This is a genomic window from Bradyrhizobium sp. USDA 4504 (assembly GCF_054063995.1).
This window is the reverse complement of record NZ_JBSSGV010000001.1, coordinates 2,284,575-2,393,805: the sequence shown is the minus strand read 5'-3', so window position 1 is coordinate 2,393,805 and position 109,231 is coordinate 2,284,575. Positions and strand designations below refer to the sequence as shown.

116 protein-coding genes and 3 pseudogenes (2 of these 119 only partly in view) are annotated in these 109,231 nt (G+C 65.3%); 51 read left to right on the top strand and 68 right to left on the bottom strand.

Annotated elements, in window-relative coordinates; all coding sequences use genetic code 11:
* From ACVMB1_RS10705 to ACVMB1_RS10670, 8 genes are all read right to left on the bottom strand, one after another.
* Positions 1-650: the 5' portion of a YicC/YloC family endoribonuclease gene (locus ACVMB1_RS10705; RefSeq protein ID WP_141343071.1), read on the bottom strand. 238 nt of this gene lie to the left of the window's left edge; the window shows 650 of its 888 coding nt (coding positions 1-650); it begins with the start codon at positions 648-650; its stop codon lies beyond the left edge, outside the window.
* Positions 651-862: 212 nt separating this feature from the next.
* Entirely contained in the window at positions 863-2,113 is a 1,251-nt protein-coding gene (gene mltG / locus ACVMB1_RS10700; protein ID WP_076831963.1) for an endolytic transglycosylase MltG, read from the bottom strand.
* A 127-nt stretch (positions 2,114-2,240) separates the two neighbouring features.
* On the bottom strand, positions 2,241-3,506 hold the full coding sequence (gene fabF, locus ACVMB1_RS10695) for a beta-ketoacyl-ACP synthase II (protein ID WP_057019881.1): 1,266 nt from the start codon (positions 3,504-3,506) through the stop codon (positions 2,241-2,243).
* A 96-nt stretch (positions 3,507-3,602) separates the two neighbouring features.
* Entirely contained in the window at positions 3,603-3,842 is a 240-nt protein-coding gene (locus ACVMB1_RS10690; RefSeq protein ID WP_002716125.1) for an acyl carrier protein, read from the bottom strand.
* Between the two features lie 289 nt (positions 3,843-4,131).
* The gene (gene fabG / locus ACVMB1_RS10685; protein ID WP_141343070.1) at positions 4,132-4,869 is read right to left on the bottom strand and encodes a 3-oxoacyl-[acyl-carrier-protein] reductase; all 738 of its coding nucleotides are present in this window, start codon (positions 4,867-4,869) and stop codon (positions 4,132-4,134) included.
* A gap of 21 nt (positions 4,870-4,890) precedes the next feature.
* Positions 4,891-5,844 (bottom strand): ACP S-malonyltransferase, encoded by a 954-nt coding sequence (fabD, locus tag ACVMB1_RS10680; protein ID WP_141343069.1) that lies wholly within the window; start codon positions 5,842-5,844, stop codon positions 4,891-4,893.
* 455 nt (positions 5,845-6,299) lie between these two features.
* Positions 6,300-7,325, bottom strand: coding sequence for a fatty acid desaturase family protein (locus ACVMB1_RS10675; RefSeq protein ID WP_076831952.1), 1,026 nt, complete (start codon positions 7,323-7,325; stop codon positions 6,300-6,302).
* Positions 7,322-8,038: a TetR/AcrR family transcriptional regulator C-terminal domain-containing protein gene (locus ACVMB1_RS10670; RefSeq protein WP_141343068.1), complete on the bottom strand. Its 717-nt coding sequence runs from the start codon at positions 8,036-8,038 to the stop codon at positions 7,322-7,324. Before ACVMB1_RS10670 ends, ACVMB1_RS10675 begins: the two co-directional genes overlap by 4 nt.
* Positions 8,039-8,376: 338 nt before the next feature.
* On the opposite strand from ACVMB1_RS10670, the gene rpsF reads away from it, so the two are divergent.
* The 4 genes from rpsF to rplI all read left to right on the top strand — a co-directional run bounded on the left by rpsF (position 8,377) and on the right by rplI (position 10,836).
* Positions 8,377-8,841: a 30S ribosomal protein S6 gene (gene rpsF / locus ACVMB1_RS10665; RefSeq protein ID WP_029083529.1), complete on the top strand. Its 465-nt coding sequence runs from the start codon at positions 8,377-8,379 to the stop codon at positions 8,839-8,841.
* A 6-nt stretch (positions 8,842-8,847) separates the two neighbouring features.
* Complete coding sequence (gene rpsR / locus ACVMB1_RS10660; RefSeq protein WP_016844287.1) at positions 8,848-9,087, top strand: 30S ribosomal protein S18; 240 nt, start codon at positions 8,848-8,850, stop codon at positions 9,085-9,087.
* A gap of 126 nt (positions 9,088-9,213) precedes the next feature.
* Positions 9,214-10,182, top strand: coding sequence for a hypothetical protein (locus ACVMB1_RS10655; RefSeq protein ID WP_141343067.1), 969 nt, complete (start codon positions 9,214-9,216; stop codon positions 10,180-10,182).
* 51 nt (positions 10,183-10,233) lie between these two features.
* Positions 10,234-10,836: a 50S ribosomal protein L9 gene (rplI, locus tag ACVMB1_RS10650; RefSeq protein WP_141343066.1), complete on the top strand. Its 603-nt coding sequence runs from the start codon at positions 10,234-10,236 to the stop codon at positions 10,834-10,836.
* Positions 10,837-10,885: 49 nt separating this feature from the next.
* Here rplI and ACVMB1_RS10645 read toward each other — a convergent pair whose 3' ends face one another.
* The 3 genes from ACVMB1_RS10645 to ACVMB1_RS10635 form a co-directional block, all read right to left on the bottom strand.
* Positions 10,886-11,347 (bottom strand): PaaI family thioesterase, encoded by a 462-nt coding sequence (locus ACVMB1_RS10645; protein WP_141343065.1) that lies wholly within the window; start codon positions 11,345-11,347, stop codon positions 10,886-10,888.
* Positions 11,344-11,949 (bottom strand): TetR/AcrR family transcriptional regulator, encoded by a 606-nt coding sequence (locus tag ACVMB1_RS10640; RefSeq protein WP_141343064.1) that lies wholly within the window; start codon positions 11,947-11,949, stop codon positions 11,344-11,346. Before ACVMB1_RS10640 ends, ACVMB1_RS10645 begins: the two co-directional genes overlap by 4 nt.
* A gap of 89 nt (positions 11,950-12,038) precedes the next feature.
* The gene (locus ACVMB1_RS10635; RefSeq protein ID WP_456848540.1) at positions 12,039-12,998 is read right to left on the bottom strand and encodes a hypothetical protein; all 960 of its coding nucleotides are present in this window, start codon (positions 12,996-12,998) and stop codon (positions 12,039-12,041) included.
* A gap of 258 nt (positions 12,999-13,256) precedes the next feature.
* Here ACVMB1_RS10635 and ACVMB1_RS10630 point away from each other — a divergent pair, with 258 nt between their 5' ends.
* On the top strand, positions 13,257-14,510 hold the full coding sequence (locus ACVMB1_RS10630; protein WP_141343105.1) for an SAM-dependent methyltransferase: 1,254 nt from the start codon (positions 13,257-13,259) through the stop codon (positions 14,508-14,510).
* A 20-nt stretch (positions 14,511-14,530) separates the two neighbouring features.
* Here ACVMB1_RS10630 and ACVMB1_RS10625 read toward each other — a convergent pair whose 3' ends face one another.
* On the bottom strand, positions 14,531-14,701 hold the full coding sequence (locus ACVMB1_RS10625; protein ID WP_194295401.1) for a hypothetical protein: 171 nt from the start codon (positions 14,699-14,701) through the stop codon (positions 14,531-14,533).
* Between the two features lie 184 nt (positions 14,702-14,885).
* Here ACVMB1_RS10625 and ACVMB1_RS10620 point away from each other — a divergent pair, with 184 nt between their 5' ends.
* The 13 genes from ACVMB1_RS10620 to ACVMB1_RS10560 all read left to right on the top strand — a co-directional run bounded on the left by ACVMB1_RS10620 (position 14,886) and on the right by ACVMB1_RS10560 (position 29,197).
* A complete protein-coding gene (locus ACVMB1_RS10620; protein ID WP_256520498.1) occupies positions 14,886-15,008 on the top strand; it encodes a hypothetical protein in 123 nt (40 codons plus the stop codon).
* Between the two features lie 292 nt (positions 15,009-15,300).
* Positions 15,301-16,803, top strand: coding sequence for a replicative DNA helicase (locus ACVMB1_RS10615; RefSeq protein WP_057019871.1), 1,503 nt, complete (start codon positions 15,301-15,303; stop codon positions 16,801-16,803).
* 48 nt (positions 16,804-16,851) lie between these two features.
* Entirely contained in the window at positions 16,852-18,156 is a 1,305-nt protein-coding gene (gene alr / locus ACVMB1_RS10610) for an alanine racemase (RefSeq protein ID WP_057019870.1), read from the top strand.
* Between the two features lie 30 nt (positions 18,157-18,186).
* The gene (locus ACVMB1_RS10605) at positions 18,187-18,957 is read left to right on the top strand and encodes an exodeoxyribonuclease III (protein ID WP_057020052.1); all 771 of its coding nucleotides are present in this window, start codon (positions 18,187-18,189) and stop codon (positions 18,955-18,957) included.
* A 359-nt stretch (positions 18,958-19,316) separates the two neighbouring features.
* Positions 19,317-20,042, top strand: coding sequence for a sulfite exporter TauE/SafE family protein (locus ACVMB1_RS10600; RefSeq protein WP_028335150.1), 726 nt, complete (start codon positions 19,317-19,319; stop codon positions 20,040-20,042).
* 441 nt (positions 20,043-20,483) lie between these two features.
* Positions 20,484-20,771, top strand: a complete 288-nt coding sequence (locus ACVMB1_RS10595; RefSeq protein WP_057019868.1) for a hypothetical protein — start codon at positions 20,484-20,486, stop codon at positions 20,769-20,771.
* A 172-nt stretch (positions 20,772-20,943) separates the two neighbouring features.
* Positions 20,944-21,558, top strand: a complete 615-nt coding sequence (locus ACVMB1_RS10590; protein ID WP_141343103.1) for a hypothetical protein — start codon at positions 20,944-20,946, stop codon at positions 21,556-21,558.
* Positions 21,559-21,657: 99 nt separating this feature from the next.
* Positions 21,658-23,127, top strand: a complete 1,470-nt coding sequence (gene radA, locus ACVMB1_RS10585; RefSeq protein ID WP_141343102.1) for a DNA repair protein RadA — start codon at positions 21,658-21,660, stop codon at positions 23,125-23,127.
* Positions 23,128-23,331: 204 nt separating this feature from the next.
* The gene (locus ACVMB1_RS10580; RefSeq protein ID WP_026192677.1) at positions 23,332-23,967 is read left to right on the top strand and encodes a CvpA family protein; all 636 of its coding nucleotides are present in this window, start codon (positions 23,332-23,334) and stop codon (positions 23,965-23,967) included.
* 34 nt (positions 23,968-24,001) lie between these two features.
* Positions 24,002-25,528: an amidophosphoribosyltransferase gene (gene purF / locus ACVMB1_RS10575; RefSeq protein WP_141343107.1), complete on the top strand. Its 1,527-nt coding sequence runs from the start codon at positions 24,002-24,004 to the stop codon at positions 25,526-25,528.
* A 220-nt stretch (positions 25,529-25,748) separates the two neighbouring features.
* Positions 25,749-26,489, top strand: coding sequence for an SDR family NAD(P)-dependent oxidoreductase (locus ACVMB1_RS10570; RefSeq protein ID WP_456848538.1), 741 nt, complete (start codon positions 25,749-25,751; stop codon positions 26,487-26,489).
* Between the two features lie 192 nt (positions 26,490-26,681).
* The gene (locus tag ACVMB1_RS10565) at positions 26,682-27,821 is read left to right on the top strand and encodes an NHL repeat-containing protein (RefSeq protein WP_141343237.1); all 1,140 of its coding nucleotides are present in this window, start codon (positions 26,682-26,684) and stop codon (positions 27,819-27,821) included.
* A 149-nt stretch (positions 27,822-27,970) separates the two neighbouring features.
* The gene (locus ACVMB1_RS10560) at positions 27,971-29,197 is read left to right on the top strand and encodes an ABC transporter substrate-binding protein (RefSeq protein WP_028335143.1); all 1,227 of its coding nucleotides are present in this window, start codon (positions 27,971-27,973) and stop codon (positions 29,195-29,197) included.
* 124 nt (positions 29,198-29,321) lie between these two features.
* On the opposite strand, the gene ACVMB1_RS10555 is transcribed toward ACVMB1_RS10560, so the two are convergent.
* From ACVMB1_RS10555 to ACVMB1_RS10540, 4 genes are all read right to left on the bottom strand, one after another.
* Positions 29,322-29,891 (bottom strand): DUF2147 domain-containing protein, encoded by a 570-nt coding sequence (locus ACVMB1_RS10555; RefSeq protein WP_057019861.1) that lies wholly within the window; start codon positions 29,889-29,891, stop codon positions 29,322-29,324.
* A 51-nt stretch (positions 29,892-29,942) separates the two neighbouring features.
* A complete protein-coding gene (locus tag ACVMB1_RS10550) occupies positions 29,943-30,605 on the bottom strand; it encodes a DUF3313 domain-containing protein (protein ID WP_141343238.1) in 663 nt (220 codons plus the stop codon).
* Between the two features lie 392 nt (positions 30,606-30,997).
* Positions 30,998-31,672: a TetR/AcrR family transcriptional regulator gene (locus ACVMB1_RS10545; RefSeq protein WP_141343239.1), complete on the bottom strand. Its 675-nt coding sequence runs from the start codon at positions 31,670-31,672 to the stop codon at positions 30,998-31,000.
* 158 nt (positions 31,673-31,830) lie between these two features.
* On the bottom strand, positions 31,831-32,088 hold the full coding sequence (locus ACVMB1_RS10540) for a hypothetical protein (RefSeq protein ID WP_141343240.1): 258 nt from the start codon (positions 32,086-32,088) through the stop codon (positions 31,831-31,833).
* A 203-nt stretch (positions 32,089-32,291) separates the two neighbouring features.
* Between ACVMB1_RS10540 and ACVMB1_RS10535 the strand changes: the two genes are divergently transcribed.
* Positions 32,292-32,684: a nuclear transport factor 2 family protein gene (locus ACVMB1_RS10535; RefSeq protein ID WP_141343241.1), complete on the top strand. Its 393-nt coding sequence runs from the start codon at positions 32,292-32,294 to the stop codon at positions 32,682-32,684.
* 33 nt (positions 32,685-32,717) lie between these two features.
* Here ACVMB1_RS10535 and ACVMB1_RS10530 read toward each other — a convergent pair whose 3' ends face one another.
* The 9 genes from ACVMB1_RS10530 to ACVMB1_RS10490 all read right to left on the bottom strand — a co-directional run bounded on the left by ACVMB1_RS10530 (position 32,718) and on the right by ACVMB1_RS10490 (position 41,680).
* Positions 32,718-33,965 (bottom strand): MFS transporter, encoded by a 1,248-nt coding sequence (locus ACVMB1_RS10530; RefSeq protein WP_057019856.1) that lies wholly within the window; start codon positions 33,963-33,965, stop codon positions 32,718-32,720.
* Positions 33,962-35,344, bottom strand: coding sequence for a ribosome biogenesis GTPase Der (gene der / locus ACVMB1_RS10525; protein WP_141343243.1), 1,383 nt, complete (start codon positions 35,342-35,344; stop codon positions 33,962-33,964). Before der ends, ACVMB1_RS10530 begins: the two co-directional genes overlap by 4 nt.
* A gap of 213 nt (positions 35,345-35,557) precedes the next feature.
* The gene (locus tag ACVMB1_RS10520) at positions 35,558-36,109 is read right to left on the bottom strand and encodes a hypothetical protein (RefSeq protein ID WP_253639922.1); all 552 of its coding nucleotides are present in this window, start codon (positions 36,107-36,109) and stop codon (positions 35,558-35,560) included.
* A 37-nt stretch (positions 36,110-36,146) separates the two neighbouring features.
* Entirely contained in the window at positions 36,147-36,803 is a 657-nt protein-coding gene (locus tag ACVMB1_RS10515) for a tetratricopeptide repeat protein (RefSeq protein ID WP_028335134.1), read from the bottom strand.
* Positions 36,804-37,071: 268 nt separating this feature from the next.
* Positions 37,072-38,670, bottom strand: a complete 1,599-nt coding sequence (locus ACVMB1_RS10510; protein ID WP_141342309.1) for a class I adenylate-forming enzyme family protein — start codon at positions 38,668-38,670, stop codon at positions 37,072-37,074.
* Positions 38,671-38,680: 10 nt separating this feature from the next.
* A complete protein-coding gene (gene panB / locus ACVMB1_RS10505; protein ID WP_018271260.1) occupies positions 38,681-39,502 on the bottom strand; it encodes a 3-methyl-2-oxobutanoate hydroxymethyltransferase in 822 nt (273 codons plus the stop codon).
* A gap of 2 nt (positions 39,503-39,504) precedes the next feature.
* Positions 39,505-40,089 carry an NnrU family protein gene (locus ACVMB1_RS10500; RefSeq protein WP_057019851.1) on the bottom strand — a complete coding sequence of 195 codons (585 nt, stop codon included), beginning with the start codon at positions 40,087-40,089 and terminating at the stop codon, positions 39,505-39,507.
* A 193-nt stretch (positions 40,090-40,282) separates the two neighbouring features.
* Positions 40,283-40,894, bottom strand: coding sequence for a hypothetical protein (locus tag ACVMB1_RS10495; RefSeq protein WP_141342308.1), 612 nt, complete (start codon positions 40,892-40,894; stop codon positions 40,283-40,285).
* A 99-nt stretch (positions 40,895-40,993) separates the two neighbouring features.
* The gene (locus ACVMB1_RS10490) at positions 40,994-41,680 is read right to left on the bottom strand and encodes a TetR/AcrR family transcriptional regulator (protein ID WP_456848536.1); all 687 of its coding nucleotides are present in this window, start codon (positions 41,678-41,680) and stop codon (positions 40,994-40,996) included.
* A gap of 79 nt (positions 41,681-41,759) precedes the next feature.
* Here ACVMB1_RS10490 and ACVMB1_RS10485 point away from each other — a divergent pair, with 79 nt between their 5' ends.
* Positions 41,760-42,905 (top strand): FAD-dependent oxidoreductase, encoded by a 1,146-nt coding sequence (locus tag ACVMB1_RS10485; protein WP_310884766.1) that lies wholly within the window; start codon positions 41,760-41,762, stop codon positions 42,903-42,905.
* Positions 42,906-42,968: 63 nt separating this feature from the next.
* On the opposite strand, the gene ACVMB1_RS10480 is transcribed toward ACVMB1_RS10485, so the two are convergent.
* Positions 42,969-44,588, bottom strand: a complete 1,620-nt coding sequence (locus ACVMB1_RS10480; RefSeq protein ID WP_141342305.1) for a peptide chain release factor 3 — start codon at positions 44,586-44,588, stop codon at positions 42,969-42,971.
* A gap of 153 nt (positions 44,589-44,741) precedes the next feature.
* Here ACVMB1_RS10480 and sugE point away from each other — a divergent pair, with 153 nt between their 5' ends.
* A complete protein-coding gene (gene sugE / locus ACVMB1_RS10475; RefSeq protein WP_141342304.1) occupies positions 44,742-45,056 on the top strand; it encodes a quaternary ammonium compound efflux SMR transporter SugE in 315 nt (104 codons plus the stop codon).
* A 60-nt stretch (positions 45,057-45,116) separates the two neighbouring features.
* Here the strand turns inward: sugE and ACVMB1_RS10470 are convergent, their stop codons facing one another.
* The 7 genes from ACVMB1_RS10470 to ACVMB1_RS10440 form a co-directional block, all read right to left on the bottom strand.
* Positions 45,117-46,121 (bottom strand): inorganic phosphate transporter, encoded by a 1,005-nt coding sequence (locus ACVMB1_RS10470; RefSeq protein WP_141342303.1) that lies wholly within the window; start codon positions 46,119-46,121, stop codon positions 45,117-45,119.
* Positions 46,122-46,221: 100 nt separating this feature from the next.
* The gene (locus ACVMB1_RS10465; protein WP_057019846.1) at positions 46,222-46,866 is read right to left on the bottom strand and encodes a DUF47 domain-containing protein; all 645 of its coding nucleotides are present in this window, start codon (positions 46,864-46,866) and stop codon (positions 46,222-46,224) included.
* Positions 46,867-47,011: 145 nt separating this feature from the next.
* Entirely contained in the window at positions 47,012-47,980 is a 969-nt protein-coding gene (locus tag ACVMB1_RS10460) for a branched-chain amino acid ABC transporter permease (RefSeq protein ID WP_057019845.1), read from the bottom strand.
* A 1-nt stretch (position 47,981) separates the two neighbouring features.
* Entirely contained in the window at positions 47,982-48,845 is an 864-nt protein-coding gene (locus ACVMB1_RS10455) for a branched-chain amino acid ABC transporter permease (protein WP_016839880.1), read from the bottom strand.
* A gap of 64 nt (positions 48,846-48,909) precedes the next feature.
* On the bottom strand, positions 48,910-50,139 hold the full coding sequence (locus ACVMB1_RS10450) for an ABC transporter substrate-binding protein (RefSeq protein WP_141342302.1): 1,230 nt from the start codon (positions 50,137-50,139) through the stop codon (positions 48,910-48,912).
* Between the two features lie 40 nt (positions 50,140-50,179).
* Positions 50,180-50,923: an ABC transporter ATP-binding protein gene (locus ACVMB1_RS10445; protein ID WP_038383662.1), complete on the bottom strand. Its 744-nt coding sequence runs from the start codon at positions 50,921-50,923 to the stop codon at positions 50,180-50,182.
* The gene (locus ACVMB1_RS10440) at positions 50,916-51,671 is read right to left on the bottom strand and encodes an ABC transporter ATP-binding protein (RefSeq protein ID WP_016839877.1); all 756 of its coding nucleotides are present in this window, start codon (positions 51,669-51,671) and stop codon (positions 50,916-50,918) included. The genes ACVMB1_RS10445 and ACVMB1_RS10440 overlap by 8 nt, the downstream gene beginning before the upstream one ends.
* Before the next feature lie 339 nt (positions 51,672-52,010).
* Between ACVMB1_RS10440 and ACVMB1_RS10435 the strand changes: the two genes are divergently transcribed.
* Both ACVMB1_RS10435 and ACVMB1_RS10430 read left to right on the top strand, forming a co-directional pair.
* On the top strand, positions 52,011-52,172 hold the full coding sequence (locus tag ACVMB1_RS10435; RefSeq protein ID WP_159109470.1) for a hypothetical protein: 162 nt from the start codon (positions 52,011-52,013) through the stop codon (positions 52,170-52,172).
* A 30-nt stretch (positions 52,173-52,202) separates the two neighbouring features.
* Positions 52,203-52,793: a hypothetical protein gene (locus ACVMB1_RS10430; RefSeq protein WP_246786709.1), complete on the top strand. Its 591-nt coding sequence runs from the start codon at positions 52,203-52,205 to the stop codon at positions 52,791-52,793.
* A gap of 45 nt (positions 52,794-52,838) precedes the next feature.
* Here the strand turns inward: ACVMB1_RS10430 and ACVMB1_RS10425 are convergent, their stop codons facing one another.
* From ACVMB1_RS10425 to ACVMB1_RS10415, 3 genes are all read right to left on the bottom strand, one after another.
* Positions 52,839-53,207 carry an ArsC family reductase gene (locus ACVMB1_RS10425; RefSeq protein WP_456848534.1) on the bottom strand — a complete coding sequence of 123 codons (369 nt, stop codon included), beginning with the start codon at positions 53,205-53,207 and terminating at the stop codon, positions 52,839-52,841.
* 98 nt (positions 53,208-53,305) lie between these two features.
* On the bottom strand, positions 53,306-53,815 hold the full coding sequence (locus ACVMB1_RS10420) for a cytochrome P460 family protein (RefSeq protein WP_141342298.1): 510 nt from the start codon (positions 53,813-53,815) through the stop codon (positions 53,306-53,308).
* Between the two features lie 20 nt (positions 53,816-53,835).
* Positions 53,836-54,876: an alpha/beta fold hydrolase gene (locus tag ACVMB1_RS10415; RefSeq protein WP_141342297.1), complete on the bottom strand. Its 1,041-nt coding sequence runs from the start codon at positions 54,874-54,876 to the stop codon at positions 53,836-53,838.
* Positions 54,877-55,040: 164 nt separating this feature from the next.
* Here ACVMB1_RS10415 and ACVMB1_RS10410 point away from each other — a divergent pair, with 164 nt between their 5' ends.
* Positions 55,041-56,594, top strand: a complete 1,554-nt coding sequence (locus ACVMB1_RS10410) for a winged helix-turn-helix domain-containing protein (protein ID WP_141342296.1) — start codon at positions 55,041-55,043, stop codon at positions 56,592-56,594.
* Between the two features lie 36 nt (positions 56,595-56,630).
* Here the strand turns inward: ACVMB1_RS10410 and ACVMB1_RS10405 are convergent.
* Positions 56,631-57,395, bottom strand: a pseudogene (locus tag ACVMB1_RS10405) (SDR family NAD(P)-dependent oxidoreductase).
* A gap of 156 nt (positions 57,396-57,551) precedes the next feature.
* Between ACVMB1_RS10405 and ACVMB1_RS10400 the strand changes: the two are divergent.
* A pseudogene (locus ACVMB1_RS10400) lies at positions 57,552-58,296 on the top strand (LysR substrate-binding domain-containing protein); the annotation flags it as partial.
* Between the two features lie 156 nt (positions 58,297-58,452).
* Here ACVMB1_RS10400 and ACVMB1_RS10395 read toward each other — a convergent pair.
* Positions 58,453-59,094: a glutathione S-transferase family protein gene (locus ACVMB1_RS10395; protein WP_141342294.1), complete on the bottom strand. Its 642-nt coding sequence runs from the start codon at positions 59,092-59,094 to the stop codon at positions 58,453-58,455.
* Between the two features lie 426 nt (positions 59,095-59,520).
* Positions 59,521-60,849 (bottom strand): dicarboxylate/amino acid:cation symporter, encoded by a 1,329-nt coding sequence (locus tag ACVMB1_RS10390; RefSeq protein WP_076831866.1) that lies wholly within the window; start codon positions 60,847-60,849, stop codon positions 59,521-59,523.
* Positions 60,850-60,989: 140 nt separating this feature from the next.
* On the opposite strand from ACVMB1_RS10390, the gene ACVMB1_RS10385 reads away from it, so the two are divergent.
* The gene (locus ACVMB1_RS10385; RefSeq protein ID WP_168855627.1) at positions 60,990-61,148 is read left to right on the top strand and encodes a DUF5993 family protein; all 159 of its coding nucleotides are present in this window, start codon (positions 60,990-60,992) and stop codon (positions 61,146-61,148) included.
* An 8-nt stretch (positions 61,149-61,156) separates the two neighbouring features.
* Positions 61,157-61,702, top strand: coding sequence for a disulfide bond formation protein B (locus ACVMB1_RS10380; protein WP_141342293.1), 546 nt, complete (start codon positions 61,157-61,159; stop codon positions 61,700-61,702).
* A 5-nt stretch (positions 61,703-61,707) separates the two neighbouring features.
* Here ACVMB1_RS10380 and ACVMB1_RS10375 read toward each other — a convergent pair whose 3' ends face one another.
* Positions 61,708-62,412, bottom strand: a complete 705-nt coding sequence (locus ACVMB1_RS10375; protein ID WP_141342292.1) for a glutathione S-transferase family protein — start codon at positions 62,410-62,412, stop codon at positions 61,708-61,710.
* Between the two features lie 79 nt (positions 62,413-62,491).
* Here ACVMB1_RS10375 and ACVMB1_RS10370 point away from each other — a divergent pair, with 79 nt between their 5' ends.
* The gene (locus ACVMB1_RS10370; RefSeq protein ID WP_141342291.1) at positions 62,492-63,373 is read left to right on the top strand and encodes an SDR family oxidoreductase; all 882 of its coding nucleotides are present in this window, start codon (positions 62,492-62,494) and stop codon (positions 63,371-63,373) included.
* A 32-nt stretch (positions 63,374-63,405) separates the two neighbouring features.
* Here the strand turns inward: ACVMB1_RS10370 and ACVMB1_RS10365 are convergent, their stop codons facing one another.
* Complete coding sequence (locus ACVMB1_RS10365) at positions 63,406-63,750, bottom strand: Lin0512 family protein (protein ID WP_076831854.1); 345 nt, start codon at positions 63,748-63,750, stop codon at positions 63,406-63,408.
* 62 nt (positions 63,751-63,812) lie between these two features.
* On the bottom strand, positions 63,813-65,036 hold the full coding sequence (locus ACVMB1_RS10360; RefSeq protein ID WP_141342290.1) for an MFS transporter: 1,224 nt from the start codon (positions 65,034-65,036) through the stop codon (positions 63,813-63,815).
* A gap of 97 nt (positions 65,037-65,133) precedes the next feature.
* Here ACVMB1_RS10360 and ACVMB1_RS10355 point away from each other — a divergent pair, with 97 nt between their 5' ends.
* Complete coding sequence (locus ACVMB1_RS10355) at positions 65,134-66,075, top strand: LysR family transcriptional regulator (RefSeq protein WP_141342289.1); 942 nt, start codon at positions 65,134-65,136, stop codon at positions 66,073-66,075.
* Positions 66,076-66,123: 48 nt separating this feature from the next.
* On the opposite strand, the gene ACVMB1_RS10350 is transcribed toward ACVMB1_RS10355, so the two are convergent.
* The 5 genes from ACVMB1_RS10350 to ACVMB1_RS10330 all read right to left on the bottom strand — a co-directional run bounded on the left by ACVMB1_RS10350 (position 66,124) and on the right by ACVMB1_RS10330 (position 70,053).
* Complete coding sequence (locus ACVMB1_RS10350; protein ID WP_141342288.1) at positions 66,124-66,828, bottom strand: PA1136 family autoinducer-binding transcriptional regulator; 705 nt, start codon at positions 66,826-66,828, stop codon at positions 66,124-66,126.
* Between the two features lie 156 nt (positions 66,829-66,984).
* Positions 66,985-67,860 carry a glyoxalase III HchA gene (hchA, locus tag ACVMB1_RS10345; RefSeq protein WP_456848532.1) on the bottom strand — a complete coding sequence of 292 codons (876 nt, stop codon included), beginning with the start codon at positions 67,858-67,860 and terminating at the stop codon, positions 66,985-66,987.
* A gap of 100 nt (positions 67,861-67,960) precedes the next feature.
* A complete protein-coding gene (locus ACVMB1_RS10340; protein ID WP_141342286.1) occupies positions 67,961-68,656 on the bottom strand; it encodes a GNAT family N-acetyltransferase in 696 nt (231 codons plus the stop codon).
* A gap of 108 nt (positions 68,657-68,764) precedes the next feature.
* Positions 68,765-69,409 (bottom strand): O-methyltransferase, encoded by a 645-nt coding sequence (locus ACVMB1_RS10335; protein WP_141342285.1) that lies wholly within the window; start codon positions 69,407-69,409, stop codon positions 68,765-68,767.
* Positions 69,410-69,432: 23 nt separating this feature from the next.
* Entirely contained in the window at positions 69,433-70,053 is a 621-nt protein-coding gene (locus ACVMB1_RS10330; RefSeq protein ID WP_141342311.1) for a PadR family transcriptional regulator, read from the bottom strand.
* Positions 70,054-70,258: 205 nt separating this feature from the next.
* Here ACVMB1_RS10330 and ACVMB1_RS10325 point away from each other — a divergent pair, with 205 nt between their 5' ends.
* On the top strand, positions 70,259-70,612 hold the full coding sequence (locus ACVMB1_RS10325; protein WP_057019824.1) for an MmcQ/YjbR family DNA-binding protein: 354 nt from the start codon (positions 70,259-70,261) through the stop codon (positions 70,610-70,612).
* A 21-nt stretch (positions 70,613-70,633) separates the two neighbouring features.
* On the opposite strand, the gene ACVMB1_RS10320 is transcribed toward ACVMB1_RS10325, so the two are convergent.
* Together ACVMB1_RS10320 and ACVMB1_RS10315 are read right to left on the bottom strand one after the other, a co-directional pair.
* Positions 70,634-71,200, bottom strand: a complete 567-nt coding sequence (locus ACVMB1_RS10320; protein ID WP_018271230.1) for a hypothetical protein — start codon at positions 71,198-71,200, stop codon at positions 70,634-70,636.
* Positions 71,201-71,290: 90 nt separating this feature from the next.
* Positions 71,291-72,256 carry a GlxA family transcriptional regulator gene (locus tag ACVMB1_RS10315; RefSeq protein ID WP_141342284.1) on the bottom strand — a complete coding sequence of 322 codons (966 nt, stop codon included), beginning with the start codon at positions 72,254-72,256 and terminating at the stop codon, positions 71,291-71,293.
* A gap of 205 nt (positions 72,257-72,461) precedes the next feature.
* Here ACVMB1_RS10315 and ACVMB1_RS10310 point away from each other — a divergent pair, with 205 nt between their 5' ends.
* Positions 72,462-73,103, top strand: a complete 642-nt coding sequence (locus ACVMB1_RS10310; RefSeq protein WP_057019820.1) for an HD domain-containing protein — start codon at positions 72,462-72,464, stop codon at positions 73,101-73,103.
* 7 nt (positions 73,104-73,110) lie between these two features.
* On the opposite strand, the gene ACVMB1_RS10305 is transcribed toward ACVMB1_RS10310, so the two are convergent.
* The gene (locus ACVMB1_RS10305) at positions 73,111-73,569 is read right to left on the bottom strand and encodes an SRPBCC family protein (protein ID WP_057019819.1); all 459 of its coding nucleotides are present in this window, start codon (positions 73,567-73,569) and stop codon (positions 73,111-73,113) included.
* A 77-nt stretch (positions 73,570-73,646) separates the two neighbouring features.
* Between ACVMB1_RS10305 and ACVMB1_RS10300 the strand changes: the two genes are divergently transcribed.
* On the top strand, positions 73,647-74,738 hold the full coding sequence (locus ACVMB1_RS10300) for an adenylate/guanylate cyclase domain-containing protein (RefSeq protein WP_141342283.1): 1,092 nt from the start codon (positions 73,647-73,649) through the stop codon (positions 74,736-74,738).
* Between the two features lie 5 nt (positions 74,739-74,743).
* Here the strand turns inward: ACVMB1_RS10300 and ACVMB1_RS10295 are convergent, their stop codons facing one another.
* Positions 74,744-74,992, bottom strand: coding sequence for a hypothetical protein (locus ACVMB1_RS10295; RefSeq protein ID WP_246786707.1), 249 nt, complete (start codon positions 74,990-74,992; stop codon positions 74,744-74,746).
* Between the two features lie 92 nt (positions 74,993-75,084).
* Between ACVMB1_RS10295 and ACVMB1_RS10290 the strand changes: the two genes are divergently transcribed.
* Both ACVMB1_RS10290 and ACVMB1_RS10285 read left to right on the top strand, forming a co-directional pair.
* Positions 75,085-76,305: a helix-turn-helix domain-containing protein gene (locus tag ACVMB1_RS10290; RefSeq protein WP_076831834.1), complete on the top strand. Its 1,221-nt coding sequence runs from the start codon at positions 75,085-75,087 to the stop codon at positions 76,303-76,305.
* Positions 76,306-76,438: 133 nt separating this feature from the next.
* Entirely contained in the window at positions 76,439-77,086 is a 648-nt protein-coding gene (locus ACVMB1_RS10285; RefSeq protein WP_057019817.1) for a Vgb family protein, read from the top strand.
* A gap of 12 nt (positions 77,087-77,098) precedes the next feature.
* Here the strand turns inward: ACVMB1_RS10285 and ACVMB1_RS10280 are convergent, their stop codons facing one another.
* From ACVMB1_RS10280 to ACVMB1_RS10265, 4 genes and pseudogenes are all read right to left on the bottom strand, one after another.
* The gene (locus ACVMB1_RS10280; RefSeq protein WP_253639926.1) at positions 77,099-77,575 is read right to left on the bottom strand and encodes a hypothetical protein; all 477 of its coding nucleotides are present in this window, start codon (positions 77,573-77,575) and stop codon (positions 77,099-77,101) included.
* Between the two features lie 15 nt (positions 77,576-77,590).
* Positions 77,591-78,808, bottom strand: coding sequence for an MFS transporter (locus ACVMB1_RS10275; protein WP_141342056.1), 1,218 nt, complete (start codon positions 78,806-78,808; stop codon positions 77,591-77,593).
* 132 nt (positions 78,809-78,940) lie between these two features.
* Positions 78,941-79,801, bottom strand: coding sequence for an ABC transporter substrate-binding protein (locus ACVMB1_RS10270; protein WP_456848530.1), 861 nt, complete (start codon positions 79,799-79,801; stop codon positions 78,941-78,943).
* Between the two features lie 61 nt (positions 79,802-79,862).
* A pseudogene (locus ACVMB1_RS10265) lies at positions 79,863-80,108 on the bottom strand (ABC transporter substrate-binding protein); the annotation flags it as partial.
* A 213-nt stretch (positions 80,109-80,321) separates the two neighbouring features.
* On the opposite strand from ACVMB1_RS10265, the gene ACVMB1_RS10260 reads away from it, so the two are divergent.
* Positions 80,322-80,888: an AAA family ATPase gene (locus tag ACVMB1_RS10260; protein WP_141342062.1), complete on the top strand. Its 567-nt coding sequence runs from the start codon at positions 80,322-80,324 to the stop codon at positions 80,886-80,888.
* Between the two features lie 8 nt (positions 80,889-80,896).
* Here ACVMB1_RS10260 and ACVMB1_RS10255 read toward each other — a convergent pair whose 3' ends face one another.
* On the bottom strand, positions 80,897-81,448 hold the full coding sequence (locus ACVMB1_RS10255; RefSeq protein ID WP_057019813.1) for a carboxymuconolactone decarboxylase family protein: 552 nt from the start codon (positions 81,446-81,448) through the stop codon (positions 80,897-80,899).
* Positions 81,449-81,584: 136 nt separating this feature from the next.
* Positions 81,585-84,095 (bottom strand): outer membrane protein assembly factor BamA, encoded by a 2,511-nt coding sequence (gene bamA, locus ACVMB1_RS10250; protein WP_456848528.1) that lies wholly within the window; start codon positions 84,093-84,095, stop codon positions 81,585-81,587.
* A 284-nt stretch (positions 84,096-84,379) separates the two neighbouring features.
* On the opposite strand from bamA, the gene ACVMB1_RS10245 reads away from it, so the two are divergent.
* A complete protein-coding gene (locus tag ACVMB1_RS10245) occupies positions 84,380-85,102 on the top strand; it encodes a response regulator (RefSeq protein ID WP_141342068.1) in 723 nt (240 codons plus the stop codon).
* Positions 85,099-86,439: an ATP-binding protein gene (locus ACVMB1_RS10240; RefSeq protein WP_076831815.1), complete on the top strand. Its 1,341-nt coding sequence runs from the start codon at positions 85,099-85,101 to the stop codon at positions 86,437-86,439. The genes ACVMB1_RS10245 and ACVMB1_RS10240 overlap by 4 nt, the downstream gene beginning before the upstream one ends.
* Positions 86,440-86,471: 32 nt before the next feature.
* Here ACVMB1_RS10240 and ACVMB1_RS10235 read toward each other — a convergent pair whose 3' ends face one another.
* Complete coding sequence (locus ACVMB1_RS10235; RefSeq protein WP_057019810.1) at positions 86,472-86,939, bottom strand: MarR family winged helix-turn-helix transcriptional regulator; 468 nt, start codon at positions 86,937-86,939, stop codon at positions 86,472-86,474.
* A gap of 148 nt (positions 86,940-87,087) precedes the next feature.
* Between ACVMB1_RS10235 and ACVMB1_RS10230 the strand changes: the two genes are divergently transcribed.
* Both ACVMB1_RS10230 and ACVMB1_RS10225 read left to right on the top strand, forming a co-directional pair.
* Complete coding sequence (locus tag ACVMB1_RS10230) at positions 87,088-87,489, top strand: Ohr family peroxiredoxin (protein WP_200844651.1); 402 nt, start codon at positions 87,088-87,090, stop codon at positions 87,487-87,489.
* Positions 87,490-87,585: 96 nt separating this feature from the next.
* Positions 87,586-87,990 (top strand): cupin domain-containing protein, encoded by a 405-nt coding sequence (locus ACVMB1_RS10225; RefSeq protein ID WP_200844654.1) that lies wholly within the window; start codon positions 87,586-87,588, stop codon positions 87,988-87,990.
* Between the two features lie 51 nt (positions 87,991-88,041).
* On the opposite strand, the gene ACVMB1_RS10220 is transcribed toward ACVMB1_RS10225, so the two are convergent.
* A complete protein-coding gene (locus tag ACVMB1_RS10220) occupies positions 88,042-89,559 on the bottom strand; it encodes an MFS transporter (protein WP_456848526.1) in 1,518 nt (505 codons plus the stop codon).
* Positions 89,560-89,773: 214 nt separating this feature from the next.
* Here ACVMB1_RS10220 and ACVMB1_RS10215 point away from each other — a divergent pair, with 214 nt between their 5' ends.
* Complete coding sequence (locus ACVMB1_RS10215; RefSeq protein ID WP_200844652.1) at positions 89,774-90,682, top strand: LysR family transcriptional regulator; 909 nt, start codon at positions 89,774-89,776, stop codon at positions 90,680-90,682.
* 181 nt (positions 90,683-90,863) lie between these two features.
* Here the strand turns inward: ACVMB1_RS10215 and ACVMB1_RS10210 are convergent, their stop codons facing one another.
* Positions 90,864-91,775 (bottom strand): LysR family transcriptional regulator, encoded by a 912-nt coding sequence (locus ACVMB1_RS10210; protein ID WP_141342077.1) that lies wholly within the window; start codon positions 91,773-91,775, stop codon positions 90,864-90,866.
* Positions 91,776-91,900: 125 nt separating this feature from the next.
* On the opposite strand from ACVMB1_RS10210, the gene ACVMB1_RS10205 reads away from it, so the two are divergent.
* Positions 91,901-93,340: an MFS transporter gene (locus ACVMB1_RS10205; RefSeq protein WP_141342080.1), complete on the top strand. Its 1,440-nt coding sequence runs from the start codon at positions 91,901-91,903 to the stop codon at positions 93,338-93,340.
* 20 nt (positions 93,341-93,360) lie between these two features.
* On the opposite strand, the gene ACVMB1_RS10200 is transcribed toward ACVMB1_RS10205, so the two are convergent.
* Together ACVMB1_RS10200 and ACVMB1_RS10195 are read right to left on the bottom strand one after the other, a co-directional pair.
* Positions 93,361-94,554 carry an MFS transporter gene (locus tag ACVMB1_RS10200; RefSeq protein ID WP_141342083.1) on the bottom strand — a complete coding sequence of 398 codons (1,194 nt, stop codon included), beginning with the start codon at positions 94,552-94,554 and terminating at the stop codon, positions 93,361-93,363.
* Positions 94,551-95,333 carry a GNAT family N-acetyltransferase gene (locus ACVMB1_RS10195; protein ID WP_141342085.1) on the bottom strand — a complete coding sequence of 261 codons (783 nt, stop codon included), beginning with the start codon at positions 95,331-95,333 and terminating at the stop codon, positions 94,551-94,553. Before ACVMB1_RS10195 ends, ACVMB1_RS10200 begins: the two co-directional genes overlap by 4 nt.
* Positions 95,334-95,436: 103 nt before the next feature.
* Between ACVMB1_RS10195 and ACVMB1_RS10190 the strand changes: the two genes are divergently transcribed.
* Positions 95,437-96,336 carry a LysR family transcriptional regulator gene (locus ACVMB1_RS10190; RefSeq protein ID WP_141342088.1) on the top strand — a complete coding sequence of 300 codons (900 nt, stop codon included), beginning with the start codon at positions 95,437-95,439 and terminating at the stop codon, positions 96,334-96,336.
* A 129-nt stretch (positions 96,337-96,465) separates the two neighbouring features.
* On the opposite strand, the gene ACVMB1_RS10185 is transcribed toward ACVMB1_RS10190, so the two are convergent.
* The gene (locus ACVMB1_RS10185; protein WP_076831799.1) at positions 96,466-97,263 is read right to left on the bottom strand and encodes a DUF899 domain-containing protein; all 798 of its coding nucleotides are present in this window, start codon (positions 97,261-97,263) and stop codon (positions 96,466-96,468) included.
* A 181-nt stretch (positions 97,264-97,444) separates the two neighbouring features.
* Here ACVMB1_RS10185 and ACVMB1_RS10180 point away from each other — a divergent pair, with 181 nt between their 5' ends.
* The 8 genes from ACVMB1_RS10180 (at position 97,445) to ACVMB1_RS10145 (ending at position 103,265) form a co-directional block, all read left to right on the top strand.
* The gene (locus ACVMB1_RS10180) at positions 97,445-97,990 is read left to right on the top strand and encodes a MarR family winged helix-turn-helix transcriptional regulator (RefSeq protein WP_246786913.1); all 546 of its coding nucleotides are present in this window, start codon (positions 97,445-97,447) and stop codon (positions 97,988-97,990) included.
* Complete coding sequence (locus ACVMB1_RS10175) at positions 97,987-98,847, top strand: DMT family transporter (RefSeq protein WP_141342091.1); 861 nt, start codon at positions 97,987-97,989, stop codon at positions 98,845-98,847. Before ACVMB1_RS10180 ends, ACVMB1_RS10175 begins: the two co-directional genes overlap by 4 nt.
* A 162-nt stretch (positions 98,848-99,009) precedes the next feature.
* The gene (locus tag ACVMB1_RS10170) at positions 99,010-99,267 is read left to right on the top strand and encodes a hypothetical protein (protein ID WP_141342094.1); all 258 of its coding nucleotides are present in this window, start codon (positions 99,010-99,012) and stop codon (positions 99,265-99,267) included.
* Positions 99,268-99,615: 348 nt separating this feature from the next.
* Entirely contained in the window at positions 99,616-100,692 is a 1,077-nt protein-coding gene (locus ACVMB1_RS10165; RefSeq protein WP_253639929.1) for a hypothetical protein, read from the top strand.
* Positions 100,655-101,101, top strand: coding sequence for a hypothetical protein (locus tag ACVMB1_RS10160; protein ID WP_141342101.1), 447 nt, complete (start codon positions 100,655-100,657; stop codon positions 101,099-101,101). Before ACVMB1_RS10165 ends, ACVMB1_RS10160 begins: the two co-directional genes overlap by 38 nt.
* Positions 101,102-101,192: 91 nt before the next feature.
* On the top strand, positions 101,193-101,660 hold the full coding sequence (locus tag ACVMB1_RS10155) for a carboxymuconolactone decarboxylase family protein (protein ID WP_141342109.1): 468 nt from the start codon (positions 101,193-101,195) through the stop codon (positions 101,658-101,660).
* A 165-nt stretch (positions 101,661-101,825) separates the two neighbouring features.
* On the top strand, positions 101,826-102,698 hold the full coding sequence (locus tag ACVMB1_RS10150) for a bifunctional helix-turn-helix transcriptional regulator/GNAT family N-acetyltransferase (RefSeq protein WP_141342111.1): 873 nt from the start codon (positions 101,826-101,828) through the stop codon (positions 102,696-102,698).
* Between the two features lie 69 nt (positions 102,699-102,767).
* Positions 102,768-103,265, top strand: coding sequence for a peptide deformylase (locus tag ACVMB1_RS10145; RefSeq protein ID WP_057020041.1), 498 nt, complete (start codon positions 102,768-102,770; stop codon positions 103,263-103,265).
* Positions 103,266-103,390: 125 nt separating this feature from the next.
* On the opposite strand, the gene ACVMB1_RS10140 is transcribed toward ACVMB1_RS10145, so the two are convergent.
* The 5 genes from ACVMB1_RS10140 to ACVMB1_RS10120 form a co-directional block, all read right to left on the bottom strand.
* The gene (locus ACVMB1_RS10140) at positions 103,391-104,653 is read right to left on the bottom strand and encodes a serine hydrolase domain-containing protein (protein WP_141342113.1); all 1,263 of its coding nucleotides are present in this window, start codon (positions 104,651-104,653) and stop codon (positions 103,391-103,393) included.
* A 188-nt stretch (positions 104,654-104,841) separates the two neighbouring features.
* Positions 104,842-105,315: a VOC family protein gene (locus ACVMB1_RS10135; protein WP_057019799.1), complete on the bottom strand. Its 474-nt coding sequence runs from the start codon at positions 105,313-105,315 to the stop codon at positions 104,842-104,844.
* Positions 105,316-105,429: 114 nt separating this feature from the next.
* On the bottom strand, positions 105,430-106,554 hold the full coding sequence (locus ACVMB1_RS10130) for an MFS transporter (protein ID WP_244558933.1): 1,125 nt from the start codon (positions 106,552-106,554) through the stop codon (positions 105,430-105,432).
* Between the two features lie 47 nt (positions 106,555-106,601).
* Positions 106,602-107,630 carry an adenosine deaminase gene (locus tag ACVMB1_RS10125; protein ID WP_141342115.1) on the bottom strand — a complete coding sequence of 343 codons (1,029 nt, stop codon included), beginning with the start codon at positions 107,628-107,630 and terminating at the stop codon, positions 106,602-106,604.
* 175 nt (positions 107,631-107,805) lie between these two features.
* Entirely contained in the window at positions 107,806-108,342 is a 537-nt protein-coding gene (locus ACVMB1_RS10120) for a helix-turn-helix domain-containing protein (protein ID WP_076831778.1), read from the bottom strand.
* 424 nt (positions 108,343-108,766) lie between these two features.
* Between ACVMB1_RS10120 and ACVMB1_RS10115 the strand changes: the two genes are divergently transcribed.
* Positions 108,767-109,231, top strand: partial view of a glutathione S-transferase family protein gene (locus ACVMB1_RS10115; protein ID WP_076831775.1) — the 5' portion only. 189 nt of this gene lie beyond the right edge of the window; 465 of the gene's 654 nt are visible here — the first part of the coding sequence; the start codon lies at positions 108,767-108,769; the stop codon falls past the right edge of the window.

Genomic DNA, 109,231 nt, shown 5'->3' with positions numbered 1-109,231 from the left:
GCGATCAGGATCGCCTCCTGGTTCAGGCGGTCGGCATCGAAGCGGTCGGACGTCTCGAGCAGGGCCGCGATCTGCTCGGCCAGCCGCGCCTTGATCGCCTCGGGCTTGCGGCCGGGAGCGGTCTCGGCGCGCCTGGCGAGCCGCTCGACCTCGTCCATCCGCTGCATCAGGATCTGCCCCAGCGCATCGCCCTCGCGGCGGCGCATCTCGACAAGGCTGCCGAGCGCCTGCTCGAAGGCCATCGCCGCCGCCTCGCGCGCCGCCTTGTCCTCGTCCTCGTTGCTCTCGGGCTCGACCACCTCGATGACGCCCTTGATGCCGAGCAGTCCGTCGATGCTCGGCGCCACCGCGTCGATCCGCTGCGCGAGCGTGCCGGCGACCTTCACCACGGCGGCGAGCACGTCCTCATTGATCCGGATCGTCTGCGCCGCGTCGGTGCGCTTGACGCTGAGATTGGCGTAGACCGTGCCGCGCGACAGCAGCTCGCCGGCCCGCTTCTTGGCAAGCGCTTCCAGTTCGTCCCAGCCCGGCGGAAGCCGCAACCGCAGGTCAAAGCCCTTGGCATTGACCGATTTCAGCTCCCACTCGAACGTATAGGGACCGCTTGCGCCATGGCTTCGGGCAAAGCCAGTCATGCTCGACAGCGCCATCGCGTGAACTCTCCAACAGAAGGATATGGGACTCACCCGGAGCCTGCGAGACTCGTGGGGAGCCGGTGCGACCTTAAAACGGATTCCGTGAAAGTGGAATTACGTTCCACCACCGGAAAATGCAGAGCTACAGCATGATCCGGAAAAGTGTATGGCGGTTTTCCGAAAGATCATGCTCAAACAAGAAGCTAAAGCGCGATGACGCTCGCGCTTTAGCGCTGCACCACCGGCGGCGAATTGGTCTGTTGGGCTGCGCCCTGCCGACCGCGCGGCGGCTTCTTTTGATTGGTGGGCTTCGGCGTCGTCGCCGTGGGATTGGTGTCGGCGCCGGGCGTCGCGGCGGCGGGCGCCGGATCATCCGCGGGCTCGACGGTGTCGTTCTGGATCTGCTTTTCCGACGCGCGCAGCTTGGCGACGTTCTTCGCGTGCTGGTCGTAGGTTTCGGTGAAGGCGTGGCCGCCGGTTCCGTCAGCGACGAAGAACAGGTCGCGGGTGCGCGCCGGATTGGCGGTCGCCTCCAGCGAGGCGCGGCCGGGATTGGCGATCGGTCCGGGTGGCAGGCCGTCGATCACATAGGTGTTGTAGGGCGACGGCTGCGTGATTTCGCTGCGCTTGATCGGACGGCCCAGCGTTCCCTTGCCGCCCACCAGTCCGTAGATGATGGTCGGATCGGACTGCAGCTTCATCCGCTGGCGCAGGCGGTTCACGAACACGGCGGCGACGCGGCTGCGCTCGTCGGCGCGGCCGGTTTCCTTCTCGACGATCGAGGCCAGCGTCACCAGTTGGTCCGGCGATTTCAGCGGCGTGTCGGTGTTGCGGCGTTCCCAGATTTCGGCGAGCACGCGCTTCTGCGCCTGCTGCAGGCGCTGGATCACCTGGTCGCGCGTGGTGCCGCGCGGGAATTTGTAAGTCTCCGGCAGCAGCGTGCCCTCGCGCGGGATCTCGCGCACCGAGCCGGTGAAGATGTCGTTGTCGGAGAGCCGCGTCACGATCTGCTCGGAAGTCAGGCCTTCCGGTATCGTGATGGCGTGCTGCACCACCTTGCCGTCGACGATGGTGGCGATGACGTCGCGCAGGCTGGCGTTCTTCTGGAACGAATATTCGCCTGGCTTGAGATCGGAGCTTGCCTTCAGCGCGAACACGCCACCGATGAAGACCCACGGATTGACGTTGATCACGCCCTCACGCGAGAGCACGTCGGCAATGTCACGCTTGCCGGCGCGCGCCGGGATGTTGACGATCTTGTCTTCCTGCAGCGGTCCCGGCGATTCCAGCGCCTGCTTGCCGTAGTAATACGTCGCGCCGGCGCCGATCATCAGGATGATCAGGATGGTGAAGATGGCATTGCCGACGATCACGAAGGGATTGCGGGCGCGATCCGAGCGCTTGGGCGGCGGCGGAAGCTGTTCGGGCTCCAGCGCGGCGCGTGGACTCCTCGGTGAAATGGGCGGCCTCTCACTCATCGATGCAAACCAATATCCTGCCGGTTGAATCGTGGCCGGGCAAACCCCTGCCCTGCCAATAGCATACGCCCGCTATTAGGAGTCACCGCGGAATACGGCAAAACGGTGGACTAGTTCTAACGACCTACTAATTGGTCACGCGCTGCACGATCACGGAAGCGTTGGTGCCACCGAAACCGAAGGAATTGGACAGCGCCACATTGACGTCACGCTTGCGCGACGTATGCGGCACAAGATCGATCGCCGTTTGCACCGACGGATTGTCGAGATTGATGGTCGGCGGCACCACGTTATCGCGAATCGCCAGGATCGCGAAGATCGCCTCGATCGCACCGGCCGCACCGAGCAGATGTCCGGTCGCGGACTTGGTCGACGACATCGAAACCTTCGAGGCCGCATTGCCGAGCAGACGCTCGACCGCGCCGAGCTCGATCTCGTCGCCGACCTGGGTCGAGGTGCCGTGCGCATTGATGTAGTCGAGGTCGGATGCCGCGAGGCCGGCGCGCTTCAGCGCCATGGTCATGCTGCGGAAGCCGCCATTGCCGTCCGGCGGCGGCGAGGTGATGTGGAAGGCATCGCCCGACAGGCCATAGCCGGTGACCTCGGCATAGATCTTCGCGCCGCGGCGCTTCGCGTGCTCGTATTCCTCCAGCACGAGGACGCCGGCGCCCTCGCCCATCACGAAGCCGTCGCGATCCTTGTCGTACGGCCGCGATGCCTTTTGCGGGGTCTCGTTGAAGCCGGTGGACAGCGCACGCGCCGCGCAGAAGCCGGCGATGCCGATGCGCGAGATCGGCGATTCGGCGCCGCCGGCGACCATCACCTCGGCGTCGCCGAGCGCGATCAGCCGCGCCGCGTCGCCGACCGCATGCGCGCCGGTCGAGCACGCCGTGACCACTGCATGATTGGGCCCCTTCAGGCCGTGCTCGATCGAGACGTAGCCGGAGGCCAGATTGATCAGGCGGCCCGGAATGAAGAACGGAGAGACCCTGCGCGGTCCGCGCTCCTTCAGCAGCACCGCAGTCTCGGCAATGCCGGTGAGGCCGCCGATGCCGGAGCCGATCATCGTGCCGGTGGCGAACTGGTCCTCGTCCGACTTCGGATGCCAGTCGGCATCGTCCAGCGCCTGCTTGGCCGCGCACATCGCATAGACGATGAAGTCGTCGACCTTGCGCTGGTCTTTCGGCTCCATCCACTGATCGGGATTGAAGGTGCCGCCAGTGCCGTCGCCACGCGGAATGTAGCAGGCGACCTGGCTCGGCAGGTCGGACACGTCGAACGTGTCGATCTTCTTGCCGCCGCTGTCTCCGGCGAGGATGCGCGCCCAAGTTGCGTCAACGCCGCAGCCGAGCGGTGTAAGCATGCCCAGCCCCGTGACGACAACTCGTCTCATTTCCACCTCTCCGGCCAGCAATGCGCGGCTGATAATAAGAAGCCGGGGGACCGCTCGATCACGGTCCGTCCGGCCCCGTCAACTTCGCGATCGGCGTCAGCTCTTCGCGTTCTTCTCGAGAAACTTGGTCGCGTCGCCAACGGTCAGAATCGTCTCCGCCGCGTCGTCGGGAATCTCGCAACCGAATTCTTCTTCGAATGCCATCACGAGCTCGACGGTGTCGAGGCTGTCGGCGCCGAGGTCATCGATGAAGCTCGCGCTATCGACCACCTTCTCGGGTTCGACACCAAGGTGCTCGACCACAATCTTCTTAACCCGCTCGCCAATCTCACTCATCGTTCAACCTCGTTGTTCCATTGGACCCGACCCCAAGACGATACGAGCCATCGTGGTCGTCTCGATTACTCAGTCGCGCATAGTCTTGATTCGGCCCGGTCGTAGCCGATTAAAGCCCCGGCGAACGGCAGGCGTCGCCACGCCAATATACAGGGTTTCAAAATCCTGCAATGGCGTTCTTCGCCCATCCACGGGGGCTTCAGCTACCATACTTCCAAAGCCTTGACTACACGCCTGAACCGGCTCCCGAAAACGGCTTTTCGCCGCATTGCGAGAGGCGGCCAGTAGCTCAAATCATAGCCATCCCGCCGTTGACGTGGATCGTCTGTCCGGTGACGTAGGCGGCCTCGTTCGAGGCCAGATAGACCGCCGCGGCCGCGATGTCCTCGGGCGTTCCGAGCCGCGCCGCAGGAACCTTCGCCAGGATGGATTCGCGCTGCTTGTCGTTGAGCGCATCGGTCATCGGCGTCTTGATGAAACCCGGCGCGATGCAATTGGCGGTCACGCCGCGCTTGGCGTATTCGGCGCCCAGCGTCTTGATCAGGCCGATGATGCCGGCCTTCGACGCGGTGTAGTTGCCCTGCCCCGGATTGCCGGTGACGCCGACGATCGAGGTGATCGCGATGATGCGGCCGAAGCGCTTGCGCATCATCAGTTTGGTCGCCGCGCGCGCCAGGCGGAACGTCGCGGTCAGGTTGACCGCGATCACGTCGTCCCAATCCTCGTCGCGCAGCTGCACGAACAGGTTGTCGCGGGTGATGCCGGCGTTGGCGATCAGGATGTCGACCTGTCCCATCGCAGCTTCCGCTGCCGGCACCAGCGCCTCGACATCATCCTTGCTGGAGAGATTGCACGGCAGGACATGCACGCGCGCGCCGAGCTTGGCCGCAAAGCCGTCCAGCACCTCGCGCCGCGTCCCCGAGATCGCTACCGTTGCGCCCTGCGCATGCAGCGCCTGCGCAATCGCGCCGCCGATGCCGCCGGTTGCGCCCGTGACGAGCGCCGTCTTGCCAGTCAGATCAAACATCGAATTCTCCTTCCGGCTGCTTCAAGCCGAAGCCGCGAGCGCGTCCTTGGCCGCAGCGATATCGTTCGGACCGCCGACGGACACGCCGACCGCGCCGTCGGCAATGCGCTTGACGAGGCCGCTCAGCACCTTGCCGGCGCCGATCTCGAAGAACCGCGTCACGCCCTGCCCTGCCATATAGGCAACCGACTCGCGCCAGCGCACGGTGCCCGTGACCTGCTCGATCAGGCGGCGGCGGATCTCGTCGGGATCGGTGATGGCGGAGGCCAGCACGTTGGAGACCAGCGGCGCCGCGGGCGCCTTGATGGTCACCCCCGACAGCGCCTCTGCCATCGCATCGGCCGCCGGCTGCATCAGCTTGCAATGGAACGGCGCCGACACCGGCAGCAGCATGGCGCGCTTGGCGCCCTTGGTCTTGGCGATTTCGACCGCGCGATCGACGGCGGCCTTGTCACCGGAGACCACCACCTGGCCGCCGCCATTGTCGTTGGCGGCCTGGCAGACTTGTCCCTGCGCCGCCTCGTTGGCGACCGCCACGGCGGTTTCGTAATCGAGACCGAGCAGTGCGGCCATCGCACCGACGCCGACCGGCACCGCCTTCTGCATCGCGAGCCCGCGGGTGCGGAGCAGCCGCGCGGTGTCGCTGACGGAGAGGCTCCCGGCGGCGGCCAGCGCCGAATACTCGCCGAGCGAGTGTCCGGCAACAAAGGCCGCATTGCGGCCGACCGAAAAGCCGGCCTCGCTCTCGAGCACGCGCAATGTGGCGATCGACACCGCCATCAGGGCGGGCTGGGCATTTTCGGTGAGCTGCAATGTCTCGCCGGGACCATCCCAGATGATCGCGGTCAGCTTCTCGCCCAGCGCGGAATCGACCTCGTCGAACACCGCCCTGGCCGCCGGAAAGGCGTCGGCCAGGGCCTTGCCCATGCCAACCGCCTGCGAGCCCTGCCCGGGAAACGTAAATGCTGCCGTCATCGGCGATCCCTACCTTGTTGAGCGTGATCTCCGCGCAGGCGCTTTACGCCTGCCGCAGGGGAAAACGGTATCCGCGTCGCGCAAAACGCGCCACAGCGGGTCCGGGCCAATCCCTTGCAACCAAGCCTTGGCAATCAGGCCTTGGCAACCAAGCCTTGGCAACCAAGCCTTGGCAGCCCAGGCTTGGCAGCCCAGCCTTGCAACCGGCCCCGGACCGGGCCGTAAGACACTGACGGAGGCGGTGCTGTCAAGCCGCGCCAGAGGAACCCTGGGGATGCCGGTCCCGGCTCCGGGCTAGTGTCCCGAATCCGAAGTTCGCATCATTTGCCGCACCTTCGGAGCGAACTTCGGATTCGATAAGGACACTAGCAAACTTATGATTCTAGTGTGCTTTATGAATGCGAAGTTCGTGAAAGTGGCTGCCGCGAAATCGCACGAACTTCGCATTCAGCACACTAGAACCCGCCGGCATTCTGGTCGGCGTTAACCTCGGCGCCGGCCCTCGCCCGGCGTGCGCTGTTGACCAGCTGGCCCGGACGATCCTCGTTGGCGGGCCTGGCGGTCGCCAGCCGCAGCACGGCGGCGTAGCCCGGCTGCACTTCCATCCGGCCGGCATAGCGGCTTTCGCTGAGGATGCGGTGGACGCGCGGCAGGTTGTAGCAGGGCACGTAGAACAGCAAATGATGCTCGAGGTGATAGTTCACGTAGTACGGCGCGATGAAGAGACGCTCGAGGACATTGGCCCGCGTGGTGCGGGTGTTGCGCAGGGGATCGGAGCTGTCGGGCACGACGGCGTGTTCGGCAATGTTGCGGATGCGCGTGATCACCATCATCCAGGTCAGCAGCGGCACCAGCCACAACAGCGGATAGGCCCACCACACACCGGCGGCGGCGAGGCCCGCGAACAGCAAGGCGTTGGTGACGCATTGCGGCCCGAGCTTCTGCCAGAAGTTGGCGGCGCGCCGCGACAACGGCCACTCCTTCGGCCCGATCGCATTGAGCAATTGCGCCTTGCGCTGCTGGTAGCCGGTCTGCCCGGTGATATCGCGGAAGAACTTCCGGCGGTAGCTCAGCTTCGTGATCGGAAACGGCGCCGACAGCACGAGATCGGGATCATCCTCCTGCTGCGTCCGCGCATGATGCTGCAGATGATAGCGGCGATAGCCGCGGGTCTCCGCGAAGATCGGATAGGCGCAGAACCACTGGCTCAGCGTCAGGTTGGTCCTCTCGTCCGCCGACAGACAGCCGTGCGCCCCGTCATGCATCAGGATCGCAAGCCCGAGCTGGCGCGAGCCGATGATCGCAACGGCGAGCAGATAGGTCAGCGGATTGGGCCACCACGCGACCAGCGCGATCGCGCCCAGGATCAGCGCCCAGGCATGCACGATCAGGGCTGCGCCCTTCCACGTCGTGCGCTCGCGCACCGCAACCAATTCGTCCTCGGTGAGGAAATCGCGGGCTCGCATGCGAAGCGCGGTCATGTGCCTGTCTCGCCGTCCGTTGAGGATGAAGTGTCGTGATCGCCGACCAGGCGCAGCCGCGTCCCGTCATTGGCCGACGTCGAAGTTGATGTCGCCTGCTCGCCGAGCGCGCGCAGCAATTCGCGGCACATCTCGTCGGCAGCGCGGCCCATCGCAAAACCTTCGACGATCACGCCGATCGCGATCGCCCAGAACCGCCGCGAGCTCTCCTCGGGCGCGCGCAGCGAGCGCCAGCCGTGCCGCTCGACCTGGCCCGCATAGGCGCGCGCGCCCTCGCTGTGCAGACGTTCGATGGTGCGCTCGACAAGGGGCGCGAGGTCCTGCCGGCGCCGCGTGAGGGTCAAGGCCTCCGCGAAGAAAGCGACCGTGTCGGTCGCGGTCACGGTCTCGGCCAAAGCGTGGGTGTAGTCGCGCGGGGTGTGGGCATTCAGGGCGGCCTGCTCGGTCGCGCGCGCGAGATAGAGCATGTCGCGGCTGGCGGCTTCGACGAACAGCGCTTCCTTGGTGCGGAAGTAATAGGTGATCTGGCTCGGAAAGGCGTCCGCGGCCGCGGCGATATCGGAGATCGATGTGCCCGAGAGCCCGCGTTCCTTGAACAGGCGGCTGGCGGCATCGAGCAGCAGCGAGCGCATCTTGCGCCCCGCCGACCGCGTCGCGCGGACCGCGTGCTTCGGATCGGGCGCAGACATGCCGCTGGCGGTCTCCGAACCCATATCTCGTCCTCCCAAAGATGTTTGTATGATATACAAACAAAGAAATCAACGGGAAATCACCCGAGGTTGCGTCAAACGGCCTGGAGGGCCACGACACCTCGCACATCCGGGGACCGAGAACCCTTGCTTTCGCGGCCAAAATCCATATAAGCGCGCCATTCGTGGGCTCCGGCCGGGAGCTGAACGGACGGTCTCAGCAAATTCACCCGTTGATTTTGATGTGGCAGGGCCAGTCGGCCCGTCGTCCCGTGCTCCCGCCTTCTGAGCAGCTCGAGTCCTTTCCGAAGGTCTCGAAGGGCTTGTCGCCGGAAACCGCGCCAACACAGGAAAGGACAACCATGCCTCTTTATGAGCATGTTTTTCTCGCGCGTCAGGATGCGAGCACCCAGCAGGTGGATGAACTGACGGCCCAGATGACGGGGATCGTCGAACAGGGCGGCGGCAAGGTCACCAAGACCGAGAGCTGGGGCGTGCGATCCCTCACCTACCGCATGAACAAGAACCGCAAGGCGCATTTCGTGCTGATGAACATCGACGCACCGTCGGCTGTCGTCACCGAGATCGAACGTCAGGAGCGGATCAACGAAGACGTCATCCGCTATCTCACCGTGCGCGTCGAAGAGCACGAGGAAGGCCCGTCCGCGATGATGCGCAAGGCCGACCGCGATCGCGAGCGCGATGACCGTGGTGGTGGCTTCCGTGGCGACCGCGAAGGCGGCTTCCGTGGTGACCGCGAGGGTGGTTTCCGTGGCGACCGTGGCCCGCGCCGTCCGCGTGAAGAAGAAGCTGCGACCGAGGAGTAATGAATCATGGCTGATGCTGGTGCCCGCCGTCCGTTTTTCCGTCGTCGCAAGTCCTGCCCGTTCACGGGCGCGAATGCGCCGAAGATCGACTACAAGGATTCCAAGCTGCTGATGCGTTACGTCTCCGAGCGCGGCAAGATCGTGCCGAGCCGCATCACGGCCGTGTCCGCCAAGAAGCAGCGTGAGCTCGCCCGCGCCATCAAGCGCGCGCGCTTCCTCGGCTTGCTGCCTTACGTGATCAGGTAATCGTTTCCGGCCGGCGGCATACGTCGCCGGCCGCTCATTCTCATAAGGCTTCCGGGTCGTCCGGTCGCCGATGGTTGGGGTTCTCGAAGCAGGACCCCTAACCGCTCGAAGGGGGCGGGACAGCTGATGATCGGAATATTCACCGTTGCACTCGCAGCCGGCGCCGCGTCGGCGCTGATGTTCGCCTCGATCAGTTCGGGCGCGGCGATCTCGATATTGCTGTTCTATCTCGCACCGCTGCCGATCATGGTGGCGGCGCTCGGCTGGGGCCCCCTCGCCGCCGCTATCGGTGGAGTGGGTGCGGCATCCGTGCTCGGCACGCTCTTCGGCCTTCCCTACAGCATCGCGTTTGCCATGATGGTCGCCGTGCCCGGCTGGTGGCTCGGCCACCTGGCCCTGCTCGGACGGCCGGTCGCGGGCGAAGCCGGCGACAGCACCAAGCAGCAGCAGCCAGCGATTGAATGGTACCCCGTCGGCCGCATCCTGCTCTGGATTGCAGCCTTCGCCATCGTTACCACGACCGCCGCGCTGCTCACGCTCGGCACCGATACCGACACGATCACCGGCACGTTGCGGCGCGGCCTGCTCAAGATGCTCAGCACCGGCGAAGCGCAGCCCAGCGGTGACATCGAACGGCTGGTCGACGCGTTGGTGATCTTCGCGCCGCTCGCGGCGACCATCATCGCCATGGTGACGCTGACGCTGAACCTTTGGCTCGCCGGCAAGATCACGCAAACCTCCGGGCGGTTGAACCGGCCATGGCCGGATTTCCGCACCACGGCGCTTCCCGCCGTGACGTTGGTCGCGCTGCTGGCGGCTGTCGCCGTCAGCTTCATCGGCGGCATGCTTGCGCTGCTGGCGCAGATCGTCACCGCGGCACTCGTAATCGCCTATGCGCTGGTCGGCTTCGCCGTTCTGCACACCTTGACGCTGTCGCTCACCAATCGCGGCTTCTGGCTCGGTGGCATCTATGCGGTCGTCGTCATGTTCGGCTGGCCGATCGTGGCGATGTTCGCGCTCGGCATCGCCGACGCCGTGTTCGGGCTGCGCCAGCGCTATCTGCAGACAAGACCGCCGCCTTTGCCCGCGGCTTGAGATTCGATCCAACCACTTAAACCCGTACTTTGCATCTAAAGGAGAACGAAAATGGAAGTCATTCTGCTCGAACGCGTTGCCAAGCTTGGCCAAATGGGCGAAGTCGTGCGCGTCAAGGACGGGTTCGCCCGCAACTTCTTGCTGAAGCGCGGCAAGGCGCTGCGCGCCACCGAGGCGAACCGCGCCAAGTATGATGGCATGAAGGCCGAGCTCGAGGCCAACAACATCCAGGCCAAGGGCGAAGCCGCCAAGGTCGCCGAGAAGATCGACGGCCGCGACATCGTCATCATCCGCCAGGCCTCCGAATCCGGCCAGCTGTTCGGCTCGGTGACGGTGCGCGACATCGTCGCCGCGCTGGCTGCCGACGGCGTGACGGTGTCGCGCCCGCAGGTCTGGCTCGACTCGCCGATCAAGGTGATCGGCGCGCAGAAGGTGACGATCGCCGTCCACCCCGAGGTCGAGACCAGCGTCACCGTGACGGTCGCCCGCTCCGCCGAAGAGGCCGAGCGGATCAAGCGCGGCGAGGACATCTCGACCCGCCAGGAAGACCAGGACGCTGCCGCCGAGGCGCTCGCCGCCGCCGGCGAATTCTTCGATCCGGAAGTCCAGCACGACGAGGAAGCCGCGCCGGCTCCGGCCGCCGAAGAGAAGTAAGCTTCTCTCCATCGTCCAACCGACTAAACGCTACGAAGCCCGGCCTCGATCAGTCCGGGCTTTGGATTCGTGCCGCCGCCTTGTCGTCGAGCATGGCGATCGACGCCAATGCGGTCGCGGTGTGCTTCTCCTTGCCGTCGATGACGCAGAACACGTCGGCTGCAACGACGGCGACCTGACGTCCCGGCTTGATCACGCGCGCCCGGCAGATCAGACGATCGCCCGAGGCCGGCGACAGCAGGTTCAGCTTGTATTCCGCCGTCAGCGCCGGCTGGCCGCGCGACGTCGCCGCTGCGATCGTGGTGGCGTTGTCGACCAGAAACGCCGTCACTCCGCCGTGAAACAGGCCATGCTGCTGCAACAGCTCCGGCCGGCGGTCGACCGCGAGCGTGCAGGTGCCGCGCGACAGCTCGGCTACCTCGGCACCGACAAGACCCATGAAGCCCTGCCGGCCGACATTGTCGCGAATTCGCGTCGCGATCGGTGCAAAGTCCGGATCGGTCTCGCTCATGAAGTCTCTCCTGTTCGTTCTGGCGCACCCGGCGCCACCACCGCGCGGACCGCGCAGGCGATCAGCGTCTCGACCTGTTCGCGCGGATCGCCGGTATGGCGGCCCGATAGCCAGGCGCGGCAGAAGATCTGCGCCGGCCCGACGATCTGGCTGAAGAACAGCACGGCGCTCATCGGCAGCAATTCGCCGCGCGCGAGCAGCGGCGCACGCCAGCGCTCGATGCCGTCGGTGAGCCGCGAATTCTCGCTGCGCTGCGCGCCGCGCACCTCCTCGCCCCACTCGCTGCGCGAAATCTCGAACAGGAAGCGCGCCTCGCGCCGGTTGCTCACGACCCAATCGAGATGGGCGTGGATCAGCCGCTCAACGCCCTCGCCCGCCCCGCAGCTGGCGTCGACCGAGCTGATGATGGTGGCGTGATAGGCCTGCAGGATTTCCAGGAACAGGGTGCCGGCGAGCGCCTTCTTCGAGGTGAAGAAGTGGAAGAAGCTGCCGTTGGACGCGCGGGCGCGGGAGCGAATCTCGGCCACCGTCGCGCCCTCAAATCCGTCGCGGTCGAACACCGCCAGTCCCGCTGCGAGCAGATCTTCGCGCGCCGTGCTCAAGTCGTCCTCCTGACTAGATTAACACTCTAGAGCACTGCTCTAATGATGATCAAACAAATACGCCGGACCTTGCGGCCCGGCGTTGGCGATTACTTCGAGGTCGGAGCTTCCGGCGGGCCGGAGCCTGGCGTCGTGGGCGGTGGCGGCGGCGGCGCCGTCGCAGTCACCGGCGGCGCGGCTGGCTCCGGAGCGGGAGATGCGGCGGCTGCCGGCTCGGACGCCGCAGGCGCAGCCGCGGCAGGCGCCGGTGTGACCTGCGGAACCGGATCGGATCGCACGGCAGCCGGCTCGCCGCCGCCATTGCTCTTGGGCGCGTCGACCTTTGCCGTGTCGGGCTCGGCGGCAGGCTTCGCCGGCTTCTCGGCTTCACCCTTGTCATCATGCCGGGTGGATGTCTTGGGGTCTGTCTTGGGCTCGTCGCTGGTCGCCGCGCCCTTGGGCGTCTCCTCGGACTTCGGCTCCTCGACGGGCTTGCCGCGACGGCCGTGCTTCTGACGCGACGGCTTGCCCTCGCCCAAGGCCTGCGGCGTCTGGCCGTCATCCGGCTTCGCGCCTTCCGGCGTCTCGCTCGGGCGGGCCATCCGCTTGCCGCGGTGAGCTGGACGTCCTTCGGGATTCAAGCCATCGCCATCGGGTTTGGCCCCTTCCTGCGGCGCGGCATCCTGGTGCCGTCGGCGGGCCGGACGCTCGGACGGCTGCTCCGGGGACTGGTTCGCCTCCTGCCTGCCTTCCCTACCGCCCTTAGTCCCCTTGGGCTGATCCTTGGCCTGGTAGCGCGGGTCGTTGGCACCATTCGAAATCAGATAGGAGGCAAGCACGCCGGCCATGTCGCTGGACGTCGTGTAGTGCTGGCGCAGGAAGCCCGGCAGCGAACCGGCCGGGACCGATTTCAGCAGGCCGCGCGGGCTCTTGTGGCAAGCTGTGCAGGTGCTTGCGAAGATCTGGGAGGGGCTCTTGCCGGCCTCGAGGTTTTGCGCCTGCGCCGATACGGCTGACAGGCAGCCAATCAGAAGCGCCACCGTCGCCAGACTGAGGGCTCGGCTCAACATTCCTTAAGTCTCCAGATTCCGGAAAAATCGCCGCCAGCGCCTGATGGATCGGCCGCGGCGGTCACCTTTTAGCCGATTATCGCGCGAATGGAAGCGCGCCCATGACGCATCCACGCAATTGTCACATTTTGGAATATCGGCTTTGACCACAACGCTATAGCGCGATCTAATTCCCTGCCTATCTTGAGGTTGGGGACACATTGGAGTGATCAACTCCGGTGGTGTCGGTGTGCAGCTTGCCGTTCCGTTGGTGTTTCGATGGACCGATTGTTGCGATACTTCTTGGGGCGCTTCATCCGCCGCGGTTCGATCACGTTCACGACCGCGAGCGGCGCTCAGTTCATCTGCGGTGATGGCACGGGTGTACCGGTCGCCGTGCGCTTCATGACGCGAGGGGCGGAACTCCGCATCCTGGTCGATCCCGAACTTTATCTCGGCGAAGCCTTCATGGACGGCACGTTCGTGGTGGAGCAAGGCACCGTCGCCGACGTGCTGGCGGTCCTGATGGGTCAGGCAGCCATGCTGCCGAACTTTGCCAGGCTGCAGGCCTGGGTACGCTTCCTCGGACGCCGCGCCCAGCAGATCAATGTGCGCGGCCGATCCAGAAGCAATGTCGCCCGTCATTACGATCTCGACGGCCGCCTCTATTCGCTCTTCCTCGACGCGGACAAGCAATACAGCTGCGCCTATTTCGAGACGCCGGACGCGACGCTGGACGATGCCCAGCTCGCCAAGAAGCGTCACCTCGCCGCAAAACTCCTGATCAAGCCCGGGCACCGCATCCTCGATATCGGTTCCGGCTGGGGCGGCCTTGGGCTCTATCTCGCCGAGATGAGCGGCGCCGACGTCACCGGCGTCACGCTGTCGACCGAGCAGCTGCAAATTTCCAACGCCCGGGCGGCGGAGCGGAACCTGGCGCAATCGGCGCGCTTCCTGCTGCAGGACTATCGCGACATCCCCGGGCCGTTCGACCGCATCGTCTCGGTCGGCATGTTCGAGCATGTCGGGGTCGCCTACTATGAAACCTTCTTCGCGCGCTGCGCCGAACTGCTGAGCGACGACGGTGTCATGGTGCTGCACTCGATCGGCCGCTCGACCGGCCCCGACGTCACCAGCCCCTGGATCCGGAAATACATCTTCCCCGGCGGCTACATTCCGGCGCTGTCCGAGGTCATGCCGGCGATCGAGAAGGCCGGATTGCTGATCTGCGACATGGAGATCCTCCGCCTGCACTATGCCGAGACGCTGAAGGCATGGCGCGAGCGCTTCATGGCGCGGCGCGAGGAGGCCGTGCGGCTCTACGACGAGACCTTTGCCCGGATGTGGGAATTCTACCTGGCTGCGTCGGAGATGTCGTTCCGCGTGCAGAACATGATGAACTTCCAGCTCCAGCTCACCAAGCGCCAGGGCATCGTCCCGATAACCCGCGACTATATCGGCGGCGAAGAAGCCCGCCTGCGGCTGAAGGAGGCCGGCGCGGCCAAGCCCCGGCTGCAACTCGCCGGCGAATAGGTCTGAAGGAACGGGTACTGCTAGTTGCGCAGGCTGTAGGCCGACCCGCAATGGCCAAAGGTCGGCGCCGGACGCGCCAGATGGGCCGCGGCGGCCGAAATCAAGCTGGCATCGCAGGGAACATTGCGAACCTCGGGACGCGCCGCCTGCTCCATGGCATCGACAAGCGCCGCCAGCCAGCGGCGATCCATGCCATCTGCCCGGCCAAGCCTTGATCGCGCTGTCTGAAACTCTCGAGCCATCGCCGCCGTATCTTGCCTGAGCGTAGACAACCTGGAATCCGCCGGGTCGTTCCCGCGAACCTGCCGCAAAAAAAGTGCGGCGCATGTGATCTGCTTCACAGAGGTCTGTCCCGGACTGTCGTAGTGGTCCGGAATGACCCGAGAAACACACCAGACGATGTTGGACCCGCAGCGCGATATCGCGACTGACTACGCCCTGATCGCCACTGGCGTGGTGGCCGCCTTGATCGCGCTGGCCTTCCTCATCCTGGTCTGAGAAATCGACGCCAACAGCCGCCTCGCCTCTCCATGGGTCCGCTCGCCTGGCAAAAGGTTCAGGCGGCGTCCAATTTTTGCCAACGACCGTGCTGATCGGCCGGCTCCCGACCGGTTTCGGACAAAACCCCAGTCAAGCGGAATGCATCCGGCTGTTTCGGATTCACACCTCGCGTTGTGTGAATCGTGCATAAGAAACATCCGTCCTTTCGCTTCGTGCCGGGCTGGCGCTTCATCGCCGCCCCACAGCCGAAAATCTCAGTAACGACGAAATCAGAAGAATAAGCTCGTCCATGGCCTTGATTGATTCGAACGTCCACAAGCTCGCGCCCGACGCCGCATCCCCGGCCTACCGAAGTGCGCCGCACAACATCGAAGCGGAACAGGGCCTGCTGGGCGCGATCCTGGTCAATAACGACGCCTTCTACCGGGTCTCCGATTTCCTGGAGCCGAAGCACTTCTTCGAAACCATCCATCAGCAAATCTATGAGACCGCCGGAAGCCTGATCCGGATGGGCAAGGTCGCGAACCCCGTGACCCTGAAGACGTTCCTGCCGGCCGAGCTCGACATCGGCGGCATGACGGTCGGCCAATACCTCGCCCGGCTTGCCGCCGAAGCGACCACCATCATCAACGCGCAGGACTACGGACGCACCGTTTACGATCTCAGCCTGCGCCGCAACCTGATCCAGATCGGCGAGGACATCGTCAACGTCGCCTATGACGCGCCGGTCGACTTCGCGCCGCGCGCCCAGATCGAGGATGCCGAGCGGCAGCTCTACGGCCTTGCTGAAACCGGCCGCTATGACGGCGGCTTCCAGCGCTTCGCGCAGGCACTGACGATCGCCGTCGACATGGCGGCGAAGGCGTTCCAGCGCGACGGCAAGCTGTCGGGCATTTCGACCGGTCTGCGCGACCTCGACGCCAAGATGGGCGGCCTGCAGCCGTCCGACCTCATCATCCTCGCCGGCCGTCCCGGCATGGGCAAGACATCGCTCGCCACCAATATCGCCTACAACATCGCCAAAGCCTATGTGCCGGAAGTCCAGGCGGACGGCACCACCAAAGCAGTCAATGGCGGCTGTGTCGGCTTCTTCTCCTGCGAAATGAGCGGCGAACAGCTCGCCACCCGTATTCTCGCCGAGCGCACCGGCATCCCCTCGAGCTCGATCCGTCGCGGCGGCATCTCCGAGCTCGATTTCGAGAAGATCCGCGACTGTTCGATCGAGCTGCAATCGCTACCGTTCTACGTCGACGAAACCGGCGGTCTCTCGATCTCGCAGCTCACCGCGCGGGCGCGACGGCTCAAGCGCCAGAAGGGCCTCGACCTGATCGTGATCGACTATATCCAGCTGCTGCAGGGCTCGGGCAAACGCGGCAACGACAACCGCGTGCAGGAAATCACCGAGATCACCACCAACCTGAAGGCACTTGCCAAGGAACTGAACGTTCCGATCATCGCGCTGTCGCAGCTGTCGCGTCAGGTCGAAAACCGCGACGACAAGCGGCCGCAGCTGTCCGACCTGCGTGAATCCGGCTCGATCGAGCAGGACGCCGACGTCGTGATCTTCGTCTATCGCGAGGAATACTACCTCGCCAACAAGGAGCCGCGCGCGGGCACGCCGGAATATGAGAAGTGGCAGATGGACATGGACCTTGCCCACGGCAAGGCCGAAGTCATCATCGGCAAGCAGCGACACGGCCCGACCGGCACGGTCGATCTGCACTTCGAGGCCAGCGTCACGCGCTTCGGCGACCTCGCACCCGACGGTCAGGTTCCGGATCACGGCCACTGAGATCCGGACTCGGTTGAACGACGCAGGGCACCCGCGTACAACTGAGCCATGAACATCGTGACTGACGCGAAATCGCAGCTGACATCCGAGGCCAGTTTGCTGGCGGCCCACCCGACCGCCAGCGGTATCCTCACCATCGACCTCGACGCCATCATCGCCAACTGGCGCAAGCTCGAGAAGACCGCGGTGCCGGCCGAATGCGCCGCCGTGGTCAAGGCCAACGCCTATGGCTGCGGCGCCGAGCAGGTTGCGCGGGCGCTGGCCAAGGCCGGCTGCAAGACCTTCTTCGTCGCCAGCGTCGAGGAGGCCGCCGCGGTGCGCGCGGCCGCTCCCGAGGCGACCGTGTATTCGCTCGGCGGTTTTTTCCAGAACACCGGCGACGCCTACGCCAGGATCGACTGCAAGCCGGTGATCGGCGATCTCAACGAGCTCGCCGAATGGGACGTGTTCTGCCGCCGCTCCGGCTGGTCCGGCGGCGCCGGCATCCATATCGACACCGGCATGAACCGGCTGGGGCTCACGGTCAGCGAGGCACAGGGCATCATCCCGCGGATCAATGCCGGCGATCACGGCATCACGCTGGTCATGAGCCACCTCGCCTCCGCCGAATTGCTCAACAATCCCGCCAACGCCAAGCAGCTTGCGAGCTTCCGCGAGATCGCGAGCCTGTTCACTGGCGTGCCGGCCTCGCTGGCGAATTCTTCCGGCGTGTTTCTCGGCGCGCAATTCCAGTTCGAGATGGTGCGACCGGGCTGCGCGCTCTATGGCGTCAATCCGACGCCGGAGGCCGACAACCCGATGCAGCAGGTGGTCGATCTCAAGGCGCGCATCGTGCAGATCCGCAACATCGATCGCGGCGAGACCGTCGGCTATGGCGGCACCTGGACCGCGCGCCGGCCGACCCGGCTTGCGATCGTCGCCGCCGGCTATGCCGACGGCTATTTCCGCGCCGCCAGCGCCAATGACGGCACCCGCGGCGCCGAGGTCGTGGTCGCCGGCAAGCGCTGCCCGATCGCCGGCCGCGTCTCGATGGACCTGATCGCGGTCGATGTCACCGACCTCGACAAGAATGCCGTGCGGCGCGGCCACATGGTGACGCTGATCGGCGAAGGCATCACGGTCGACGAGGTCGCGCATCATTTCGGCACCATCGGCTATGAGGTGTTGACCAGTCTCGGCCGCCGCTTCGTGCGCATCTACAAGGGCGGCGATGCCGTCGCCGCGAGAAGCGACGCGGTCGCCGAGACGAGCGAGCCGGCTGCCACGCCCGCAGCACCGCCAGCCTTGCCAACAGCAGCGCCCGCTGCGCCGCCGCCACTGCCGGCCGCCGAGCCAACAGCGACGTCCACCTGACATGATCAAGGTTCGCGATTGCCGATGCGCATGAAGATCGCGACCTTCAACATCAACAACGTCAACCGCCGCCTGCCCAACCTGTTGCGCTGGCTGAAATCGGCCAGGCCCGACATCGTCAGTCTGCAGGAGCTGAAGGCCAGCGACGCCGAGTTTCCCGCGGCCGCGATCGAGCAGGCCGGCTACGGCGCGGTGTGGCAGGGACAGAAGACCTGGAACGGCGTCGCCATCCTCGCGCGCAAGGCCGAGCCGGTGCTGATCCGCACCGCCCTGCCCGGCGATGCCGGCGATCACGAAGCGCGCTACATCGAGGCCGCGGTGCGCGGCATCGTCGTCACCAGCCTCTATCTGCCGAACGGCAATCCGCAGCCCGGGCCGAAATTCGATTACAAGCTCGCCTGGTTCAAGCGGCTGCGCGCCCATGCCGCCAAGCTGCTCAAGCAGGACGTCCCGGTGGTGCTCGCCGGCGACTACAATGTCGCGCCGACGCCGTTCGACATCTACCCGACGCGGTCCTGGGACAAGGATGCGCTGATCCAGCCGAAGAGCCGCGCCGCCTTCAAGGCGCTGGTCGATCAGGGCTGGTGCGATGCGATCCGCGCCCTGCATCCGGACGCGCCGATGTTCACCTTCTGGGACTACAAGCGCCAGCGCTGGCCACGCGATGCAGGCCTGCGGCTCGATCATCTCCTGCTCAGCCCCGCAGTGGCGCCGCGCCTCGTGAAAGCCGGCGTCGACCGCGCCATCCGCGGCGAGGACGGCGCCAGCGATCACGCGCCGGCGTGGGTGGTGTTGAGGTGACGGGTTTGCGTGTCGCGCTCGCGCCACAATCACTCTGTCGTCCCTGCGAAAGCAGGGACCCATACTCCGCGGCCGATGTTGTGAACGGGACTTGTCGTTCCGGCGGCGCGCAATAATCCGCATTCGTGGTTATGGGTCCCTGCTTTCGCAGGGTCGACAACAAATGTGTTGCGCGGTCTGTGAGTCATACCTCCGCATTCTCGCGACATGATTTGTCCAAGTCTTGCTGCGCTGCGCACGATGGCGTGTCGATGGTTCGGCGGCGCCCTTGCGCCGTCTCGAACCATGAGGTCACACTGAGCCCCTCTCCCGGGACACGCATTCAGCATGGCTCGGGATCACCTCACCGGAGCGCGCAGGTGGGCTTTCTCTTCGTCCTCATCGTCGGCCTGGTCGCCGGCACCATTTCCGGCATCGTCGGCACCGGCTCGTCGATCATGCTGATGCCGGTGTTGGTCTATCAGTACGGGCCGAAGCAGGCGGTGCCGATCATGGCCGTCGCCGCCGTGATGGCCAATCTGTCGCGAATCCTCGCCTGGTGGCGCGAGGTCGACTGGCGTGCCTGCATCGCCTACTCGATCACCGGCATCCCGGCCGCCGCGCTCGGCGCGCGCACCCTGCTCGCGCTGCCCTCGCATGCGGTCGATATAGCGATCGGCGTATTCCTGATCGCGATGGTGCCGGTGCGGCACTGGCTGGCGCGGCACAGGCTGAAGGCCAATCTCTGGCATCTCGCAATCGGCGGTGCGCTCATCGGCTACCTCACCGGCATCGTGGCCTCGACCGGCCCGCTCAGCGTGCCGCTGTTCCTGTTCTACGGTCTCAGCAAGGGCGCGTTCCTCGCCACCGAGGCGGCGAGCTCGCTCGGGCTCTATGTCAGCAAGTCGGTGACGTTCGAGCGTTTCGGCGCGCTGACGCCGGACATTGCGCTGAAGGGCCTGATCGCCGGCGCCTCGCTGATGGCCGGCGCTTTCATCGCAAAGCGCTTCGTGCTGCAGCTGAAGCCGGAGTCGTTCCGCCTGATCATGGACGGCATCATGCTGGCGGCGGGCACGGCGCTGTTGTGGTCTGCAATGACGCAGTAAAATTCCGACATCGACCGGGCCCTGGGCAAACGGATTTCACCGTGACGAACACCAACATTCTCCCGATGGTGTCGTAATTCTACGGGGCTTTGCGCATCGGGTGGCGTGTACCCCGAAAGAGTTTTGTTGAGCGCTCACCTTCCGTTGTTATCCGGATTGCCATCGTCCGGCCGCTGCGTTTATGACAATCTCATTACTTGCACTTGATCGTTTGCGGAAAAGAACTTTGCTCCAGCAGGCATCACAGGGTTGATCGACGACCCGGATGCGAGTCCCGAGAGTTCAGACGACGAGGTTCAGCGACACCTGGCGTGCAGATCGGGCGCAGAGCCCGGCGCCTGATGTCGCCGATGTCGGCCTGACGAATGCGGGATCGCAAGTCGAAGCATTGGGAGTCGCGGGTCGTCAAAGCCCACGACAGGCGGGAAAGGCAGGCGCGCGATGCGCAAGATGATGATCACGACTGCGGCGATTGTGACGTTCGCCGTTGCCGGCTCGGCGTTCTGGCCGACGGCAAGGCCCGATGTCGCGCAGTTCGGAGACAGCGTCTACGAGACGATCTGGGTCTGGCGCATTCCGGCCTACGCCAACAATCCGTCGTGGCGGGTTCGCTGGAGCTGGAGCGATCCGTTGCGCGCGCAGGCGAGATGCTGCCGCGCTCTGCCGACGAGTCTGACGCCGCGCGAGAATCCGCCGCTGCTGCTGTCGAGGCGGGACATCCACGTTTGACCGCGCGTACAAACGAGAGCAGTTCCCTTGCGCGAAGCGCATTTGATTCAAATTCGCGCTGTAGTTGAACTTACTTTTTATCCTTAACCAGAAACCTGATCTTTGATTTACATCTGCAAGATGCGGTTTACCTTGTCTCCGCGAGCACAGCGGATTCAGGGACAACAACAACATGCGCCAACCAAGCCTCACCCTGTGGTTGACCGTTGTTCTGGCGACGCAGGGATTGAGCGTCGCGGCAGACGATACAAGACCGGGGCAACCGGGTGCCGTTGCCGCTGCTGACCGCGTTGCATGTTCCCTGCAGCCAAAAAGTGAGGAACCGTCCGATCCGTCGTCGACCTCGGCAATTCCTCACGCCGAAAAATTCGTCGCGCGGGAACATTTCAAGGAGGACATCGCCTCGAGCGCGCCGGTCAGGATTTCCTGGTTAGGCGCGACCTTCGCGCAGCGCTTCACGAACAAGATCGAGGACGATAGCGGCGGCGCATCGTTGCAGACCTTCATCCTGAGCGCAGCCTCGAGCGACAAGGAGATCCTCGCCAAACTGGGTCAGAGCCACGAGAGCAGGCTGGCCGACGTCTGGTGCGCGTTGAGGCGACAGCCCAGCGGCAGCAATGGCCCGCTGGAGGTCAACGCCAAGCCGAACGTGTTTTACGTACGCGACAGCGCCGGAGAGCTTGGTGCCGTCGACGTGCTGTGGGGCGGCGTCGGCTGGGAAATCGGCGCCAGCCCGGTCGGCGACAAGCCGCGCTGGCCGGGCGGAACGCGGGTGTTCTCGCGCTGAGCCGGCCCCGCCATCTCGCGCTTCGTCTTCTTCGATGGATCGTGCGCGGCGGCCGAACCGTGTTATGCATCGTGCTCGACAGCGCGACTCACCTGCTCCATGGCCAAATCCACCCTCTCCTTCGTCTGCCAGAACTGCGGCGCGGCGTATAATCGCTGGCAGGGCAAGTGCGATTCCTGCGGCGAGTGGAACACGCTGGCCGAGGAGGACACCACAGGCTCGGTGCCGGTCTCGATCCGCAGCAAGCGCAAGGGGCGGACGTTTGCGCTGGAATCGCTGTCCGGCAAGACCCAGGACGCGCCGCGGCTGTCGTCCGGGATGGCCGAGCTCGACCGCGTCACTGGCGGCGGCTTCGTCCGCGGCTCGGTGCTTTTGGTCGGCGGCGATCCCGGCATCGGAAAATCGACGCTGCTGACCCAGGCGACCAGCATGATGGCGCGCGCCGGCCACCGCGCGGTCTATATCTCCGGCGAAGAGGCGGTCGCCCAGGTGCGGCTGCGCGCCGAACGGCTCGGGCTCGCGGACGCGCCGGTGCAGCTGGCTTCGGAAACGTCGGTCGAGGACATCGTCGCGACGCTATCGGAAGGCGCGGTGCCGCGCCTGATCGTGATCGACTCGATCCAGACCATGTGGACCGACACGGTGGAATCCGCGCCCGGCACGGTGACCCAGGTCCGCGCCTCGGCGCAGGCCCTCATTCGCTTTGCCAAGAAGACGGGTGCCGCGATCATCCTGGTCGGCCATGTGACAAAGGACGGCCAGATCGCCGGTCCCCGCGTGGTCGAGCACATGGTCGATGCGGTTCTGTCGTTCGAGGGCGAAGGCTCGCAGCAGTTCCGCATCCTGCGCTCGGTGAAGAACCGTTTTGGCGCGACCGACGAGATCGGCGTATTCGAGATGACCGGCCTCGGCCTGCGCGAGGTCACCAACCCCTCGGAATTGTTCCTCTCCGAGCGCGAGCTCGGCAGCCCCGGCACGGCGGTGTTCGCCGGCATCGAGGGCACCCGTCCGGTGCTGGTCGAGTTGCAGGCGCTGGTGGCACCGACCTCGCTCGGCACGCCACGCCGCGCCGTGGTCGGCTGGGACCCGAGCCGGCTGTCGATGGTGCTCGCGGTGCTCGAAGCGCATTGCGGCGTCAAATTGTCCGGACATGACGTCTATCTCAACGTCGCCGGCGGCCTGCGCATCCAGGAACCGGCCGCGGACCTTGCCGCGGCGGCCGCGCTGGTCTCATCGCTGGTGAACGCGCCGCTGCCGACGGATGCGGTCTATTTCGGCGAGATTTCGCTATCGGGCGCGATCCGCCCGGTGGCGCAGACCCCGGCCCGGCTCAAGGAGGCCCTCAAGCTCGGCTTCGCCCGGGCCATCCTGCCCGAATCGGCCCGCGGCGAGAGCGGCGGCGATTCAGGGCTCACCCTCAACAGCGTCGGCAATCTCACCACGCTGGTCGCCGAAATTGCGGCACGCGGGACGCCCCGGGGCGGCCGGCGCGACCAGGGCAGCTCCGGAGGCCCTGATGCGGCTGAGAAAAATGCCACACCGGCCCGATTCCGTCGCGAGACCAGCTAAAGCGGGCGTGACGTATCAGCCCCCCGCCGCTATACATCCGCCGCGCGGGACAGGTGGCGCTCTGGCCTTGCCGGATGCCCCCAATGCGCCTCAGTTAGGACGGCACCGACTTCGCCGATTCGCGAGAGCCCTTAGCAGCGTAAGCCCTTAACAACGTAAGCCCTTAACAGCGTACCGAAACGTACCAGCGGACCTGACCAGCCGATGCCCATAACGATACTTGATCTCGTCCTGCTCGGCGTGATGCTGATTTCGGGCCTGCTCGCGATGGTGCGCGGCTTCATGCGCGAGATCCTGTCGATCGCGGCCTGGGGCGCCGCCGCTTTGGTCACGCTATATGCGTTCTCGAAGCTTCTGCCGACCGCCAAGACCTATTTCAACAACGACACGGTCGCCGCCGTGGTCGTGGTGGCCGGCGTCTTCATCGGCACGCTGATCGTGGTCTCGATCGTCACGGTGCGGATTTCGGACATGATCCTGGATTCCCGGATCGGCGCGCTCGACCGCACCCTTGGCTTCCTGTTCGGGCTCGCTCGCGGCCTCCTGATCGTGGTCGTGGCGTTCATGTTCTTCACCTGGCTGGTTCCGGACAAGCAGCGGCCCGATTGGGTGACCGGGGCGAAGTCCCGCGTAGTGCTGCAGGGAACCGGGGATTGGCTGATGTCGCTCTTGCCTGACGACCCCGAGAACACCATCTTAAAGAAGTTCAAGAAGAATAAGCCAGACGACGATTCTGCGGCCGATACCAATGATCAGGCGACGCCGGCGTCGGGTGATGGCTATAGCAAACCTGCGCGTGACAGCTTGAAGAAGCTGATCGAGAAACCCGCGGGCCGATAAACTATTTGGGCCCTTACGAGAGGCGATGAACGAGATGCAGACCCCTTCGGATCATACCGACCAAATGGATCTCGACCTCGGCCCGATCGAACTGCAAGACCCTCTCAGATACCACCCCGACCTCGATGGCGACTCGCTCCGCGAGGAATGCGGCGTGTTCGGCATCTTCGACCATCCCGAGGCCGCCGCGATCACCGCACTCGGCCTGCACGCCCTGCAACACCGCGGCCAGGAAGCTGCCGGCATCGTCTCCTTCGACGGCAGCCGCTTCCACAGTGAACGCCGCCTCGGCCTGGTGGGCGACGCCTTCTCCCGCCGCGAGGTGATCGAGCGCCTGCCGGGCAACGCCGCGGTCGGCCATGTCCGCTACTCCACCACCGGCGGCACCATCCTGCGCAACGTGCAGCCGCTGTTCGCCGAGCTCAGCGCCGGCGGATTTGCGGTCGGCCACAACGGCAACCTCACCAACGGCCTGACCCTGCGCCGCGAGCTGGTCAAGGGCGGCGCCATGATGCAATCGACCACCGACACCGAGGTGATCCTGCATCTCGTGGCGCAGTCCAAGCGCACCCGCTTCATCGACCGCTTCATCGAGGCGCTGCGCACCATCGAGGGCGCCTATGCGCTGGTCGCGCTGACCAACAAGAAGCTGGTCGGCGCGCGCGACCCGCTCGGCATCCGCCCGCTGGTGCTCGGCGATCTCGACGGCCGTCCGATCCTGACCTCGGAGACCTGCGCGCTCGACATGATCGGCGCCAAATACGTCCGCGACATCGAGCCTGGCGAGATCATCGTGTTCGACGAGCGAGGGGCTCACAGCCACAAGCCGTTCCCGCCGAAGCCGGCCCGGCCCTGCATCTTCGAATACATCTATTTCGCGCGCCCGGATTCGATCGTCGGCGGCCGCTCGGTCTACGACGTGCGCAAGGCGTTCGGCGCCCAGCTGGCGCGCGAGAGCCATCCCGAGGTCGACGTCGTGGTGCCGGTGCCGGATTCCGGCGTGCCCGCCGCGGTCGGCTACAGCCAGTATTCCGGCGTGCCGTTCGAGCTCGGCATCATCCGCAACCACTATGTCGGCCGCACCTTCATCCAGCCGACCCAGAGCGTGCGCGAGCTCGGCGTGCGCATGAAGCATTCGGCCAACCGCGCCGCGATCGAGGGCAAGCGCATCATCCTGATCGACGACAGTCTGGTCCGCGGCACCACCTCGAAGAAGATCGTGCGCATGATGCGCGACGCCGGCGCCCGTGAGGTGCATTTCCGCCTCGCCTCGCCGCCGATCCTCTACCCCGACTATTACGGCATCGACCTGCCGGACCGCGGCGGCCTGCTCGCCGCGACCCATTCGCTCGAGGAGATGCGCGACATCATCGGCGCCGACTCGCTCGCCTTCCTGTCGATCGACGGCATGTACCGCGCGATGGGCTATGAGGGGCGCGACCCGGCAAATCCGAGATTCGCCGACCATTGCTTCACCGGCGCCTACCCGACCCACCTCACCGACCAGAGCGAAACCGAGGCCCCGCCGCGCCAGCTCTCGCTGCTGGCGGAGGCGAGCTGAGGCGAAGCGTCATCCCGGGGCGATGCGCAGCATCGAACCCGGGATCTCGAAGTTGTCTTGCGTTCTTGCCTCAAATTTCGAGATTCCCCGATGCGCGATTGCGCATCTGAGGTCTGGTCCTTCGGACCATCCCGGAATGACCATGTCTTTTAGCCATGGCCGGGCTTGTCCCGGGCATTTCCGTCTGTAATACCCCGGGCAAACACGCGGACAGACAGACATGACAAAACCCCTCGCCTCCCGTATCGCCCTCGTGACCGGCGCCTCGCGCGGCATCGGCTATGCGACCGCGGTCGCACTGGCCAAGGCCGGCGCGCATGTCGTCGCGGTGGCGCGCACGCAAGGCGGGCTGGAAGAGCTCGACGACGAGATCCGCAAGGCCGGCGGCAGCACCACCCTGGTGCCGCTCTCGCTCACCGATTACGACGGCATCGCGCGGCTCGGCCTTGCGCTGCATGAGCGCCACGGCAAGCTCGATATCCTGGTCGGCAATGCCGGCACCGCAGGGCCGTCGTCGCCGCTCGGCCATATCGAGCTGAAACCATGGAACGACGTGTTCGCGATCAACGTCACCGCCAACTTCCAGCTGATCCGCTGCATGGACCCGCTGCTGCGCCAATCCGACGCCGGCCGCGCGGTGTTCGTGACGTCGGGCGTGGCCCACAAGGCCAACGCCTATCTCGGCCCCTATGCGGCCTCGAAGGCCGCGCTGGAGGCACTGGTGCGCTCCTGGGCCAACGAGACCGCCAACACAAAGCTCCGCGTCAACCTGTTCAGCCCCGGCCCGATTCGCACCCGGATGCGCGCGCAGGTATTTCCCGGCGAAGACCCGATGACGCTGGATACGCCCGACATGGCCGCCGAATTCATCGTGCCGATGTGTTCGCCCGCGTGGACCGAGACCGGCAAGCTCTACGACTACAAGGCGCGCACGCTACGCAGCTTCCAGCCGCCGGCGTGAGCCCGGCTCTCTCTCTCGTAGCCCGGATGGAGCGAAGCGCAATCCGGGATAATCTACGCCGAGAAACCGGCCCCGGATTTCGCTTCGCTCCATCCGGGCTACGCACCTCCTTGCGATTGACTCGCTCGCGTCCCCACGATTGACTGCCCTTCCCAGCGGGACGCCCGCCAAGAAAAAATTTCGGGAGGCAACATGACGCCGACGTTCAATCGCGCGCGCTTCATTCTGTCCGGATTGTTTCTCTCCGCCTGCATCGCATCATCAGCCCTTTTTGCTCAGCCAGCGCCCGCCAGGGCCAGTGACGTCCCGACGTTTGCGGTCGATGCGTCCTGGCCGAAGCAACTTCCCAACAACTGGATCCTCGGCCAGGTCGGCGGCATCACGGTGGATTGGCAGGGCCACATCTGGGTGATCCACCGGCCGCGCTCGCTGACCGACGACGAGAAGGGCGCGAGCCTCAATCCGCCGCGCTCGAAATGCTGCGTCTCGGCGCCGCCGGTGCTCGAATTCGACGCTGACGGCAATCTACTGCGGTCCTGGGGCGGGCCGGGTGACGGCTATGAGTGGGTTGGCCGCGAGCACGGCATCGAGGTCGACGAGCGCGGCTTCGTCTGGATCGGCGGCAACGCCGACAATGACAATGCGATCCTCAAGTTCACCCTCGACGGCAAGTTCGTCTCGCAGATCGGCTCGATCGCACCGAGCAAGGGCAGCAACGACACCACCCAGCTCGGCAAGCCCGCCGAGACCGCGATCGACAAGGAGGCCAACGAGATCTACGTCGCCGACGGTTACGGCAACCGGCGCGTCATCGTGTTCGATGCCACCACCGGCGCCTACAAGCGGCACTGGGGCGCCTATGGCAACAAGCCCGACGACGCCAAGCAGCCACCCTACGATCCGAAGGCGCAGGTCGCGCAGCAGTTCGGCAATCCCGTGCACTGCGTGAAGATCGCCGATGACGGACTGGTCTATGTCTGCGACCGCATCAACAACCGCATCCAGGTGTTCAGGAAGGACGGCAGCTTCGTGAAGGAGTTCTTCTTCGAGAAGAGCACGCTCGGCAACGGCGCGGTGTGGGACATCGCGCTGTGGCCCGATCCCAAGCAGACCTACCTGCTCTCCGCCGACGGCGAGAACAACGAGATCCGCATCATCAGGCGTGACGACGGCGCGGTGGTCGGCAGCTTCGGCCGCAACGGCCGCAACGCCGGGCAGTTCCACTGGGTGCACGCGCTCGCGGTCGACGCCAGGGGCAACGTCTATACCGCCGAGGTCGACACCGGAAAGCGAATCCAGAAATTCAAGCTGACCTCCGACGCGCTCAAGTAAGGGTTTCACCGGATGACGCTTCGACGCAGGCCCACCCGGCTTTAGGCGGATTGCCGCGCCCCCCGGGAAAGGGTAAGCGGGAACTTGAGCGACCGGCAAAAAGGCTCCGCAAGAGGGCTGCCCGGGCTTTAGACAGTGGAGGGAATTTCATGACAACGACGTTTGCGCGGCGCTGCGCCGCGCTTCTTGCTTGCGCCGCACTCGGCCTTTCAACTTCTGCGTTCGCGCAGGACAAGACCGTCAAGATCGGCGTGCTGAACGATATGTCGAGCCTCTATGCCGACATCGGCGGCCCGAACTCGGTGGTCGCGATCAAGATGGCTGTGGAGGATTCCGGCCTGCTCAAGAAGGGCTGGAAGATCGACGTCCTGAGTGGCGACCACCAGAACAAGCCCGACGTCGGCGTCAACATCGCTCGGCAATGGGTCGACAACGAGAAGGTCGATGCGATCGCCGACACGCCGAACTCCGGCGTGGCGCTTGCGGTCAACAATCTCGTCAAGGAAAAGAACATCGTCCTGCTGAATTCGGGCGCGGCGACTGCCGACCTCACCGGCAAGGCCTGCACGCCGAATACGATTTCATATACCTACGACACCTACATGCTGGCCAACGGCACCGGCAAGGCCCTGACGAAGGCCGGCGGCGACACCTGGTTCTTCCTGACGGCCGATTATGCATTCGGCCACGCGCTCGAGCGCGACACCACCGCGGTCGTCAACGCCAATGGCGGCAAGGTGCTCGGAAGCGTCAAGCATCCGATCAACACCGCCGATTTCTCCTCGTTCCTGCTGCAGGCACAATCGTCCAAGGCCAAGGTGGTCGGCCTCGCCAATGCCGGCGGCGACACCACCAACGCGATCAAGCAGGCGGCCGAATTCGGCATCGTTTCCGGCGGCCAAAAGCTCGCGGCGCTGCTGCTGTTCATCAACGACGTGCATTCGCTCGGGTTGAAGACCGCGCAAGGCCTGACGTTCACGGAATCCTTCTACTGGGACATGAACGACCAGACCCGCGCCTGGTCGAAGCGGTTCTCCGCCCTCGCCAGCAAGAACGCGATGCCGTCGATGACCCAGGCCGGCAACTACGCGATGGTGCTGCACTATCTCAAGGCGATGGAAGCGCTTGGCGGCAATCCGCATGACGGCGCCAAGGTCGTCGCCAAGATGAAGGAATTGCCGACCGACGATCCGCTGTTCGGCAAGGGCCCGCTCCGCGCCGACGGCCGGCGCCTGATTCCGGCCTATCTGTTCGAGGTGAAGAAGCCCGAAGAGTCCAAATATCCCTGGGACTATTACAAGCTGATCGCCACGATCGCGCCGGAAGACGCCGCAAAGCCGCTTGAGGCCAGCGACTGTCCGCTGCTGAAGAAGTGACCGCGTAGCGGTCATTCCGGGGCGCGCAACGCGCGAACCTCAGATGCGCAATTGCGCATCGGGGAATCTCGAGATTCCGGGGTTCGATGCTGCGCATCGCCCCGGAATGACTTTTTGCACCTTCTTACTTCGCCGCCGACTTCGCCTTGACGGGCGGCGGCAGCGATGCCCATTCCCTGTCGGCGCGCGGGCCGCCGACGTCGCCGGTCAGGCCGACGAGCTGGCCCGGCTGCACGTCCAGCGTCTGCGTCCAGGTCTGGGTCTGGCACAGCAGCTTGAGCAGGCATCCCTTGAGCTTCAGCCGGTCGGACTTGTCGCGCCACAGCGAGACCGCATAGGACTTGCCGTCCTCGGCGTTGTAGATGTCGCCGTCGAACCTGCCCTCCGGCGTCAGCTTCAATCCGAGGATCAGCTGATGGCCGAGCAGCGCACGCGTCCGCTTGTCGGGTTCGGGATTGAAGCTGTCGCGGAGCGGCTGGCCGTGTGAATCGAGCGGATCCTTCATCCACACGATGAAGCCGCAGATGCGGTCATGCGCAGGGCCGCAGCGCTCGAGGCGGATGCGTGCGCGGCCGTCTTCGGTCAGCCAGGTGCCGCTGGGATCGGCTGGGGCAATCGTCTCGGCGCGGCCGGTCGAGCTCATCAGCAAGGCAGCGACGAGGCTGCGCAGAAACATGCGAACCAGAAAGTTCATGGTAAAGGACCTTTCAGCGTCGGGATGGTTTGCGGACGCGCGCGGCGCGCGTCACTTCAATTGCGCCATGAAGGCATCGGCACCCTTGTCGATGCCGGCGGTGGCCGCGGCGAGATCGCCGACGCTGGCCTTGATGTCGTAGGCATTGGGATATTGCTTGCTGACATAGGCGCCGAGCAGCCGCGAGGTCGAGCTGTCGAACATCTCGACGGCATGGATGACGGAGCCGGTCATCGTGCCCTCGCCGTCGCGCGCGGCCTGCACGCCGTTGTAGACCGCGCCCGCCAGATCGAAACGCGACAGCGTGCCGAGCACCGGCGTGTTGGCGACCGCGCCGGTCAGCGTCAGCCGCAGGCGGAACGTGTTCGGCCCGCGCGTGTTCACCAGCGTGAAGCGGCCGCGCAGTTTGTCGGCGAAGCGGGTCTGCATGTAGGCGGCGAGCGTCTGCTTGTCCTTCTCGGACATGTCGCCGAACTGATGATCCGCGCCGCGATAGATCACGACCGGATCGATCATCACCTTGTTGTAGCTGCGCCAGTCGACCGGCGGCGCATAGCGATACGGCACACGCCCCGAAGAATCGGACGTGTCCGGCGTCATGTAGGCCGACGATGCCACATCCGAATAGGCCACCGGCGTGACGGCGGCACATCCTCCCGCGAGGACGCAAAGCGCCATCGCTCCCAGACCGCGCGCGGCGATCGAGCTCTCCATTCCAATCTCCTCATCCGACCCTAAAGCGGAAGAGCAGCTCGGCCGCAGCCGCGTCCGGGGCTGAAAGTACGGCTGCGGCCGTCACTGCCGGTCTGACTCGCCGTCGCGGCGCCGCCAGACCTTGCCTCAGTGCGATCAATTATGAAACCGACCAGTTGGTTTGTGAAATTGCAATCGCAGGAAACGCGTCGGAAAAATGCGGCGGTCGAAATGTCGTGTTGGCTGGCGAGGCGGCTTCGCGAATGGCGGCCGCGCGTTGTCACAAACCCGCGACATCTCGTGTGGTACGGCAGAAATCGCCGGGGGATTTCAGGGGCCCGGTGCCGATCCAACGCCGCCAAGCGATCCATATTCCGCTTGGGCGGCGTTGCGCTTTCGGCAGCGCCGGAAATTCAGCCGCGCTTGCGCGCCGATGCGGGCTTTGCCGCGCGCGCGCCGGCCGGAGGCGAAGATTCCGTGCGCGCCGCCGTCGTCTTGGCTGGCTTTGCTGCCTCCGTCGCGCCCTGCTCCATCGCGGTCCACTTGCTGTCGTCGAGCAAGCGCTCGAACAGACGATCGCGCTCGGCCTCGGTCAGCGACAACATGCCGAACAACGAACTCAGCAGCAGCCCCCGCGCCGCCGCCCAGCGCAGCAGCGCGAGATCGGGATCGCTCGCCTCGGCCTTCATCAGCGCGACCTTCTTGATGTCGACATCGCGCGGCATCGCCATCAATTCGGGGTTCTCGTTCATCGCCGCCAGCAGTGCGAACGCCCCTGCCCGCGGCGTTGAGATCGCCTCCCGCAGCGTCGCGATCTGCGCCGACAGTTCGGGCTGGTCCGTGGTCCCGCGTACCTTTTCGATGTAGCGGTTCGAGAATTCCTCGAAATGCGCCATCTGCTGCTCGAGCAAGGCGCGCAGCACCGCTTCCTTGGTGCGGAACTGGTGCATCACGCCGCCCTTGCTGAGACCGCTCTCGCGCGCAATCGCGTCCAGCGTCAGGCGCCCCGGACCGTCGCGCGTCACGATGGTGATCGCGGCGTCGAGTGCGGCGTTGCGGGAGCGTTCCGAGCGGGAAGGATTATCCATGGTGTACTCAGGAAGGAGTCGCTTGAGATCACAGTATCTCAGTGGCTTCGGTCAATCTCAAGCGCTGCGAGGCAGCGCGAACGGCGTCCCCGAAATGGCGATGTCGCCCTCGGAAGGCGCATCAATTTCAGGAATCGGTCATCAACCTATCCGATCGCTCACGCGCACAAGCGAACCTTCTGCAGCAGGCCATGAAGGAAGCCGTAGGCCATTCGGCCGACGACCCGTTCCCCTCGACCGCGTGCGCGGGCGATGGCCTGCGCCTCAGCATGACTGGCGGCGACAATCGTCCCGTGCCTGCCGCCATCGAGTTTCAGGTCGGTCAGGTAGACAAGGCCGCGCGACGTCAGCAGCGCCGCCTGCGCGGCGCTGAAGCGGGTCAATTCATCGCAGATATCAACGGCCTCGTCGGTCACCATGCTGCTCCTGGCAGCGCGCCCCGGAGCGAGGCGCGTCTTCATCCGGTATCAGCTCTTATACAAACCAACCGGATGGTTTGTAAATGGACAATGGACAATATGACGCAATCCGCCCGGTGCGGCCGGACACATCATCGTGTCGGATCGGCGCGCTCGCATTCGTCCTCGAAGCATCAGCCAGCATTCGGAGCACGCGAGCGATGACACAGCAGAAACAGAAAGCGGAAACCGAAATCAGGGCGCTCATCGACGCCTGGACGGACGCCGTCCGCCGACGCGACTATCCCGGCATCTTCGCCCATCACGATCAGGACATCGTGATGTTCGACGTTCCGCCGCCATTGCAGTCACGCGGATTGGATGAATACCGGAAGACGTGGGACTTGTTCTTCAGGTATCATCGCCCATCCTACGCCTTCGATGTCGAGGAGATCGCGATCACGGCTGGCGATGATGTGGCCTTCGCGGTCGCGGTGATGCGGTGCGGGCCACCTGATGCCACGTTCCAGTTCAGGCTGACGATCGGATTGCGCAAGGTCGACGGCGAGTGGCGCGTCACGCACGAGCACCATTCGGTGCCGGCGACGGAATAGAGCGTCTCGTGGTGGATCCGTCGGCGGCCCGCCCTACGCTCTCTTTGCCGCCGTCGTGCGCCAGGCGATGGCGAGCGCGAGCAGCAGCAGCGCGCCGGCCAGATAGAACGGCGCGCCGGGCATCTTCACCGGCACGGTATCGCCGATGAAATACGCAAACGTCAGCGTGAACAGGAACGGGCCGATCAATTCCGACATGCTCTGCACGCTTGAAGTCGCGCCCTGCAACTGGCCCTGTTGATCGGCGGCGACGAGCTGCGTCGTCAGCGCCTGCGTCGCAGCGCCCGAGAGGCCCCACAGCGCCATCACGGGAATGCCGATCCAGAACAGCTGGCCGGTCGGCGCGGCGCCGAAGATCACGAAGCCCAAGGCGCCGCAGACGAGGCCGAGGAACAGCGCGTTGCGCTCGCCGAGGCGCTGCACGATCGGGCCGATCGCCGCGCCCTGCACGATCATGCCGCAGAGCCCGACCAGCGCCAGCGTCGCGCCGACGGTGCCGGTGTCCCAGCCATAGCGATAGGTGGCGTAGAGCACGAACACCGAGGGCAGCACGACATGCGCGAGCTGGCCGAAGAACGTCGCCAGCGACAGGCCGGCGAGCGTCCGGTTCGAGCGCAGGAAATGCAGCGCGCCGATCGGATTGGCGCTCTTCCATTTGAACGGCGCGCGCCGCTCCACGGGCAGCGATTCCGGCAGGATGAACAGGCCATACAGCCCGTTGACGAAGCTCAAACCCGCCGCCGCCCAGAACGGCAGCCGCGGATCGATCTCGCCGAGCAGGCCGCCGAGCGCCGGTCCGAGGATGAAGCCGGCGCCGAAGGCGACGCCAATCTTGCCGAACATCGCGGCGCGCTGCTCCGGCGCGGTGACGTCGGCGATATAGGCGAACACGGTCGAGATGCTCGACGAGGTGATGCCCGAGATCGCCCGCCCGATGAACAGCCAGATCAGGTTCGGCGCCAGCGCCATCAGCACATAGTCGGCGGCGAGGCCGAAATTCGACAGCAGCACCACCGGCCGGCGGCCGAAGCGATCGGACAGCGCGCCGAGGATCGGCGAGCAGACGAACTGCATCAAGGCCCAGATCGAGCCGAACACGCCGAAGATGCGCGCCGCATTAGCGGTGTCGTTGTTGACGAAGCCCTCGATCAGCTTGGGCAGGATCGGGATGATGATCCCGAGCGCGAGCATGTCGAGCAGCAACGTGATGAAGATGAAGATCACCGCGCCGCTGCGCGGTTGCGCTACAGCAACCGTGTCGCCCTCCGACCTTTCGCTCACGACGGGCGTTTGCGCTTGTGGGCGAACGGATTGGCCTTCTCGCGCAGCGTGATCCGGATCGGCGTGCCCGGCAGATCGAACGTCTCGCGCAGCGAGTTGATGAGGTAGCGCAGATAGGATCGCGGGATCGCGTCGGCGCGCGAGCAGAACAGCACGAAGCTCGGCGGGCGCGCCTTCACTTGCGTGATGTAGTTCAGCTTCAGCCTGCGGCCCGAGACCGCCGGCGGCGGGTTGGTCTGGATCGCCTGCTCGAACCAGCGATTGAGCGCCGAGGTCGGCAAGCGCCGGTTCCAGACCGCATAAGCCTCCTGGATCGCCGTCATCAGGCGGTCGATGCCTTCGCCCATCAGGCCGGAGACGGCGACGATCGGGGCGCCCTTGACCTGCGGCAGCCAGTGGTCGGCATCGGTGCGCAGTTGCGAGATCTGGTTCGGCTTGCGCTCGACGAGGTCCCATTTGTTGACCGCGAGCACGATGGCGCGGCCCTCGCGCTCGATCAGGTCGGCGATGCGCAGATCCTGCTCCTCGAACTTGTTCTGCGCGTCCATCATCATCACGACGACTTCGGCAAAGCGCACCGCGCGCAACGCGTCGGCGACCGAGAGCTTTTCCAGCTTCTCCTCGATCCGCGAGCGACGGCGCAGGCCAGCGGTGTCGAACACCCGGAACTGGCGGCCCTGCCAGGTGATCTCGACCGCAATGGAATCGCGCGTGGTGCCGGCCTCGGGGCTGGTCAGCAGCCGCTCCTCGCCGAGCAGATGGTTGATCAGCGTCGACTTGCCGGCATTGGGCCGGCCGACGATGGCAACGCGGATCGGGCGCTGCGCGGCCTCCTCCTCCGAGATGTCCTCGTCATCCTCAAGCTCGTCGTCTTCCTCCGGTGTCTCCGGCACCAGCGCGCTCAGCGCCTCGTGGAGGTCGCCCATGCCCTCGCCATGCTCGGCGGAGATCTGGACGGGATCGCCGAGCCCGAGCGCGTAGGATTCCATCGCGCCGATCTCGCCATGCTTGCCCTCGGCCTTGTTGGCGACCAGCACCACCGGCTTGTTGGCTTTTCGCGCGAAGTCGGCGAAGGCACGGTCGGTCGGCGTCAGGCCGACGCGGGCGTCGATCACGAACATCAGGGCGTCGGCGAGCTCGATCGCGGTTTCGGTCTGCTCCTGCATCCGCGCCGTCAGGGAGCCCTTGGCGCCTTCGTCCAGACCTGCGGTGTCGATGATGGTGAAGTCGAGGTCGTAGAGCCTGGCCTGGCCCTCGCGACGGTCACGCGTCACGCCGGGCTCGTCGTCGACCAGCGCGAGCTTCTGGCCGACCAGCCGGTTGAACAGCGTCGACTTTCCGACATTGGGCCGGCCGATAATGGCGATGGTAAAAGACATGGATCATCCAGGCGCGGTCTGTTGTCCGCGGGTCAAGGTGCTGGAAAGAACTACAGCAGGAATGGGGAGCGGTCGAAGCAAATGATGGAGCATCTTCTCCCTCTCCCCGCTCTTACGGGGAGAGGGTTGAAACTCCCCCTCACCCGGAATTCAAGCTGTGCTTGAATTCCGACCTCTCCCCGCAGGCGGGGCGAGGTGGAATCCCGCTCGCAATTAGCGTGAAAATCCGCCGCTCGGTAGCGGTGCGGGGAAGGCGCCGCCGGATTGTTGCGTGGTCTGCTGGGCCGGCGCCGCGGGCTGTGGCTGCTGGTCGTCGGCGGGCGGCGCGGTGGTGCGGCGGCGGACGATCTTCTTCGGCTTCGGCTCCGGCGGCAGCGCGGCGGGCGCGCCCTCCTCGGCTGCGGCATCGGGAGCAGCCGCCTGATCCGCGGCCGGCGCCGCCCTGCCCTTGGCGTGCTTCTTGGCGCCCTTCGGCGGCTCGGGCGGCGGGGCCGGCTGGGCGGCAGCGGCTGCCGCGGCGTTCTGCTGATCGAGCTGTTCCTGCTGCGAGCCCTTGTACAATTCCTTCGGCACACCCTGCTCGAGGCCGGGCACGCCTTCGGGGAAGACCGGCTTGCGGTCGCCGGCCAGCTTCTTCTTGGTGTCAAGGAAGTCGAGCAGGTCGCTCGGATCGAAATTGGACATGCCGCCACCGCCGCACCCCGCCAGCACGCTGCAAAGCGCTGTCAGAACTGCGGCTGCGATCAGGCGTTGCGAGCGGCGCATGGTCGATCTCTCACTCAAACTCGGGTTTCGCGCCAAGTCAGCTCTTCGCGACCGGCGGCAACAAGGCCTGCAGCGCTTCGGCACGCGAGCGCAGGCTCGGCGGCGTCTCACCGTCATTGGCAATCTGGTCGAGCCACTGCCGCGCGGCGGTGGCATCGTTGGCGCGCCAGGCCGACAGCGCCAGCAGCTCGCGGGCGGAGTGACGGAACGTCGAGTCCTTCGCCGTTGCCGTGGCCTCGAGCCGTTGCAGCATGTTCGGATAGGTGGTGGTTTCCATCGCGAGCTGCGCGGCGCGGATCCGCGCCAGGTCCTGCTCGGGACCGCCGACGCTGCGGTCGGCTGCGATCTCGTCATAGAGCTTCGCGGCAGCCGGCTGATCGCGGGTCGCGACCTCGGCGGCCATGCGCAGCCGCGCCAGATTGCGGTAGCCGGACGGTGCCTTGGTGATGAGAGCGGCGAACGCAGCCTCGGCCTCGGCGTGCTTGTTCTGATCGGACAATTCGACGGCACGGTCGAACGCCGCACCGGCCTCGGCGGCCTTCTTGGCCTCAAGATACTGGTAGCCGCGCCAGCCACCGACGCCCGCAACGATCAGGATCGCCAGGGCGATGATAAAGAGCGAGTACTTGTCCCACAGCTTCTTGAGCTGATCGCGACGGACTTCCTCGTCGACTTCGTCAAATAATTCAGACACTTAAGGCTATCCCATCCCCTCGGGACCGCTGCTATCGGTGGGGCCCAGCCCTACCCGATCCCCACATCGCGGCGGCGTTACCCTAATGGTGTGGCGGAGGCAAGGCAAAGCGAGGCGGATCAAAGCGTTAACGGGGGACGTTTGCGACTTGCCGCAACAGGCCCCCAGCCCGCGCTGCACGTGCCGACCTAAGAGCGAGCTTCGCTCGTCTCGACCCCCGCAAGCGGGAGAGGTCGACCGAATTCGCGGATGGTACGTCCACGCCTCGCTAGGTGCCTATCGCGGACAGGCTCTCCCTGATCTGGCGCTTGATCACCTTGCCGTTGGCGTTGCGCGGCAGCGGCTCTGATGTCAGCGCCATGGTCTCCGGCACCTTGTAGTCGGAGAGCCGCTCGGCGCACCAGGCGCGCAGGCTCTCCGCATTCACGTCCGTGCGGGTCACGATCACGGCGTGCACGCGCTCGCCGAGCACCGGGCACGGCTTGGCGATGATCGCGCTCTCGACCACGGCGGGATGGCCGGCCAGGACAGACTCGACCTCGGCGGAATAGATCTTCAGGCCGCCGCGATTGATCATGTCCTTCTGGCGATCGAACACGTGGACGAAGTTTGCCGCGTCGATCGAACCGAGATCGCCGGAATGCCAGAAGCCGGCGGTGAAACTCTCCACGGTCGCCTTCGGATTGTTCCAGTAGCCCTTGATGACCGAGGCGCTGCGGATCCAGAGCTCGCCGATCTCGCCGCGCGGCAGTTCGCGGCCGTCAGCGCCCATCACGATGATCTCGGCGCCGGGGCACGGCAGGCCGACGCTGTCGATATGGGCGGCGGTCAGTTCGCCCGGCATCAGCGTCGAGGGCGACGTGGTCTCGGTCGCGCCGTAGCAATTCGCAAGCTTCAGCCCGGGAATCTTGGCGTCGAGTTTTTCGATGGTCGCGACCGGCATCGGCGCGCCGCCGAAGCCGCCGATCCGCCAGCTCGACAGATCGTAGCTGTCGAAGTCCGGCTGCATCAGGCAGAGATTGTACATCGCCGGCACCATCACCGTGTAGCTGACGCGCTCGCGCGCCGCGACCTTCAGATATTCCGAGGCCTTGAACTCCGGCATGATGATCAGCGCGCCGGCGCAGCGTGCCATGGTGGTGATGTTGGCGACCGCGCCGGTAACATGCGCGAGCGGCACCGCGGCGATCGAGCGATCCGACTTGGTCAGCTTCAGGCACGACACGAACACCATCGAGGAGTGGATGATGTTGCAATGGGCGAGCATGGCGCCCTTCGGCCGGCCCGTGGTGCCCGAGGTGTAGAGGATCATCGCGGTGTCCTCTTCCCTCACCTGTGCCGGCGCCTGGGCCGCAGCGTTGTCGGCGAGACCAGCGAATTGCGATGCGCCGTCATCGCTGACCGAGATGCGATGCTTGAGGCCGGGAACGTCGGCCGCATCAGGGATGCGGTCGGCAAGCGTGGCCTCATGGACCAGCAGCGTCGCGCCGCAATCGTTCAGCACATAGGCGATCTCGGGCTTCTGCTGGCGCGTCGAGAGCAGCACCGTGACCAACCCGGCATGCGCGGCGGCGAACATCGTCAGCACGAACTCGATGCGGTTGCCGAGCAGGATCGCGACGCGGTCGCCGGGCGCAAGGCCGAGTCTTGCAAAGCCCGCCGCGACCTTGGCCGATTTCTCCGCGACCTCGCGCCAGCTCAGGCGCGTCGCGCCGCAGACCAGCGCCTCGCCGTCGCCGTTCTGCGCAACGGCGTCCGCGATCATCGCCCAAAGGCTGCCGGGCCGCTCCGGGAAAGCCGGCACGACGCGGTCGCCGAACCGCGGCTCGAGCCGCATCGGCGGAATTGCGTGCTGCGACCAGTCCATGCGCGCCCGGTCAGCTCTTCTTCATGCCGTAGACGTGCTCCGGCCCCGGGAAGGCGCGGCTCTTCACGTCGCGCGCATAGCCGGCGATCGCCTCCTCGATCATCGGCCCGAGATTGCCGTAGCGGCGCACGAATTTCGGCGCCCGCGGCGACAGGCCGAGCATGTCCTCCAGCACCAGCACCTGGCCGTCGCAGGCAGCGCTGGCGCCGATGCCGATGGTCGGCACGGCGATCGACTGCGTGATCTTGCGCGCCAGCGGCTCGGCGACCGCCTCGACCACGATCGAGAACGCGCCCGCCTCCGCGATCGCCCTGGCGTCGTTCTCGATCGGCGCCCAGTTCTCTTCCTCGCGGCCCTGCGCGCGGAACGAGCCAAGCGTGTTGATCGACTGCGGCGTCAGACCGATATGGCCCATCACCGGAATGCCGCGCTCGGACAGGAACGCCACCGTCTCCGCCATCCGCGCGCCGCCCTCGAGCTTGACCGCGCCGCACAGCGTCTCCTTCATGATCCGCACCGCGGATTGAAACGCCTGCTCCTTCGAACCCTCATAGGAGCCGAACGGCATGTCCACCACGACGAGCGCAGCTTGCGAGCCGCGCATCACCGCGCGGCCTTGCAGGATCATCATGTCGAGCGTGACCGGCACGGTGGTCTCGAAGCCATGCATGACGTTGCCGAGGGAATCGCCGACCAGGATGGCGTCGCAATGACGGTCGACCAGCGCCGCGGTGTGCGCATGATAGGACGTCAGCATCACGATCGGCTCGCCGTTCTTGCGGGCGCGCAGATCGGGCGCGGTCTTGCGCTTGATGGCGGATTGAACAGACATAGTCAGGCTCCCATGACAGGCACGCCGATCACGACCGGGTGGAACGCAAACGCCAGCGCCAGATAGACGATGACACCGACCGCGATCGCGATCAGGTCGTTGGTTGGGCCGCCCACCGGAATCGGCGGCGCGCCAGCATCCGTGCGGCGCTTCAGCGAGATGCGGTCATAGACCGCCCAGCCGAGAAACGAGCCGAACAGGATGATCGAGCCGAGGTCGCCGTTGGCGAGCAGATGCGCGAACGCCCACAGCTTCACGCCGGCGAGCATCGGATGCTTCAGCGTGGTGTAGATGCGGCCGCGGATATAGGAGGCGACGACGAGGATGACGGCGGGCAGCATCAGCGCGACCGTGATGTGCTTGAGCGCCGTCGGCGGGGTCCAGACGTCGATCCATCCGCTCGCGCGATAATGCGCAAAGCCCCAGATGATCAGCACGAGCCCGGCCGCGGAGGCGAGCGAATAGGCGATCTTGTAGCCGCCCTCGCCCATCGCCTTGATCAGGCCGGCGCGCATCTCGCGCAGGCTTGACAGCACATGGACGCCGAGGAACAGCACGAGACCCAGGATCATGACGAGCAGTCCCACGATGTTCCTCCCCTGATCGAACTAATGCCTTCGCGTATCACCTTCGCCGGGCGGGTGGCAATGCGTCACGCCACGACTCCGTCATTCCGGGATGGCCCGCAGGGCCGGACCCGGAATCTCGAGGTTGCCGGGCGCGCAAGCCAATCCCGGGATTCCGGGTTCGCGCTTGCAGCGCGCCCCGGAATGATGTGTCTCACGGCTTGCCGGCCGATTTGGCCAGCTCCCGGTTGTCGACATAGCGGATCATGATCGGCCGGCCGGCCAGCGCGCCGCCCAATCCGCCGGTGAATTTCAGCGGCAGGCAGGCATCCAGCGAGGCGTTGATCGCATTGAGGTAGGTGGTGCGGGTGTCGGCCGGGATGCCCCGCGTCGAAAACGTCAGGCGCGGCGCGCCGATCATCTCGCCCGATCGTTTGAAGCTGAATCGCACCGACATCTGCATGCCCGCGCGCGCGTCGTCCGGCGGTGGCGGCGCCCAGCAGGCGCGCAGCGCGGCGAACAGATCGCCGATGGTATTGAGATCATGATCCGGCTTGCGGTACTTCTCGGCCTGATCCTGCGGTGGCACGGTCAGGATCGTGAGCTGGAGATTTTCGCCGTACGGATAATCCATCTCGGGCAGGCATGGCCCGTGGTTGAACACGCTGCAATAGGACGGGATGCAAGGCCCTTCGTCGAGCACGCTGCAAGGCGTGTGTGCGAAGGGCGCCGGGTTGATTTGTTGCCGCTGCTGCGCAGAGGCCGCGCTCGCGAGCGCAAAGGCCGGCACGGCAAAAGCGAGGCAGATGGCGACGCGTCGGAGCATGCAGGCGGACCCGGATTGCACTCCGGAGAAAATGGGTCCGCGGCCGGACCGCATCAAGCGGGGCGGCGTTCAATTCCTTGCGCTTGTCAATACTAAAACCTAGGTTCGGCCGGTTCGTGTCCCCTTGATACCGGCGAGGATGAGATCGATGCCGGCGAGATAGTCGACACGGTCGTCGTGGTCCCGCATCGCGCCGGCCACGCTGCGTGCAAACGGGTAGTCGCTTGCGTCGAGCGCGGACCAGTCGGTCGCCACCGCATCCAGGAAGCTCGATCGGTCCAGGCCATGCGTCCGCGCGAACTGCGCGTTGGCTGCGTTCTGGCCACCGACGCCAAGGATGTAGTTCAGCAGGACCGAGACGATCGTCCACTGCGTGTCGGCAGCCACGCCAAGCGCGCGAACCTGCTGGCCGATGCATTCCAGAACGCGCAGGGTCGGCAACTGCCCGGCAGCACGGATCAGCGCTGTCCCGACCCACGCATGCGCCTCCATTGCGTCGAACATGCCGAGCGCAAGGGCGCGAATGGTGGCCTTCGGCGATCCGCCGACCACGTGCTCATCGACCATGCGCGCGACAATGGCATCGCAGGCGGCGACCAGCAGATCACTCTTGTTGGCGATATGCCAGTAGATCGCGCCGGGACCGGTCGCGAGCCGTTCGGACAGGGCACGGAACGTCAGACCGTCCTCGCCGCTTTCGTCCAGGAGTTCGATCGAAGCCTCGATGATGCGATCCCGCGAGAGCGAGTCCTCGCGTCGCTGGCTGCTGCGCGCCTTCTTGACCATGCCGAACCTTGACACGTCTGGAACGGCATTCCAAGTATTGGAACGACGTTCCATAACTCTCAGCCCGGAAGGACTCCGCATGAAATCTCCCGTCACGATCGTCGGTGCCGGCCTCGGCGGCCTGACGCTTGCCCGCGTCCTCCATGTCCACGGGATCGCAGCGATCGTCTACGAAGCGGAAGCCTCCGCAGAGGCACGAACGCAGGGCGGCATGCTCGATATCCATGAGCACAACGGCCAACGCGCGCTGAAGGCCGCAGGCCTCTTTGAGGAGTTCCGCGAGCTGATCCACCCCGGCGGCCAGGAAACCCGCGCGCTCGATACCCAAGGCAATGTCCTGCTGCATCATCCGGATGACGGCACGGGCGGGCGCCCCGAGGTACCCCGAGGCGAGCTACGTCGGATCCTGCTCAACTCGCTGCCCGAGGGCACGGTGCATTGGGGATCTAAGGTCACCGCGGCCACTCCGCTCGGCGGTCGAAGGCACCTATTGAGCTTTGCCGACGGCATGACGGTGACGACTGAGCTTCTGGTCGGCGCCGACGGTGCCTGGTCGCGCGTGCGATCGCTTCTCTCCGCACACAAGCCGACTTATGTCGGCACTTCGTTCATCGAGACATATCTGTTCGACGCCGATGTCCGTCACCGAGCGAGCGCGGAAGCGGTTGGCGGCGGCGCGATGTTCGCGCTGGCGCCGGGAAAGGGCATCGCCGCGCATCGTGAGCCGAACGGCGTGCTGCACACCTATGTGGCGCTGACCAAGCCTGAGGAATGGTTTGCCAACCTCGACTTCTCCAACCCTGCGAGCGCCCTCGCCCGCGTCGCCGAGGAATTCGATGGCTGGGCCCGGGCGCTGACCGCGCTGATCACCGATGGCGAGACGGCGCCGGTGCTGCGCCTCATCCATGCGCTTCCGGTCGCACATCAATGGGACCACGTGCCCGGCGTCACGCTGCTCGGCGATGCAGCGCATCTGATGGTTCCATCGGGTGAAGGCGCCAATCTCGCAATGTACGACGGTGCCGAACTCGGCGCGGCGATCGCTGCCAACCCAGGTGACGTCGAGGCCGCGCTCGCCGCCTATGAAGAGGACCTGTTTCCCCGCAGCGCGTCCGAAGCGGCTGATGCGGAGGAGCTCCTCGAGTTGTGCTACGGCGCCAACGCACCGCAGAGCCTCATCGACTTTTTCGGCAGTCACCTCCCCGCCGAGAACCGTAGCGAGTAACGGAGAAGCCGCGGCGTACCGGGTCCCCCGCCTTCCCGGGGGACGACACCGGAGCGAGCGCCACTACGCCTTCTTCTTCACGTCCTTGACGTTGGAGAAGGTGATGCCCTCGGCGCGCTCGCGGGTGTAGCCAAGATAGAACTCGTTCTTGGCCATGAACACGGGATCGCCGTCGACGTCGTCGGCGATGCCGGAATTGTTGGCGGAGATGAAGGCGTCAAGCTGCTTGCGGTCGTCGGACGAGATCCAGCGCGCCAGCGAAAATTCGCTGATCTCGAACTCGACCGGCAGCGAATATTCCGCATCGAGCCGCGCCTTCAACACATCGAGCTGCAGCGGGCCGACCACGCCGACCAGGGCGGGCGCGCCGTCGCGCGGGCGGAACACCTGCACGACGCCCTCCTCCGACATCTGCTGCAAGGCTTCCTTCAGCTTCTTCGCCTTCATCGCGTCGATCAGCCGGACGCGGCGGACGATTTCCGGCGCGAAGCTCGGTACGCCGACGAAGGTCAGATCCTCGCCCTCGGTCAGGGTGTCGCCTATCCTGAGCGTGCCGTGGTTGGGAATGCCGACGACGTCACCGGCAAAGGCCTCGTCGGCGACCGAGCGGTCCTGCGCGAAAAAGAACTGCGGGCTCGACAGGCTCATGTTTTTGCCGGTGCGTACCAGCTTGGCCTTCATGCCGCGGCTGAGCTTGCCCGAGCACAGCCGGGCGAAGGCGATGCGGTCACGGTGGTTCGGATCCATGTTGGCCTGGATCTTGAACACGAATGCGCTCATGCGCGGCTCCGATGCCTCGACCTTGCGCAAATCCGAGTCCTGCGCGCGCGGCGCCGGCGCGAACTTGCCGAGGCCTTCGAGCAAATCGCCGACGCCGAAATTGCGCAGCGCGCTGCCGAAATAGACCGGCGTCAGGTGGCCCTCGCGGAACGCCGCGAGCTCGAACGGCTTGCAGGCTTCCGAGGCCAGCGCGAGCTCGTCCTTGACCTCGGCGACGTCGAGATTGGGATTGCGCTTGCCGAGATCGGCGATGTCGATCTGCTCGGTGGCGCCGGTCTTGGCGCCGCCGCCCTCGAGTAGCCGCACGCCGCCATTGACGACGTCATAGGTGCCGAGGAAGTCGCGGCCACGGCCGACCGGCCAGGTCATCGGCGTCGTGTCGAGCGCCAGCGTCTTCTCGATCTCGTCCAGAAGCTCGAACGTGTCGCGGCTCTCGCGGTCCATCTTGTTAATGAAGGTGATGATCGGGATGTCACGCAGCCGGCACACCTCGAACAGCTTTCGCGTGCGCGCCTCGATGCCTTTCGCCGCGTCGATCACCATCACAGCGGAATCGACCGCGGTCAGCGTGCGATAGGTATCTTCCGAAAAGTCCTCGTGGCCCGGCGTGTCCAAGAGGTTGAACACGAGGTCGTTGAACTCGAAGGTCATCACCGAGGTGACGACCGAGATGCCGCGCTCGCGCTCGATCTTCATCCAGTCCGAGCGCGTGTTGCGCCGCTCGCCCTTGGCCTTGACCTGGCCCGCGAGATTGATGGCGCCCCCGAACAGCAGCAGCTTTTCCGTCAGCGTGGTCTTGCCGGCGTCCGGGTGCGAGATGATCGCGAAGGTACGCCGTCGCGCCACTTCCTCTGAAAGCGGCGAGCGGGACGGCGATTCGGCTGAAACTGAAATGTCGGACATGGCGGGGCATTTGGCAGGGAAAACGGGCGCAATCAAGGGCGTTTTGTCGCAATGCGGAACGCCCGCACCATCCCCATATGGGCACCGGAAGGACGACCTTCTCCTCACCATACCATTCGCGGGGACGACCCTGCCTTATCTGGAGGGTTCGTGATGGCTTGGACCATTCTGTTCACCGCTGGCCTGCTCGAGATCGGCTGGGCGATCGGGCTGAAATATACCGAAGGTTTCGCGCGGCTGGTGCCGTCGGTGCTGACGCTGGCGGCGATGGCCGGCAGCGTGATCCTGCTCGGCCTCGCGCTCAAGACGCTGCCGATTGGAACCGCCTATGCGGTCTGGACCGGGATCGGCGCGGTCGGCACCGCGGCGCTCGGCATCATCCTGCTCGGCGAACCCGCGACCGCGATGCGGCTTGCCAGCATCGGACTGATCGTTGCCGGCATCGTCGGGCTGAAGCTGGTCGGCTGATTACTCCTTTTTGGGACGCGTTTTCTTAACGCGAACCGGCTTCCACTTCGCTCGAAAACGCTACTTCAGAATCTGCACCGCCCAATAGCTCGCGGCTGCGACCGCGGCCGACGCCGGGATCGTGATCACCCAGGCGTAGACGATCGAGCTCGCCACATTCCAGCGCACGGCGGAAAGCCGCCGTGCGGCGCCGACGCCGACGATGGCGCCCGTGATGGTGTGCGTGGTCGATACGGGAACCCCGAGATAGGTCGCCATGAACAGCGTCACGGCGCCGCCGGTTTCGGCGCAGAAACCCTGCATCGGCGTCAGCTTGGTGATCCGCAGCCCCATGGTGCGGACGATCCGCCAGCCGCCCATCAGGGTACCCAGCGCCATCGCGCCCTGGCAGGCCAGCACCACCCAGAACGGAATTTCGAAGGTGTCGCCGAGATGGCCCTGCGAATAGAGCAGCACGGCGATGATGCCCATGGTCTTTTGCGCGTCGTTGCCGCCATGGCCGAGCGAATAGAGCGACGCCGAGGCGAATTGCAGGATGCGGAATGCGCGATCGACCGCGAACGGCGTCGAGCGCACCGAGAGCCAGGACACGATCGCGACCAGCACCAGCGCCAGCAGGAAGCCGACCAGCGGCGACAGCACGATCGCGAGCAAGGTCTTGGAGAGCCCGCTCCACACCGCCGCCGAAATCCCCGCCTTCGCCATGCCGGCGCCGACCAGGCCGCCGATCAGCGCGTGCGAGCTCGACGACGGAATGCCCAGCGCCCAGGTGATCACGTTCCAGACGATCGCGCCGACCAATGCTGCGAAGATCACGGTCGCATCCACCACCGACGGCTCGATGATCCCGGTGCCGATCGTGTTGGCAACGTGCAGGCCGAACACGAGGAACGCGACGAAGTTGAAGAACGCCGCCCAGACCACCGCATATTGCGGCCGCAGCACGCGGGTCGAGACGATGGTCGCGATCGAGTTCGCGGCATCGTGCAGGCCGTTCAGGAAGTCGAACAGCAGCGCGACCGCGATCAGGATGGTCAGAATCGGAAGACCCAGCGTGGCGTCCACGTGATGGCCCTGCCCTATTGTGCTTTGTTGAGCATGATCGCCGCGCAAACGCTTCGTGTTTGTCGCAGGGAAAACCGCATCACACTTTTCCGGATCATGCTCAGACTTGCTCGATCACGATCGAGTTGATCTCGTTCGCCACGTCGTCGAAACGGTCGGCCACTTTCTCGAGATGGTCGTAGATCTCCGCGCCGACGATGTAGTCCATCGTGTTGGCGTCGCGGTGCTTCAGGAACAGCTCCTTGAGCCCGATATCCTGGAGATCGTCGACCCGGCCCTCGAGCTTGGTCAGTTCCTCGGTGATCTGGGTCAGCATCGAGACGTTGTGGCCGATCGACTGCAACAGGGGCAGCGCGCGGCCGACCAGATTGGCGCATTCGACGATCAGGCCGCCCATCTCGCGCATCGGCGGCTCGAACTCGCGCACCTCGAACAGCATGACCGCCTTTGCGGTCGCCTGCATCTGGTCGACCGCGTCGTCCATCGAGGTGATCAGGTTCTTGATATCGCCACGATCGAACGGGGTGATGAAGGTGCGGCGAACCGCGGTCAGGACCTCGCGGGTGACGCTATCGGCGTCGTTCTCGAACTGATTGACGCGCTGGCAAAAGACCGGAGTCTCCTCCCCGCCCTTCAGCATGTCCTGCAACGCCAATGCGCATTGCACGGAGGTCCGGGCGTGTCGGGCGAACAGGTCGAAAAACCGCTCTTCCTTGGGCAGGAAGGCGCGAAACCAGCGCAGCATGTCTCAGTTCCATCATTCCGGGACAGCCCTTTTAGCGACTGTCACAGAACTGTCATAGAGCATCTGGCGGGGAAAGCATCGGGGTCGACCGCCCGAGCGGGCGGTCGTCCACCGCTATGTCGGCCGAAAGTCGCCGGGACCTGCCCTACAGCGACCGCCGCAACAAATGGGCCAGCTCACCGACCAGGCCACGCCGGAACAGCAGCACGCAGGCCACGAAGATCACGCCCTGGATCACCGTCACCCACTGGCCGAAACCGGCGAGATATTGCTGCATGGCGATGATCACGAAGGCGCCGACCACCGGGCCGAAGATGGTGCCGAGACCGCCGACCAGCGTCATGAGCACGATTTCACCGGACATCGACCAGTGCACGTCGGTGAGCGAGGCATTCTGCGCCACGAACACCTTCAGCGAGCCGGCAAAGCCCGCCAGCGTGCCCGACAGGATGAAGGCGAGCAGCTTGTACTGGTCGGTCTTGTAGCCAAGCGAAATCGCCCGCGGCTCGTTTTCGCGGATCGACTTCAGCACCTCGCCGAACGGCGAGTTGATGGTGCGGTAGATCAGCAGGAACCCGGCGAGGAAGCCGACCAGCACGACATAGTAAAGCACCAGCGGCTTCGAGAGATCGAAGATGCCGAGCAGGTGGCCTTGCGGAATGCCCTGGATGCCGTCTTCACCATGGGTGAACGGCGCCTGCAAATAGAGGAAGTAAAGCAGCTGCGACAGCGCCAGCGTGATCATCGAGAAATAGATGCCCTGCCGCTTGATCGAGATGTAGCCGGTGACCAGGCCGAGCAAGGCCGCGGCCGCGGTGCCGACCAGGATGCCGAGCTCCGGCGTCAGCCCCCACACCTTCAGCGCGTGGGCCGAGACGTAGCCGGCGGTGCCGAGGAACATCGCGTGGCCGAACGACAGCAGGCCGCCATAGCCGATCAGGAGGTTGAAGGCGCAGGCGAGCAGCGCGAAGCACAGCGCCTGCATGACGAAGAACGGATAGATCCCCGTCCACGGCACGATCGCCAGCAGCAGCGCCATCGCGGCGAATACGATCATCTCGTCGCGCATCGCGCGCGGCGTGATCGGAAGTGTATCGTCGGTCAATGCTGACATATCAAGCCGCCCGTCCCGTCAGTCCCGTTGGCTTCACCAGCAACACCACCACCATCAGGACAAACACCACGGTGTTGGAGGCCTCGGGATAAAAATACTTGGTCAGTCCCTCGATCACGCCTAGCGCGAAGCCGGTGATGATCGAGCCCATGATCGAGCCCATGCCGCCGATCACGACCACCGCGAACACCACAATGATGAGATCGGCGCCCATCAGCGGACGGACCTGGTTGATCGGCGCCGACAGCACGCCGGCAAGCGCGGCAAGACCGACGCCGAGCCCGTAGGTCAGCGTGATCATGCGCGGCACGTTGATGCCGAACGCGCGCACCAGCGTCGGGTTCTCGGTCGCGGCGCGCAGGTAGGCGCCGAGCTGCGTCTTCTCGATCAGGAACCAGGTCGCAAGGCACACCACGAGCGAGAAGATGACGACCCAGCCACGATAGATCGGCAGGAACATGAAGCCGAGATTGACGCCGCCCTTGAGCTGATCGGGGATCGAGTAAGGCAGGCCCGAGGAGCCGAAATAGTTCTGGAACACGCCCTGCACGATCAGCGCGATGCCGAAGGTCAGCAGCAATCCGTAGAGATGATCGAGGCCGGTCAGCCATTGCAGCATCGTCCGCTCGAGGATCATGCCGAAGATGCCGACCACGACGGGTGCGATGATCAGCGCCCACCAGTAATTGATGCCGCCCAGGTTGAGCAGGAAATACGCCACGAAGGCGCCCATCATGTAGAGCGCGCCATGCGCGAAATTGATGATGTTGAGCATGCCGAAGATGACGGCGAGCCCCAGACTGAGCAGCGCGTAGAACGAGCCGTTGATCAGTCCCACCAGAAGCTGTGCGTAGAGAGCCTGCATCGAATGAGCTTTCGCTAGATAGATGAAGCCCGCCGGCCACGCGCATGGCCGGCGGGCATGATCGTCACTTCTTCAGAAGCGCGCAGGCGCTCTTGTCGAGCGGCGTGAAGGCCTGGTTGCCCGGCACGGTGCCGACCAGCTTGTAGAAGTCCCACGGTCCCTTGGACTCCGAAGGCTTCTTCACTTCGAACAGGTAGGCGTCGTGGGTGACGCGGCCGTTGGGCTCGACCTCGCCCTTGCCGAACAGCGGATCGTCGGTCGGGATCGTCTTCATCTTCGCGACCACCTTGGCGCCGTCATGCGGATTGCCGCCGAGCGCTTCCAGCGCCTTGAAGTAATGCATGAGGCCCGCATAGACGCCGGCCTGCACCATGGTCGGCGGCGCGCTGTTCTTCATCCGCTCCGAGAAGCGCTTGGAGAAGGCGCGGGTCTTGTCGTTGAGGTCCCAGTAGAACGTCTCGGTGAAGTTGAGGCCCTGCGCAGTCTCGAGCCCGATCGCCTTGACGTCGGTGAGGAACAGCAGCAGCGCCGCGAGCTTCTGGCCGCCCTTGACGATGCCGAACTCGGCCGCCTGCTTGATCGAGTTGGTGGTGTCGCCGCCGGCATTGGCGAGACCGATGATCTTGGCCTTGGAGGCCTGCGCCTGCAGCAGGAAGGAGGAGAAGTCAGCGGTGTTGAGCGGATGCTTGACGCCGCCGACCACCTTGCCGCCATTGGCGGTGACGACGGATGTGGTGTCGCGCTCGAGCGCGGCGCCGAACGCGTAATCCGCGGTGAGGAAGAACCAGGTGTCCCCGCCCGCCTTCACCAGCGCCTGGCCGGTGGCGTGGGCGAGCATGTAGGTGTCGTAGGTCCAGTGCACGGTATTCGGCGAGCACTGCGCGTTGGTGAGATCCGAGGTGGCGGCGCCCGAATTGATGTAGACGCCGTTCTTTTCCTTCACGACGTTGTTGACCGCGAGCGCGACGCCGGAATTCGGCACGTCGACGATGGTGTCGACCTTGTCGACGTCGAACCACTGGCGGGCGATGGTGGTGCCGATATCGGGCTTGTTCTGGTGATCGCCGGAGATCAGGTCGATGGTCCAGCCCTTGGCCTTGAGGCCGGAGTCCTCGATCGCCATCTGCGCCGCCAGCGTCGAGCCGGGGCCGGCGAGATCCGCGTAGAGGCCGGACTGGTCCGACAGCGCGCCGATCTTGACCGTCTTGTCGAGCTTTTCCTGGGCGGAGGCGACGCTTGCGGCGGACAGCACCATCGCGGTGCCGAGCAAGAGCGCCGAAATCTTGTTCTTCATGTCGTATTCCCTCGTCCTAAATTTTCTGGTTCTGGCGATATCAGACGCCGAGATAGGTATGGAGCTTGTCCATGTTGGCCGACAGCTCCGAATTCGCGAAGCCGTCGATCACCTTGCCGTGCTCGACAATGTAATAGCGGTCCGCAACGGTCGAGGCGAAACGGAAATTCTGCTCGACCAACAGGATCGTGAATCCCTGCGACTTCAGGCGCGCAATGGTGTGCCCGATCTGCTGGATGATGACCGGCGCCAACCCTTCGGTCGGCTCGTCCAGCATCAGGAAGCGCGCGCCGGTGCGCAGGATGCGCGCAATCGCCAGCATCTGCTGCTCGCCGCCCGAGAGCTTGGTGCCCTGGCTGGTGAGGCGCTCCTTCAGGTTGGGAAACAGCGTGAAGATCTGGTCGAGCGGCAGGCCGCCCGGCCGCACCACCGGCGGCAGCAGCAGGTTCTCGCGCACGTCGAGGCTGGCGAAAATGCCGCGCTCCTCGGGACAGAATGCGATGCCGAGCCGCGCGATCCTGTCCGAGGTAGCGCGGATGATTTCCTGATTGTCGAAGCGGATCGAGCCGGAGCGCTTGTTGATGACGCCCATCACCGACTTCAACGTGGTGGTCTTGCCGGCGCCGTTGCGGCCGAGCAGCGTCACCACCTCGCCGGCCTTCACGTTGAAATTGATGCCGTGAAGGATGTGGGATTCGCCGTACCAGGCCTGCAGATCCTTGACCGTCAGCACGTCGGCGCCGGCCGCAGCGACGGGCTTCTCCGCCAGTTTTGCCTCAGCCATGACCCGCTCCCAGATAGGCTTCCTTCACGCGCTCGTCCTTGGAGAGGTCGGCGTAGTTGCCCTCCGCCAGCACCTGCCCGCGCGTCAGCACGGTGATGATGTCGGAGAGGTTGGCCACCACCGAGAGGTTATGTTCGACCATCAGGATGGTGTATTTCGCGGAGATCCGCTTGATCAGCGCCGCGATCTTGTCGATGTCCTCGTGGCCCATGCCGGCCATCGGCTCGTCGAGCAGCATCATCTCGGGGTCGAGCGCGAGCGTCGTTGCAATTTCAAGTGCGCGCTTGCGGCCGTACGGCATCTCGACCGCCGGCGTATTGGCGAATTCGCTCAAGCCGACGTCGTTCAGGAGCTCGTGGGCGCGCGGATTGAAGCGGTCGAGCACGCTTTTCGAGCGCCAGAAATCGAACGACGAACCGTGCTGCCGCTGCAGCGCCACGCGAACGTTCTCGAGCGCGGTCAGATGCGGAAATACCGCCGAAATCTGAAACGAACGGACCAGCCCGAGGCGCGCCACGTCGGCCGGCGGCATCGCGGTGATGTCGTGGCCCTTGTAGCGAATCTGGCCTGCCGACGGCTTCAGGAATTTGGTCAGCAGATTGAAACAGGTCGTCTTGCCGGCGCCGTTCGGCCCGATCAACGCATGGATACTGCCCCGACGCACTTTCAACGCGACGTCGCGAACGGCGAAGAAACCCGCGAATTCCTTGGTCAATCCGCTGGTTTCGAGGATGAACTCATCGGCCAAATAGATTCCCCCATACGCCATCGCTGCGAAGCCCCTCGCCCGCGTGGCCAGCTTTTTTCGTGTCCGACAGGCGTCCGATCCGTCTTGGAAACCGTCCGGGGCCCGTCGCCTCCGGGCCGGAATATGCCGTCATCTGCGGCAGTTACGCAAGGTGGAAAGCTGTGCAGTGCGGCATCAGCGTGACCGGTTCCGGTTGATCCTTAGTCGAATGGCATTTCCGTGCGCTTTGCGCCTCGGGAAAGCGGTCGTTAACGGTGTTTTGCTCCGGACTCCCACTTTCATAGAATATTTGCGCCTCTCGCCGAAGCTCCGGCCATTGCATGATGAACGGCTAGAGCCTTGCATTTCAAGCGCGCCAATTCTTCGGTCGTCAAATCGATCCCGCAACGTGATTTCCTCGGCACGTGGCTGCGACTTTATGCCCGCAGCCAAACCATCCCGCAGATCGATGAACTTGTCCCTGGCCGCATCCCGTCCGGGGATGTGCCTGAATTCGGCTAGCCGATGCAATTCCGAAGCGCCGATCCATCGATGGTCAAATCGATCACGCAGCGGGTGCTGCTGAACGCCTGGCTGCGCGGGCTGCGCCTGCCGGACGCGCTTCCTCTGTTGTGCGACTTCCATACCGAGGGCACCGCCGACGAGCGCGCCGACATGATGAGCTTTGACGTGGTCGGCAGTGGCGAGGCGGCACGTTTCCTGATTACGCAGGAAGGCGCAAGGCTGACGACGGCCTATGGCAACGAGCACATCGAGCCGCCGCTGCGCACCAACCGCTTTCTTGACGATGCGATCGGACCCGAGCGCTACGCAGGAGTGATCCTGTCATATCGTGCTTGCCTCGCGCTCAAGCGTCCAACCTATACGGTTGCGGAGGTCACGGACGCCGACGGCAAGGACGTGTCCTATGAGCGGCTGCTGCTGCCGTTCGGACGCGGCGACACCGTCGAGCACATCATCGGCTCCTACAAGGCGATCAGCATCGAAGGCGGCTTTCGGCTGCACAATCTGATGGGCGTGAAGGCGAAGTCGGTCCCGGTCGTCACCATCAGGGCGGTGATCGACCGCAGGTCCGTGCCCGCGGATCGTCCGGCAAGTCAGGATTCAGTCGAGCTGATCTAGACTCGTCACTTCTCGCGAAGCGGTCGCGGCATCGCTGGAAGCGCCTTAGCCCTTCTTGCGCGCCTTCGCCGGCACTTCCTTGGCGTAGATGTCCGGCTTGAAGCCGACCACGCGCTTGCCCCCGAGATCGAGCACCGGGCGCTTGATCATCGAGGGCTGCTCGGCCATCAGCGCCAGCGCCTTGCGCTCGTTCAAGCCTTCCTTGTCGGCATCGGGCAGCTTCTTGAAGGTGGTGCCGGCGCGATTGAGCAGTGTCTCCCAGCCGACCTCGTCGCTCCACTGCTTGAGCTTATCCTTGGCGATCCCGGCGGTCTTGTAGTCGTGGAAGTCGTAGGCGACGTCGTGATCGTCGAGCCAGGCCCGCGCCTTCTTCATGGTGTCGCAGTTCTTGATGCCGTGAATGGTGATGGTCAATGCCGTTCCCCGCATGCGATTGCGGCGGGAAATTAGCCTCGCGGCAATCCCGGCGCCAGATCGGAGCCATCAGGTCTCCACACCGATATTGCCGGCATTCAATGCGCATAGTGCGTGAAGACGAAATCGTGATCGCTGGCATGGGCCTCGTGGCAGGCGAAACAGGTCTCGTGCTGAGCGGCATCGACCGGCTTGCCGTCGACGAAGCGGCCGAACCCCCAGCCTCCGGTCGATGCATATTTGGCCGCGTCCTTGACCATGACCTGCACCGTGGTCGCCGGCCCCGCGATGAAGGCGCCGTTGAGGCCATCAACGGGCTTGCGCTTCCAGGCCAGCTTGACCAGCACGGTGCCGTCGGGGAAACGCGCGGCGCCGTCCTGATAGGCCTTCACGGCGGTGGCGTTGCCGAGCACGCTGCGAAGCTCATCGAGCCCGGTCTCCTCGCCGACCGCGATCAGCTTCCAGTCGCGATAGCCGTCAGGGATTTTCACGCCGAAGATCGGCGATGCCGGTGCAGCATCATCGGCATGCCCGACGGCGAACGGCAATGACGCGCTGATGCAGGCTGCTGCGGTCGCGGCAGCTGCCCATTTCACAATTTGTCTCATGATCCCCGATCCGCTCCGTCTCAGACCTTGCTGACGTCGATGATGGCCTGGACGAAGGCCTGCGGCGCCTCCTGCGGCAGATTGTGGCCGATGCCGCCGGTCAGAAGCCGATGCTCATAGTGGCCGGAGAATTTCTTGGCATAGGCCGCGGGCTCCGGATGCGGCGCGCCGTTGGCATCGCCTTCCATCGTAATGGTCGGGATCGCGATGACGGGCGCCTGGGCGAGCGTCTTCTCGAACGCGTCGTACTTCGCCTCGCCCTCGGCGAGACCAAGCCGCCAGCGGTAATTGTGGATCACGATATCGACGTGATCAGGATTCTCGAAGGCCGCCGCGCTGCGGTCGTAGGTGGCGTCGTCGAACTTCCACTGCGGCGACGCCAGCTGCCAGATCAGCTTGTTGAAATCGTGCCGGTTCTTGGCATAGCCCTCGCGGCCGCGCTCGGTCGCGAAATAGAACTGGTACCACCATTGCAGCTCGGCCTTCGGCGGCAGCGGCATCTTGCCGGCCGCCTGGCTGCCGATCAGATAGCCGCTCACCGAGACCATGGCTTTACAGCGCTCGGGCCAGAGCACCGCCATGATGTTGGCGGTGCGCGCGCCCCAATCATAGCCGCCGAGCACGGCCTTCTCGATCTTCAACGCGTCCATCAGCGCGATGATGTCGGCTGAGACCGCGACCGGCTGGCCGCTGCGCATGGTGTCGCTGGAGAGGAAGCGCGTGGTGCCATAGCCGCGCAGATGCGGCACGATCACGCGGTAGCCGGCCTCGGCCAGCGCCGGCGCGACGTCGGCATAGCTGTGGATGTCGTAGGGCCAGCCGTGCAGCAGGATCACTGCGGGACCGGACGCAGGACCCATCTCGACATAGCCGGTATTAAGCACGCCGGCATTGATCTGTTTGACCGGACCGATCGTGGTGTGGGCGCCGGCCTTGATCGCAGGCAGCGCCGGCTTGGACTGAGCCTGAGCGGAACCGACAAACCCGAACCGGGAAGCGGCAAGGATCCCGCCGGCGATGCCAAGGAAGCGGCGGCGCTGCTGATTGATGGACTGCGACATGGCGATCTCCTTAAGTCTGGTGTCGGGATTGAATATTGCAGAGACCGCCCCCGTCCGCTTTCAGAGGACGTGGATTTGTCCTTCAGAGCGTCGTGATTTTGGCTCCACCCAGCCTGTGCTAGGTTCCGCCACGAACTCAGCCGCCGGCCGCCGGACTCTTCGATTTGACTTACCATTTCAACGACTTGACCCTCGATTCCGAGCGCCGTGAGCTGCGCCGCGGCGATGCTCTGGTGGCCGTCGAGCCGCAGGTCTTCGACCTCATCGAGTTCCTGATCCGCGCCCGCGATCGGGTGGTCAGCCGCGACGAGGTGCTGGCCGCCGTCTGGCACGGCCGGATCGTCTCGGAAGCGACGCTGAGCAGCCGGATCAACGCCGCGCGGACGGCGATCGGCGACAATGGCGAGGAGCAGCGGCTGATCCGCACCCTGCCCCGCAAGGGTCTCCGCTTTGTCGGCGATGTCCGCGAGGTCACCGCGCACGATCGCCCTGTTGCAGACAATGCCAGCCCGCCGCGGCCGAGCGAGGGTCCGTCGATCGCGGTGCTGCCCTTCACCAATATGAGCGGCGATCCCGAGCAGGATTATTTCGCCGACGGCATCGCCGAGGACATCACCACCGCGCTGGCGCGTTGCAGCCGCCTCACGGTGATCGCGCGCAACTCCGCCTTCACCTACAAAGGCAAGGCGGTCGACATCCGCCAGGTCGGCCGCGATCTCGGCGTCGGCTATGTGCTCGAAGGCAGCGTCCGCCGCGGCGGCGATCGGTTGCGGATCACCGGGCAGTTGATCGACGCCAGCTCTGGCGCGCATCTGTGGGCCGACCGCTTCGACGGCGCGGCCGCCGACGTGTTCGATCTGCAGGACCGCATCACCGAGAACGTGGTCGGCGCGATCGAGCCGACCCTGCTCGTCGCGGAAGCCGAACGGCTGCGGGCAGCGCCGCCCGACAGGCTCGACGCCTACGACCTGCTGCTGCGCGCCTACAGCCTGCGTTACGAGTTCACGCCCGAGAGCATGGAAGCGGCGCTCGATTGCCTCGACCAGGCGCTGGCGCTCGACCCCGCCTACGCGCCCGCACTGGCGGCCTCCGCCTATTGTCATGCGATGCGCCATGTCCAGGGCTGGCTGAAGCTGAACGATGCCTACCGCGAACGCGCGGTCGCGCAGGCCTGGCGCGCGGTCGAGCTGGCGCCCGGTGACCCGCAGGTGTTGTGGATGGCGGCGTTCGCGATCTGGAACATGGCCGACGAGATTGAGCCTGCGCGCGACCTGTTCGAGCGGTCGCTTGCGATCAATCCGAACTCGGCGATGGCGCTCGTGCTCGGCGGCTGGATCGAGGCGATGCGCGGTAATCAGAAAGCCGGCCGCGCCATGATCGAGCGCGCGCAACGGCTGAACCCGCGCGACCCGCGCGGCTGGTTCGCCGCCGCGGCGCTGGCGATCTGCGCAGTGCTCGACCGAAATTTTGCCGAAGCAGTGATGTGGGCCGACAAGGCGCTGGCGCAGAACCGCCGCTTCGCGGTGGCGCTGCGCGTCCTGATCGTGGCGCTGGTCAGGACCGGCGACACCGCACGCGCGGCCCAGATCGCGCGCGAGCTGCTCAAGGTCGACCCGGAGTTCACGATCTCCGGCTTCCTGTCGCGGATTCCCTTTCCGGTGGAAGCGATGTCCGCGACCTATCGCGAGACGCTGAAGGCGGCCGGCGTCCCGGACTGATGCTGCTCCGGCGGCGCGACGTCATTCACCCGCTGGTCAGGCCAAGATACCTCCATCGACCACCAAGGCATGGCCGACCACAAAGCTTGCCGCCGAACCGCATAACCATAGAACAGCGGCAGCGATTTCTTCAGGTTCACCAAGGCGTCCGATCGGTTCGGCTGCTACGAACGCCTTGACGATCTCTGGATCGTTGTTCCTTGTTACCCGCTTCGCCATCGGAGTATTGCCGATAATGCCCGGGCATACTGCGTTGATACCGATGCCCTTCCCGGCATAATCGAGTGCGGAGGCGCGGGTGAGACCTATCACCCCGAATTTGCTGGCGGAATAGGCGGCGCGCCCTTTGGAGCCCCTCATCCCGCCGATCGACGAGCAGTTGACGATTGCGCCGCTTCCTTGTGCGGTCATGTGGCGAAGCTCCGCCTTCATGCAGTTCCACACACCGCGCAGATTGACATCGATGATGTTGTCAAACTCGGCATCTTCCGTTTCAACCAATGGCGCAGCATCGCAGTTGATGCCCGCATTGTTGAAAGCTGCATCGAGCTTCCCGTAAGTCTCGATCGCCTGCTCGATCATTGCGTTCACCTGGCCCCGATCCGTTACATCGCAGCCGACGGCAAGGACGTCATGACCCGCGGATCACAGTTCAGCAGCGGCAGTTTCGAGCAACGCTGTGTTGCTGTCTGCAACGACCACGGACGCGCCTGCAACACCAAATGCCCTGGCTGTCGCCAGACCAATGCCACCAGCGGCGCCGGTAACAAGCGCAACCTTTCCTTCGAAGCTCTCTACCATTGCTGACCTTTCAAAATGCTGGATCTCGTCGAATAGGCGGCGCTGCTCAGAGTGACGGAATTGGCTTACTCAGCTTGCTCAGTGTCATCACACGCGCATGCGGGTGATCCAGTATTCCAGAGACGCCGATTGTTGAGCCGAGAGGCCGCGGCGTACAACCGCACCACGCGAAGCGTTGCGCCGACTCCGGCGGGAGAGCGCCTGCTCCGAAGCGTCGGGCCGAAATTTGAGGAAATGGACGCCGAGCTGTCGGCCCTTGGCGAGTTGCGGGAGAAACCGGCCGGCAACATCCGGATCACTGCGACCGAACACGCCGCCGAAGCGATCCTGCTGCCCGCCCTGGCGAAGATCCTGCCGAATTACCCGGACATCAGTGTCGAAGTCATTGTCGACTACGGCCTGGCGAACATCGTTGCGCAGCGATACGACGCCGGTATCCGACCTGGCGAGCTGGTCGCCAAAGACATGATTGCCGTTCGCGTCGGACCGGATTTGCGGTCCGCGGTCGTGGGCGCTCCGTCATATTTTGCCAACCGAAAGAGGCCGCGCACGCCCCAGGATCTGACCAGCCACAACTGCCTGAACCTGCGCCTGCCGACCCATGGCGGGCTCTACGCTTGGGAATTCGAGAAGGACGGGCGCGCGCTCAACGTGCGGGTCGACGGCCAGCTCGTCTTCAACGGCGCAGGCCCGCTCCTGCAAGCGGCGTTGAACGGCTTTGGCCTCGCATACCTGATGGAGCGTAACGTGCAGCCCTACGTCTCCGACGGACGGCTCGTTCGGGTACTGTCGGATTGGTGTCCTCCATTTTCCGGATACCACCTGTACTACCCTAGCCGTCGTCAACCTTCACCGGCATTCTCGCTGCTGGTTGAAGCTCTTCGGTTATCGAGGGAAGTAGGCGGCACTCCCGCTTGCGGCCGTTCGGCGATCTCGGGAGATGACCGCTTTTTCGCCGCTGTGGGGGTTGAGCGCACATCAGCGCCAGCCGCTAATGAGTACACAGCCCGGGCAGTGGACTTGTAAGCGTGGAGCCACAGCCGGCTTGAAGCGAGCACTACAATCCCGGTGATCTCGCCGCCCAAGCCTTGGTGGCCTGACAGCTTTCCATCGCTCGCGTGTAGGCAGGGCGTGCCGTCGTGCGGGCGAGATAGTCCCGCTCGGTAAGACCGGGGACGTAGTTGCCGGTTCGCATGCCGAGCAGAAGGGCGTAGCTCACCGAGATATCGGCAGCGGTGAATCGGTCGCCGGCGAGATAGGGGCAATCCGCGAGGCGGCGGATAACCAACCCCAGCCGGCTCTCGAAGGTCTCGAATGCCCAGCAGGTAACCCGGGCATCTCGCTCGGCTTCGGGCGCCAGTTGGCGACCGACAATGACGGCGTTCATCGGCCCGGCGAGCCCGGCCTCGCCCAGATGGAGAAATTGCAGATAGGACGCGAAGGCGGGATCGTCCGGAGCAACGGCAAGCGAACCTGAGCCGTGCCGGGCGAGCAGGTACTCGAGAATCGCGATCGATTCGACCATGATCGTCTCGCCGTCCTGCAGTACCGGAATGAAGCCGGCAGGGTTGATGGCGAGGAAATCGCGATCATTCTCGACTGCGAACAGATCGACCGGGCGCAGCCGATAAGCCAACCCTAGTTCCTCGAGCAGCCAGACAACACGGAAGCCACGACCTTCGCCATAGACGGTGAGCATAGTTAAGCGTTCCTGGATTGGGCTGGATGGACGAACTCGCTGAGGTGAGCCAGTCCCGCCACGGACTATCGATGGAGCATCATGCACGCAAGGCTTGGCGCATAGTCGTCATCCTACAGTGCGGGCCCTTCCCACTTCATGGGTTCACGACCTGGGCTGCGGCCGCGAACGAGACGCGTTCCCCTCTCCCGCCTGCGACGCAGTCAGTTGCAGAGGCCCGCAGATGCCATATGCGACAGCCTTGGGACGAGCGGACACCTGCGCAATTTCGGAATATTAGAAGAGTATCCCTGAGTTGCCCGACATGTCAAGTTGCCTGCTCGAACATGCCTGCTCGAACACCGGCCGCCGCCGGCTGCTTTGCATGGGGTTGTTTTCGATATTTTGGCAGCGCCCTATCCGACGGCCCCTTAACTTCATATTGCTCTAGCCTGAGCCGCCCGGCTCCAGCGCCTCGCCGAGCTCGAGCGGATGCGCCATCGTCTCGTGCAGCGCCTGCTTGTCGAGCTCGCCTTCCGACAGGCTGATCACGACGCAGGCGACGCCGTTGCCGATCAGGTTGGTGAGCGCGCGGCACTCGCTCATGAACTTGTCGATGCCGACCAGGATCGCGATCGACTGGATCGGAATATCGGGCACGATCGACAGCGTTGCGGCGAGCGTGATGAAGCCGGCGCCGGTGACGCCGGACGCGCCCTTCGAGGTGATCATGGCGATGCCCAAAATGCCGAGCTCCTGCCAGATCGTCAGATGCGTGTTGGTGGCCTGCGCCAGGAACAGCGTCGCCAGCGTCATGTAGATGTTGGTGCCGTCGAGATTGAAGCTGTAGCCGGTCGGCACCACGAGGCCGACCACCGAGCGCGAGGCGCCGAGATGCTCCATCTTCTGGATCATCTGCGGCAGCACCGTCTCCGACGACGACGTGCCGAGCACGATCAGGAGCTCGTCCTTGATATAGGCGATGAAGCGGATGATCGAGAAGCCGGCGAGCCGCGCGATGGCGCCCAGCACGATCAGCACGAACAGGATGCTGGTGAGGTAGAAGGTCGCGATCAGCGCTGCCAGATTCAGCAGCGAGCCGAGGCCGTAGGCGCCGACCGTGAAGGCCATCGCGCCGAATGCGCCGAGCGGCGCGACGCGGACGATGATCCGGATGATGCCGAAGAACATCTTGGCGGCCGTGTCGATCGCTGACGCAATCGGCTCGCCGACCTTGCCCATGAGAGCGATGGCGAAGCCCGAGAGGATCGAGATCAGCAGCACCTGCAACAGGTCGCCGCGCGCGACCGCGCCGAGATAGCTGTCCGGAATGATCGCCATCAGATGGGCAACGATGCCCTGCTCTTTGGCCTGCGTGACGTAATTGGAGACCGATTTCGGATCGATCGTGGAAGGATCGATGTTGAAGCCGTGGCCGGGCTGTAGCAGCTCGCCGACCAGAAGACCGACCGCAAGCGCCACCGTCGACACCGCCTCGAAATAGATCAAGGTCTTCAACCCGACCCGGCCGACGCGCTTGAGGTCGCCCATCGAGGAGATGCCGTGCACCACGGTGCAGAAGATGACCGGCGCGATCATCATCTTGATCAGCGCGATGAAGCCGTCGCCCAGCGGCTTCAATTCCTTGCCGAGATTCGGATAGAAATATCCGATCAGGACACCTGCCACGATCGCGATCAGCACCTGGACGTAGAGGATCTTGTACCAGGGCTGATGACGGGGATGGGCAACGGGCTTGATGGCGGCTGTGGTCATGAGGTGCCCCGGCTGGGATGAACTCAACTGGTGATGCCATCTTGGCGGAGCCGCGCGCAAGCGACAATGCCCATTCGCACCGTCGCGAGCGCACACGAATCTGTCATAGACTGCGGCCGGCTCGCATCGGGAGGCTGGGAATGGAATTCACGGCATTGTTTCTCGCCATCACCATCGCCCTGCTGGTGGCCTGGCGTGGCCCGCGTCCCGTCGCGATCGGTCTGTTCGCGGTGATCCTGATCGCCTGCGTCGCGACCTTGCTGCACCACGCCACCGACCGTCTCACTTTGTCGTTCTGAGGCCGGCCATGAACGACACGCAGGCCGTCACCCTCAATGCCGTCGCGCTCTATGGGCTGGCGCTGGTACTGGCCGCCGCCTTTGCCGCGCAGCTGCTGCTCCACGAGCTGCCCTGCCCGCTCTGTCTGTTGCAGCGCATCCTGTTCGCCCTGCTGGCGATCGGGCCGATCCTCAATATCCGCTTCGGGCCACGGCCGAGTCATTATGCGTTGTCGCTGCTGACGGCCGTCCTTGGCGCCACGGTCTCGGCCCGGCAGGTGCTGCTGCACATCCTCCCCGGCGACGCCGGTTACGGTTCGGCGCTGCTCGGCTATCGTTATTATACGTGGGCGCTGATCGGATTTGTCGTCGCGATCGTGCTGCTCGCGGCGATACTGCTGTTCGACCGCCAGTTCGAGCACCGCGCGGCGCCGGGCAGCTCGCCCGGCAGGTTCGCGCAAGGTGCGGTGTGGCTGGTGGTCGGGCTGACGGCACTGAATGTGTTCTCCACCCTGCTCGAGTGCGGCTTTGCCGCCTGTGCCGACAATCCCATCGTCTATGAGCTGCTGAAGTAGGTTGCCTAGGGACGCTTCGGAATGTTCAATCCGCGCTCCACCGCCGGCCGCTTGAGACCGCGCTCCAGCCAGGCCGCGACCTGCGTGAACTCGTCGAATTCGACGAGCTCGCGCGCACCGTAGAAGCCGATCAGATTGCGCACCCAGCCGAGCATCGAGATGTCGGCGATGCTGTATTCATCGTCCATGAACCACTGCCGTCCGGCGAGATGCGTCTCCATCACGCGGAGCAGGCGCTTCGACTCGGCGACGTAGCGCTGCAGCGGCCGCTTGTCCTCGTAATCCTTGCCGGCGAATTTGTGGAAGAACCCGACCTGGCCGAACATCGGTCCGATGCCGCCCATCTGGAAATGTACCCACTGGATCGCCTGATAGCGGAGCGCGACGTCCACCGGCAGCAGCTTGCCGGTCTTGTCGGCGAGATATTGCAGGATAGCGCCGGATTCGAACAATGGCAGCGGCTTGCCGCCGGGGCCGTTGGGATCGAGGATCGCCGGAATCTTGCCGTTCGGGTTCAGCGACAGGAACTCCGGCGCCTTCTGGTCATCCTTGTTGAAGTCGACGAGATGGACCTCGTAGGGCAGCCCGATCTCCTCGAGCATGATCGAGACCTTCACGCCGTTCGGCGTCGGCAGCGAATAGAGCTGCAGGCGGTCCGGATGCTGGGCGGGCCAGCGTTTTGTGATGGCAAAGGCAGACAAGTCGGTCATGTCGACATTCTTTTGCAGGGTTGTTGTTGGACGGCTAATGTACGGAGCTCAGTGAAAGCCGCAAGGTCTGCAACCGGCCATGAACGATCAACAGACGGGCGCAACGACAGGCGCAATGCTCGGCCTCTCCGACGACGAACTCGCAACGCACCCGACCGTGTTCGCCCCCGATGCGCTCGCCGGTCGGGTGGTCGTGGTGTCCGGCGGCGCCGGCGGCATCGGCCGCGCCATCGCATGGCTGTTCGCGCGGCTCGGCGCGCATGTCGTCGTCGCAGGCCGCAATGCCGGCAGGCTCGACGCACTGGTCGATCGTCTCGTCCATCGCGGGCTCAAGGCGTCCGCGCATGTCGCCGACATCAAGGATCCCGACGCGGTCGATGCAATGTTCGAGGCGCTGTGGACCGAGCACGGCCGTGTCGATCATCTCGTCAACAGCGCCGGCGGCCAGTTCCCGCAACCCGCGATCGACGTCTCGATCAAGGGCTGGAATGCGGTCATCAACACCAACCTCAACGGCACCTGGTACATGATGCAGGCCGCGGCGCAGCGCTGGCGCGACCGCAAGCATCCCGGCAGCATCGTCAATATCGTCGTGGTCACGACGCACGGCCTCTACGGCATTGCACACTCGATCGCGGCACGCTCCGGCGTGATCGGCCTGTCGCGCGCGCTCGCGGTCGAATGGGCGCCGCTGAACATCCGCATCAACTGCATCGCGCCCGGCGCGATCGAGACCGAGGGCTGGAACGTCTACAGCGAAGCGGCGCGCGCCGCCTACCCGCGCTCCAATCCGATGATGCGCCCGGGCACCCCCTGGGACATTGCGGAGGCCGCCGTCTACCTCGCCGCGCCCTCCGGCAAGTTCATCACCGGCGAGACGCTGACCGTCGACGGCGGCGGCCAGCATTGGGGCGAGACCTGGACGACCGGCAAGCCCGACTATTTCAGAGGCGGCGAATAACGCCCGCATGGCGGTCGCCCGACGCGCTTCCCTCACTTGCCGTCGTCGAAGCTGACGATGACGGCGGCGTTCGCGATCAGGATCGGGTCGTTGCCGAGATCGGACGGAATCTCGAGCCCGCCCGCGATCGCCTTCACGGTCTTGGTGCCATAGGGCAATTCCTTCGCGACCGCTTCGATATCGACATCTTCGGGATTCGGCACGGCGATCGTGACGTCGACGAACATGTCGTTGGCGGTCTTGCCGAGCATGCGGAAGAAGCCGAGGCTGGAATGACGGATGGCATCCGAGACGGCCCGCTTGGCGGCCTTGGTGGCGTCGCGGCCGTGGACGTCGACGCCCATGCCCATTTCGGTGATACAGCGCACGCGTGTCATGAAGGTTCCTGTTGTCGTTGGCGTGAGAGACCTTCACTCCTTCGGCCCCTGCGTGCGCGGCGTCAAGCCGGGTCCCTCGCCTCGCTTACGCGCTTGTGATCGCCGCGCGCCAGCATCCATGCCGCAATACCGGCAAGGATCGCCGCAGCCACCACCATGATGCAGGCCGCGCCCCAGCCCCATGCCGAGACCACGGCGCCGACCGCGATTGGACCGGTGACCTGGCCGAAATTGCTGCCCGTCATCAACAGGCCCATCATGACAGGCACCATCGCCGCCGATGGCGCCGCGGCGGGTGCGGTTGCAAGCAACGTCGCCGGGATCAGGCCGCCGATCGCGGAGAACAAAAGGCACAGCCAGAATGCGCCCCAGCCGCCGAGCACCGGCAGGAAGATTCCAAGCGCGGACGTGCCCATCACGAATGCCGCCACGGCAATCAGCAAGTTGCGGCTGACGCCGCGCGCAAGCAGATGACCGGCGGCGAGATTGCCGACGATGTTGCCGGCCGCGGCCAACGCACTCAGCCCGCCGGCGCCTTGACTGGACACGCCGAGCCGCTCGGTCAGCAGGATCGGCAGGAAGCTGAACAACGCAAAGAACATCAGGCTGTAGAGCGCAAACAGCACCATCAGAAGCGCCGGGGTGCGGCGCCGCGCCAGCGCGGTGGCTTCCTGCATCAGGCCGCTCCGCGCCGGGCCGGTCCGCGATGCCACTTCAGGCACAATGACGCCGGCGAGTACGAACAGCAGGGCGACAAAGGCAGCACTGGCCCACCAGATCGTGCGCCAGCCATCGAAGATCGGGCCGGCGACCAGCGCCAGCGCGATCCCGAACGGCATCACGCAGCTCCACACCGCCATGGTGACGTCGCGCGCGCTGACATCGACGACACGATCCAGCAATGCAGGAGCCGCGACCATCACCAGCAGGAAGCCGAGCCCTTCCAGCAGGCGCGACGCCAACAGCACCGCTAGCTGTGGCGCGAGCGCGCCCGAGGCTGCCCCCAGCGTGACGGCCGCGAGCCCGCACAGCAGCACCTTGCGAGCACCAACCGCGGCAATCACCACGCCCGCCGGAACGCTGCCGACAAGCCCGAGGACCGCAAAGATGCCGGCGATCGTTCCGACCGCGGCAAGGTCGATGCCGAGGCTCTGTTGCAGCATCGAGGCGGCAATCGGAACCTTGCCGACCTGCAGCGCCGCGCCGATCCCGCAACCGATCACGATGGCGACCGTGGCCCATCGCTTCGCCTCGCTCTGCTGCATCACGGCCGTCTCGATCGTCATGCGTCCACTCCGCCCTGGGTCAGAGCACAGAGATAGCGTTTCCCGACCATCGACAGGAGTGATATGTTTTGCATCCGATTGATCGATTTCATAGATCATGCTCGACAACCTCACGCTCGATCAGATCCGCACCTTTGTCGCCGTCGCCGAGAGCGGCAGCTTCCGCGCCGCCGCGGCCAAACTGGCGCGGGTGCAATCCGCGGTCAGCCATGCCATCGCCAACCTCGAGGCCGAACTCGGCCTGACGCTGTTCGACCGCTCCAGCCATCGCCCAGCGCTGACGGCCGAGGGCAAGGCACTGCTGGGCAACGCGCGCGACCTGCTGCTTCGTGTCGACGCGATGCGGGCGCGGGCACGCGGCCTGGGCGATGGCGTGGAATCGGAACTGTCGCTGGTGGTCGATACGCTGTTTCCGATCGCCGCCGTCGGCGCGGCGCTGACGGAAATGCGGGCGGCCTATCCGTCCGTCGGCGTGCGGCTCGCGGTCGAACCGATGGGCGGTCCGATCGCTGGCTTGACCGAACGGCGCAGCACGCTCGCGGTCACGTTCGGCGAGGATTTTCGCGATCCGCGTCTTGCGCTCGATGCGATCTGCGCGGTGCAGATCGTCGCCGTCGCCTCCGCCGGCCATCCGCTCGCGCGCCGCGGCCGCAAGAGCGTGGCGGATCTCGCCGATCATCTGCAGATCGTGCTGTCGGATCCGACCCCGCTGTCGGAGGGCCGCAGCTTCGGCGTGCTCTCGCCGCAGATCTGCCGGGTGAGCAATCAGGACACCAAGCACGCCATGATCCTGGCCGGGCTCGGCTGGGGCCGGCTGCCGCTCTGGCAGGTGGCGCGCGACCTGAAGGAGCGCCGCCTGGTGCGGGTCGAAACCGGCGCGCTCGGCCGCAACGCCGCGCTCGCGATGGAGGCCTATCTCGCCCACCGGCTCGATGAACCGCTGGGACCTGCGGCACGTGCATTTGCCGATGCATTGACGCGGATCGCTGCGGGCACGCATGCGCCGAAGATCAGGGCGAAGACGGCGAAGAAACACTGAGCCGCAGCTATCGCTCGCCCGGCCCTGTGGCGGCCGACCGCAAGCGCCTCAGTCCTCGATCTCGCCGCTGCGGATCGCAAGCCGGATGGCCTGCGCGGTCGTGGCGACGCCGAGCCGAAGCCGCGCACGCCGCAAATGGTTCTCGACTGTGCGTTCGGACAGGCCGAGCGATGCCGCGATGTCGGCCTGGCGTCGTCCCGCCGAAATCCAGCGCAACACCTCGCGCTCCCGCGGCGACAGGCTCGACGCACCGTTCGGCTCGTGCGCTTCCATCAGCCCGCGGGCGGCGCGGAAGGCCGCGGCGCCGATCATCGTCAGCGCCGCACGCGTCCGCGGCGACGCATCGATCCGCGTTCCGGCGAAGCTCATCGCGCCTTCAAGGCCGCTGCGCCCGAACACCGGAACCTGCAGCCCATGGAAACCGGGCCCGCGCGGCGTGCGCACCACGCGATACTTCTCGCCGCGCGCCGACATCACCTTGGACCAGAAAAACGCCTGGTCCACATTGAGGAAATTGCGCGTCACCGGACAATGCCGGACATAGGTCTCGGCATCGACGGTCACGCCTTTGCCGAACCAGTCGCCTTCGACCCAGTAGATCCGGTCAACCAGGTCCTCACGTGCCGGCGACGCCGAGAACATCACGAACCGGTCGTAGCCGAGCGGCACGCTCGCGGACCGCACCGCCGCCTGGATCGCGGGCAAGCTCTCGCTGCCCTCGATCGCAACCACGGCTTCGATGTAGCGGTCCATGCGGTGCCATCGTGTCGTGCGGAAGGCCGGTCGCGCGCGGCCGAGCGCGTTGAGGATTTTCCCTCAAGCGAGGTCGGCCTGCAAGGCGCGCGACATTGGCCCGCCACCGGCGGCGGGGCGCGGTTCACCCCGCCCGCAGGTTGAGCCGCCGCCCGCTCAGTGCCCGCCGAGCGTATCGAGCAGAGCCCTTGCGGCTGCCTTGCCGACATTATTGGCGGCGAAGGGGCTGTCACCGGTGATCAGCTTGCGATCCTGATGGGTCTTGCCGGTGATGTCCTTGTTCAGGATCTCAACCCCGAGCGCCTGCAACTGTTCGCCGAACGCCCAGGTCAGCGCGCCCGGCATGTAGCCGATATCGGGCGTGGTCCGATCGATGGCGTCGGGAAATGCGCAGATCTTGTAGCCCTTGAAGGGATAGTCGCCCTTGGCTTCGCCGACCGCGGACGCCGGCAGCGCCGCCGGGCCATGGCAAAGCGAGATGATGTGCTTGTCGTTGTCGAGCGCCCATTTCAGGGCGGCCTTCACGTCGGTGCTTTCGGGCAAGCCGATCAGCGCACCATGGCCGCCCGGGATGAACACCGCGATATAGTCGGAATCCTTGCCGAGCTTGTTTTCGATCACGTCGGAGAGCTTCAGCGGCTGCTTCAGCCTGGCGAGATATTTCTGGTAGATGCTCTTGACCGCGTCATCCTCCTTCGGAAACGCCCAGAGCTCGAATTTGACCGGATTGCCCGACACGGTCGCGATATCGAATTCGAAGCCCGCCTTGTCGAGATGATACATCGGCAACAAGGTCTCGACGGGATGGTTGCCGGTCGAGAACATCGTGCCGTTCTGCAACAGCAGATAGCGCTCGTCCGCGGCGATCATCAGAATTTTCCAGCGGCCGCCCCTGTAGGCGTTGGGATAGTCTGCGCCGGAGAGATCCGACTTGGCCGAGGTGAATTGCCCAAGCGAGTAAGGCGACGGAGAGTAAGCATTGTTCTCCGCCGGATCGGCTACGGGACGCTTGTCCTGGGATTGCTCGGACATCGAGATATCCTCTCTCATCGTGTTGCGATCCGGCAAAGGTAAGCACGAGATCCGCGATGAGGAATGAGGGATTTCCCTCAACCCACTTTGCCGCGCATCCCTACCCCTGCTTCTGCAACACCGTGATGTGCAGGCGGCGGCGAATCTCCATGCCTTGGCGGCGATAGAGCGCGATCGCCGAGACGTTGCTGGTGAAGACGTGCAGGAATGGAATTTCGCCGCGCGCCACGATCTGGCGGGCGACCGCCGACAGCAGCGCCTGCGCGTAGCCATGGCCGCGATGCTCCGGATGCACGCAGACGGCGGTTATCTCGGTGTAGTTCCCCGGCTTCATCCGTTCGCCGGTCATCGCGACCAGTTCGCCATTGATGCGGATGCCGAGAAAGCTGCCGAGCTCATGCGTCCGCACACTGAACGGGCCGGGCTTTGTCAGCTCCGTCAACGCCATCATCGCAGGAACGTCGGCAGCGCCGAGCGTGACGATCTCGACGCCGGGCACAGAATGGTCCGCGGGCACGCCGATCATCTGCTCGCCGGTCTCGGCCAGCAGCACCTTGAACTGCGCCGGCACCGGGACAGGATCGGGCGTGAACAGCACCGCGATGTCAGGTCCCGACAGCAGTGCACCGAGCGCGGCAAAGCTCCTTGGCGACATGTCGACCATGTCGGCGAAGGGTGCGATCGCGAGCGGAAAGCGCCGCGCATCGGTGCCGCCTTCCGCCAGCTCGCGTTGTCTCGTGGTCAGCGCGCTCCAGATTGGGCGATCGAGCGGATGATTGGGCGGGACTTCGGACATGCGGCGCTTCGCTCCTGATTTTCCTCGAACAGAGCAAGAAGCGCAGGCAAAATCCAGCATGGCGTGTTGTGGTTGTGGCTCACAATCACGCCAGCAGGTGAAACCCCGCTACGCCACCTTCAGGCAGAGCTCGGTGCCACCTTTGAGCGGCAGCGTGATCGACACGAAGCCATTGTCGGGATCGCGCACGAACTCCAGGAAATCCGCCTCGGCATTGTCGTTCATGACGTAGCCGCCGACCCGAAGCTGCGGCGCGACGATCTCGATCACCTGGCGCGCCAGCGTCGGCCCCTTGTCGCCCGGCCAGCCGTCGATCAGGATGAAGTCGACGAGACCACCGAGATCGCGCAGCGTCTTGCGCGCATCGCCCTCGCGGATGTCGGCGTAGTCGGCAAGGCCGGCCTCCGCAAGATTGCGCTTCGCCGCTGCGACCTTGGCCGGCACGATCTCCGACCCGATCACGGTGCCGCCGCCATTGTCGCGCATCGCGGCGGCGAAATAGAGCGTCGACATTCCGACCGAGGTCGCGAACTCGGCGACGCGCTGGGCGCGCAAGCCGCGGCACAACAGATAGATCAGCTCGCCCTGCTCCGGGTGGATCGAGAATCCCTGCTCGGCATAGTCGTGCGGGTCGCGGCTGCCGCTCTGCATCGGATTGCCGCGCACGGGCGCCCGGCGGGTGGCCTGCAGGCGCTCGATGACGGCCGTGACGCGGGCATCGCGGATCGCGCTGTGCGGTTCGGCGTTGTACATGAAGGGGCTCCTTTGCGACTGCGTCATTGCTGCAGGATCTCAGCGGCCGCGCGGTCGAGGATCTTTGCGATCCGCCGCGCCTCTGCGGCATCGCAGCCGCGCTTCTGGCGCAGCGCGCTCTTCAGCGCGTGACGGGCGCGGTGCACCTCGTCGGAGGCTTCGCCATCGAGATCGCTCACACCGGCGAAGGCTTCGCGCACCTCCTCCATGCGGCGGCCGATCCGCGACAGCGCCTCGAGAATGGTATCCGCGGTCGCGCGGTTCTCGCCGAGATACGCCATGCCCTGCTCGGTGATGCTGTAGAGCTTGCGCGCCGCGTCCTGGGTGACGCTGGCATGGCCGATCTCCTCGAGGAACGTCAGCGCCGGATAGATCACGCCCGGGCTCGGGCTGTAGAAGCCGTCCGACCGCTCTTCGATCCTCTTGATCAGCTCGTAGCCGTGCGCCGGCTGCTCGCCGAGCAGCGCCAGGATGACCAGTTGCAGATCCTGCGACGAAAGCCGCCGCGATCCCGGAAAATCACCGCCGCCACCCCGCCCGAAGAAGCCATGGCCGCCGCGGCCAAAGCGGTGACCGCCCCTGCCATGCCGGCCCATGGCGAAGAACCCAAACCGGAAGCCGTCATCGTCCCGGTCGCGAAACATCGATCGTCTCATTTGTGCATTCCTTACTGAAAACATATCTTACGATATATCTACAGATGGAGGGACAACAACCCACATTTTCGTGAAATTTCCGAAATGCACGGCGACGACTGCTGGCCGAGGACTGGCCGGGCTCTCAGTCCGGGGCTTGCCGACCTTCGTGCGGCTGGCCTATGGCTTTGAACGCCTTCCAGCCCCGCGACTCATGCGCCCCAAGACCTTCGAAGCCCATTGCCTGCGCCTGCCCGCCGCCACCAAGGTGGTGCAATGGGAAGGCACGTCGGTGTTCAAGGTCGGCGGCAAGATGTTCGCGCTGGCCGGCGGCTACATCGAGAGCACCGGCGGCTTCATGTTCAAGACCTCGAACATGGCCTATCACCTTCTGATCGAGCAGGGCCTGGCGCGGCCGGCGCCGTATCTGGCGCGCGCCAAATGGGTGCAGTTGATGGCGAACGACTCCCTGCCCGACGCTGAGCTCAAGGCCTATCTCGACCAGGCGCATGCGCTCATCGCCGGAAAGCTCACGCGGAAGTCGCGCAAGGCGCTCGGGCTCGACTGATCGCCGGAGCCGCGACGCGGCTCAACCACCCAGCGGCTTGTCGGAATCGCCCGACAGCAATTTCGGGAACAGCTCCTTGAAGGCGAACTTGTCGTCGCCCTTGGCGCGGTCGAAGCGCAGCACGACGTCGAACCGGCTGCCCTCCCATTTGGTCGGCGGGGTGCCCTTGCTGACCGGGATCAGCGGAAGGATATCGGAGATGATCGCCTTGTGCTCCCAGCACAGCAGCACGACGCCCTTCAGCGCCAGCACCGCAGGCACCAGCCTCGGCTCATCGCCCTTGCCAAAGCTTTCGTTCGGGGTCAGGCCGCGCCGTGCGGCAAGCGCCGAGATCGTCTCGGCCGGACGGCTCGACGGCGGCTGATTGGCCGTGGTGCCCGGTGTCGCGGCATAGATTGCATCGGGCTTGGCATAGTCACCGCCGGTGAGATCGGTGCCGAACAACGCGGTCCACGCGCCCGCACGCTCCCACCCACGGAGCACAAGCGACTCGGTGTCTGAGACGCCATCCGCGGTGAAACCGGGTCCCGGCCAGGAATCGCCCGGCTTCTCGGCATGACGGATGATGAAGAGCGTGAGCGCGTCCATGGGCGGCCTCTCGGGAGAAGATGTGTGGCAGGATCCGGCGTCGGCGACGTCGATCCTATCCCCGATACAGCCTCCGGTTGATGAACCGCATCACAGTTTGCGAAAACTCGCGCGGTACTGCGCCGGCGACACGCCGAGCCGCTCGGTAAACACGATCCGCATCCGGTCGGCCGAACCGAAGCCGCAGTCGAATGCAACCGCCTTCAGCGGCCGGTCTGAGCCCTCGAGCAGCCGGCGCGCGGCGTCGACCCGCGCCCGCTCGACGAATTCGTGCGGCGTGATTCCGGTCTCCTGCGCAAAGGCGCGGCCGAAATTGCGCACGCTCATGCCGACGGCTTCCGCCAGCGACTGCAGCGTGTGGCGCTCGCCGACATGCTGCATGACATGCGCCTGCGCGCGCGCAATCGGCGAATCCTCATCGACCGGCGCGGTGAGATAGGGACTGAATTGCGACTGCCCGCCCTGGCGCTGCGCCACCACGACCAGGCGCTTGGCCACCGCGACCGCAACCTGCGGCCCGTGCCGCTCGGCGACCAGCGCGAGCCCGAGATCGATCCCCGCGGTCACGCCAGCCGAGGTCATCAGATGTCCGTCGCGAATGTAGATGCGGTCGAAGATCACCTCGGCCGCGGGAAAGCGCGCCGCCAGCCGCTGCGCGTTCTGCCAATGCGTCGTCACCTTGTGGCCGTCGAGCAGCCCGGCATGGCCGAGCGCGAAGGCGCCGGTGCAAATCGAACCATAGAGCTCGGCGCGCGCGGGCGCCCCACGCAGCCACTGTGTCAGTTCGGGATCCGGCGCGGCATCGGGCAATGCCGGCCCGCCCGCCACCAGCAGGATATCGAACCTCTCTTGTGCCTCGGCGAAGCTGAGATCGGCCGATATCTTCATGCCGTTCGACGCGCGGAGCGGTTCGCAGTCGGCACCGACCAGCACGGTCTCATAGCCATCGCCCGCTGGCACAAAGCCGTTCGTCTCCGCGAACACGTCGACGGGACCCGCGACATCGAGCGCCTGAACCCCTTCGTGAATCGCGATCGCGACCCTCTGAACCGCCATGCCTTCTCCCTGCCCGCTGGCGCGAAACGACGTCTGGTTGGCCCGATCCGGCGGCGCGCGATCGTTGCGGGATCGGGCCAAAACGGGCGACAAGCACCCCACGGATCGCGCCATCCGGCGATCCGCACACACCGCAGAGACAAGCGCCGGGCTCGCGTGTTCGCACGCCACGGCATCGTCTTGCCACATCGAGGAGCGTCTTGAAATGACCGAGATCATCGCCGGCATCCGCGTACCCGACAGCGCGATGGCCCGCGCCGCCACCCAGCTGGTATGGGATACCGAGGACGCCCTGCTCTACAATCACAGCCGCCGCGTGTTCTTCTGGGGCGCGCTGACCGGCAACCGCCGCAAGCTGAAATTCGATCCCGAACTGCTCTATATCGGCGCCATGTTCCACGACATGGGCCTCACCGCTGCTCACGCGAGCCCCGATCTGCGCTTCGAGGTCGACGGCGCCAACGCTGCACGCGACTTCCTCAAGGGCTATGGCGTTCCGGAGCGCGACATCGAGGATGTCTGGACCTCAATCGCCCTGCACACCACGCCTGGCGTCCCCGAGCATATGCGTCCGACCATTGCGCTGGTCACCGCCGGCGTCGAGATGGACGTGCTCGGCATCGCCTACGACGATTTCTCGCACGAGCACCGCGACCATGTCTGCGCGCACCATCCGCGCGAGGCGAATTTCAAGGAGAACATCATCGATCATTTCGCCGCCGGCACCATCAGGAAGCCGTTGACGACCTTCGGCAACGTCAAGGCCGACGTGCTGGCGCTGAAGGACATGAACTATACCAGGACGAACTTCTGCTCGATCATCCTCGGCTCGAAATGGCCGACATGACGCGACGTCAATGGCGGTTGGCAGGACCGTGGTCGGGGCCGGGATCCCGACCGGCGGCCGCGTGGGAGAGCCGGCCCATGTAATGCGCCCAACCCTTGTCGTGGCTCTCGCACTGCGCGGCGTTCGGCAGGCCGCTATGGGTCATGCGGAGCAGCGTGCCGTTGTCCTGCTCCATCAGGTCGATCTCGATCAGGCTCGATCCCGGCGGCACTTCCTCGCTGCCCTCCCAGCCGAAGCTGTAGGCGAGACGATGCACCGGCACGACCTCGCGGAACGCTCCGCGCGCGGCGCGGCTGCGATCACTGCCGAGCCCCTTGAGGAAGTAGAGGCCCCCGGGATGCGTCTCGGTCGCGGCTTCCAGCCCCATCCAGCTTACGATCTTTTGCGGATCGGTCAGGAAGGCGAACACGGTTGCAGCCGGGGCTGCGATCTGGATCTCGCGTTGAACGATGAAGGCTTCAGTCATAGATCCATGCTCCATTGACAGTCGGCGCTCAGGGATAATTCGTGACAAGGGTGGTGCGTCAACCCCATGATGGTGTGATGCAATTGTCCTGGACGTTGAGCTGGCTGGTCGACGCCGCCGCCGAGACCGCGGGCGCCAACCGGTTGTTGGCGGACCTCGGTAGCCACCTTATCACGGATGGCCTGCCGCTTGCCGGCGGCGCTCTGACGCTCGAGGTTCCGCACCCCCTGATTGCAAGACGAACCTGGCTGTGGCGTGCCGACAATGGCGAGGTCATCGAAGCGCTCGGATTCGCGCCGGAACAACCTTTTGCGATGCCCGATATGGTGGGATCCGGCGACGCCGGCCGGCGCTGGCTCGGAACTCTCGCGCCCGGCCCGATCCACGAGGGCACGATTGGAACGCGGCCGGACGGCCCGACCCTTGGTTGGATCGGGACACGCGCCTTCACGCCTGCCGAGGCGGATCAATTGCGCGAGGCGGCGCGGTTCATGGCCGCGCCGCTCGCCGCGCTCGCGGCGCGCGCGACACTGACGGCGGCGCTGGAGGCGTATCTCGGCCGGCGCAGCGCCGCGCGCGTTCTGGCATCGCCATTGCGGCGCAATACCGGCGAAACCATCCGGGCAGCACTGCTGTTTGCCGACCTCCGCGGCTTCACCGCGCTGTCGGAAAGCCATCCGCCTGCCGAGGTGATCGCGGCGCTCGATGCCTGGTTCGACCGCATCGCGGGCGCCATCCACGCCTTCGGCGGCGAGGTGTTGAAATTCATCGGCGACGGCCTGCTTGCAATCTTTCCGGTCACGACCAGCGCGCGCAGCGCATCCGAGGCGGCATTGCGCGCGGTGTCGGCGGCGCGCGTCGGTATGGCCCATCTCGATGCAGAGCGACGCAAGCAGGGCTTGCCGCCGTTGCCATTCGGCGCGGCGCTGCATCTCGGCGAGGTGCACTGGGGCAATATCGGCGCCGCCGACCGCCTCGACTTCACCGCGATCGGCGCCGCGGTCAATCTGGTGAGCCGGCTCGAAGGGCTCTGCAAGCCGCTCGAGCAGACCGTGCTGGTCTCGGACGCCGTTGCCGCCGAGACCGAGACGCCGCTGGTCGCGCTCGGCACCCATGAGCTGCGCGGCATCGCGCGGCCCTGCGCGGTCTTCACTCTGGCGGAGGGATGAGCCGGTCATCGGAACAGCCGCAGCCAGGGCGACAGATGGAACGCGCTCATCAGCACGTACATCGGGACCATCCCCTGCAATGACAGCGGGCCCTGCATGGCGCCGCAGATCATGTCGGCCGGCGCCATCGCGGCAACCAGCGCCATCACCGCGAAAGTCGGTGCCGCCGCCAGCGACAGAAAGCGCGCCACGATGGGCCCGCGTCCGCTGAGCCGCCCCCTCACCCAATCTTCTCGTGTTTCGAAACCGGTCATCGTTCGATCTCTCTGGAGATGATCCATGTCGTCATGTGCTAGGTTAGGACCGGGCCTCGGAGGGTGAGAGTGACAAGTGTGTCGGGATTCGAATGGATTCGTTGATCATAGCTGCGGCGCGCGCGCTCGCGGCGGGTGATCCCCTCGGCGCACTGAAACGGGTGGCCCTGCGCGACGATGCGCCGGCGCTGGCGCTGCGCGGCATCGCGATGGCCCGGCTCGGCGATTTCGCCCGCGCCAAGGAGCTGCTGCGGCGCGCAGGCCGCGCCTTCGGCCCGCGCGAAGCGGTCGCGCGGGCACGTTGCGTGGTCGCGGAGGCCGAGATCGCGCTGGTGTCGCGCGACCTTTCCTTCCCCGGCAAGAGCCTCGCCGCGGCGCGCGCAACGCTCGCGGCACGAGGCGATGCACTCAACGCCGCCCACGCCGGCTATCTCGAAATCCGCCGCCTGATGCTGATCGGGAGCCTCGATGCGGCCGAGCGCATGCTTGCTGGCCTCGACCCGGCACCGTTCCCGCCGGCGCTGCGGGTCGGCCATGAACTGGTCGTCGCCGGAATCGCGATGCGGCGGCTGCAGACCAAGCCGGCACGCGAAGCGTTGGCCCTCGCAAGGGAAGCCGCGCGCCGCGCCGGCATCGCCGAGCTCGCGGCCGAGGTCGAGAGTACCGCGCGCCTGCTCGCCACGCCCGCGGCGCGCCTGATCGCGCGCGGTAGCGAGCGGCCCCTCCTGCTCGAGGAGGTCGAAGCCCTGATGGCGTCGAAGGCGCTCGTCGTCGATGCCTGCCGCTACGTCGTGCGCGATATCGGCACGACGGTCTCGCTGACCCGGCGGCCAGTGCTGTTCGCGCTTGCCCGCGCGCTGGGCGAAGCGTGGCCGCAGGACGTGTCGCGCGGCACGCTGATCGCGCGGGCGTTTCGCGGCAAGCACGCCGATGAATCACACCGGGCGCGGCTGCGGGTCGAGATCGGACGGCTGCGCCGGGCGCTGCGGCCGCTGGCCGATCTCAGCGCCACGCCTGACGGCTTTGTGCTCCAGCCGCATGGCCGGCGCGAGGTGACCGTGCTGGCGCTGCCGGTCGAGGAGGAGCATGCCGCGGTGCTGGCTTTTCTCGCCGACGGCGAGGCCTGGTCGAGCTCGGCGCTGTCGGTCGCACTAGGGGCGAGCCAGCGCACCGTGCAGCGTGCGCTCGACGCGCTGGCCGCCACCGGCAAGGTGCAATCGGTCGGCCGCGCCCGCGCCCGGCGCTGGATGACGCCGCCGGTGCCGGGATTCACGACGACGTTGTTACTCCCTGCCCCGCTGCCGAACGGCTAGCATCGGGGCGCAATCGGAAGCGTTTTCGAGCGAAGCGGATACCGGTTCGCGTGAAGAAAACGCGTCAAAGCAGGATTCTGGAGCCTCGATTCTGATTCAATCAGAATTGAAGCTCCAGGCGACAGGAGCGCACATGAAAAAGGCCACGGCCGAGATCATCCGGGAATACGGTCCCTTCGACGGCGTCGAGAACGTCGGCGGCGTCAGCTTCGACGGCGAGCAGGTCTGGTTCGCGGCCGGCGATCGCCTGGTCGCCTTCGATCCCGACAGCGGCAACACCACCCGCACCCTCGAGATCGCGGCTCATGCCGGCACCGCCTTCGACGGCAAGCACCTCTATCAGATCGCCGAGGACCGCATTCTGAAGATCGAGCCGAACAGCGGGCGCGTGATATCCACCATCCCCTCACCCGGCGGCGGCCGCGACTCGGGCCTCGCCTGGGCGGAGGGCTCGCTGTGGGTCGGCCAGTATCGCGACCGCACCATCGTTCAGATCGATCCGGAAACCGGCAAGGTTCTGCGCACCATCGAAAGCAACCGGTTCGTCACCGGCGTCTCCTGGGTCGATGGCGAACTCTGGCACGGCACCTGGGAAGGCGATGAAAGCGACGTGCGGCGCATCGACCCGCAGACCGGCGAAGTCATGGAAAAGCTGGAGATGCCGCAGGGCGTGTTCGTCTCTGGCCTCGAGTCCGACGGCGCCGACCGCTTCTTCTGCGGAAGCGGCTCCGCCAACAACAAGGTGCGTGCCATCCGGCGACCGAAGCGCAGCCGCACGTGAAGCGATTTGCGATCACCTTTCGGCCAGTGAAAGAATAGAGCGGATCACCTGGCGCTTCTCGTCCGACAAACCCGCGAGCAGCGCCTCGTCGAGATGCTGTTCTCGGATGAGCCGTGCGAAGACAAGCGGGAGCTGCGAGTATCGATAGTCGAACATCTCATCGAGCTCCCTCCTTCGCTGGTGCAGATACTCGCCAACTTCCCACATCTCCGACGGCGTCGCTGCCGCAACGGCCCTGCTCTTGAATTCGACCATCACCTTGGCGAGTGCGCACTCCACCGCCGAATCATAGGCCTTGCGCGCAATCTTCTTCTCGGCCGGGGACCATTGGAGATCACGGTACATAGTGGGCTCTCGTGCGCCTGACGTCGTGCCAACAGTCATGGCATTCAGCCGTAGACGCCCGACCGATGCAATGACACCACAACGTTGCCCCTTTTGCCCGCCGCTCGGCAAGACCAATGCGTCGGTCCGAGCGGCGCGCTGCATGACGGAGTTAAAACCTCATGCCGGCGCAGGCACCGCCGTGGGCCGCGCCGCCGGCATCGGGCGGAAGGTCATCATGATCAGGAACGCGCCGATGCCGACCGCCCAGGAGCCGACATAGAGCCACGTGTAGCTCGCGAAGGTGTCGTAGATCAGCCCACCGGCGAGCGGTCCGGTCGCCATGCCGAGGCTGCCGGCCATCGCGGTGCCGCCGATCACCGTACCCATCATCCGCAGCGGAAAATTCTCGCGGATCAGCACGGAATACAGCGGCATGGTGCCGGCATAGATGAAGCCGAAGATCGCGGCGACCGCGTAGAATGCGGCGAGCTCGCGCACGAAGACGTAGCCGAGCGCGCCGAACGCCTGCGCCAGCAATCCGAGCACCAGCACGCGCTTGGCGCCAAAGCGGTCGCCGAGCAGGCCGAAGGCGATGCGGCCGCCCATCCCGGCGAGCCCTTCGACGCTGTAGATCGTCACCGCAGCAACCATCGGAATGCCGCAGGTGACCGCGTAACTCACGGTATGGATGATCGGGCCCGAATGGGTCGCGCAGCAGAAGAAATTGGTCGCGATCAGGATGATGAATTGCGGCGAGCGCAGCGCCTGCGCCAGCGACATCGGCGGTTCGCCGTTTTCGGAGACCGCTTCAGCGTGGTCGCCCTGCAGCGCCGGCGGGCGGCGCACCAGGAATGAGACCGGGATCATGATCGCGCCGACCACGCCCGAGACGATCAGCATCGCGGTGCGCCAGTCGTGGTGGGAGATCAGCCAGGCCGCAAGCGGCGACATCGTCATCGGCGCCATGCCCATGCCGGCCGACACCAGCGAAACGGCGAGGCTTCGATGGGTGTCGAACCAGCCGGTGACGCAGGCCATCATCGGCGCGAAGATCGCCGCCGTTGCCGCGCCGACCACCGCGCCGAACACGAACTGAAAGGCCAGCAGCGATGTTGTCTGGCTGGCCAGCGCGAGGCTTGCCGCCAGCACGACCGATCCGGTCAGCACCACCGGAAGCGGCCCGAAGCGGTCGGACAGCGTGCCCCAGATCATGCTGGTGAAGGCCATCGCGAGAAAGCCGATCGTCATCGCGCTGGAAATGCCGGTCACCGACCAGCCGGTCTCGCGCGCCATGGGCTGGAGGAACACCGGCAGCGAAAACATGCCGCCGATCGCGACGCAGCCGAGCAGGCCGCCGGCCGCGACGATCACCCAGCGGTAGGTCGAATTGCTCATTCCGGAACTCCCATGCAGTTCGTTCTGGCTGCAAGACGAACGGACCGGAGCGGAACCGACAGCCGGCGTGCCCGCCAGCTCACTTTTTTGCGAGCATGGCGTCTGGCGCGGCTACCGAGATATTCCAGCTGGTCAGCGGCCAGCCAGACTGCACCCCGGCTCCGGCGCGATCTCACCGAGCGCGCGGATCTGCACAAGCTCGGAACCTTGTGTCTTGGCAATGAACATGTTCATCGCCGCGTGATGATCCTGGCCGAGCGTGACAGGGCCGGTCGGCGACGGAACGGTGAGACCCGCCATCGCGTCGATGATCGCCTCCTTGTCGAGCTTGCCGGCCTTCTCGGCCGCCGCCTTGAGCGCGATCAGCGTGTTGTAATGCGTCATCACATAGTTCGACACCGCGACACCCGGCTCCGCGGCGGCGCGGGCCTTCGCGACGAATGCCTTGACGGCAGGATCCTCGCTCGCCGCGACCGCCGGCACCACGGTCACCATGTTCTGCCCCTTGCCGCGGAAGATGCCGAGGTCGACTTCCGACAATCCAAGAAAAGCGACGGTGATGTCCTTCAACAGCCCAGCCTCGTCGGCCTGCCGGATGAAATCCATCCCGTCGCCCTTCAGCGCGAACAGCAGCACCTTGGCCTTGCTCGCCGCGATCTCCTTGATCAGCGGAGAGAAGTCGGTCTCCGTCCCCAGCGTGTATTTGGTCTCGACCACCTTGCCGCCGAGCTTCTCGATCAAGGGCTGCGCGATGCCGAACATCTGATGCGGCCAGACCCGGTCGGCGCCGAGCAGGAAGTAGGTGTTGCCGAAGGTTTGCGTCATGTAGGGCAGCAGCTGGCCGAGCTCCTGGTTCGGCACCGCGCCGAACGAAAGCAGATAGCGGCTGCATTTGCCGCCCTCGTAATTGGTGGCATACAGCAGCGGCGTCTTCGAGCTCTCGGCAATCGGCACCAGCGCATTCAGGTTGCGCGAGGTGATCGGACCGACCACCCGCCAGCACGCCGTCCTTGTCGACCAGCGAACGCATGGCGTCAGCGGCCGCCTCCGGCCGCGTCTTGTCGTCGGCATATATGATTTCGACCGGCCGGCCGAGAATGCCGCCGGCCGCGTTGATGTCCTTGGCGGCGAGATCGAGCCCGAGCCGCGCCTGCTGGCCGTAGAGCTCGACACCGCCGGAAAACGGCAGCACCGCGCCGACGCGGATCGGTTCGCCGGGTTCAGCGGCGCGCGAAGGCTGAAGCAGCGCACCGCAGAGCAGAAGCGCGAGCGTCGTGCAGATGATCGAGCGTGATGCCATATACGTCGTCCCTTCAAGCTTGATACAACCATGCTTGATCGAGGTTATCGGCGTGGCACTGAAGAATTCGTCAAGCGCCCCCCATTTGCGTCACATTCGAGGCTATGCTCACTCCGCGCGTCGAGACATTTCCGCGCGCCTTCTTCCCCAAAATTTCTGGCCTATCCGGCAACCCGCATCCGCGGAGTGCCGGCCCACGCCTTGTCATGATCGATGAAAGGATCCCCTTTGCAAAACCGCTTCGTCCTGATCTCCGGCTGCTCCGGCGCCGGAAAATCGACGCTGCTGGCCGATCTGCGTGCGCGCGGCTATCCGGTCGTCGAGGAGCCCGGTCGCCGTATCATCGCCCATGAGCTCGCGTCCGGCGGCAAGGCGCTGCCGTGGGTCGATGCGGCAGCATTCCTGCATCGCGCCATTGACGTCGCACTGAAAGATATGGAGATGGCCAAAGCCCATTCCGGATGGGTGTTCTTCGATCGCGGCCTCGTCGACGCGGCGTCGGCGCTGCAGGCGTTGACAGGCGAGCCGGTGCTGCACCCGACCTGCTCCATCCATCGCTACCACGGTCGTGTGTTCATGACGCCGCCATGGCCCGAGATCTACCTCACCGATTCGGAGCGGCGGCACGGCTTCGAAGCAGCCACGGCGGAGCATCGGCGGCTGATGGAGACGCTTCCGACGCTCGGCTACGACGTGATCCACCTGCCGAAGCTATCGCCGTCCGCGCGCGCCGATTTCGTGCTGGCGACGCTCGGCGGCGGCATCCTGACTGAGGCCTGATCAGGCCGTCACTCCGCGGCCTCACGCTGCGGAACGCCCTGCTCGACATCGAGCTGCAAGATGTCGTTGAAGCGATTGAACGCGCCGCACAGCGCGATCCGCCAGGTCAGCTCGACGATCTGCGCTTCCGAGAAATGTTCGCGCAGCCGTGCGAATATCTCGTCGCGGGTCTTGTTCCAGTTGTTGGTTACGGCGATCGCATATTCGACCACAAGCTTGTCGAGCGCATCGAGCTCGGGATGATCCTGATAGTCGAGCAGCCGTTCGGCGCCCGCTTCCGAAACTCCCTGGATCGCGAGCTTCGGCGCATGGTGCGACACGCAATAATCGCACTTGTTGAGCAGCGACACCGTTACCAGCGCGAGCTCGAGATGCCGCTTCGAGACCACCGCCTCGTCGGCGAGATCGACCAGCAGCGACCACATGTGCTTGAAGATCGGCGGGCGCTGCGCCATGACGCCGGCCTGGTTCTCGAACGCGCCATAGGTGGTCATCTTGTCCCACAGCGGCTTGAGCTCGCTCGGCAGGTCGTTCCTGGTCTTGATTGACACGCGTGACATGGATTGCCTCGGATCGGAAATTGAACCAATGCAGCCTGCCCCGCTTCGCCTGATACCGCAAGCCGCAGGGCGGCATGGCAGGCGTCACGCTGGCCGCAACCCGCGGCGCGGTCCGGCAAGCGGAGCAACCGTCGGCTCAGAACGACGTCCCGCCTCCGAACCGGAACTCCTGCACGATGTCGTACTTGCCCTTCGTGATCGGCACGGCGTAATCGAACCGCAGCGGGCCGAACGGCGAGGCCCAGATCAGGCCGACGCCGACCGAGGTTCGTACCACGTTCCCGTCGTCGTATTGAAGGCCGCATTTGCAAGCAGCCGTATTCACCTCGCCGGTTGCGGCCCACGACGTCGGGCCTTGATAACCCCACAGCGAGCCGGCATCCGCATAGACAGCCCCCTTCAGCCCAACCTCGGAGGGCAGGAACCAGAACGGCATCTGCAGCTCCATCGACGCACCCCAGTATTTGGTGCCGCCGAGCGCATCCCCGACCGCGCCAAGGCTCGCATAGGTGATGTCGCGCGGGCCGATGCCGTTGGTGGCAAAGCCGCGCACCAGATTCGGCCCCATCTGGAAATGATCCAGCATGCGCAGATCGTTGTCGCCGACCTTGGTGAGCAGGCCGCCCTGCAGGTGGATCAGTCCGACCAGGTCGGACACCAGCGGCGTATAGTATTTCGCGTCAACCGCGCTCTTCAGATACGTCACGTCGCCGCCGACGCCGGCAAAGTCCTGCTTGAAGTCAATCAGCAGGCCATCGGTCGGGTTCTTGTTGTTGTCGACGGTGTTGTAGCTCAGGGTGTACCCGATCTGCGAGGTCCAGGTCGCCCCTGCGGCCAGCTCCTTGCGCACCGGCAAGGTGGATTCGCCGTCGCCGTAGCAGCCATATCCATACAGCCCCGACGAGACCGAGTTGGTGGGATCGACGCCGCCGAGCACACTCTGGATGTAGGCAGGCGTCGGATTGAACGCGAGCAACGGGTTGGACGGATTGTTGTTGCAGTTCGCGTAGGCGCTATCGAGCGAGATTTCCTGCTGATAGAGCGAGTATCGCAACTGGAGGGTCAGGTCTTCGCGCAAGGCCAGGCCGAGCCGCGGCGAGAACCCGATCGTCTTCACGCCATAGGTCGTGTAGTCCGTCGGCAATTGCTCCTTGTAATACGCATCGAGCCCGAGCGCGACGCGATAGTCGAGCAAATACGGTTCGACAAAGGACAGCGACAGGCCGCGCGAGTACTGGCCGTAGCTGACCGTTGCCTTGGCAAACAGGCCGCGGCCGAGCAGATTTCGCTCCGAGATGCTGACCTCGGCGAGCGCGCCGTCCGTCGTGGAATAACCGCCAGACACGGAGAAGTCGCCGGTCGACTTTTCCTCCAGGTTGACGATCAGAACGACGCGATCGCTCGTCGAGCCGGGCTCGGTGGTGATCTTGACCGTCTTGAAATAGTCGAGATTCTTCAGCCGCCGCTCGGCGCGATCGACCAGCGCACGGTTATATGCATCGCCCTCGGAGAGATCGAACTCGCGCCGGATCACGTAGTCTCGGGTGCGGCCGTTGCCGCGAATGTCGATCCGCTCGATATAGGTGCGCGGCCCCTCCTCCACGCGAAACATGATCCCCACCGTGTGGGCCTCGAAATTCCGTGCGCCGTCCGGACGGACCACCGCGAAGGCATAACCGCGGCGTGACGCTTCGATCTGCATGTCCTCGACCGACTTCTCGACCGCCTCGACATTGTAGAGCGAGCCTTCGCCGACGCGCGACAATGAACGCAGCGTCGTCGGATCGAAGCCCGCAATGTTCGAGCGGAAACTGACCGTCGCAACGCGGTACTGCTGCCCCTCATCGATCTTGAACATCACCTGAAAGCCCTTGCGCTCCGGATCATACTCGGCGAGCGCTGCCACGATTTGGACGTCCGCGTAGCCGTGCTTCAGATAGAAGCGGCGGATCAGGTCACGGTCGGCCTCGACCCGATCCGGGTCGTAGATGTCGGCATTGCCGAGAAAGCTCAGGAAGTTTGTCTCATGGGTCTTGATCACGTCTTTCAGGCGCGCCGCCGAAAAACTGTTATTGCCCATGAACGCGATGGTCTTGATGCCGGTCTTCGCTCCCTCGTCGACGGTGAAGACGAGATCGACGCGATTGTTCGAGCGCTCGATGATTTCCGGCGTAACGTGCACGTCGTAGCGGCCTGAGCGCCGATAGATCTCGGCGATCCGCAGTGCATCGGACTGCACCATCGGCCGCGACAGGGTGCCCCGCGGCTTGGACTGCATTTCGGCCGAGAGCTGCTCGTCCTTGATCTTTTTGTTGCCCTCGAACGCGACGCGGTCGATCACTGGATTCTCGATCACGGAAACGACGATCCTGCCGCCCGCCTGATTGATCATGACGTCCTGGAACAACCCGGTCCCGACCAGTTCCTTGAGGGCGTCGTCGATGGCAGCTTGATCGAGATAGCCGCGGGGCCCCGGCCTGAAATAGGAGCGGATGGTCTCCGCCTCTACCCTCCGGTTGCCTTCGACCGTGATCGCATCAAGCGATTGGGCCGCCGCCGGAGCGAACAATGGCCATATCACCGGCGCCCCCGGAATCGAAAAGCCCGACAGCACGATCGCCGCGACAAAGCCCCGCCACGTGTTCATTCCACACCTCGCGAACAAGCCCCCCGTTGTGTCGGGATGGTGATGGCTGCGGTGTGGCTGCAGGATTGCGGAATTATTTCCAGTGGTTTGGGACTGTTAGCGCGACGCGACGCAGCCAGCATCGCGAATTGTTTCGGGCTGCGAGCGACGCTTACAGTTCAGAAACACTATGCTTACGAAAAGGCGCAATGCCGCCCACAAGCGACGCCTATGCTGGTCGATTGGTGGCTGAGCGCGCACCAGATCGCGCACAACATGACTTTGACAGGACCTAGTCGCTGACCATGCTTGCACACACTCCAAAGATCCTGATCGTCGAAGACGATCTGCCGACCAGAGACCTGATTGCCCGCTACCTGCGCGACCAATCCTGCCTGGTGGCCACGGCCTCGAATGGCAGGGAAATGGATCGTTACCTCGCCGGGCATTCGCTCGATCTCGTCATCCTCGATCTGATGCTGCCCGGAGAGGATGGATTGACCCTGTGTCGCCGCCTGCGCGGCGACTCGACGATCCCGATCATCATGCTCACGGCGAAAGGCGAGGACCTCGACCGGATCCTCGGGCTCGAGATGGGCGCGGATGATTATCTCGCCAAACCGTTCAATCCGCGTGAGCTGCTGGCGCGGATCAACGCGGTGCTGCGCCGCCAGGCCCAGGCCGGCCTTGCCGGGCGCTCGGGCCAAAGCGCCGCGCGCCTGCGCTTCCAGGACTGGACCATCGATCTTCGCCTGCGCGAACTGCGCGATCCCGACGGCGCCCAGGTCCCGTTGACCAGCGCGGAGTTCGACCTGCTGCAGGTGTTCTGCGAGCGACCCGGCCGGATCCTCACGCGCGATGGCCTCTTGACCATGACGCGCAGCCGGCCGGCCAGTCCATTCGGGCGCAGCATCGACGTCTTGGTCAGCCGGCTTCGCCGCAAGCTCGATACGAGCGAAGGATCGTCGGTGATCCGGACGGTACGCACCGGCGGCTACATCTTCACACCGCATGTGGAGGACGCATGAGCTGGACCCGCAGGATTGCCGCGCTTTTCAGCTTCCACCGGATCAGTGGCCAGATCGCCGCGCTCATCCTGCTGTCGCTGGTGCTCATCCATGCGCTGATCGGGCTTTATTTCGTCAGCCAGAAGCCGAGATCGTTCGCGGACAGGCCGATCCATCAGTTCCAGCTGGTTGCCAAGCTTCTGGCCGAGGCCCCTGCGGCCGATCGCGCAACGCTGTTGCGCGCGGCCGATCGAGCCTTTCCTCGCCTGCACCTCACATTGCGCGACGCAGGTCCGGGCTCGTCTGACGGTGCTTCGTCAGAGCCGCCCGGCGTCGACGATATCGACGAGTTTTCCTCGAAGACCGCGCCGGCGGCGGCTCGGTTGCCGGACGGAGCCCTGTTCGAAGCGACGATCGGCCCGACGAAAATGCCGCCCTTCTTCGGCGGATTCTGGGTCAGCACATTCCTGTTCCTGTTCGTCAGCGTCACGCTGCTCGGCGTGTGGGCCGGCCGCGCGCTCAGCGCGCCGCTGTCCGCGTTCGCCCGCGCCGCCGAGAATTTCAGCATCAGCCAGGCGGCCGCGCCGCTGCCGGAGACCGGCCCGGAGGAAATCCGCGCCGCAGCAGTCGCGCTCAATCGCATGCGCGAACGCATCACCACGTTGATGAATGACCGCACGCGCATGCTCGCCGCCATCAGTCACGACCTGCGCACGCCGATCACCCGGTTGCGGCTCAGGTCCGAATATATCGAAAACGATGCCCAGCGCGCGGAGACCCTGCACGACCTCGATCAGATGCAGGCGATGCTGGAATCCGTGCTGTCATTCCTGAGCGGCGGCAGCGCGGCGAAGCCGACGCTTGTGAACGTCGCTGCGCTGCTGCAGACGATCTGCGAGCAATTCTCCGATTGCGGTCACGTCGTGCGCTACCAGGGCCCGAACAGGGCTTCGCTCCTGATCCGCCCGAGCGAGATCAGCCGCACCGTGACCAACCTGGTGGAGAACGCCCTGAGGTTCGGTAGCGAAGTCGATATCCGGCTGACCGCGTCAGCCGATCAGGCCACCATCGATGTCTCGGACGACGGTCCGGGGATTCCAGAGCACCGCCGGGCCGAAATGCTGAAGCCGTTCGTCCGCGGAGACGAGGCCCGCACCATGGACGAGACAAGCGGCTTCGGACTTGGCCTTTCGATCGCGCAGGCCATGGTGTGCGGGCATGGCGGCCAGCTGTCGCTGCACGACAACACGCGGCACGGCCTTCTTGTTCGCATCAAATTGCCGGGGCCCGTGCACCCTGGATCGGATCGAAGTGGGACGAGCGCGTCGCGACCCGCAGTTCCTGAGCTCGTTGGCTAGAGCAAATTCAGGATCGGGTTTGGCCCGCAGGATCATCCCTTCCTCGGATCGGCGCGTGTGTTGCGCAGCAGATTGTCGCGCAGCCTCGCGACGGTCTTCTGCACGACGGGAAATTCGTCTCCGAGCCCGGTGGCTTCGACCAGGGACACATTGATGTCCTTGTCGAGCAGGCGCCGGCCTGCCGCCGTCAGGCTCACGCGAACCTGCCGCTCATCGGCGGGATCTCTGACGCGGCTGATATAGCCGCTCTGCTCCAGCTTCTTGAGGATCGGCGTCAGCGTGTTGGATTCCAGAAACAGCTTTTCGCCGAGCGCGCTGACGGTCTGCTCGTCCGCCTCCGACAGCGCCACCATGGCGATGTATTGGGTGTAGGTCAGGCCGACCGCATCCAGGATCGGCTTGTAGGCGCGGCCGAAGGCCAGATTGGCCGAATAGACCGCAAAGCACAGAAAATTCGAGAGTTTTCGGCCCTTGGTCTCGGCCTTGGAGGTGCGGGTCACGGGCGTCTCCGGAGTTTGTGATGTCGCGATCCATATAAATCGTATCCGATTAAATCGGAAGTGCTTGACACGATCAAGCCTGAAGCCTATTTCGACACGCACACGATTAGATCGGACACGATCTATATTCATCCCAAAGGAGCTCGCCATGACCGCCAATGCAAAGGTTCTCGTCACTGGAAAGACCCACGTCACCGCCGGCCCGAACGGCGCCGCCCGCTCGCGCGACGGGTTCCTCGACGTCAAGCTGCCGCAGCCGCACCCCGCCGCGGAAAACCTGTTCGGGGCCGCCTGGTCGGCCTGCTACATCGGCGCGATCCAGCTCGCCGCCGGTCAGCGCAAGGTCAAGCTCGCGAGCGAGCCCGAGGTCGACGCCGAGATCGATCTGAACCAGGCCGGCAGCGCCTTCTTCCTGAGCGCCCGCCTCAACGTCCACGTCCCCGGCGTCGAGCGCGAGGTCGCGCAGGAGCTGATCGAAGCCGCGCACGGCATCTGCCCCTACTCCAAGGCGGTCCACGGCAACATCGATGTCACGACCACCCTCGCCTGAAACGAGCACATGACGATCTCCGACGCGGGCCGGCCGCTTGCCGGCTCGCGGTCAGGCAAGTCCAGAAGACTGGAGTTCAAGATGACCAGCAAGCTGATGAAGGCAACGCGCCTGCTCGCAAGGACGCCCTTGTTCACCGCAAGCCTCCTGACCATACCGAGCGCACAGGCGCAGCAACCGGCCGGTTTCACGCGAACCGACCTGCAGCGCCACGACCTCAGCGTCGGCGGACGTGAAGCCGTGCAGGTGCGCGTCGACATCGCGCCGGGCAAGGGCTTCGGCCGCCACACGCATCCGGGCGAAGAAATCATCTACGTGCTCGCCGGCCCCCTCGAATACGACGTCGACGGCAGGCCGCCGGCGAGGCTGAAGGCCGGCGACGTGCTGTTCATTCCCGCCGGCACGGTCCATGCGGCGAGGAATGTCGGCGACGTCACCGCCAGCGAGCTTGCGACTTACATCGTCGAGAAGGACAAGCCGCTGCTGACCCTCGTGAAGTGACCGGTACCGCCTGCCCGCCCCGGCGCCTGGGCAGGCACGGCGACATCGTGTTCACTTCGTGCCGCGAGCCTCGGTCTGCCGCACCGGCCGCGCATTGAAGATCAGGAAGCTGAGCGCGGCCATGATCCACACCCCGATGCCGCCATAGAGCATCACCCAGCCGAAGCCGCTCGCGAGTGCCTGATGCACGACCGGGCCGGTCAGCTCCGGCGCGGCTGCGACGTCGCCGGCCGCGACCCGCTCGCCGATCGCGCGAAGTTGCGCGCCGTCCAGCGCCGGTAGCACCGCCTTCAGATGCGCCAACACGCCGCTTGCCAGGATGAAGCCCATCAGCGCGATGTTGACCGAAAGCGAAACCATCCGCGCGCTCATGTCGATGCCCGAGGCCATGCCGGCGCGGTCGCTCGAGACCGAGCCGGTCGTCGTGTTGGTGACCGGCGTGTTGGTGATGCCGAGGCCAATTCCGGCGAGCAGGCAGCCGGGCAGCATCGTCAGCCAGTCCGGCTGCGCGGCGGCGCTGGCGAATTTCATCAGCATGAATCCGGCGCCGATCGTGAACAGCCCCACCGGAATGATCAGTCCGGGCTGATAGCGCAGCGACAGTCGTTCGGCGAACGGCGGCATCACCAGCGTCGGCAGCGTGTAGGCCAACAAGGCAAGTCCCGCGGACACGCTGTCATAGCCGAGGCCTGCATGAAACCAGATCGGCAGATAGATCATGAAAGGCCAGTAGCTGAGGTTCATCGCCGCCGAGCCGACGATCGAACCGGAGAAAGCCGGGATCCGAAAGACAGAGAAGTCGAACATCGGCCGCCGGCTGATTCTCTCGGCAACCAGGAACGCGGCGAAGCTCGCCGCGGAGACGCCGAGGATCGCAAGCCCCTTCAAGCTGACGAAGCCGAGATCCGGCCCCTGCGTGATGTAGAAGGCGAGGCAGAACACCGCGACCGACATCGTCACGATACCGGCGACGTCGAGGCTGCTGGCCTTTGGGTCCCTCGATTCATGCACACCGCCGACCGTGAGCACGAACGCCGCGGCCGCGAACAGCACGTGGACGAGGAACACCCACTCCCAACTCAGCACCGCGACAACGGCGCCGCCGATGATCGGGCCGAAGCCGAGGCCGATGCCGAAGATGACGCCCCACCAGCCCCAGGCGACGGCGCGCACCCGGCCGCCCTGGAATTCGTGCGAGAGCACGGCGATCTGGCAGATCAAGAGCGCGCCGCCGCTGAGGCCCTGCAGGAACCGGGCGAAGATCAGCATTTCGACGCTCGAGGCAATGCCGCAGATCAGCGAGGTGATGCCGAACGCCGCGATCGCGACCAGGAAGATGCGCTTGCGTCCATAGCGGTCCGCGACCGTCCCGATCGCCATCAGCACCGTGGTGACCGCGATCGTGTAGGCGTTCATGATCCATTGCAGCGCCTTGAAGTCGGCATGCAGCACTCGCTCCAGCGTCGGCAGGATCGCGGGGATGCTGGAAATCTCCAATCCGAAGATCAGGCAAGCAAGGCATACGGCAGACAGCACGACAGCGCCGCGGCGGCTCAGTTCAGTAGACATGATCAGGCCTTTTGTTGTGGCAAGCCAACGGCATACCGCACGCTGTTGCCAGGGTGCTGGCAGCAGCCTCGGTCGATCGACTCACGATGTATTGAGGCAGCAGCGGCAGGAATCGGGTGGCCACGGCGCTTCACAACGCAAAGCTAGTCATGGCTTGAGCATTGGTGAATTGGATGACTAGATATTTCAGAGACAACAAATCCGGATGACTGACATGACCACGCTCGACGTCGACACCGTGAAGACATTCGTGACCATCGCCGACCTCAAGAGCTTTACGCGCGCCGCTGAAACACTCGGCACCACGCAGGGCGCGATCAGCGTCAAGTTGAAGCGGCTGGAAAGCCAGCTCGGCCACAGGCTGATCGAACGGACACCGCGCCGGGTGCGCCTGTCGGCGGAGGGCGCAGCTTTCCTCGCCCCGGCGCAGGAATTGCTCGGCGCGCATGATCGCGCCGTCGCGGCGTTGTCGCCCGTGCGCCCGCGTCGCTTCTCGCTCGGCATTGCCACCCATGTCGGAGGCGCGGAGGTTCCGATCTTGCTGGCGCGGCTGCATGCGCACGACCCGGCGCTCACCATCGAAGTCCGGCTCGAGGATTCCCGCGACCTGCTCGACGCCTTCGATCGCGGCGAGATCGATGCCGCCATCATCCGCCGCGAGGACGACCGCCGCGACGGCGAAATGCTGGCGACGGATCACTATGGCTGGTTCGCCACGCCGGACTTCGTCCATCGCGCGGGCGAGCCGCTGCGGCTCGCCGCCTCCTCGCCGTCCTGCGGCGTGCTCAACATCGCGACGCGCGCGCTGGCGGCGGCTAGCATCCCGTGGACGGAAACTTTCCTCGGCTGCGGGTCCTTTGCCGTCGCCGATGCGGTCGCCGCAGGCCTCGCTACGTCGGTGTTCTCGCGCCGGCTCGCCCCGGCCGGGACGATCGAGGTCAGCGGGCGGCTCGGCCTGCCTGCCCTGCCGCCGTCCGAGATCATGCTGCTGTCGGCGCTGTCAGATGCAAAATCACGCGCGGTGCTGAAGACGATCGTTGGTGCCTTTCGCGAGCATCATCGGATGCCTGCCAATCGCGCGGCAGAGGAAATCCATACCGTCACGGAAGTTGTCGGCTCCTGAACGATCTGTGCGCCGGCCCTCTAGTGTGCTGAATGCGAAGTTCGTGCGATTTCGCGGCAGCCACTTTCACGAACTTCGCATTCATAAAGCACACTAGAATCATCAGTTTGCTAGTGTCCTTATCGAATCCGAAGTTCGCTCCGAAGGTGCGGCAAATGATGCGAACTTCGGATTCGGGACACTAGCGGCGCGCGCTTCCGGCGCGCTTTCCCTCGAACAGCGCACGCTCCGAGGCGAGCGCCCTGGCGAGAAACTCGAGCGTCGCGCGGATGCGCGCGGTGCGCTTGAGATCGTCATGGGTCAATAGCCACAGCGCCGAGCGCGGCTCCGCGAGTGCTTTCGGCGTCAGGCGGCGCAGCGTGGGCGCGAGATCGCCGACATAGCAGGGCAGCAGGGCAAGCCCCAGTCCCGCCGCAGCGGCATCGCGCAGCGCCGGAAGCGCATCGACCCGGCAGGTGGTCCGCGCCGAACGCAGGTTCTCGCGCATCCAGCTGGCGATAACGGTCCCCGCCAGCGCATCGTCGAGCCCGATCCAGTCGTGCACCGACAAATCCCTGTCGACGCGGCGGGCGAGATAGGCGCGTGATCCGTAGACCGCATGGGCAATATCGGCAATGCGCCGTCCGACCAGCAGTTCGGATGGCGCCGGTGTCGGCCGGATCGCGATCTCGGCCTCGCGGCGCGTCAGGTTCGCCATCGCATTCGAGATGATGATCTCCGGCTGGATCTCCGGATGCGCGGCGCGCATCGCCGGCAGATGCCGCATCAGCACCGCGCCGAGCGTGTCCGTCGTCGTGATCCGCACCGGCCCCGACGGCCTGAGGTCCTGCCCCGCCAGCTTGCGCTCGAGCGCAAGCACTTCGTCATCGAGCCGGGCTGCCGACGCCGCCGCGATCTCGCCCGCCGGCGTCGGCGCGTAGCCGTCGCGGAAGCGCTCGAACAGCCGCGTTCCGCTCGCATCCTCGATCGTGCCGAGGCGACGAAACACGGTGGAATGCGTGACGCCGAGCCGGCGCGCCGCCCCCGAGAGGCTGCCTTCCCGCGCGACCGCGAGGACAAGCCGAAGGTCGTTCCAGTCGATGACGCTGTGCATTTTTGCAAACTCACTTCGCAGTGCTGGATAATATCTTATCACAAACGGACAGGCCATCTTCCCGGACGTTCAACCGACGGACACCCCTCGTGAGGGCGCCGTCGATTGCCGAGAGGAGCTGGCAGGTGACGAGCGAGACCACCGAGACGTTGCAATTGCACGCCGCGCGGCCGGCGACGATCGACCCGCGGCGATGGCTGGCGCTGCCGGTGCTGCTCACCGGCGCCTTCCTGCCGATCCTCGATTTCAATGTCGTCAACCTGGCGCTGCCGGTCATTCGCGACAATCTCGGCGCCAGCCCGAGCGAGGTGCAGTTCGTGATCTCGGCCTATGCTGCGACCTACGCCGTCTTCCTGATCACCGGCGGCAGGCTCGGCGATCTCCTGGGGCGGCGGCAGATGTTTTTGATCGGCGTCGCTGGCTTCACGATCGCATCCGTGCTGTGCGGCATCGCGTGGTCACCGGCCATGCTGGTCGCCGGACGGGTCCTGCAGGGCCTCACCGCCACCGTGATGGCGCCGCAGGTGCTTGCCTCGATCCGCGTGCTGTTTCCGGCGGCCGAACAGGGCCGCGCGCTCGGCTTCTATGGCGCGACCTTCGGCCTTGCTAATATCTGCGGCCAGCTACTGGGCGGCGTCCTCGTCTCGGCGCAACCGTTCGGACTGGCCTGGCAGGCGATCTTCCTGATCAACGTGCCGATCGGCCTCGCCGCCTTCGTCGGCGGCCTGCGGTACCTCGCCGACTCGCGCGCCGCGCACGCGCAGCGGCTCGACGTCGGCGGCGTCATCCTGCTGTCGCTCACGCTCGGCCTTCTGGTCTATCCGCTGATCGAGGGCCGGGAATCCGGCTGGCCTATCTGGATCGTCGCGATGCTGCTGGCATCTCCGCTGATGCTCGCCGCCTTCGTCCGCTTCGAGGCGCGGCTCGAAGCCCGTGGCGGCGATCCGCTGGTCGCGCCGCATCTGCTGCGCAACAGCGATTTCGTGATCGGGCTGGTGATGGCGCTCGCCTTCTACATGCTGTCGTCGTTCTATTTGACCTTCGCGGTCTACCTGCAAAATGGCCTGCACCAATCTCCGCTGGAAGCCGGCCTTGCCACCCTGCCCTTTGCCGCCGGCTTCTTCGTCAGCTCGCTGGTATCATCGCTGGTGATGCAATGGCTCGGTGCCCGCACGCTGACGCTGGGCTTTGCGCTCCAGGTTGTCGGCTTCGGTGTCGTGATGCTGTCGGTCGGCGGCGCGCTTCCGCAAAGCCTCGAATTCGGCCTGATCTGCGGCGGGCTCGGCTTCGGCACCGTGATGCCCTCGGTGATCAAGGCCGTGATCGGCAGCATCGATCCGCGCCATGCCGGGCTGGCGTCGGGCATGATGATCTCGACCTTCCAGATCGGCGCGGCACTCGGCGTCGCGATTATCGGCGGCGTCTTCTACAGCCTGCTCGGGCCGCATCCGCTGGCCGATGACTACGCGCACGCCTTCACGATCGCGCTCGGCTGCAATGTCGCGCTGCTGGCGCTCGGCGGCTGGCTGTCGCTGTGGCTGCCGCGCGAGCCGGCGGCGGGTTGAGATCGACACCGCCGACGCGGCTATTGCTTCGCGGCCGCGAGCGGCGGCGGAAACAGCAGCTTGAGCAGGATGGCGGCAAGCAGCGTCACCAGGGCGAGACCGGTGGAGAGATAGAGCGCGCTCGCATCGCCGAACCGGTCGATCACGATTGCATAGATCAGCGGCGCCGCCGCCGGCAGGATGAAGCTCGGGACAATGAGCCGGCCGACCAGCGTGCCATAGCTGCGATGATCGAACAGGATGAGCGGCAGCGTTCCCCTGGTGATGGTCAGAATGCCGTTGCAGGCGCCGTAGAGCAGCGCAAACGCGATCCCCATCTCCCGCGCTGATCCGCTGAACAGGCCGGCGATGAAGGAGAGCGGCATGATCATGCAGGCCATCAGGTTGAGCGCGAGCGGATCGAGCCGGACGCCGAACAGGACTTCGCAGAGACGCGCGGCGGATTGCCCGATCCCCCGCAGCGTTGCGATCCAGACCGCAACGGTGACGGTGAGCCCGAGGCCGGTGAGCACCGCGATCATGTGCGCGGACATGCCGGCGTTCAGGAAGTTCGCGCCGGTCATGATTACGGCATAGAGCCCGCTCGCCGCTGCAAGCTGCCGCCGCCCCACCGCGCGCGGTTGCCTCGATGCCACCGCAGCAGCGCCCGGCACGCCGGCAAATCGCTGGTTCGGAATCAGCAGATGCAGCGGGATCGTCAATAGCGCAATGCCGGCATAGGCCAGCACCGCGCTGCGCCAGCCGAAATGGTCCGATAGCGTATGGCCGAGCGGCCAGAACACGGTGGCGGCCAAGCCACCAAGCAAGGTGATCCCGGACATCGCACGGCGCGCCTCCGGCCCGCCGATCCGGGCCAGCGCCGCGAAGGCCGCATCGTACAGCGTCAGCCGCATGCCGAGGCCAAGAACGATCCAGGATGCGAAATAGCTGCCGATCTGGTGCGAGAGCGCGAGACCCGCGCAGCCGAGCGCGTTGATCACCGCCCCCGCGACCATGACCTGCCGGCCGCCGCTTTTGTCCACCCACCTGCCCGCAAGGGGCGACGTCACGCCCATCACCAAGAGCGCCGCGGCAAATCCGCCGTAGACGATGTCGCGGCTCCAGCCGAGATCCGCGGCGATCTGCTCGCCGAACCCGCCGATCAGATAGTAGGTCGCGCCCCACGAGATCAGTTGAGCCAGCCCGAGGGCAATCACGACCCGGCGTGCGATCACCGGGCCGTTTCCCTGTCTGACGGAAGCGTGGAAGCGCCCGGCCCCAGCGGCCGCTGCATCAGCACGGTGTCGACCCATTGCCCGAGCTTGAAGCCCACCGACCTCAGCGTCCCCACCATCTCGAAGCCCATGCGACGGTGCAGCGCGATCGATCCGGCGTTGCCGCTGTTACCGATCACGGCGATCATTTGCCGCCAGGGTCCCGCCTCCGACCGTTCGATCAGCGCCCGCAGCAGCGCCGCACCGACGCGGCGGCCACGCAGGGCTTCCGACACGTAGACCGAGTCTTCAATGGTGTTGCGATAGGCCGGCCGCGGCCGGTACGCTGTCGCGTAGGAGTAGCCGGCCACCCGTCCGTCGATATCGGCCACGATATATGGCAGCCCAGCGGCCAGCACGGCGGCACGGCGCTCGAGCATCTCGTCGAGTGTCGGCGGCACTTCCTCGAAGGTCGCCAGCCCGTTGAGCACGTGGTGCGCGTAGATGCGCTGCACCTCCGCCATGTCGACCTCTGTGGCGTCGCGGATCACGGTGTCTTCGTTGTCTCTCATCCTTGCCTCGTCTTGCGGCATCATGCCCGTGCTTCGACGGCGCGTCGGTGCACGCTGCGGGCACCACGGGCTCATCTCGACATCGCTGCGCGACAGTCCGACATCCGCCAGCAGGCGATCATCGAGCTCGCGCAGCGCCTGCCGGCGGCGGATGCGCGAATGCGGCGAGACCGCAAGATAGCGCCCCAGCTCGACGATGACACCGCCAATGGACTTGAGGGCGGACAATGCCTGCTCCCGGTCTGCCGAAGCCGTCGCTTGCCGGACTATGCGCCTCGGCGTTATATAAGTGAAGCTTTGACAGCTTATGCACGGCATAAGAGATACTTTGATGAAAAACCTCAACCTCGATTATCTCGAAAGCTTCGCAGTCGTGATCGACTGCGGCAGCTTCTCGGCGGCAGCCGAGCGGCTGCAACTCACGCAGCCCGCGGTGAGCCTGCAGGTGCGCCAGCTCGAGCGCAGCCTGAATGCGACGTTGATCGAGCGGGTCGGACGCAAGGCCAGACCGACCGCCGCCGGCGTCGCGCTGCTCTCCCATGCGCATCAGATCAATGCGGCGGTGGCGTCGGCGGTCGACGCCGTTGCACAGCAAACGACCGGAACGGCAGGCCGCGTGCGGCTCGGCACCGGTGCGACCGCCTGCATCTTCCTGCTGCCGCCGATCCTGAAGGAGCTGCGCGCCGCGCTGCCCTCGCTGGAGATCACCGTCACGACCGGCAACACCGCGGAGATCGCCCGGGCGGTCGAGGACAACACCATCGACATCGCGCTTGTCACGCTGCCGGTGTCGGGGCGCAGCTTCGAGATCACGCCGGTCGTGAACGACGAGTTCGTGCTGATCGCGCCCCGCGACATGCCACTGCCGGCGCGGATCACGCCGGAGGTGCTTGCGACCAGGCCGGTGCTGCTGTTCGAGCCGGGCGGCAACACCAGGCGCACCGCGGACGAATGGCTGGCCCGCGGCGGCGTGTCCTTGAAGCCGTTGATGTCGCTCGGCAGCGTCGAGGCGATCAAGGAGATGGTGCGCGCCGGGCTGGGCTGTGCGGTGCTGCCCGGCATGGCCGTCCCCGCCAGGACCAAGCAGCGCGACCTGGTCGTCCGGTCGCTGTCACCAAAGCTCTACCGCCGGCTCGCGGTGGTGATCCGCCGCGACAAGCGCCTCGATCGCGGGCTGCGGCAGACCTTGTCAGCGCTGAAGGCACTCTCGGCCAAGGACAATGGCCGCTAGAGCGTCGAGCGAGGCGGACGCCGGTCCGCGTCAAGAAAGCAGGCAAGACAAGAAGCGGGAGCTTCGGTTCTGATCCAATCAAAACCGAAGCCCTCGGAAGCACGCCGCGCGTTCTCCCCGTTCTACCCCTTACGTCGCCTTGCGCTCCTGCTCCGCGATCTTGCGGAACGCGGCCTCGCCGGCATCGGTCACCGCCGCCCATTTTGCGTTCGGCGTGGCCTCGGCTTCGTAATTGTCGTGCCAGTTCCACCATTTGTAGGTCGGGCCCTGCGGATAACCCTTCGGCGAGTCCTCCCAGAGTTCCTGGCGGCCGAGCGGCGTGATGTCGAGATAGCTCCACACCGTACCCATCGCCTCGTCGCCGCGGCTGTTGACGAAATAGGTGCGGAAGATCCGCTCGCCGTCGCGGATGAAGACGTTGTGGCCGTGCCACTCGGCAACGCCGAAGTCGGTGTCAAAACTGTCGGTGATCGTGTACCATGGCATGTCCCACTCCATCCGCGCCTTCAGCCGCGCGATGTCCGCCTGCGGCGCGCGCGAGGCGTAAGCCAGCGTGGTGTCGCGCTGATTCAGATGGGAGAGGTGACTGACCTGATCGGCGCCGAGCGAACAGCCGCGGCAGCCATGGTCCGGCCAACCGAACACGCCGGGCTCGAAGAAGGCGCGGTAGATGATCAGCTGCCGGCGGCCCTCGAACAGGTCGAGCAGGCTCGCCTTGCCGTTCGGTCCTTCGAAGACATATGGCTTCTCGACCGCCATCCAGGGCATCCGCCGCCGCTCCGCCGCAAGCGCGTCGCGTGCCCGCACCTGGGCCTTCTCCTTCACCAGCATCTCCAGGCGCGCCGCCTCCCACGCTTCCCGCGACACCACGGGTGGTGTCTGCATCGCCGCCAGTCCGCCGCGATCGTTTTCAGCTGATTTATTCATGATGGTCTCTCCATCTCCGATTTGGACGAACTCCGCTCCCCGAGCGCGGTTCCAGCGCCGGCGGCCGTTCGTCATTGGCCATGCCGCAATCTGGCTCGGCAGCGTTGGCGAGCGGGAGTGACAAGTGTGTCGGGATTTTTCGCGCAGGTGGTCAGACCGCATCATCATATTTGTGATATGCATGCACTTTGCAATTAACTATGCGAACCTCGCCGGCATGAAGCAAACCGCTGCCCCCGCGTCCGATGATGGCCTCAAGCTCAGCGCCTGGCTGCCTTACCGCCTGTTCCTGGTCGCGGCGCAGGTCGCCCGACCGCTCGAGCGCTTCTACGGCGAGACGTTCGGATTGAGCCAGGCGGGCTGGCGCATCCTCGCCGTTATCGCCGAGCGCGACGCGGCCAACGCCTCCGAGATCGGCCGCGCCTGCGCGCTCGATCCGTTCGCGGTCAGCCGCGGCATTGGCCAGCTCACAGAGCTCGGCTTCGCGGTGCGACGCTCCGGCAAGTCCGACCGGCGCTTCGCCGCCGTCAGCATCACCCGCAGCGGCCGGGCCGCGTTCAACCGGATCGCCGCACTCGGCAGCGCGATCGAAGCGCGGCTGCTGGCGCGGCTGTCGGAGAGCGAACGCGCCACGCTCGATTCCGCCCTCACCCGGCTTGAGGGAACAAGCGCGCGGATCGACGCCGACGGCTGGCGCGCACTGCGCGATGACGCCGGCGCGCCATGACGGCCCTGCTGTTCGCAGTGACCGCGCTGCTCTGGGGCGGCGGCGCGCTGGCAACGGCGATGCAGGCCGGCGTGACGCCCGCGCCGTGGTCGGTCGCGCTGCGCATGGTGCTCGCGGGCGTCATCCTGCTCGGCTACGGCCGGATGCGCGGCGTGACGCTCTCGATCCCGCGCAAGGACCGTCCGGCGGTCGCGTTGCAGGGCCTGCTGTTCTTCGCCATTGCCTTCATCGCCTTCTATGAGGCATCCGCACGCATGCCGAGCGGGCTTGCCGCGCTCGTGCTGTCGACATCGTCGCTGTTCGCGGCCGTGATCGCGCGTGCCGTGCTCGGTGTGCCGATCTCTTCCGGATTCGTGTGGGGCGCGCTGTGCGGCGTTCTTGGACTGGCGATCATCTTCCTGCCCGGCGTCGCCGCGCATGGCGCCGCGCCGCTTGCGGGATTCGCCTGGGCGCTCACTGCGGCCATCGCAACCGGCGCCGGGACAACGGTCGGTGCGCGCAACCAGCGCGCCGGACTGCCTGTCGTCTCCGTGCTCGGCTGGGGCGCGTTCGTCGGCGCGACAGCGAGCGCGCTGTGGGCCGCCGCGACGGGCACGCCGTTTGCGGCCGACATCTCGCCCTCCTACGTGACGAGCTTCCTCTATCTTGCGATTGCCGCGTCCTGCATCACCTTCATGCTCTATTTCGAGCTGGTGCGTCGGCTCGGTCCTGGCCGCGCGGCCTATACGCTTGCGCTGGTGCCGCTCGTCGCGCTCGTGCTGTCGGCGCTGTTCGAACACCTCGCGCTGGGTTGGCCGGTGCTCGCCGGCGCCGTCGCGATCCTCGCCGGCAACGTCCTGGTGCTGGCGCGCGATTGACCGGCTCGTCGGCGCACAGCAAGAGGCATGCGGCAAGTTGTCCCGCGCCGGCGATCGCCGGCCGGTCAACCTCTTATTTCCCGATCGCATTAATCGGACGTTGTCCGGCTCGCATATAAAGAAGCAACCCGGGACGACGAGGCGGCTTCGCAGGGTTACCCGATGGTGAATTCCATCCGCAAAATCGGCAACACCGAGTACTTCGCAATCCAGGCCGACGGCCAGGATGACTGGATCATGCGTCCTGCCCTCGGCCAGCGGCCCGCGCGGAATGCCGGGCTGCTGCTGGATGGCATCGCCTGGTTCTTCAACACCGACGCGGGATCTTCTATGATCTCGCGCGTCGCCAACTCGTCGATCGGCTGCAAACGCCCTGGGCGCGCGGCCACGACGGAAAGGACGCGCGCGACGATTATCTGAGTTACGGATTTCTCCAGAGCAAGGATGGCCGGTTCATCTATCTCTTTATCACGCCGCGAACGCGACTGACCTGCATGTCATCGACCTCGAGCGCAGGGCGATCGTCCGCTCGGTTCTGGACATGCCGAGCGGCAACTCGCTGTGCCCGCCGGTTCTGGACCAGGCTGGCCGGATTCTGGTTTCCGCGTTCCGGCACGACAACGGAATCGTTGCACTGTTGCTGCGCATCGATCCGCAGACGGGCATCACGATGTGTCGAGCTGCGAGGGATCGCGGGCGAGGTCGTTCCTGATCCGCTCGAGCCCGTGCGGCCGCTATTGGCTGCGCGCCGACAATTCCCGGCTCCCGATGATTACCGAGGAGAGCTCGCTCGTCTCCCGGTTGCTGGGCAGAGACACCACGGCGCAGCGGGAGTATTTCAGCTTTGCCGTCGAGATCTGGCAGGCGTTTCCGCTCCGGCGGCTGCACTCCGTCGCGCCGATGTGGATGCAGGCGGAAGGGTTGCCCGACCCGGCCCAGCTCGACCTCGACAGACGGAAGCAGGGATTGCCGCCTCGGCGAGGCGAGATCTACCGCAAGGTGTCGCAGTTACTCGATCGCGAGGCCACGCTGACGACCAACCAGATCAACGCGAAATCGCATCCCGATCTGTGGCCGGATCCGAATAGCCACTACGCCAATGTCAGCAGCAATCTCCGCGACTTCGAACTCTCCGAGCGCGACGTGATCGGCTGGCAAGGCGATAGCCAGGCTTTCTGGTTGAAGCGGCATGACTTCGTCGCCTGCGTCGGTGTGGACGGGACGGTTTCGCCCAAGATCATGCTGGAGCGGTTCGGGATGGACGACCGTCCCTGGCTGGCACGCGCCCGCGGCTGGTCGAAGGCGACGCCCCTGCCCGACCGTCGCCTCGATATGCGGTTCACGGAGGGGATGGTGACGGTCTCCGGCGCGCCAGGCGATCCGGTGCACCGCGTCCGGGCGGTGCCCGTAACCGAGGATCATTTCAGGCCCGCGCCACCCGAGCCGCAAGAAGAGGACAAGGATGCCGCGCTCGCCAAGAAGGCCGAGACGCTCGCCAGGCGGTTCAGCACCTACACCGTCGATCTCGCCTCGATGAGCGAGCCCGATTGTGTCGCAGCCATCGATGCGCTCACGGCGCAGATCGGTCCCGATATCAACGAGCGTCCCTACGACAACCACCTGCAGGCAGGGGTTCCGTTGCGACGGCAAGCGGCTCAACGAGAAGAAGTTCTTCTCGCATGTTGCGAAGCACTGCCCCGGCGCCGCACCTGCGATCCGCGGGCTGATCGACGCGGCGTGCACGCACATCGGACCGCATGCCAACGCCTGGTACGATCCTTACGGAGACGAGATTCCGACCGCGCTGTTGGGCTACGCCGCCTGGTGCCTCGCGCGCCTGGATAAAACGAGCAACGATGTCCTGCTGCGCTACTACGGGCTGGTCGATACCGATCACGAGAACTTCTTTTTCGAGAAGATCGCTCCGTTGATGCTGGAGAACGCAGGCGACGCGAGTCCTCGCCTGGAGCTCGCGGAGCAATTCTATTTCGGCGACCTCGGCAATGCCATCGATCACGCCGCGCTCTGGCGAATGGCGAAGATGGCCGAGCATGCGGCGAGCCTGATGACGGCGCAGCAGTACGCGGCGCGATTGCTGGCGCGCGCAGCCGCGACCTTCGCCGCGCGATCGAAGTCGGAGTTCGGGTATTATTGTTTCGACAATCTCGCGCGGTTCCTGACGGATCCTTCGCGATGGGAAACAGAGCTGCTGCAAGAACTCCGCCAAGCGGCGAGCGATCTCGCGCCCCAATAGCGCCGCGGCAGATGAAAATATCACGCCGGCATGTCACATTCGCCGTTCCTCGTTCGTCATGATGTCGTCAACCAACCCAGGGAAACCGACCATGACTGTCAGACTTGATCCGCTCGCCGCCGCCCCCAAGATCATGAAGATCTGGTTCGACGCGTCGGTCGCGATCTCCTCCAGCCTTGAGCCGAAGCTCGCCGAGCTCGTGAAGATTCGCGCCTCGGAGATCAACGGCTGCGCCAATTGCATCAATTTGCACACGACATTCGCCCGCGATGAGGGTGAGACCGAGCTGCGCATCTACCTGCTGTCGGCCTGGCGCGAAGCGCCCTGCTACACCGATCGCGAGCGCGCCGCGCTCGGCTGGACCGAGGCCCTGACTCGGATCTGCGAGCAGCACACCCATGTCGCGGCCTACGAGGCGCTGAAGGCGCATTTCACGCCGGAGGAGCAGGTCAAGGTGACCTTGCTGATCAACATCATCAACGGCTGGAACCGGATCGCGGTCGGCTTTGGCGGCTTCGTCGATCCGCACGTGATCAAGGCCAGGATGGCCGCGGCGTGACCGCGGAAACGGCACGAGACGACGCAGCGGCTGACTTCGCGCCGCTGCGTCCCAGGCTGATGCGCGTCGCCTATCGCATGGCCTCTGCACTAGGCGGCAGGGCTCCGTTCGGTCTGGATCGCCGGCCGATTGACGCGGCGACGATATCTGACTAAAGTCAGATATATGCTCGACCCCGTGTCCCGCGTCCGTCGCTTCAACCGTGCCGTGACCTCCGCCGTCGGCGCGCTCGACACCTCGTTCCTCGGGCGCGGCCGGCCGCTCGGCGCGGCGCGCGTGCTGAACGCGATCGGACACGGCCGCGCCGATGTCGGCGAGATCAGGGATTATCTCGGGCTCGATTCCGGCCTGATGAGCCGCCTGCTGCGCAGCCTCGAGGACGAAGGCCTGATCGAGACCACGGCGCATGGCGACGATGCGCGCCGCCGCATCGCACGGCTGACGGCGGCGGGTAGGCGCGAGTTCAACGCCTATGAGGCGATCTCCAACCGGCAGGCCAAGGACTTTCTCACCCACCACAGCCAACGCGAGGCGCTGCTGGCGGCGATGGACCTGATCGCATCGGCGCTCGGCCGCGACGGCACCGCCCTCGATGAGATGGATCCGCGCAGCGACGAGGCGCGCTACTGCCTCGGCGAATATTACGCCGAACTGGCGCGGCGATTCGAGAAAGGCTTTGACGTCAAGCTGTCACGCGACCCTGAGGCCAAGGATATGGTGCGGCCGCGCGGCAGCTTCATCGTGGCGATGTCGGACGGCCTGCCGATCGGCTGCGTCGGGCTGAAGGGCAGCGGCGGCGAGTTCGCCGAGATCAAGCGGCTCTGGGTCGCACCTGGCGCGCGCAGCCTCGGCCTTGGCCGCCGCCTGATGGACGCAGCCGAGCAGGCCGCACGCGAGCTCGGCATCGCGGTGTTGCGGCTCGACACCAACAGCGCGCTGCCGGAAGCCGGCCAGCTCTATCGCAGGACGGGCTGGACCGAGATCCCGCGCTTCAACGACGACCCCTACCCCGATCTGTTCTTCGAAAAGCATCTCTGAACGGCGCGCGCACGCGGTGCCCGGGATCAGCATGTTGTCCGGCGCGATGCACTGGCCTAAGACACGGGCATGACCATTCGCCCCATCGTGCGCTATCCCGATCCGCGCCTTGCACTGCCGGCCGAGCCGGTGACCATGTTCGACGAGGCGCTGCGCGAACTGGCGCAGGACCTGCTCGAGACCATGCGCGCGGCGCCCGGCATCGGCATCACCGCGCCGCATATCGGCGTATCCCTGCGCGTCGTGGTGCTCGAGTTCGATGCCAGCGAGGGCGCGCGGACCTATGTCAATCCGGAGATCATCCGGACCTCGCCCGAGATAATCCTGCACAAGGAAGGCAGCGTCTCGATGCCCGGGGTCAACGACGAGGTCGAGCGTCACGCCCGCGTCCGCATCCGCTATCAGGATCTCGACGGAAACATGCAGACCGAAGAGTCCGACGGCCTGCGCGCCGTGTGCCATCAGCACGAGATCGATCAGCTCGACGGCGTGTTCTGGATCAGGCGGCTGTCCCGCATCAAGCGGGAGCGCCTGATCAAGCGCTTCGACAAAATCTCGCGGACGTGATCGTAGCCGCGCATGAGCGAAGCGACATGCGGGACAAGCCGCGATCAGCAGACGGAAAGGCCCCGGATATCGCTGCGCTCATCCGGGCTACGCGTCTTGCGCGAGCGAACCAACCTGCCTTCGTCCTACCCTCCCGCCATCAAATCCTTGGCCAGCGCCATGTAAGCCGGCAGCGTCACAGGGTCGTTGGCGGCGTTGCCGGCGGCCGGGTGCGAGGCGTAGCGCGCGATCACTATCTCGGCCTTCGGATCGATATAGAGACCCTGGCCATAAACGCCGCGCGCCATGAAGGCGCCGTGCGCATTGTGCGTCACCCACCATTGATTGCGGTAGGACGCCCCTGGCAGTGTTGTGTAGCCGGCAGGCTTGAATTTCTCGGGATCGCCGCCGCGCGCGATGTCCTCGACCACTTGAGACGGTACGATCTGGCGGCCGTTGAAGCGGCCGTGGTTGCGGATCGTCTCGCCGAACCGGGCAAGATCGCGCAGCGTCGTCGACAATCCGCCGCCGCCGCTTTCGGTGCCGATGCGGTCGACGTGATAATGCGCATCCTCCTCGGCGCCCATCGGCGCCCAGATCCGCTCGGAGAGCAGGTCGGACAGCGTCATGCCGCTAGCACGGCGGCAGATCCAGGCCAGCACGTCGGTGTTGACGGTCTTGTAGGCGAACGCCTTGCCGTGCTCGCCCTGCTTCTGCTGCGCGCAGAGGAAATCGAAGATATTGGTCGCGCCCTCATAGCCCGGCTCGATCGGCGCCATGCCGTTGGCGCGCCGCAGCCCCCACACGTCGGAATTCTTGTCGGTATAGACCTCGGTGTATTTGAGGCCGGTGGTCATATCCATCGCCTCGTGCACGCGGGCATCGCCGAACGCGCTTGCCTTCAGCTCCGGCACGTAATCGGTGATCGGCGCCTGCGGATCGATCTTGCCCTTGGCGATCAGGATACCGGCAAGCGTGCCGGTGAACGATTTGGTCACCGACATCGCGATGTGCGGCTTGTGCGGCCTCAGGGCGCCGAAATAGCGCTCGTAGATCAGCTTGCCCCGGTGCAGCACGGCGATGCCGTCGGCATAGGTTTCCTCTAGCATGCGCGCGAAGGTCATCGGGCGACCGTCCATCGTCACCGATGCCGACGCGCCGATATCATGGTCTGCGCGCGGCAGCACCGACGCCGGCCCTGCCCCGCGCCAGACATTCACGGTCGGCACCAGTTGGCGGATGTTGCTCCAGGCCCAGCGCAATTCGGGGAAGCTGCGGAACGAGCCGTTCTGGAAGGTGATGGTCCTGTCCTGCGGCGGCGGAAAGCCCTGCATCCAGCCAAGCGTCTGCGGATCGGATTCGGCGGCGGTGAGATTTTGCTGTTGATTGGCGGCGGCTGCGACGGACATCAGGGCTGGCTCCAGAGCTGCGAATGCGAATTTCGTATCACGCGACAGCACCAGGCACATCCCGCGTTTGCGCCGGGGTGATCGTCGCGGCGAGCGCACGCCGCAACGCGAATGGCCGCGTGCCGCACACGCCAGCTCGATCGGACACCTGACTATCGAGCCCGGGCCAAATCATTCCACCACGCGGATTACCCCGCCGCCGCGCGCTCGATCGCGGCGATGTCGATGTTCTTCATCGTCATCATCGCCTCCATCGCGCGCTTGCCGGCGGCGCGGTCGGCGCTGTTGACGAGCTCGAGCAGCCGCCGCGGCGTGATCTGCCAGGCAAAGCCCCAGCGATCCCGGCACCAGCCGCACGGCAATTCCTTGCCGCCGTTGGAAGTGACCGCATTCCAGTAGCGGTCGGTCTCCTCCTGGCTGTCGGTGAGCACCATGAAACTGACCGCCTCGTTCGGCGTGTAGTTGGAGCCTCCGTTTAACCCCACGAAACGCCGGCCGAGCACGGTGAACTCGACCGTCAGTTCCTCGCCCTGCCCGATGCCCGGTATCGGAGATTGATGGCCCGCGCCGACATGGCTGTCGGGAAACGTCGCGGCATAAAACTCCGCCGCTTCGCGCGCCCGGCCCTGATCGAACCAGAGGCATGTGACGAGATCGGTCATGGCAGTCTCCTTCCAGGGATCGTCGAGCAGAATGGAGAGGGAATAATCCGTGATTATGGTCCTGGTTCGACGCGGCGCAGGCTTTCGTTCCACAACGTGTTTCGCCATCGCGGATCATGTTTCGCCACTTCGGCTCACGCGCATGATCAACAGCGGCACGATGACGATCACTCCCGCCATCAGCATCACTCCGGATAGATCCGAGAGATTCAGCATCCGGGCACCAAGAATGGCTCCGACGCCGATCGCCGAATTGATGACCGCGGAGTGGACCGCGGCCGCGGACATCGCCATGGAACCGGCCGCGCGTAAGATCCAAGTCTGGAGGCCCGCGAACAGCGCCGCGACGGCGGCGCCCCAGACGATGAGCAAGGTAACAACCGCGCCGGCCCCCAGTTGCGGGCCAAACCATCCAAGCCCGACAAGCGCGCCCGCGAGGGCCAGCAGTCCCCACGTGATGACAGATGTCATGAAGCGATCGATCAGAACGCCGGTCAGGATGTTGCCGACAAATCCTGCTCCGCCAAAGCCGAACAGCATCACACCGATCATGAAGGGCGGCACATCCGCGATCTCGCCGAGGAAGGGTTCGATGAACGTATAGGCTGCGAAATTCGCTGCCGCCATGAACGCCGTTACGGAATAGATTCTCCGCAGGTCCTGTCGGCGCACCACCGCTGCCAGCGCTTGCCATCCCGCCGGCGATCCGGCCCGGAGCCGCGGAAGAACGCCGACCATCAGGGCGGACGTGCACAACCCGACCCCGCCGATCACGCCGAAAGCCGCGCGCCATCCGTTGTTCTGTCCGATGAGGTTGACGAGCGGCACGCCGATGACGGTTGCCATCGAGATTCCGCCGAACACGATCGCTGTCGCAACACCCATGCGATGAGACGGCGCGATCTGCGTTGCGATCGCGGCCGCCATCGCCCAGAAGAAGCCGTGAACGACAGCACCGACCGCCCGCGCCAGCAGCAACCCCGTGAAACCGTCGGAGAGCATTGCCGCAAGATTGGTCGCAGACTTCACCAGCATCAGAACAACGAGCAGCGGTTTGCGGGGAAAACGTTGCAGCAGAACGGCGGACAACAGGCCGCTTGCAGCGCCGATCCAGGCATAGAGCGTGACCGTGAGCCCGACCGCGGCCTGGTCTCGACCAAGATCGAGGGCGATTTGGGACAACAGCCCGACCGGCGCGAACTCGCTCGTGACCATCGTGAACGAAGCAACGCCGAGCACGATGACGGCGAGCCAGACGCGGAGCCCGGGACTGGAAGTGTCAGTCGTCATGCAGGTGACCGGTGTGGCGGCCTGATGTCCCTGATGACGCGCCGATAGTCCTGACGTCGCCTTTCATCCACGAACGCAGCCTTGAGGCTGTTGTCGGCGAGGCTCAATTGCTCCTCGGCAGTCAGGCCCAACGCCGCTGCCGCACGGACGAAGTTCTCGTTGACGTGACCTCCGAAATACGCGGGGTCGTCGGAGTTGACCGTGATGCAGAGGCCGGCGTGGAGCAGCCGGCGCAGATTGTGACGTTGGAGATCGGGGAAGATCCGCAGCGCTACATTCGACAGCGGGCATACCGTGAGCGGCGTCCCCTCGTCGGCAAGGCGCCGCATCAGTGCCGGATCTGCCTCGCATTGGACGCCGTGATCGATGCGGTCGACGCGCAGCCTGTCGATCGCTTCGGCCACGTAGTTGGGCGGCCCTTCCTCACCGGCATGCGCGGTCGTCTTCCAGCCAAGCGCGCGGGCGCGGGCGAAGACCTGGTCGAAGGGTCCGGGCGGGTAGCCTTTTTCCGGTCCACCAAGTCCGAGGGCCAGCACGCCGTCGCGCCAGCGGCGCGCTGCCTCGATGGCGGCGAAGGCCTCTTCAACAGGCTTATGCCGGCGAACGCACAGGATCATGCCTTCAGTGATATCGCGTTGTAACCGCGCGTCTGCATAAGCGGCGCTGATGCCGTCCATGACAGCATCGAACGGCACGCCGCGCTCGGTATGGTCGGCAGGGGTGACGTAGATTTCCGCATGAACGACGTTGTCTTCCCGCGCGCGGGTCAGGTACGCGCGTGCCAGCTCATAGAAGTCGCGCTCCGTCCGAAGCACGGTCAGACCGGCCCAGCAGATCTCCAAAAATGACTGGAGATCGGAGAAGCGATACGCCGAGAGGATATCGGTCATCGAGCGGTACCGGATCGCCACGTCGTTCCGGCGGGCAAAATCGAGCAGCATGCCCGGCTCCAGCGTTCCCTCGACATGCACGTGAAGCTCGGCCTTCGGAACGGCCTTGATGTCAAACAAGGGAACGGAATTCATTGAACGCGATCTCTGGCCTCGGCGTGTTCCGCTTCAGAGCTTTTTCCCGCGCGTCCAACCGGATGCGCGTGCCGAAGCTCGTCCGCCGTACGAGCCCGACCTAGCAGCCTTTGTCGAAAGGTCGCCACGCATAAAATATGCGGGCGTTATCCGGCTGAGGCAGCCTCCCCGCGCATTAGGCAATGGTGGTGACCAGCCGCGCGGGGGCACCGTCGGCGAGCATGATGCGCTCCCACAGCATGCGTCCCGGAAGGATCACGAGATCCGCATCGGAGTTCGGACCCGTATTGACCTCGAGCGAGCTGAGCTGCCCGTCATACCAGCCGAGATCATTGAGGGCGATGTCAGCCGCGAGGATTTCCGGAGAGGCATAGACACGTAGCGATTTGCCCAGGAACTCGGATAAGCCGGTTCGCCATTCGGCCTGCCTGGGCGCCGACGCGGCAAGCAGCCGATGCGTCAGGTCGCACACCAGATGGACCTTGCGCGTCGAGGATTCGACGAGACGCTTCAGAGCGGCATCTTGGGCCGGCTCGAACGGACCCATGAGCAATCGGCGCGCTGAGATCCACTGGGTTTCCGACAGATCGAGAATGCCGCGCTCCCAGCGCGACACGGTCGCCTGATCCACACCCATCAATTCAGCGAGGTAGCTTTGCTTCATCTGACGAAGCAATCGCATTCGTCGCAATCCGCGGCCTTGATCACCCATCAACATTCACCCAACTTTGTTCTGCATCTCGTGGCGCTAGGTCAGCGAAGATATACCCCGCGGACACCGCTACCAGGAACGGCTGCGGCGCAAACTCCGCAGCCGTGCGCGCCTGGCGCTGGTCGAACCACTGGCATGTCACGAGCCCGGCCACGGCAGCCTTTCTTTTTTCGCATAGGGTGGTTGGGGAAACCGCACACCGCCATCACGATCGCAAAGCCTGTCCGGATCGGCCAATTCGGCCGCTATCGCGGCGATGACTGCCATTGAGCAGCGAAATCCGGGGTTCTCGCCTTTGGCAGGACCGGCCCCGGATCTCGCTGCGCTACATCCGGGCTACGCTTGGCCAAATTATTCCGGAATCGGCTGTCGGGGCGCGCGCCGCCCGCTCGTCCTCGGGACGCAAAGGACATGGAGAGAAACGATGACGCCCATCATCACCGCCTTCGAACGGTCGCCCGATGGCGGCAAGGGACTGGCGCGCGATACGCGCGTTCGCTGGGCGCTGGAAGAAGCGGGCCAGCCTTACGAGGTTCGCCTTGTTTCGTTCCAGGCGATGAAGGAACCCGCGCATCTGGCGCTGCATCCCTTCGGCCAGATTCCGACCTATGAGGAAGGTGATCTGGCGCTGTTCGAGACAGGCTCGATCGTGCTTTATATCGCCGAGCGTCATGCGGGCCTGCTGCCCGGCGATGCCAATGCCCGCGCCCACGCAATCACCTGGATGTTTGCCGCGGTCAACACGGTGGAACCGCCGATCCTCGAACTCATGACCGCCAGGATTCTGGAGAGCGACAAGCCCTGGACCAAAGAGCGCCTGCCGCTGGTCATGGATCGCATCCGCGACCGGCTGAAGCAACTCTCCACCCGCCTCGGCAAGGCCGACTGG

Bases quoted from the DNA above. Each gene is read 5' to 3' on its own strand.
- mltG (WP_076831963.1), bottom strand. From the start codon at position 2,113: ATGAGTGAGAGGCCGCCCATTTCACCGAGGAGTCCACGCGCCGCGCTG.
- fabF (WP_057019881.1), bottom strand. From the start codon at position 3,506: ATGAGACGAGTTGTCGTCACGGGGCTGGGCATGCTTACACCGCTCGGC.
- ACVMB1_RS10690 (WP_002716125.1), bottom strand. From the start codon at position 3,842: ATGAGTGAGATTGGCGAGCGGGTTAAGAAGATTGTGGTCGAGCACCTT.
- fabG (WP_141343070.1), bottom strand. From the start codon at position 4,869: ATGTTTGATCTGACTGGCAAGACGGCGCTCGTCACGGGCGCAACCGGC.
- fabD (WP_141343069.1), bottom strand. From the start codon at position 5,844: ATGACGGCAGCATTTACGTTTCCCGGGCAGGGCTCGCAGGCGGTTGGC.
- ACVMB1_RS10675 (WP_076831952.1), bottom strand. From the start codon at position 7,325: ATGACCGCGCTTCGCATGCGAGCCCGCGATTTCCTCACCGAGGACGAA.
- ACVMB1_RS10670 (WP_141343068.1), bottom strand. From the start codon at position 8,038: ATGGGTTCGGAGACCGCCAGCGGCATGTCTGCGCCCGATCCGAAGCAC.
- rpsF (WP_029083529.1), top strand. From the start codon at position 8,377: ATGCCTCTTTATGAGCATGTTTTTCTCGCGCGTCAGGATGCGAGCACC.
- rpsR (WP_016844287.1), top strand. From the start codon at position 8,848: ATGGCTGATGCTGGTGCCCGCCGTCCGTTTTTCCGTCGTCGCAAGTCC.
- ACVMB1_RS10655 (WP_141343067.1), top strand. From the start codon at position 9,214: ATGATCGGAATATTCACCGTTGCACTCGCAGCCGGCGCCGCGTCGGCG.
- rplI (WP_141343066.1), top strand. From the start codon at position 10,234: ATGGAAGTCATTCTGCTCGAACGCGTTGCCAAGCTTGGCCAAATGGGC.
- ACVMB1_RS10645 (WP_141343065.1), bottom strand. From the start codon at position 11,347: ATGAGCGAGACCGATCCGGACTTTGCACCGATCGCGACGCGAATTCGC.
- ACVMB1_RS10635 (WP_456848540.1), bottom strand. From the start codon at position 12,998: ATGTTGAGCCGAGCCCTCAGTCTGGCGACGGTGGCGCTTCTGATTGGC.
- ACVMB1_RS10630 (WP_141343105.1), top strand. From the start codon at position 13,257: ATGGACCGATTGTTGCGATACTTCTTGGGGCGCTTCATCCGCCGCGGT.
- ACVMB1_RS10625 (WP_194295401.1), bottom strand. From the start codon at position 14,701: ATGGATCGCCGCTGGCTGGCGGCGCTTGTCGATGCCATGGAGCAGGCG.
- ACVMB1_RS10620 (WP_256520498.1), top strand. From the start codon at position 14,886: ATGACCCGAGAAACACACCAGACGATGTTGGACCCGCAGCGCGATATC.
- ACVMB1_RS10615 (WP_057019871.1), top strand. From the start codon at position 15,301: ATGGCCTTGATTGATTCGAACGTCCACAAGCTCGCGCCCGACGCCGCA.
- alr (WP_057019870.1), top strand. From the start codon at position 16,852: ATGAACATCGTGACTGACGCGAAATCGCAGCTGACATCCGAGGCCAGT.
- ACVMB1_RS10605 (WP_057020052.1), top strand. From the start codon at position 18,187: ATGAAGATCGCGACCTTCAACATCAACAACGTCAACCGCCGCCTGCCC.
- ACVMB1_RS10595 (WP_057019868.1), top strand. From the start codon at position 20,484: ATGCGCAAGATGATGATCACGACTGCGGCGATTGTGACGTTCGCCGTT.
- ACVMB1_RS10590 (WP_141343103.1), top strand. From the start codon at position 20,944: ATGCGCCAACCAAGCCTCACCCTGTGGTTGACCGTTGTTCTGGCGACG.
- radA (WP_141343102.1), top strand. From the start codon at position 21,658: ATGGCCAAATCCACCCTCTCCTTCGTCTGCCAGAACTGCGGCGCGGCG.
- ACVMB1_RS10580 (WP_026192677.1), top strand. From the start codon at position 23,332: ATGCCCATAACGATACTTGATCTCGTCCTGCTCGGCGTGATGCTGATT.
- purF (WP_141343107.1), top strand. From the start codon at position 24,002: ATGCAGACCCCTTCGGATCATACCGACCAAATGGATCTCGACCTCGGC.
- ACVMB1_RS10570 (WP_456848538.1), top strand. From the start codon at position 25,749: ATGACAAAACCCCTCGCCTCCCGTATCGCCCTCGTGACCGGCGCCTCG.
- ACVMB1_RS10565 (WP_141343237.1), top strand. From the start codon at position 26,682: ATGACGCCGACGTTCAATCGCGCGCGCTTCATTCTGTCCGGATTGTTT.
- ACVMB1_RS10560 (WP_028335143.1), top strand. From the start codon at position 27,971: ATGACAACGACGTTTGCGCGGCGCTGCGCCGCGCTTCTTGCTTGCGCC.
- ACVMB1_RS10555 (WP_057019861.1), bottom strand. From the start codon at position 29,891: ATGAACTTTCTGGTTCGCATGTTTCTGCGCAGCCTCGTCGCTGCCTTG.
- ACVMB1_RS10550 (WP_141343238.1), bottom strand. From the start codon at position 30,605: ATGGAGAGCTCGATCGCCGCGCGCGGTCTGGGAGCGATGGCGCTTTGC.
- ACVMB1_RS10545 (WP_141343239.1), bottom strand. From the start codon at position 31,672: ATGGATAATCCTTCCCGCTCGGAACGCTCCCGCAACGCCGCACTCGAC.
- ACVMB1_RS10535 (WP_141343241.1), top strand. From the start codon at position 32,292: ATGACACAGCAGAAACAGAAAGCGGAAACCGAAATCAGGGCGCTCATC.
- der (WP_141343243.1), bottom strand. From the start codon at position 35,344: ATGTCTTTTACCATCGCCATTATCGGCCGGCCCAATGTCGGAAAGTCG.
- ACVMB1_RS10520 (WP_253639922.1), bottom strand. From the start codon at position 36,109: ATGCGCCGCTCGCAACGCCTGATCGCAGCCGCAGTTCTGACAGCGCTT.
- ACVMB1_RS10510 (WP_141342309.1), bottom strand. From the start codon at position 38,670: ATGGACTGGTCGCAGCACGCAATTCCGCCGATGCGGCTCGAGCCGCGG.
- panB (WP_018271260.1), bottom strand. From the start codon at position 39,502: ATGTCTGTTCAATCCGCCATCAAGCGCAAGACCGCGCCCGATCTGCGC.
- ACVMB1_RS10495 (WP_141342308.1), bottom strand. From the start codon at position 40,894: ATGCTCCGACGCGTCGCCATCTGCCTCGCTTTTGCCGTGCCGGCCTTT.
- ACVMB1_RS10490 (WP_456848536.1), bottom strand. From the start codon at position 41,680: ATGGTCAAGAAGGCGCGCAGCAGCCAGCGACGCGAGGACTCGCTCTCG.
- ACVMB1_RS10485 (WP_310884766.1), top strand. From the start codon at position 41,760: ATGAAATCTCCCGTCACGATCGTCGGTGCCGGCCTCGGCGGCCTGACG.
- ACVMB1_RS10480 (WP_141342305.1), bottom strand. From the start codon at position 44,588: ATGTCCGACATTTCAGTTTCAGCCGAATCGCCGTCCCGCTCGCCGCTT.
- sugE (WP_141342304.1), top strand. From the start codon at position 44,742: ATGGCTTGGACCATTCTGTTCACCGCTGGCCTGCTCGAGATCGGCTGG.
- ACVMB1_RS10465 (WP_057019846.1), bottom strand. From the start codon at position 46,866: ATGCTGCGCTGGTTTCGCGCCTTCCTGCCCAAGGAAGAGCGGTTTTTC.
- ACVMB1_RS10460 (WP_057019845.1), bottom strand. From the start codon at position 47,980: ATGTCAGCATTGACCGACGATACACTTCCGATCACGCCGCGCGCGATG.
- ACVMB1_RS10455 (WP_016839880.1), bottom strand. From the start codon at position 48,845: ATGCAGGCTCTCTACGCACAGCTTCTGGTGGGACTGATCAACGGCTCG.
- ACVMB1_RS10450 (WP_141342302.1), bottom strand. From the start codon at position 50,139: ATGAAGAACAAGATTTCGGCGCTCTTGCTCGGCACCGCGATGGTGCTG.
- ACVMB1_RS10445 (WP_038383662.1), bottom strand. From the start codon at position 50,923: ATGGCTGAGGCAAAACTGGCGGAGAAGCCCGTCGCTGCGGCCGGCGCC.
- ACVMB1_RS10430 (WP_246786709.1), top strand. From the start codon at position 52,203: ATGGTCAAATCGATCACGCAGCGGGTGCTGCTGAACGCCTGGCTGCGC.
- ACVMB1_RS10420 (WP_141342298.1), bottom strand. From the start codon at position 53,815: ATGAGACAAATTGTGAAATGGGCAGCTGCCGCGACCGCAGCAGCCTGC.
- ACVMB1_RS10415 (WP_141342297.1), bottom strand. From the start codon at position 54,876: ATGTCGCAGTCCATCAATCAGCAGCGCCGCCGCTTCCTTGGCATCGCC.
- ACVMB1_RS10395 (WP_141342294.1), bottom strand. From the start codon at position 59,094: ATGCTCACCGTCTATGGCGAAGGTCGTGGCTTCCGTGTTGTCTGGCTG.
- ACVMB1_RS10390 (WP_076831866.1), bottom strand. From the start codon at position 60,849: ATGACCACAGCCGCCATCAAGCCCGTTGCCCATCCCCGTCATCAGCCC.
- ACVMB1_RS10385 (WP_168855627.1), top strand. From the start codon at position 60,990: ATGGAATTCACGGCATTGTTTCTCGCCATCACCATCGCCCTGCTGGTG.
- ACVMB1_RS10380 (WP_141342293.1), top strand. From the start codon at position 61,157: ATGAACGACACGCAGGCCGTCACCCTCAATGCCGTCGCGCTCTATGGG.
- ACVMB1_RS10375 (WP_141342292.1), bottom strand. From the start codon at position 62,412: ATGACCGACTTGTCTGCCTTTGCCATCACAAAACGCTGGCCCGCCCAG.
- ACVMB1_RS10370 (WP_141342291.1), top strand. From the start codon at position 62,492: ATGAACGATCAACAGACGGGCGCAACGACAGGCGCAATGCTCGGCCTC.
- ACVMB1_RS10365 (WP_076831854.1), bottom strand. From the start codon at position 63,750: ATGACACGCGTGCGCTGTATCACCGAAATGGGCATGGGCGTCGACGTC.
- ACVMB1_RS10360 (WP_141342290.1), bottom strand. From the start codon at position 65,036: ATGACGATCGAGACGGCCGTGATGCAGCAGAGCGAGGCGAAGCGATGG.
- ACVMB1_RS10355 (WP_141342289.1), top strand. From the start codon at position 65,134: ATGCTCGACAACCTCACGCTCGATCAGATCCGCACCTTTGTCGCCGTC.
- ACVMB1_RS10350 (WP_141342288.1), bottom strand. From the start codon at position 66,828: ATGGACCGCTACATCGAAGCCGTGGTTGCGATCGAGGGCAGCGAGAGC.
- hchA (WP_456848532.1), bottom strand. From the start codon at position 67,860: ATGTCCGAGCAATCCCAGGACAAGCGTCCCGTAGCCGATCCGGCGGAG.
- ACVMB1_RS10340 (WP_141342286.1), bottom strand. From the start codon at position 68,656: ATGTCCGAAGTCCCGCCCAATCATCCGCTCGATCGCCCAATCTGGAGC.
- ACVMB1_RS10335 (WP_141342285.1), bottom strand. From the start codon at position 69,409: ATGTACAACGCCGAACCGCACAGCGCGATCCGCGATGCCCGCGTCACG.
- ACVMB1_RS10330 (WP_141342311.1), bottom strand. From the start codon at position 70,053: ATGTTTCGCGACCGGGACGATGACGGCTTCCGGTTTGGGTTCTTCGCC.
- ACVMB1_RS10325 (WP_057019824.1), top strand. From the start codon at position 70,259: ATGCGCCCCAAGACCTTCGAAGCCCATTGCCTGCGCCTGCCCGCCGCC.
- ACVMB1_RS10320 (WP_018271230.1), bottom strand. From the start codon at position 71,200: ATGGACGCGCTCACGCTCTTCATCATCCGTCATGCCGAGAAGCCGGGC.
- ACVMB1_RS10315 (WP_141342284.1), bottom strand. From the start codon at position 72,256: ATGGCGGTTCAGAGGGTCGCGATCGCGATTCACGAAGGGGTTCAGGCG.
- ACVMB1_RS10310 (WP_057019820.1), top strand. From the start codon at position 72,462: ATGACCGAGATCATCGCCGGCATCCGCGTACCCGACAGCGCGATGGCC.
- ACVMB1_RS10305 (WP_057019819.1), bottom strand. From the start codon at position 73,569: ATGACTGAAGCCTTCATCGTTCAACGCGAGATCCAGATCGCAGCCCCG.
- ACVMB1_RS10300 (WP_141342283.1), top strand. From the start codon at position 73,647: ATGCAATTGTCCTGGACGTTGAGCTGGCTGGTCGACGCCGCCGCCGAG.
- ACVMB1_RS10295 (WP_246786707.1), bottom strand. From the start codon at position 74,992: ATGACCGGTTTCGAAACACGAGAAGATTGGGTGAGGGGGCGGCTCAGC.
- ACVMB1_RS10290 (WP_076831834.1), top strand. From the start codon at position 75,085: ATGGATTCGTTGATCATAGCTGCGGCGCGCGCGCTCGCGGCGGGTGAT.
- ACVMB1_RS10285 (WP_057019817.1), top strand. From the start codon at position 76,439: ATGAAAAAGGCCACGGCCGAGATCATCCGGGAATACGGTCCCTTCGAC.
- ACVMB1_RS10280 (WP_253639926.1), bottom strand. From the start codon at position 77,575: ATGCAGCGCGCCGCTCGGACCGACGCATTGGTCTTGCCGAGCGGCGGG.
- ACVMB1_RS10275 (WP_141342056.1), bottom strand. From the start codon at position 78,808: ATGAGCAATTCGACCTACCGCTGGGTGATCGTCGCGGCCGGCGGCCTG.
- ACVMB1_RS10260 (WP_141342062.1), top strand. From the start codon at position 80,322: ATGAAAGGATCCCCTTTGCAAAACCGCTTCGTCCTGATCTCCGGCTGC.
- ACVMB1_RS10255 (WP_057019813.1), bottom strand. From the start codon at position 81,448: ATGTCACGCGTGTCAATCAAGACCAGGAACGACCTGCCGAGCGAGCTC.
- bamA (WP_456848528.1), bottom strand. From the start codon at position 84,095: ATGAACACGTGGCGGGGCTTTGTCGCGGCGATCGTGCTGTCGGGCTTT.
- ACVMB1_RS10245 (WP_141342068.1), top strand. From the start codon at position 84,380: ATGCTTGCACACACTCCAAAGATCCTGATCGTCGAAGACGATCTGCCG.
- ACVMB1_RS10240 (WP_076831815.1), top strand. From the start codon at position 85,099: ATGAGCTGGACCCGCAGGATTGCCGCGCTTTTCAGCTTCCACCGGATC.
- ACVMB1_RS10230 (WP_200844651.1), top strand. From the start codon at position 87,088: ATGACCGCCAATGCAAAGGTTCTCGTCACTGGAAAGACCCACGTCACC.
- ACVMB1_RS10225 (WP_200844654.1), top strand. From the start codon at position 87,586: ATGAAGGCAACGCGCCTGCTCGCAAGGACGCCCTTGTTCACCGCAAGC.
- ACVMB1_RS10220 (WP_456848526.1), bottom strand. From the start codon at position 89,559: ATGTCTACTGAACTGAGCCGCCGCGGCGCTGTCGTGCTGTCTGCCGTA.
- ACVMB1_RS10215 (WP_200844652.1), top strand. From the start codon at position 89,774: ATGACCACGCTCGACGTCGACACCGTGAAGACATTCGTGACCATCGCC.
- ACVMB1_RS10210 (WP_141342077.1), bottom strand. From the start codon at position 91,775: ATGCACAGCGTCATCGACTGGAACGACCTTCGGCTTGTCCTCGCGGTC.
- ACVMB1_RS10190 (WP_141342088.1), top strand. From the start codon at position 95,437: ATGAAAAACCTCAACCTCGATTATCTCGAAAGCTTCGCAGTCGTGATC.
- ACVMB1_RS10185 (WP_076831799.1), bottom strand. From the start codon at position 97,263: ATGAATAAATCAGCTGAAAACGATCGCGGCGGACTGGCGGCGATGCAG.
- ACVMB1_RS10180 (WP_246786913.1), top strand. From the start codon at position 97,445: ATGCACTTTGCAATTAACTATGCGAACCTCGCCGGCATGAAGCAAACC.
- ACVMB1_RS10175 (WP_141342091.1), top strand. From the start codon at position 97,987: ATGACGGCCCTGCTGTTCGCAGTGACCGCGCTGCTCTGGGGCGGCGGC.
- ACVMB1_RS10170 (WP_141342094.1), top strand. From the start codon at position 99,010: ATGGTGAATTCCATCCGCAAAATCGGCAACACCGAGTACTTCGCAATC.
- ACVMB1_RS10165 (WP_253639929.1), top strand. From the start codon at position 99,616: ATGATTACCGAGGAGAGCTCGCTCGTCTCCCGGTTGCTGGGCAGAGAC.
- ACVMB1_RS10155 (WP_141342109.1), top strand. From the start codon at position 101,193: ATGACTGTCAGACTTGATCCGCTCGCCGCCGCCCCCAAGATCATGAAG.
- ACVMB1_RS10150 (WP_141342111.1), top strand. From the start codon at position 101,826: ATGCTCGACCCCGTGTCCCGCGTCCGTCGCTTCAACCGTGCCGTGACC.
- ACVMB1_RS10145 (WP_057020041.1), top strand. From the start codon at position 102,768: ATGACCATTCGCCCCATCGTGCGCTATCCCGATCCGCGCCTTGCACTG.
- ACVMB1_RS10140 (WP_141342113.1), bottom strand. From the start codon at position 104,653: ATGTCCGTCGCAGCCGCCGCCAATCAACAGCAAAATCTCACCGCCGCC.
- ACVMB1_RS10135 (WP_057019799.1), bottom strand. From the start codon at position 105,315: ATGACCGATCTCGTCACATGCCTCTGGTTCGATCAGGGCCGGGCGCGC.
- ACVMB1_RS10125 (WP_141342115.1), bottom strand. From the start codon at position 107,630: ATGAATTCCGTTCCCTTGTTTGACATCAAGGCCGTTCCGAAGGCCGAG.
- ACVMB1_RS10120 (WP_076831778.1), bottom strand. From the start codon at position 108,342: ATGGGTGATCAAGGCCGCGGATTGCGACGAATGCGATTGCTTCGTCAG.